Here is a 112,658-nt window from a genome sequence, read left to right on the forward strand (position 1 = left end):
ACGCGCGCCATCCAGCACGAACGGCGCGCCGGGCACGGCAACGGTTTCCACCAGTTCCGGGCCCTGGTCGAAGGCATACACCAGCGTCGCCACGCCGGTCTGCACGTCGAGTGCGCAGCGCACGAAACGGAAGGTGGAGATCTGGTGTTTGTCGAAAGTGCTCATGGACTACCTGCAAGAACCCGTTGCCGACGCAGATAGCGTCGGCACAGGGCATATTCAATCATGGAAAACGGCACCGCAGCCCACAGCAGCGGCAGGCAGCCGATGACGAACAACAGCAGCAGCACTTGCGAGCCAATGACCCGCGCATCGCCAGTGACCGCCAACGCCACCAGCAGATACAGCAGCAACGCCGGCAGATAGCTGAGCGCGCTCAACACCACCGTGCGCAATGCCATGCCACCGGCATGCTGCGCTGACGCGGTCGCTCGCCTGTCGCGGCGACGCTGCCAGAGCGCCGCGCTCCATGCGCCAACGCCCGCCGCGACCAGCGCCGGCAGCACCCACTTCAGGCTATCGGTCCACTGCACCCGCTGGCCGGCCATGTCGATGGCGGTGGAAAACACCATCGCCACGCCGCCGGCCACGGTGCTGAGCAAGACGAACTCAGCCAGCGGGCGCATCGATCACCTCTTCGCGCGGCAACTCGCGCTGGTTGTAGGTGCTGGCCATCGAATAGCCGTACGCACCGGCATCGGCCACCAGCACCACATCGCCCGGTGCAGTGGCAGCCGGCAATCGGCGGCGCTTGCCGAACACGTCCGACGACTCGCAAATCGGGCCGACGATATCGAAACCGCCATCGGCCACGGCATCGAGCCGGCTGAGGTTTTCGATGTCGTGCCAGGCGTCGTAGAGCGCCGGGCGGATCAAGGTGTTCATGCCCGCATCCAGCCCTACGCGCTGCACGCCATCCTTTTCGATCACCTGGGTGACGCTGGCCAGCAGCACGCCGGCTTCGGCCACCAGATAACGGCCCGGCTCAATCGCCAGGCGGTAGCCCGGATGCACCGCCTTGACCTCGGCCAGCCCCTTGGCCCACACGTCCAGATCGAACGGCTCGTCTTCGGCGCTGTACGGAATCGGCAGACCGCCGCCGATATCGATGGTTTCCACCGTGCCGATGCGGCGCGCGAAGCCGGCCAGTTCGTCGTACATCATCCGCCAGTGCTCGCCGGTCTCCACGCCACTGCCCAGGTGCGCATGCACACCGGTGATGGTGACTTCCAGCGTGCGCGCGACTTCAACGAACTCGTCCACGCGCTTGGACGAAAGGCCGAACTTGGACGCCTTGCCGCCGGTGTTGACCTTCTCGTGATGGCCATCGCCATGCCCCAGGTCGATCCGCAGCCAGACATTGCGGCCACGAAATACCTCCGGCCAGTTGCGCAACGCTTCGACGTTGTCCACGGTGACGGTCACGCCCAATGCAAATGCGGCCTCGTATTCGGCCTTGGGCGCAAAGCTCGGGGTGAACAGCACGCGGCGCGGCGACAGCTCCGGCAAGGTCTGGAACACACGGCGCAATTCGCCGTGCGACACGCATTCCAGCCCGAAACCGGCCTGCTCCAACGCGATCAAAATCGCCGGATGCGCATTGGCCTTGATTGCGTAATAGCGTTGATCCACCGCCGCGATCTGCGCCAGCGCATGCGCACGCGCACGCACCGTGGGCAGGTGATACGCATAGCGAGGCGTGCCGGCCTTGGACAGCGTTAGAAGATGCGCACGCTCGGCATGCCACCACGGTGTGGGACGCGGACGCACCGAGCCGATGATCTCGCGCCAGCGCGGGCCGAACACCTCGCCTTCGCTCACCGGCATCGCGCCGCTGTCGATCAACTCGGCATGCAAAATCGGCAACAGGCCGTCGGCGTCGGCTTCGTCGATGACGAAAGTCAGGTTCAAGTCGTTGGAAGACTGCGAAATCATGTGCACACGTTCCTGCCCGAACGTGGCCCACACATCCGACAGTTTGTGCAGCAACGAGCGCATGCCACGGCCAACCAGGGTGATCGCCGCGCAAGGAACAATAATCTTGACCTTGCAGATCTGCGACAGGTCCGCCGACAACGCCGCCAGCACATCGGTGTTGACCAGATTCTCGGATGGGTCCAGCGACACGGTGACGTTGGTTTCGGCCGAGCCGATCAAGTCCACCGATAACCCATGCTTCTTGAACAAGGTGAACACGTCGGCCAAGAAGCCCACCTGCTGCCACATGCCGATGCCTTCCATCGACACCAGCACGATGCCGTTGCGGCGGCTGATCGCCTTGACGCCCAACACCGGTTCGGCGTTGCCGTCGATGCTGGTGCCGGGCAACTCCGGGCGCTCGGTATCCAGGATCGCCATCGGCACGCCGGAATCGCGGCACGGCTTGATCGAGCGTGGATGCAGCACCTTGGCGCCGGTGGTGGCGATTTCCTGCGCTTCGTAATAGTCCAGACGGGTCAGCAAGCGCGCGTCCGGCACTTCCTTCGGGTTGGCGCTGAACATGCCGGGCACATCGGTCCAGATTTCCACGCGGCTGGCACCGAGCAGCGCACCGAAATACGCCGCCGACGTATCCGAACCGCCACGACCCAGAATGGCAGTACCGCCATCGGCGTGCCGCGAAATGAACCCTTGGGTGATCAGTAAGCGCGTGGGCTGCGCATCGAAGCGCGCACGCCAGTCCGCATCGGACTGCCACTGGCACGACACCGACAAGCGCTTGGACCATTCGCTCTGATTGGGCTGCGGCGGCAATGCCGACAACCACTGCCGTGCATCCAGCCAGCCCATATCCAGGCCGCTGGCATGCAGATACGCCGCACCGATGGTGGAAGACAGCAATTCGCCCTGCCCCAGCACCTCGGCCTGCCAATCGAGCGTGCGCGTTGCAGCGCGCGCATCGGCAACCAGGGCATGCAAGGCGGCCAGCCGCTCGGCGAGGACCGCATCCGCGTCGAGCTCAAGCTCGGTCAGAAACTCGCGGTGGCGATGTTCCAGCGCGGCCACGCGCTGCGCGCTATCGGCCGCGCCATCGGCGATGGCGGTGAGTTCGTTGGTCACGCCCGAGAGCGCGGACACCACCACCAGCACGCGGCCGCCGGTTTCGTTCGCCCGTTTGCTCGCCAGTTTTCCAATCGTGTCCCAGCGATGACGACGCGACACCGAGGTGCCGCCGAACTTGAGGACGATCCAACGATCGGTAGAGTGGGGAGCTGACATGGAGTAGGCGTTTATGATGGGGGAAAGAAGCCGGGATGCCGGGCGGAACCTCCGATTCTACTGCCAATGGCGCGCATCTGACCCCGCGTGCGGTCGCACTCCGCAGCGCCGCTCTTCATCGCGGCAACGGTTTGCGCTGCAACCATCTGCAATGTTCCTACCACCGAGATCGCACCGCGCATGAGCAAGCACCGCTACCTGCAACTGGATGTCTTCGCCAGCCGCACCGGCTCCGGCAACCCGCTGGGCGTGGTGTTCGACGCGGGCGCGCTGTCAACTGAGCAGATGCAGCAGATCGCCGCATGGCTGAACCTGTCGGAGACGATCTTTTTTGTGCCGGTCAGCGTGCCGGATGCCGACTATCACATCCGCATTTTCACCCCGCGCGCAGAGCTGCCGTTTGCCGGCCACCCAAGCGTCGGCGCGGCGTGGGCCGCCGCAACGCACGGGCTGACCGCGTACAAGGCCGACGGCCGGCTGCACCAGCAATGCGCGGCCGGCGTGCTGCCGGTGGATGTGTTCGACCGCCATGGCGCCTTGCAGGTGCGGCTACGCGCGCCGCGCGCGCACATCATCGCAACCGGCGACACCCACGCGGCGGCAGTGCAGGCAGCTAGCGCCGGATTGCAGGTAGCACAGCATCCCGCAGAACTCTGGAACAACGGCCCGAACTGGTGGCTGCTGGAGCTGGCCGACGCCGCGGCGGTGCGCCAGGCCGCGCCGGATCTTGCCGCAATTATCCGCCTGACCCGGGCCAGCGCGGCCACCGGGCTGGCAATTTATGCAGCTGTGCAGGACTGCGACGCAGATCTGGTGGTGCGCGCGTTTTGCCCCGGCGATGGCATCCCCGAAGATCCGGTCACCGGTAGCGCCAATGCCTGCATTGCCGCACGCCTGCATGGCGAGAACCGCCTGCCCGGCGAGGCGTCGCGTTATGTCGCCAGCCAGGGCCGCGAGGTGGGCCGCGATGGCCGCATCCAGGTGGAAGTGGATGATGCGGGCGAAGTCTGGATTGGCGGAACGACGCTGCAGGTGATCGACGGCCGCATCGATTGGTAAGCTGCCGCGCCCTGCTCGCGGATCCGCCACCATGACCACCCGCCGTTTCCTGCAACTGGATGTGTTCTCCGCCCGCCCTGGCAGCGGCAATCCGCTGGCGGTGGTGCTGGATGCGCAGGGTCTGGACGATGCGGCGATGCAGGCGATCGCCCGCTGGACCAAGTTGCCGGAAACCACCTTTGTGTTTCCCGCAGCCGATGCGCACAGCAGCTACCGGCTACGGATGTTTTCGCCGCAAAAAGAGGTTCCCTTCGCCGGCCACCCCAGCGTGGGCACGGCGCATGCGGTGCTCGACGCCGGGCTGGCCGCGCCAGACGAAGGACTGCTGGTACAGGACGGCATTGCCGGCCAGTTGCCGCTGCGCGTGGAGCAGATCGATGGTCACCGCAGCATCGCCATCCGCACGCCGCGCGCGCGCGTTGCCGAACAGGTGGACGCGGACGACCCGCGTCTGCGCGACGCACTGCACGGCTGGTCGCTCGGCGCCCTGCCGCCCGCGTTGATGGATGGCGGCCGCACTTGGTGGGTCGTGGAGCTGGCCAGCGAAGCGGCATTGCGCAGCCTGCAGCCGAGCTGGGACGCGATTGCCGCATTGGCTGAATCCACCGGCAGCATGGGCGTCTTCGCCTACGCGCGTGCCGCTCAGGCCGGCAGCTACGATCTGGCGGTGCGCGCCTTTGTGGGCAATGGCCGGCGTTTTGAAGACGCCGCGTCCGGTGCAGCCAATGCCGTACTCGCGGCCTGGCTGGACAGCCGCCACGCGCTGCCCGGCAAAGAGCGACGCTACGTGGTCAGTCAGGGCCGCGAGATCGGCTTCGATGCCTTGCTGGAACTGCGCATCGACAACAACGGCGACGTGTGGTCCGGCGGCCAGGTGCAGACGGTGATTCGCGGGACCTTGGACTGGGGCTGAGCGCGGCCGCCATGTTGGTGTTCGCCCAGCTTGATGCGTGCGGTTCACAGGCGAAGAACCCATAAAAATTTTCCGCGCTGCGAACTCGGCCCGATCACCATCCAACGCACGGCGCACCTGCGTTTGGCGGTCAAACCCAGAAACAGTTGCAGTCTGCCCGATGCGACGTGCCATCAAGTACTAGCAGCAAACGCCCACCTGCCGCAGCTCTCGCAAGATAAAAAAACGCTACGGTTTTCCGCAGCGTTTTTGACAACCAGCCCACACGCAGTCAATCAGTCAGGGCGCACATCAACGCGCACACGGATCCGGTCGCCCGGGTTGTAATCGCTGCGCGTGTGGTAGGTGCGGCCCGCATATTCGTACGTCACGTCGTAGCCATCCACACGCTCGCGCGAAGTGCGGTACGACACAGGTTCGCAGACGCTGACGTTGCCTTGATAGCTGCGGTGATTGGCCTCGTAGATCGAGCGGCCCGCCGCAACGCCGGCCATGGTGCCGACGGCAGTGCCGACCAGACGTCCGTTACCGCCACCGACCTGACTACCGAGCACCGCACCGGCGATACCGCCGATGACGCTGGCAACGCCTCGGTTGGAGGCATTGGGCGAGCCGTAGCTGCCGCCGTCGCGGGAGTAGCCATCATTGCTGGTGTAGTAGCCATCGGACGGACGGTTGTAGCAGCGCTCGCTGCTGCGTTCGTTGTAGGAATCGGACACGATGATCGGGTCCACGCGTACGACGCGTGCGTATTCGTAACGACCGTCCTCGTAGCTGCCACGACCATTGTCGCGGTAGCCGCTGTCGTAGCGCTGCGCCGTTGCATTGCCCGCCACGGCCAGACCCATTACCAGAGCACCAAGCACAAGAGTTTTCATTGCGGCAGCTTCACAGGGAGGACACGTTGCCGATGCTCGGCTTGTTGCGGTGAAACCGCCCTGAACCGAACAGGCCTTACAAAGGCCTATTCAGGTTGCCGCCAGCTGCGCGCGCCGGCATGGTCTGCCGACGCTCCGCAGCCTTGACACACATCAGTTGGAAAATTCGCTTTCCAGGCTGATCGGCACGGCGCTCAGTGCCTTGGATACCGGGCAATTCTTCTTGGCGGTATCGGCCAGCTCGCGGAACTTGGCTTCGTCGATCCCCGGCACCACCGCCTTGAGCTTCAGACGGATCTGCGACAGCTGCGGGCCGCCTTCCATCGACAGATCGACGTCTGCACGGGTGTCCAGCGAGGTCGGCGGAAAGCCGGCTTCGGTCAGCTGCGCCGACAGCGCCATGGTGAAGCAGCCCGCGTGCGCGGCAGCGATGAGTTCTTCCGGATTGGTGCCCTTCTCGTCGCCGAAGCGGCTGCTGAAGGCGTAGCGGGTGTTGTCCATCAAGCCGCTCTGCGGCGTGCTGAGTTGACCCTTGCCGGTCTTGAGGTCGCCTTCCCAGTGAGCGGTGGCGTGTCGTGAAATACCCATTGCGATCTCCTGCGATTGAAAGGGACCGCCACCTTAGGCGAGCGGGTGTTAGCGCTTGGTGCTTGTTGCGGGGAATGGGGAATGGGGAATGGGGAATGGGGAATCGCAAGAGCTTGCACTGCCACACGCATTTGTGTCGCGCGGCTAACGTCAGGTTGGCGGCGACTCAAGACAAGCGACGAGCAGCGGCAACGATATGCATCGCGAAGGAGGCGCTGCATGGTTACGGTGGAGCTCGATTCGGATGATCGGCCACGCGCGGCTGGTGGCTGCGTAGCGTTGCTGACAGGCGCCCATGTTCGAACACATGACGGTGCCGGGATGCATGCCTGCGCGCAGGAAAAAAACGGGCGCTGCTACGGCTGTCGCTGCGCCCGGTGTTCAGTGTTCAGTGCTCAGTGCTCAGTACTCAGTACTCAGTACTCAGTGGATCTTTCGCAGGCACTGCGCTCACGCGGTGCCTGCGAGCGCAGTGCGGGCAATCAGCCCAGCAGGGTTTCCAGCACCGCCATGCGCACGGCGACGCCGTTGGCGACCTGACGCAACACGCACGATTGCGCGCCGTCGGCGACCTCGTCGGTGATTTCCACGCCGCGGTTGATCGGGCCCGGATGCAGCACCGCGGCATCACGGCCGGCGCGCGCCAGACGCTCGCGGGTCAGCCCGTAGTCGCTGTGATATTGCTCCAGCGACGGCACCAGGCCTTCTTCCATGCGCTCGCGTTGCAGGCGCAGCATCATCAGGGCGTCGGCACCTTCCAGCATGGCGTCGAAATCCTGGCCGACCACGCAGCCGTCCAGCATGTCGTCATCGGGCAGCAGGCTGGCCGGGCCGCACACGCGGATCTCGCCAGCGCCCAGCGTGCGAAGTGCATGCAGGTCCGAGCGTGCCACACGCGAGTGCTTCACGTCGCCGACGATCACGACCTTGAGCTTGGAAAAATCGGTGCCCTTGGCCTGGCGCAGGGTCAGCATGTCGAGCAAGCCCTGGGTGGGATGCGAACTGCGGCCATCGCCAGCATTGATCAATGCGGTGCCCTCGCCTGCGGCAGCGGCCAGCGCTTCCACCGCACCGTCATCCGGGTGGCGCACGACAAACCCACGCACCCCCATCGCTTCGAGATTCTTCAAGGTGTCGCGCGCGGTCTCGCCCTTGCGGGTGGAGGAGGTGGACGCGTCGAAATTGAGCACGTCCGCGCCCAATCGCTGCGCGGCCAGATGAAACGAGCTGCGCGTGCGCGTGGACGGTTCAAAAAACAGCGTACACACCGCAGTGCCGGCCAGCACGCTGCGCTTGCCGACCCGGCCGACCGCGGCATCGCGGATCTGGCCGGCACGGTCGAGCAGTTGCAGCAACGTGGTGCGCGGCAGTCCTTCCAGGGTGAGCAGGTGACGCAGGCGTCCGTCCGAATCGAGTTGCATGGTGGTCATCGCAGGTCGGGAATCAAGGGAGAAGAGTGGCTTGGTCGGGCGCGGCAAGCCAGCGTTCGACGATCACGGCCGCCGCCATGGCGTCCAGTGCGTCGGCATCGCGGCGGCGCTTGCGCCCATCGGCGCGTTCGCGCGCAAACCGCTGCGCGGCTTCGACCGAACTGGAGCGTTCGTCGATCAGTACGACCGGCAGCACATAGCGTTCGCGCAATTGCCGTGCGAAGGCATGCGCGCGTTTGCGGGCAGGTTGGTCTTTGTCGTCCAGGGTGAGCGGGTCGCCGACCACCAGGCCATTTGGTCGCCATTCCTTGTGCACGCGATCCAGCGCTGCCCAGTCCGGGCCGTTGGCATGCACATTGATGACCGCGACCGCACGCGCACCGGCACCCAGCGCGGTACCGACCGCCACACCGATCCGGCGCGACCCTACGTCGAAGCCCAGCACCGTGCCATCGGGGCGGAGTGCGCCCGCCTCAGGCATGCCCGGAATAATCCGTGAGCCGAAACAGGTCCACACCGATGCGCCCGGCAGCGGTCTGCCAGCGATCTTCCAGCGCGGTGTCGAACAACACATTGGCGTCCGACGGTGCGGTCAGCCAGCTGTTCTCGCCCAGTTCGAATTCGAGTTGGCCCGCGCCCCAGCCCGCGCAGCCCAGTGCTACCAGCGCATTGCGCGGGCCTTTGCCGGCGGCCATGGCTTCGAGGATGTCGCGCGAGGTGGTCAGGAACACGCCCTGCCCCACTTCCAGGCTGGAATCCCATTCGCGCGCATCGTCGTGGATGACAAAACCGCGCTCCGGGTGCACCGGCCCGCCACTGAGCACGATCTGCTCGCGCAGCTGCGCATCGTCGGTGTCGATGCCCATCTGCGACAGCACTTCGCCCAATGTGTACTCGGATGGCCGGTTGACCAGCACGCCCATCGCGCCGTTTTCATCGTGCTGACAAATCAGCGCGACGCTGCGCGAAAAGGTGGGATCGGACAGCGCCGGGAGCGCGATCAGCAGTTGGTTGGCCAGAGGCGTGGGCAAAACAGACATGGCCGCATTCTAGCCGTTCGTTCCGCCGCGCGCAGAGCCACTGCCATACTTGCCGCCTATTGCATGCCAAGGACCGACGATGCTGCCTACACCTGGAACCGTACCCGCGCGCTCCGACGCGCCACTGCCCCGCCAGACCCGCGTCTTGATCGTACTGGTGGCGCTCTTGCAGGGCTGCCTGCTGTATCTGGCCGCAGCGGGACAACAACATGGCGTGTGGCCCTTCACCGAACTGGGCGCCCGAATCTGCTGGTACACCGTTGTGGCGATCGTGCCCAGCCTGGTACTGCTGAGCGTGCAGGATCTTCGCGACTGGCGCCTGTGGCAGCACGTGGCGGCAAGCACGCTGGTATTGGCTGCCCTGGGCAGCTGGGCGGCGTGGAGCAGCACTGGCGCGCCGGCCCTGCAGGTCGCGCGGGTCCTTGGTCCGTTCGGCTTCACCATCACGGTCGGCTGGTTCGTCGCGCTGCCCTGGATGCAACATCGGCAGCTGCACGGCCATTGGCGGGCCGGCTACCGCGACCTGTTCGAACACGCCTGGCAGAACGGCCTGACCCTGGCACTGGCGCTGCTGTTCGTGGGCGTGTGCTGGATGGTGCTGGGGCTATGGGCCAGCCTGTTCGCGCTGGTCAAGATCAGGTTTTTTGCCGAACTGTTCCACGAGCAGGCGTTCGCCTACCTGGCGACCGGCGCCATCACCGGGCTGGGCATCCTGATCGGGCGCACCCAGCACCGCGCGGTGCAGGTGATGCGGCAGATCCTGTTCGCCCTCTGCACCGGGCTGCTCCCGCTGCTGGCCGGCATTGCGCTGCTGTTTCTGCTGGTGCTGCCGTTTACCGGGCTGCAGGCGCTCTGGCAGACCCGTTCGGCGGCGTCGATCCTGCTGAGCCTGGTGTTCGGGCTGGTGCTGTTCACCAACGCCGTGTACCAGGATGGCAGCGGGCTGCCGCCGTATCCCCGCTGGTTGCGCCGGATGATCGAGGCCGGGTTGCTCAGCCTGCCGCTGCATGCGGCGCTGGCCGCCTATGCGGTGGGCCTGCGCATTGCGCAGCACGGCTGGACCAGCGAACGCGTCTGCGCGGCCTTGCTGGCCGCGCTTGCGCTGGCATATGCCATGGCCTACGCGTTCGCGGTGCTGCGGCCGCGCGCCGATCGCTGGCTACCGCAGCTGGCCGGCGGCAACATGGCGCTGTCGTGGGTGGTGATCGGGCTGGCAGTGCTGGTCAATACACCGCTGCTCGACCCGTATCGCATCACCGTACAGAGCCAGCTGCAGCGCCTTGCCAACGACACGCCCGAGACCCTGCAACAGAATCTGGAATTTCTGCGTTTCGACAATGGCCGCCGCGGCTATCTGGCCGTGCAGTCGCTGCGCGCGACGCCCCCCTTTGCCGGCAGCCCGGAGCGCAAGCAGAAGCTGGAGCAGTTACTGGCACGCACCAGCCGCTGGGCAGGCAGTGAGCCAGTAGAAGACCAGAAGGACAAACAGCTGACCGACCTGACCCAAATTCGCAAGCACGTCACCGTAGCTGCCGGCCAGGCAGAGCCGCCAGCGGACTGGTGGCACTACCTGGTGCGGTCCAAGATGCTCTGGGGCGCCTGCACGCAGGGCAACAGCAACTGCGTTGTCAGCAGCAGCGACCTCGATGGCGACGGCGAGCTCGATGTGCTGTTGTGCAATCTCGGCGCCGACTATGTGGTTGCCTGCGAGCTGCAGACCCGCAACGGCGGTGGATGGTATCAAGCCGGTACGGCAAAGCTCTATTCCCTGGACGGCGCGGCCATGAGCGAAGTGAGCCAGGCGCTGCGCAATGGTCAGCTACAGACGCGGCCCAATCGCTGGCCGGACCTGGCGCTGCCGGAAGGCCGACGCATCCACATCACCCCCAACGAAGTAGGCATCCGGCCGGAACCTCAGCCATGAGCGGCTACTGCAGCGTCGCGCCCGGCCACCCGGTGCACGGTCATTACCACGACCACGAATATGGGTTCCCGCAGCGCGAAGAACGCGAACTGTTCGAGCGCCTGGTGCTGGAAATCAATCAGGCCGGCCTGAGTTGGGAAACCATCCTGCGCAAACGCGCCAATTTTCAGCAGGCGTATGACCGATTCGACGTGGATACGGTCGCGGCGTATGGCGACGCCGAGATTGCGCGCTTGATGAGCGACGCCGGCATCATCCGCAACCGTCTGAAAATCCTGGCGGCCATCCACAACGCGCAGGTCATCCAGACCTTGCGCCGTTCGCATGGCAGTTTTGCGCAATGGCTGGATGCGCAGCATCCGCTCGACAAGCCGGCCTGGGTCAAACTGTTCAAGAAGACGTTCCGCTTCACCGGCGGCGAAATCACCGGCGAATTCCTGATGAGTCTGGGCTACCTGCCCGGCGCACATCACGCGCAATGCCCGGCGTTCAAACGCATCGCCAAACTCAAACCGGCCTGGATGCAGGCAGCATGAGCGCGTGGATGTTCAAACACGGAGGCAGGCACGCTTTAGGCATCGTGCAATCGCCTGTGCCAGCAAGGACACGCAACGGCTGCCTGCTTGTGCTCGTCGCCCATGCCGGGCTGGTTTTTCAGGCACATGCGGCCCCGCCAACCACCGCGACGGTCTCGCAGGTGCTGGAACGATTGCGTCGCGAAATCGTCGCCGAGCCGGTCGGCAACCCCACCCCGATCGATACCGTGCTGCAGCGCCATGCCGACACCACCGGGCTAAGCTTCGATCTCGGCAGGCCGGACGACAGCGACGATGCCGAAGCCCACCCAGCCGTGCAGCCAGTGGGTGTGACAGATGCGGAGTGGCTGGCAGTGCAGGCTTACCGCGCCACCAGTGCCAGTGCAGAGAACGACATCGCTGAAAATGGCAACCACCACTACACATTGGCCGACCTGGACGAAGACGGTCAGCGCGATCTGATAGACGATGCGTATGTCGGCGGCACCGGGCTCTTCAACGACATCTCCGTGCTGCGCTACGACCGCGCGCAGGGCTTCCGCCCGGCAGTCGCCACTGCAGTTGACGCAGACAGCACGCCGGGCAGCTTCAGCATCAACGGCCGCGGCAGCGATCAGGCCTTGTACTGGCTGCGCATCGATGGCAAAAGCTACGCGGCCTACCGCGATGGCGATTATTTTCAGGACACGGTGACCGTATCGCGCCCATTGTCCTTGCCCGGCGAACGCGTGGAGACGCAGGTACTGCAGGTGCGCTATCGCTACCGGCACACGCTGGCGACACCATCGCGCCAAGCAGCCAGTGCCACCGCCGAAGAACAACAAGCATCGCACTGGCTGGCGCAACACCCGCACCTGCAGGCAGCCGTCAACGCGCAGCTGAAGCAGCTTGCGTTCTCAACGGACGGCACGCAGCGTGCACCGGACCCTGCTGCACGCTGCCCGGCGCAGACCAGCGGCGATCCCGACGAAGCCGATCAATGGCCCTGGCACGATGCGGGCCACTACACCTTCGACTATGTCGCCGACTTTCGTGTGCGGCGCGGACAGGCGTGTTACAGCGCCAGCATTGTGGCCTTTCGCAGCAGCTATCTGACCTCCCCGGAAGGGTGTTGTGCGCTGTGGCTGTACGACGCTCCCGGCACTCAGGTCGCGACCCTGCCGCTGGACTCAAGACGCGAGCGAGCCAGCGTGGCGTTGATAACCGCGACTGCGCAGCCGGAGTAACCGCCGAGCGTGGCCATCGAGACTGCGAGCTTTGCTTGATGCTGTCCAGGCCAGCTGCCACGCGATGGCGATGCATCCAATGTCAGCGCTGACTTCGTCTCTCCAGGCCTGCATGGCGATGCGCAACGCTACGCCAGCAGGTATAGCGACGCCGCGCTGGGTCGCGAGGCAACATGCATCGAGGCCTGGCACATGGCGAGAAACCGGACGATCCGGCCCGCATGGGCGCATGCGCACCCAAACGCGCAGTGCGCAGTGCTACGTCGACAACAACACGACGTGCATGCGCTCTTCGGCGCACGCGGGCTGATGCAATGCTTGAACTTGCACACCGATTGCCGGTGGAACCCGGGCAACACGGGTTATCGGTAAAGCTGCATCGCGCCCAGGTGCGCTCCTACGTGGGGAGCGACGAGATCGCCTGACGGATCACACGCCCATATAGCGGTGCGGGCGATGATTGAACATCAGCACCAGGCTCAGCATCAGCGCACCTAGCGCCGAATACAGCACCTTGTCCGGTGTCAGCACGAAGAAGGCGACCAGCATCAGCATGGCATCGAAGCTCATCTGCACCTTGCCTGCGCTCCAGCCGCGTTCGCGCTGCAGATACACCGCCAGAATGCCGATTCCGCCCAGGCTGCCGCGGTGGCGGATGAAGAACAGGATCCCCAGCCCGGCCAGCGCGCCCCCGGCAATGGCGGCGAACGCCGTGCTGATGTGCGCGTACTCGGCCCAGCGCGGCAGCAGATCGGTCAAGGCGCCGCAGGCACCGACCGCAGCGAAGGTCTTCAGGGTGAATTCCCAGCCCATGCGGCGCACGCTCAGCCAGTAAAACGGCAGATTGACCAGCACGAACACCAGGCCAAAATTCCAATGCAACGCGTAGTGCAGCAGGAAGGCGACACCGGCCATGCCGCCGATCATCAGCCCGCCCTTGGCGAAGATCGCCAGGCCGAGCGAGGCCACCAGCGTGGCCAGCACCATGCCCTGCACGTCCTCGGCCACCGAATGGTGGTAAGCGTGGTCGTCGGCCGTGGTTCCCGCCGAATCCGGCGGTGGCGTCAACGGCCCGGAGGTGACCACGGTGCCGTCGTCGGGCAACGGTTCTTGCTCCGGACGGAGATCGGAATCGGGAAGGCTCACGGGTTTGGGCACTGCAGTGGGGTGCGATATTAGACACTATCGGCCACCCTGGTTACATCTGAAACAGCAGCGATACTGCCTCTCCAGTGCGGGACGCGTGCGTTACCACAGGGGAATCGCGTCTACAAAAAAGGCGCCCGATGCGGGGCGCCATTTTGATCCACCACTGCAAACCACCGCGCCAGGCACTGGCCGCAGCCAGCGCAAGCTCTGCGGCAACAGACGACGCATTACCGAACTTCGGCAATCTCCACGCCATCCATTCCCTGCGACAAGGTCTTGGCATCGCCGCCCTGCGAGAGCTTGATGCGCAGGCGCACTTCGTTCTGCGAGTCGGCGTGGCGCAGCGCGTCTTCGTAGCTGATTTCGCCGGCCTGATACAGCTCGAACAGGCTCTGGTCGAAGGTGCGCATGCCCAGGTTGGTGGACTCCTTCATGATTTCCTTGAGCTTGTGGATCTCGCCGTCGCGGATGTAGTCCTGCACCAGTGGCGTGCCGAGCATGATCTCCATCGCCACACGGCGGCTGCGCCCATCCGGAGTCGGAATCAGTTGCTGCGCCACTACACCCTTGAGGTTTAGCGACAGATCCATCAGCAGCTGATTGCGGCGGTCTTCCGGGAAGAAGTTGATGATGCGGTCCATCGCCTGGTTGGCATTGTTGGCGTGCAGCGTGCACAGCACCAGGTGGCCGGTTTCGGCGAAGGCGATCGCGTGGTCCATGCCCTCGCGGGTGCGCACCTCGCCGATCATGATCACGTCCGGCGCCTGGCGCAGGGTGTTTTTCAGCGCATTTTCCCAGCTATCGGTATCGATGCCGACTTCGCGCTGGGTGATGATGCAGCCTTCGTGCTTGTGCACGAATTCGATCGGGTCTTCGATGGTGATGATGTGCCCGGTGGAATTCTGGTTGCGGTAACCGATCATTGCCGCCAACGAAGTCGACTTACCGGTACCGGTGGCGCCCACGAAAATGATGATGCCGCGCTTGGTCATCGCCAGCGTCTTGATCACCGGCGGCAGGCTCAGCTCTTCGACGGTGGGAATACGCGTCTCGATTCGACGCAGCACCATGCCCACCTGATTGCGCTGATAGAAGCAGCTCACACGGAAGCGCCCGACCCCGGACACGCCGATGGCGAAGTTGCACTCGTGGGTCTTTTCGAACTCTTCGCGCTGCGACGGCGTCATCACGTTCAACACCAGATCGCGGCTCTGCTGCGCGGTCAACGGCGTCTGCGTGATCGGGCTGATCTTGCCGTGCACCTTGATCGCCGGCGGCATGCCGGAGGTGATGAACAGATCCGACGCCTTCTGATGCGCCATCAGCTTGAGGAAGGAGGTGAAGTCGATGGTGCTCATGGCGTGCTCCCTTGGAGCCGGGAATTGGGAATCGAGAATCGGAAATTGGAAAATCTGCAAGCCAGGAGCCGGAACCAGTCAGGGGCACGCTCGTGCGATTCCCCATTCCCGATTCCCGATTCCCGAATCACTCGAATATCCGCTTGTCCTTGGCGTATTCGCGGGCCTGGTTACGCGTGATCAGGCTGCGCTTGACCAGGTCCTGCAGATGCTGATCCAGCGTCTGCATGCCGTACTGCTGGCCGGTCTGGATCGACGAATACATCTGCGCCACCTTGTCCTCGCGGATCAGGTTACGGATCGCCGGGGTGCCGACCATGATTTCCCAGGCTGCGGTACGCCCGCCGCCCACCTTTTTGAGCAATGCCTGCGAAATCACCGCGCGCAACGATTCGGACAGCATCGAGCGCACCATGGGCTTTTCGCCGGCCGGGAACACGTCGATGATGCGGTCGATGGTCTTGGCCGCCGAGCTGGTGTGCAGGGTGCCGAACACCAAGTGGCCGGTTTCCGCAGCGGTGAGCGCCAGGCGAATGGTTTCCAGGTCGCGCAACTCGCCCACCAGGATGATGTCCGGGTCTTCGCGCAATGCCGAGCGCAGCGCTTCGTTGAAGCCGTGCGTATCGCGGTGCACTTCGCGCTGATTGATCAGGCACTTCTGCGAGGTGTGCACGAATTCGATCGGATCCTCGACGGTGAGGATGTGGCCGTATTCGTTCTTGTTGATGTAGTCGATCATGCCGGCCAGCGTGGTCGACTTGCCCGAACCGGTCGGGCCGGTGACCAGGATCAGGCCCTGCGGCTGGTCGATCAGCTGGCGGAAGATCGGTGGGCAGCCCAGGTCTTCCAGCGTCAACACTTCGGACGGAATGGTGCGGAACACCGCACCGGCGCCACGATTCTGGTTGAACGCGTTGACGCGGAAGCGCGCCAGCGAGGGAATCTCGAACGAGAAGTCGACCTCGAGGAATTCTTCGTAATCGCGCCGCTGCTTGTCCGACATGATGTCGTACACCAGCGCGTGCACCTGCTTATGGTCCAACGCCGGAATATTGATGCGACGGACATCGCCATCGACACGGATCATCGGCGGCAGCCCTGCAGACAGGTGCAGGTCCGATGCCTTGTTCTTGACAGAAAACGCCAGTAGTTCAGCGATATCCATGCGCTGCTTTTCCCCTAGGCTGCGATTGGAAGGTACTCCCCGGCTGGCAGTATAGCGTTCTGGCTGCTGGCGGGAAGCGGCCTGGCGCCGGTTCAGGTCGGCAGCGTTGTATGCGGCTGAAGGCGTTGTTTTTCGGGCATGCCCAGGCACGGCGCTTGCCTGTGTCCGGCCCAGCCAGGCGGGATTGGGCACCAGCGGCTGCGCCCGCAGCCCGCAGCGACGCCGATGCCGGTACGCGCTTGCCACCGTCAACCCAGCAAAGGCGCGCGGCGCGCTGGAAGGAAGCCAGCGGCGGCGGCACACTAGCGCTCCCGCTTGTTCTGGATTGCCACGTGCCGGCTTCGTCGCTGCAGCAGATTCTCGATGCCATCCATGCCGCAGCAGCCACGCATGCGCGTGCCGACGTTCGGTTGCTGGCGGTGTCAAAGACCAAACCGGCCGATGCCGTCGCCGCATTGGCCGCCCAGGGCCAGCGCGCATTCGGCGAAAACTACGTGCAGGAAGCGCAAGCCAAGATCGCCGCGCTGCGCGAGCTGGGGCTGGAATGGCATCTGATCGGCCACCTGCAGTCCAACAAGGCCGACGTCGCCAGCCAATGTTTCGACTGGGTGCAGACTGTGGACCGCGCCAAGTTGATTCCGCTGCTGGCGCGATACCGCCCGGACGACCGCATGCCGTTGAATGTGCTGATCCAGGTCAATATCGACGATGAGGACAGCAAATACGGATGCGCCCCGGACGCCATCAACGGCCTGGCCGACGCCATCGCACTGCAACCGCGACTGCAACTGCGCGGCTTGATGGCGATCCCGGCGCCGTTCCCGGACCAGGCACGTTGCGCTGCGGCGTTCGCGCGCATGCAGGACTTGTTCGCGCACCTGCAGCAGCGCCATCGGCAGGTGGACACCTTGTCGATGGGCATGAGCGCGGACTTCGCCGAAGCGATCGCGGCCGGTGCCACCATGGTGCGCGTGGGCACGGCGCTGTTCGGCGCGCGCGCGCCCTCGCCCGCCGCCGCCGTCTGATCTGCCTCGCGCATCGCGCCATCCATTCCTATTACTAGAGGTACCGCAATGACTCTGCCCACGCCGCCTGCGCCGTTATCCGTCACCGCCGCGCGCATCGCGTTTATCGGCGGCGGCAACATGGCGCGCAGCTTGATCGCCGGGCTGATCCGGCAAGGCGTGCCGGCTGCAAGCCTGCGCGTCGCCGAGCCGGTAGAAGAGTTGCGCACCGGGTTGTCGCGTGACTTTGGCGTACAGGCCGTCGCAGACGCGCGCGACGCGGCCGATGGTGCGGCCACCTGGGTGCTGGCGGTCAAACCGCAGGTCATGCCAAGCGTGTGCGCGCAGCTGGCCGCGCTTGCACAAGCGCAACAGCCGCTGCTGCTGTCGATTGCAGCCGGCATCACCGCAACGCAGTTGCAGCGTTGGTGCGGCGGCGATACGGCGGTGGTCCGCGCGATGCCCAACACCCCCGCACTGCTCGGCGCCGGCGTGACCGGGCTGTATGCCACTGCACGCGTCTCCGATGCGCAGCGCATGCAGGCAACCCAATTGCTGGAAAGCGCCGGGGTGACGGTGTGGATCGACGACGAAGCGCAAATGGATGCGGTGACTGCCGTTTCCGGTAGCGGGCCGGCGTATGTATTTTTACTGGCCGAAGCGATGGAAGCGGCAGCACAGGCGCAGGGACTGCCGGCCGATACCGCGCGCACGCTGGTCCTGCAAACCCTGCTGGGCGCATCGCGCATGCTTACCGAATCGGGCGAAGCACCGCAGGTCCTGCGCGGTCGCGTGACCTCGCCCAACGGCACCACGCAAGCGGCCATCGAAACATTCCAGGCTGGCGGATTCGAAGCGCTGACAGCGCGGGCAATCGCTGCTGCGACCGAACGCGGCCGCAGCTTGTCGGCTGCCAACGACTAACGCGCCGCGGCTTGCCCCAACGCGTTGCTGGCTGCATGGAGCAATCAGCGACGCGTCGCGGTGATCGCCTCCCCGCACGCAGCCCGCATCGCGACACGTCGCTACGCGATTGCCCAATACCCAGCGCCAGGCATCAAGCGACCTTCCACGCAACGTCGCGCGCTTTGCAATCGATGCCAATACGCGCCAATCAGGCGATCGCACGCGACTTGTTCGACATCTTGCGGCGATGCATCCGTCGTTGGCAGCAGAGCGGATGGCGCAGTGCAGAGTCTTTTGGCATGCGCAGTACGACCGCAGCCTTGCGCAACGACCTGCTGCTCTGCGTCAGATACGGCACATGCCTGCGCGCTGCACGCGTTCCGCACTGGTTTTTACGCGCGTTTTGCGCCGCTGGTGAACGAATCCCCGTCGAAAGACGCTTTTTTGTGTTGTTTCATCGTTTGCCTATTGGCGGCGCGCAGCAGTTGCCCTACATTTCGCGTTGCCGACTGGGTCGGCAGACCCAACACCACCAACGAATACGGAACGAATACCTCATGGCAAAAACCGCCGCTAAGAAGGCTGCCCCCAAGAAGGCAGTGAAAAAGGTCGCCGCTACCAAGACCGCAAAGCCGGCCAAGGCCGCGACCAAGACCGCCGCACCGAAGCCGATCAAGGAAGCCCTGAGCAAGACCGGCCTGGTCGCGCACATCGCCGAATCCACCCAGCTGGCTCCGAAGGACGTCCGCGCCGTGCTGGCGTCGCTGGAAGCCACCGCACACGCCTCGCTGAGCAAGAAGGGCGCCGGCACCTTCACCCTGCCGGGCATGCTGAAGATCACCTCGGTCAACGTGCCGGCCAAGCCGAAGCGTAAGGGCATCAATCCCTTCACCAAGGAAGAGCAGATGTTTGCCGCCAAGCCGGCAACCTGCAAGATCAAGGTGCGCGCGATGAAGCGGCTGAAAGACGCAGCGCTGTAATTTCGCCTGCATCCTGTGTTATCGAGACGGCCTTCGGGCCGTCTTTTTTTTGCGCTTTTCCCGCGTCTTGTTGGCGATGCGTGTCGACACACCACATCGCGGTCATGGCAGCCCGCCTACCCTATTGGTGAGTTCGCAACAGAGAGTGCCCATGACCGCGCCATCAACCCGCAGCCCCGCCCGACGTGTGCGTCGCCTGCTGGTTTCGATTGTCCTGCTGTGCGCGTTGGGCGTGGCCGCGCGCTGGGCCTGGCAGTCGCCGATGGGCGAACGCCTGCGCACCACCTGGGAGCTGTCACGGATGCCGCCGCCGCAGGCCCTGCAGATTCCAGTGGAAAACGTCCGTGCCCGCCAGATCGCCGACACCTTCGGTGCACCACGCGGACGCGACCGTAGCCATGCCGGCGTGGATATTTTCGCGCCACGCGGTACGCCTGTGGTTGCCGCCACCCGCGGCGTGGTCAGTGCCATTCGCGACGCCGGGCTGGGTGGAAAACAGGTCTGGGTGCTCGGGCCGGCGATGGAGCGGCACTACTATGCGCACCTGGACGACTGGGCACCGGGACTGGCCGTTGGCGATGTCGTCGAGCCCGGTACCGCGCTGGGCATGGTCGGTACCACCGGCAACGCGCGCGGCACGCCGCCACACCTGCACTATGGTGTCTATGGGCGCAACGGTGCGTACGATCCGCTGCCGCTGCTGCGTAAAACCACGCCACCGCCTGCCTACTGAGCATGCTGGAACACTGCGTCATGGCCTGCGCTATCGAGCGCGCGGCAGCCTGCCCCTATGGTGGAGGCAGCCCAGGAGTGACGCGACCACCATGCCCCGAAAACGCTATCGCATTACGGTCACGCCCATCGAGAACGACGGGCGACCGTGCGACGACCGCTGCACCATCGAGTTTGAACAGCGCTCCCGCGCCGACTGGATGCGCCTGCTCGAAGAGTTGCACCTGCGCCGCGATCTGAGCAGCGACGAATGCGCCGCACTGACCGTCGGCTCGCAATTGCTGGAAGACCTGGCCGCCCGTCCACGCGCGCAACCCAGCGATGCGCTGGATGCATTACGGCCCAAGCTGCAATTACTGCTCGATCGCCTGCAACGCGTCCAACCCGGCGTCTGAGCGCTGCTTCGCACCGCATACGCCCGCTACACTGCGCGCCTCGGGGATGGAGAGCCGCCATGCGTTGGATCGTCATTGCTTTATCAGTAGCCGCACTCGCAGGCTGCAGCTGTCATCGCAGCACAGATCAGCAAGCTGTTGCGACCACAAGCTCGCCTAAAGCCACTGCGGCGACAGACTCCGCTGCGGTGACTGCCCAAGGCGTACCCATGTCGCCTGCGTCCGAAGCTCCCGACGATGCGCAAACGCGCGCCGACCTGGCCGAAGCAAGCGCCACCGTGCAGCGTTATCTGGGTGCACTGCCCGGTGCCGCACGCGCCGATGCCGATGCGCTGTGGACCGGCGGACGTCCATCGCCGGTGCCGGACGACGCGGCGCTGCGCGGTATCGGTGATATCCGCTCGATGCGCATCAACAACGACCCGCCGGTGCCGCTGGATCAGGAACATCCGCCGCGACGCATCGAAGTGCCGGTGCGCATCGTCGTACGCACGGGTGCGGGCACGCAGCAGCTGGTCGGCGCCTATCGCTTGCAACCGCGCGCCGGAAGCGACAGCTGGGAAATCTACTCCGCCACGCTGCAACCGGTACTGCGCTAACCCGTGGTTCACCAGTGCTGACTAAGGTTGTGTCACCTATTGCCGGAGTCACCCGATGAAACTGCGTTCGCTTGCCGGATCCGTGCTTGCCCTCGCCTTGGCGCTCCCCGTTGGCAGCGCCTGGGCGGCGCCGCAGATCCAGGGACATCAGATCAGCGTGCAGGCCAGCGACCTGCAGCAGTATCTGGGCGGCCGCTTCCCGCAAACGCACGACACGCTCGGTGGCTTGATCGCAATGACGGTCAGCAATCCCGCGCTGTCGCTGCCGCCGGGCGACCGGCTCAAGATGGCGTTCGACCTGGCCGTGGCCACTGCCGGCGGTGCGCCGGCTCCGGTGGGCAATGTAACCCTGACCAGCGCGCTGCGTTACGACGTCGCCAAACAAGGCTTCTATCTCGACCAGCCCAGCATCGACGATTTCCGCCCGGCCAATTCCGGCGCAAAGCTCGACCACAGCACCCGTCAGCTGCTCAACACCTGGCTGGCCGATTACGCGCGCAAGGAACCCATCTATCGCATCGACCCGTCGATTGCCGCCGTGATGGGCGCGGTGCAGGTGGAGTCGGTGGGCATCCAGAACGGTCGCGTGGCGGTCAACTTCAATCAGAACATCGAGCAGATGGTGCCGGCGGCGGCGCTGTCGGGGAAGTAAGTCCGCACCGTTATCTTCACCCTGGGCGAAAACAGCCCGCATTAGGTGGGTACGACGCGCACAACGGCCATCATGCAACGGCCCGACGCAACAGCGCCGGGCCGTGTTTATTGAAACAAGTGACAGATGGCGGCTAAGGCGACTTACGCAGACAGGGCCTTAGCCACTGCAGCACTGAATGCCGGAATGTCGTCGGGCTTGCGGCTGGTGATCAACGGACCATCGACCACCACTTCGGCATCCTGCCAGCGCGCGCCGGCATTGGTCAGATCGGTTTTGACCGACGGCCACGAGGTGACGTTGCGGTCGCGCACCAGATCGCTTTCCAGCAACAACCACGGCCCATGGCAGATGGCCGCCACCGGCTTGTGCGCCGTTGCGAATCCACGAATGAAGGCAATCGCCTGCTGATCCGTGCGCAGTGTGTCGGGATTGAGCACGCCACCGGGCAGCACCAGCGCATCGTAGGTTTCAGGCGTTGCTTGCTCAAGAAGCCTGTCGACCGCAACCGAATCGCCCCAATCGGTGTGATTCCAGGCGCGGATCGTTGCACCATTGCCAGGCGCGATCACATCGACCGTGGCGCCCCATGATTCCAGCAGGCGCTTGGGTTCTGTCAGTTCGGATTGCTCGAAGCCATCGGTGGCCAGGACCGCAATGGTCTTGCCGGAGAGCGAATACGCCATGTGGGAGCTCCTCGATAAAAGAAGCCCGCACCGTAGGCAGCGCGCTGTTGCGCACCCGTGAACCGATGTGTGCGTCGCGTCAGCGCGCAGTGCGCTTCGCCAGGCTCAGCGCTTGGGCTGCAGCATCGTGCCCGTGCAGTTCTTGGAGCCGCATCGGCATTCCCAGATCTTCTTCAGACGCGGCGTGTGGCGCTCGCTCAGCGTGATGCCGTAGTTGTAGGTCAACTCGGCGCCAGCCTTGATGGCGCGCTTGGCCTCAATGAAGATCTTGTCCTTGCTGCGATCGTCGCCTTCGGCTTCTTCTATCACCGCTTCGCAATTGGGATTACAGCTGTGGTTGATCCAGCGCGCGACATTGCCTTCGTAGTTGGCATCCAGCACGTAATCGTCGCTGAGCGTAAACAGGAAGGTGTGGCCGCTTTCCACGTCGCCGGTGTCGTCGGCGTCCACTTCGGCGTGCGTGCGCAGGCGCCCCTTGTACTGAATGATGCGCTCGCCCTTGCGGAGCGGGGCGAGGGCGAACATGCCATTGCCGTGGATACGTGACTTGCGGGCGGCAACTTTGCGCGACATGTAAGGGTCCAGTGATGGGGCCGCTCATTGTGACCGCAGCGCGTCCGTGCGCCAAGCACAAGCGCACCACCGCCTGCAACGGCCTGCGCTTGCCGGTGGCTGAACCGGGCGGTTGGCCCCGCCCTGCCGGAAAGAGTACAATTTCGGTCCGCTTTAAGGTTTTCTGCTCGCCCATGTTGCGCGTCACCAAACTCACCGATTACGCCACCGTCGTGCTGACCGTGCTTGCCGCGCGCAGCGGTGAAGTGCTCAGCGCCAGCGAACTGGCCGAACAGGCGGGCCTGGAAGCACCGACCGTGAGCAAGATCCTCAAGCCGTTGTCGCAAGCCGGGCTGGTGGAAGGCCTGCGCGGTGTGCACGGCGGTTACCGGCTTGCGCGCGATGCAAGCCAGATCACCCTGGTGGAGATCGTCGAGGCAATGGAAGGCCCGTTGGCGATCACCGAATGCAGCCAGGACCACAGCCAGTGCGGCATCGCGCAGACATGCGGCGTGCGCTCCAACTGGCGCTTGATCAACGACGTGGTCGGCGACGCATTGCGTCGGGTCACGCTTGCGCAAATGTTGCAGCCCCTCTCTCTCCCTGGCGACAGCCGTCGGCGTTCCATCGCCGCACGCGTCGCGACCACCTGACCTGTAGGCAGCCCGATGGCCACCGAACTTGCTCCCCCGCAGAATGCGCAGATCCTCGAACGGCTGGGCCGACGCTACGACGCCGGCTTCATCACCGAGATCGAATCCGATTCGCTCCCGCCCGGTCTGGACGAAGACACCATCCGTGCGTTGTCGGCCAAGAAAGACGAGCCGCAATGGATGACCGACTGGCGTCTTGAGGCCTACCGCCATTGGCTGAAAATGCCGATGCCCGAATGGGCCAAGCTCAAGATCGCGCCGATCGATTTCCAGGCATTGAGCTACTACTCCGCGCCCAAGGGCCCGAAGTACGCCTCGCTGGACGATGTGCCCAGGGAACTGCTGGACACCTACGACAAGCTCGGCGTGCCGTTGCATGAGCGTGCCCGGCTGGCCGGCGTTGCGGTGGATGCGGTGTTCGATTCGGTCTCGGTCGGCACCACTTTCCGCAAGGAACTGGCCGAAAAGGGCGTGATCTTCTGCTCGATGTCCGAGGCGATCAAAGAGCATCCGGAGATCGTCAAGCAATACCTGGGCAGCGTGGTGCCGGTGGGCGACAACTACTTCGCCGCGCTCAACTCGGCGGTGTTCTCCGACGGCAGCTTCGTGTTCATTCCCAAGGGCGTGCGTTGCCCGATGGAATTGAGCACCTATTTCCGCATCAATGCCGGCCATACCGGCCAGTTCGAGCGCACCTTGATCGTGTGCGAAGACAAGGCTTATGTGTCGTACCTGGAAGGCTGCACCGCGCCGATGCGCGATGAAAACCAGCTGCATGCCGCGGTGGTGGAACTGGTGACGCTGGAAGACGCCGAGATCAAGTACTCGACGGTGCAGAACTGGTACCCGGGCGATGAAAACGGCGTTGGCGGCATCTACAACTTCGTCACCAAGCGTGCCGAATGCCGTGGCGACCGCAGCAAGGTGACCTGGACCCAGGTCGAAACCGGCTCGGCGATCACCTGGAAGTATCCGTCGTGCGTGCTGCTCGGCGACGATTCGGTGGGCGAGTTCCACTCGGTGGCGCTAACCCATCATCGTCAGCAGGCCGACACCGGCACCAAGATGATCCACATCGGCAAGCGCACCAAGAGCAAGATCGTCAGCAAGGGCATCAGTGCCGGGCGTGGGCAGAACACCTACCGCGGCCTGGTCAAGGTGGATCGCAACGCCGATGGCGCACGCAATTACACCCAGTGCGATTCGCTGTTGATCGGCAAGCAATGCGGCGCGCACACCTTCCCCTATATCGAGGTGAAGAATCCCGGCGCCACCGTCGAGCACGAGGCCACCACCTCAAAGATCAGCGACGACCAGCTGTTCTATTGCCGCGCGCGTGGCATCAGCCAGGAAGATGCGGTGTCGCTGATCGTCGACGGTTTCTGTAAGCAGGTGTTCCGCGAGCTGCCGATGGAGTTCGCCGTGGAAGCCAAGAAGCTGCTGGAAGTCTCGCTGGAAGGCAGCGTCGGCTGACACCCTTTTCCTTCTCCCTTCGGGAGAAGGTGGCGCGCAGCGCCGGATGAGGGGCGCCAGGAGGATCTCGAAAAGATTGGCTATGACGAACGCGTCGCCACGCGCCAGTCAAGGTAAATACTCGAAGAGCTCCCGGATGCTCACTTCAATGGCGCGCGGCGACGCGTTCATTAGTCGCTGACGCCTTCAAGTTGTTTGCGGCGCCCCTCACCCCAACCCATCTCCCGGCGGGAGAGGGGCTCAATCACTGGATACGACTATGCTCAACATTAAAAACCTCCACGCCAGCATCGCCGGCAAAGACATTCTCAAAGGCCTGTCGCTGGACATCCAGCCCGGCCAGGTGCACGCCCTGATGGGGCCCAATGGCGCGGGCAAGTCCACACTGGGCAACGTACTGGCCGGCCGCGACGGCTACGAAGTCAACGAAGGCAGCGTGCAGTTCGAAGGCAAGAACCTGCTCGACCTGCCGCCAGAAGAACGCGCCGCCGCCGGCCTGTTCCTGGCGTTCCAGTACCCGGTGGAAATCCCCGGCGTCAACAACACCTATTTCCTGCGCGCCGCGCTCAATGCACAGCGCAAAGCGCGTGGCGAAGAGGAGCTGGATTCGATGCAGTTCCTCAAGCTGGTGCGGCAGAAGCTGGCGGTGCTGCATTTGAAGGACGAGCTGCTGCATCGCGGCGTCAACGAGGGCTTTTCCGGCGGCGAGAAGAAGCGCAACGAGATCTTCCAGCTGGCCGTGCTCGAACCCAAACTCGCCATCCTGGATGAAACCGACTCCGGCTTGGATATCGATGCGCTCAAGAGCGTGGCCGACGGCGTCAACGCGCTGCGTTCGCCGGAGCGTTCGTTCCTGGTAATCACCCATTACCAGCGCCTGCTCGACTACATCAAGCCGGACGTGGTGCATGTGCTATCCGAAGGACGCATCGTGCAGAGCGGCGGTCCGGAACTGGCGCTGGAACTGGAAAAACACGGTTACCACTTCCTGAAGGATCGTGTAGTGCCCGAGGTTGCTGCCTGATGAGCGCCCTGCTCGACTCCCTGGCCCGCGGCTTCAGTGGCGACGATGCGCGCCGCGCCGAGCTCGACGCAGCGCTGCAGACCGGCCTGCCCGGTCCGCGCGCCGAAGCGTGGAAATACACCTCGCTGCGTCAGCTGGAACGGCGCAGTTTTCAGCCGGCACCGCTGGTGCCGACGCTGCTCGATGCCGCCGTACTGGACGAGATCCCCGCGCCGCGGCTGGTGTTCGTCAACGGGCGCCCTTCCGCAGCGCTGAGCGATGTTTCGACCTTGCCGGACGGCGTGCAGCTGGACACCTTGTCGGCCGCACTGGCCGCAGGCGATGACGCAAAGCACTTGCTCGGCCGCCGTTTCGAAGGCAGCGACGAGATCTTTGCCCGCCTCAATGCCGCGCTGGCCGACGAAGGCGTGCTGGTGCGCGTGCAAGACGGCGCGCAGATCGAACTGCCACTGCATATCGTCTTTGTCAGCGTGGCCAGCGAGCACGATCTGTCCTGGCATTACCGGCATCTGATCGAAGTACGTGCCGGCGCAGCGCTCAATGTGGTCGAGCATCATCTGCATGTCGGCGATGCGGCGCATCTGGACAACAGCGTGATGCATGTCCATCTGGCGCAGGACGCGGTGTTGTCGCATGCGCGCGTGCAGGCCGATAGCGCGCACGCCACCGCACTGCTGCGCACCGATGCCGTGCTGGCACGCAATGCGCGCTACCAGCGCGTGGATCTGGAACTGGGCGCCGGCCTGTCGCGGCACGAACTCAACGTGCGCCTGGAAGGCAGCAACGCCCAGCTCACCGCCAATGGCGTGCTGTTGGGCAATGGTCGCCGCCATGTCGATACGCGCCTGGGCATCGAACACATTGCCCGCGACACCGCCTGCGAGTTGGTCTGGCGCGGCGTCGGTGCCGACCGCAGCCGCGTGGTATTCCATGGCGGCATCCATATCCGTCAGGGCGCCGATGGCACCGACGCGCGGTTGTCCAACAAGAATCTGCTGCTCTCTTCCAATGCCGAAATCGATACCCAGCCGGTGCTGGTGATCGACGCCGACGAAGTGCAGGCAGCGCATGGCGCCACTGTCGGTCAGCTCGATGACAACGCCTTGTTCTATCTGCGCTCGCGCGGCCTGCCGCAAGCGGAGGCGCAGCGTTTGCTGAGTGCGGCGTTCTGCCACGAGCCGTTGCGGGTCCTGCCGGCTGCGTTGAGTGCCGTGCTGGCCCTGCAGCTGGACCGCGCCCTGAATTCGGCGGGCGTGGCATGAATGCACCTGCCGTCACTCAGGGCAGCGCCCCGGATTGGGAACGCGTCCGTTCGGATTTCCCTCTGCTGATGCGGCAGGTGCATGGCAAGCCGCTGATCTATTTCGACAACGCCAACACCGGACAAAAGCCGCTGCAGGTGATTGCCGCGACCGACGAGTTCTATCGGCGCCAGAACGCCAATGTCAGCCGCGCAGTGCATGCGCTGGGCAGCGAAGCCACGGATGCCTTCGAAGGCGCACGCAGCAAACTCGCGCGCTTTCTCAATGTGCGCGCCGACGAGCTGGTGCTGTGCAGCGGCACCACCTTTGCGATCAATCTGGTGGCGTATTCGTGGGCATTGCCGCGTCTGGGACCAGGCGATGTCATCCTGATCACGCGCATGGAGCACCACGCCAACATCGTGCCGTGGCAGCTGGTGGCCCAGCGCACCGGTGCCAGCATCCGCGTAGCCGAGATCACCCCCGAGGGCGCGCTGGATCTGGATGCCTTGCGCAAGGCGATGACGCCGGACGTCAAACTGCTGGCGATCACCCATGTGTCCAACGTGTTGGGTACGGTCAACCCGGTGCGCGAGATCTGCCGCGACGCGCGCAAGCGCGGCATCGTCACCATGGTGGACGGCTCGCAGGCCGCACCGCATCGGCGCATCGACGTGGCCGCGATCGGCTGCGATTTCTACGCCGTCACCGGCCACAAGATGTGCGGCCCCACCGGCACCGGCGCGCTGTGGGCGCGTCGCGAACATCTGCAGTCCATGCCGCCGTTTCTGGGCGGTGGCGAAATGATCAAGGAAGTCAGCTTCGAAGGCACCGTGTACAACGATGCCCCGCACAAGTTCGAAGCCGGCACGCCCAACATCGCCGGCTTCATCGGCCTGGGCGCAGCGGTGGATTATCTGGAGTCGATCGGCCTGGAGCATGTGGAAGCGCGCGAAGCCGAGCTGCTGGCGCACTTCACCGAAGAGCTGCAGCAGATCGATGGCCTGCGCATCTTCGGCACCACGCCCGACAAAGCCGCGGTGGTGTCGTTCCTGATCGACGGCGCGCATTCGCACGATCTTGCCACCCTGCTCGATCTGGAAGGCGTGGCGGTGCGCTCCGGCCAGCACTGCGCGCACCCGCTGCTGCAGTTCTACGGCGTTGCCGCAACCTGTCGCGCATCGCTGGCGTTCTACAACACGCATGACGAGATCGAGCGTTTTGTCGCCGCGCTGGTGAAGGTGCGTCGCCTACTGGGCTGATTGGAATCGGGAATCGGGAATCGGGAATCGGGAATCGGGAATCGCAAAAGCATGTCACCGAGGGGTGCCGGACTTCCATCGCCCTACTATTCACGCGGGAATTCAAAAGCGCCAAACTTCGCTACGCTGTTACGAATCCCCAATCCCCACTCCCAAATCCCCGCCCTCATGCAGACCACCACATTCCGCACTGCCACCGTCGATGACATCGACGCCCTTGTCCAGTTGGTGACCTCGGCCTATCGCGGTGACAGCAGCCGCGTGGGGTGGACGACCGAGGCCGACATTCTTGACGGCGCCCGCATCGACCCGGCCGTGCTGCGTCAGGACATCCTGCGCGAGCGCAGCCTGGTGTTGCTGGTCGAGCAGGATGGGCGCCTGCTGGCGTGCGCACATATCGCCGACGACGGCGGCGCGGGATACTTCGGCATGTTCGCGGTGGACCCGTCGCTGCAAGGCAGCGGCATCGGCAAGACGCTGCTGGCCGAAGCCGAACGCATCGTGGACGCCGAATGGAAGCTGCCGGTGATGCGCATGACCGTGATCGATGTGCGCAACGAACTCATCGCCTTCTACGAACGACGCGGCTATCGCCGCACTGGCCTCCTCAAGCCGTTCCCGTATGGCGACGAACGCTTCGGCGTGCCACTGCGGCAGGATCTACGCTTCGAAGTGCTGGAAAAATCGCTGGACGGCGCCGCGCCATGAGCGAGACCTGGACCTTCGTCTGCGCAAGCGACGCGCTGCTGCCCGGCGAACTGCAGACAGCGTGGGATGCCGTCACCGACGCGCCGATCGTGGTGTTCAATCTCGACGGCGAGTTGTACGCGTTGGAAGACCGCTGCAGCCACGAAGATTACGAGCTGTCGCCCGGCAGCTTCGACCCGGTCGCCGGCACTATCGAATGCCTGTTGCACAGCGCCCGCTTCGATATCCGCGATGGCCGCCCGTTATGCGCGCCCGCCTACACCGCCGTGCCCAAGTTCCCGGTCAAGCGCGAGCTCGACGGCATCTGGACCCGCGACGACCGCTAGCGCGGTGGCGTCGAACGGCGATTTTCCACGCGACAGGCCGCCCTATCGTTTCCGGCGGACGCCTCCGGTCGGCAAAGATTGCAAAGAAGAATGATTTGCATTTAAGATCGCAGCCCTTCAGGTCTTCTTAACATCTGACCTGCCCTGCGATCCCATGCGCCCTGCACTGTCCGACACCTCCGATCTGCGTTTTGCTCGCCTGCGCTTTCCAGCGCGGCGCGACGGCGCGTGCGGTGGACGCCAGCCGGGCGCCACGGGCTAGCGATGCACGCACACCCTTCCGCATCCGCCGAGCCATCGCCAGGCCGGAGCACCGCTTTCCTTTTCGAGACGTCTCATGACTCCCAGGATTTCCCCGCTCACTTCGGCCGTACTGTTGACCCTATCCGCTCCCGCGTTCGCCCAGCCTGGCGATGCGCCGGCGCCTCCGGGTGCGGTGGATCTGGATGCCATCCGGGTGCAGCAGGAACGTGCGCAAAAACCGTCCTCGCCCAAGTACACCGAAGCGCTGCGCGACACCCCGCAGACCATCACGGTTGTCACCAAGCAGACCATGGACCAGCAGAATCTGCTGTCGCTGCGCGATGTGCTGAGCACCCTGCCCGGCATCACCTTTGGCGCAGGCGAAGGCGGCGGCGGGTATGGCGACAGCATCAACCTGCGCGGCTTCACCGCCAGCAGCGACATCACCACCGATGGCGTGCGCGACAGCGCGCAGTACAGCCGCAGCGATACCTTCAACCTCGAGTCCGTGGAGCTGATCAACGGCGCCAACTCGGCGATGTCCGGTGCCGGTTCGGTCGGCGGCAACATCAACCTGGTGACCAAGGCCGCCGGGCAAGGCGACTTCACCAACGTGCTGATCGGCGGCGGCAGCGACCGTTATGGCCGCCTCACCGTCGACAGCAACTACGACTTCGAAAACGGCACCGCCGTGCGCTTGAACGCCATGGGCCACACCCAGGACGTACCGGGCCGCGATGAAGAATTCCGCCATCGCTGGGGCTTTGCGCCGTCGATCGCCTTCGGCCTGGGCTCGGATACGCGCTTCACGCTGAGCTACCTGCACCAGCACGACAACAACCTGCCGCAGTACGGCGTGCCGTTCGCGCTCAGCCCGTTCAACGATGGCCCGCTGCCGGGCGTGGACCGCGAAACCTATTACGGCTATCGCAATGTGTCGCGTCAGGAGATCGACGTGGACATGCTGACCGGTGTGCTGGAAATGGACTTTGACGACAACGTCAAGCTGCGCAGCCTTGCGCGTCTGCAGCGCGTAGATCAGACCACCTCGGCCACCGCGCCGGAAGGCACCTGGTGCCTGCCAAACAACACCAACGCCTACACCGGTCGCGCCTGCGTCGGCCAGCCGCCGTCCACCTGGAACCCCAACAGCGGCCCGCGCGGGCTGGTGCGTGACACCGAAAACTTCATCGCGCATAGCCAGACCGACCTGACCGCCACCCTGCACACCGGCGCCATCGAGCACCGCGTGGTCGCCGGCGTGGCCTTCAGCAAGGAAGACTTCGAACTCGATAGCGGCAGCATCTTCCGCAATGCCGACGGCTCCACCACCGGCATCACCTACCCGCTGCAGACCTTCGACAACCCGTACAACATCTGGACCGGCCCGCAGAACTATTTCCGCACCGGCCGCAGCAAGGGCAGCCTGACCAATCAGGCGGTGTACCTGTTCGACACGCTGCAGTTCAACGAGCAATGGATGCTCAACCTGGGCGGCCGTTACGAACACAACGAAGGCGACACCACCACCTACACCGTCAATGCCACCGGCGGCGTGACCGGCGTGACCCCGGGCTTCCCGGCGGGCAGCAAGGAGGATTTGTTCTCCTACCGCGCCGGTCTGGTGTTCAAGCCGGTCGACAACGCCAGCCTGTATCTGTCCTACGCCAACAGCAAGACCCCGTCCAAGGCGTCGGTCAACGGCTCGTGCACGCCGATCGCCACCGCCACCGCCGGCGCCAACTGCAATGTTGAGCCGGAAAGTGCAGTCAACATCGAGCTGGGCGGCAAGTGGGACGTGTTGAACGAGCGCCTGGCGCTGACCGCTGCGGTGTTCCGCAACGAGCGCGAAAACTACAAGGTCAATAGCGGCGACCCGCTGATTCCCGAGCAGGTGCTCGACGGCAAGGCGCGCGTGGACGGTATCGCGTTGGGCGCAGCCGGCTACCTGACCGAGCACTGGTCGGTCTTCGCCAACTACACCTTCCTGGACAGCGAAGTGCTGCAGAGCGTGTCCAACCGTACCGCCAGCCTCACTGGCGACCCGATTGCCGGGCGCGAACTGGTGCAGACCCCGCGCAATGCCGGCAATCTGTGGACCACCTACGCGCTTAACCAGTGGACCTTCGGCTACGGCGTCAATTACCAGGGCAGCTTCTACCCGAACAACACCTCGACCGCGGTCTACCGCAAGACCGACGCGTACTGGGTGCACCGTGCGATGGTCGGCCTGCGCGTCAACGACTGGCTCAGCCTGCAGTTGAACGTCAACAACCTGTTCGACAAGGAGTACTACACCAGCATCCGCAACAACCTCACCGTCAACGCCGCGGGTACCGTCACCGCCGGCAGTGGTTGGGCGTTGCCGGGCGATGGCCGCTCGGCGGTGTTGAACGCTACCTTTAGTTTCTAACCTTCCGGCACGCCGCCCGCACCCTGCGGACGGCGTGGAGAGCGCCGCATGCTGCTGCCCATTCCCGATGTCTTGACGCCCATGCAGCTCAGCGAGTTGCGCGCGCGGCTGGACGCGGCCGACTGGGCAGACGGCCGCATTACCGCTGGCCATCAATCGGCGCAGGCCAAGGACAACGCGCAGTTGTCCGAGGACAGCGCCGCAGCGCGCGAGGCCAGCGCACTGGTGCTGGAGGCGCTCTCCCGCAGCAGCACGTTTTTTTCGGCGGTGCTGCCGCGTCGGATCTATCCGCCGTTGTTCAATCGCTACAGCGGCGGGCAGTCGTTCGGGTATCACGTCGACAACGCGGTGCGTTACGACCGCAGCCGCGGCGGTGCCGAGCCGGTCCGCACCGATGTGTCGGGCACGCTGTTTCTCAGCGACCCGGACAGTTACGACGGTGGCGAGCTGGTGATCGAAGATACCTTCGGCACGCAGTCGGTGAAGCTGCCGGCCGGGCACCTGGTGATCTACCCCGGCACCAGCCTGCATAAAGTGATGCCGGTAACGCGCGGCACGCGTGTCGCCTCGTTCTTCTGGATCCAAAGCATGCTGCGCGACGATGCGCAGCGCCGCCTGTTGTTCGAACTGGATGTGTCGATCCGTCGTTTGACCCAGGACACGCCCGGGCATCCGTCGCTGATCCAGCTCACCGGCGTGTATCACAACCTGCTGCGGCAGTGGGCCGATGTCTGAGCCTGCGATTGACCCAGCCCTGCTGATGGCACTGCTGCAGACCCAGCCTAGCCAAGCGGTCGCGTTGCTGCGCAAGGCCGCCGCCGGTCAGGATGTGACTGCACAACTGCTGCTCGCACAGCTGTATGCCGAAGGCCGCGGCATTACCGCCGATCCGGCCATGGCGATGCTGTGGTACGAAGTGGCCGCCAATGCCGGGCATCCGGAAGCGATGAACCAACTGGGCCGCTGCCACGAACTGGGCTTTGGCACCGCCATCAACGAGGTGCTGGCTGCGTTGTGGTATCGCCGCGCCGCCGAGCACGGCCTGGAATGGGGCATGTACAACCTGGCGCATCTGTACGCCTCCGGGCGCGGCGTGGCGCAGGACCAGGCACACGCATTGACGCTGTATCGCACCGCGGCCGAACGTGGTCACGCCAAGTCGATGAATTTTGTGGCGCGCTATCTCGACCAGGGCCTGGCCTGCGCGGCGGATCCGCTTGCCGCGCGCCAGTGGTATCGCCGCGCCGCAGAGGCGGGCGATTTTCGCGGCCAGGCCAGCTATGCAACGCTGCTTGCCGATGAAGGCGCGCTCGATCAGGCCGAATACTGGATGCGACGCGCGATCGGCGGCGGGCACGCCGGGTTCCTGCGTCAGCTCACGCCCGTGCTGGCCAACGCACCGCAGCCACGCCTGCGCGCCTTGCTCAGCGATGTGGCCGCGCGACAGTCGCAAATGCAGCCGCCCGTTCCCGCAGACGTGGCATAAATCGGCATGCCCGCTTCCAACGACACCATCGCCACTGCGCAGCAACGCCGCGGCTTCTGGCTGCGCATGCTGCATCAATGGCATTGGATCAGTTCGGCGCTGTGTCTGATCGGCATGCTGCTGTTTACGGTTACCGGGCTCACCCTCAATCATGCCGCGCGCATCGAAGCCAGCCCGTCCACCGAGCAACGCACGCTCACCCTGCCGCCAGCGCTGTTGAAGACCTTGGGCACGCGCCAGGACGGCGATGCACCGCTGCCGCCGCGCGTGGCGCAGTGGCTGGGTCGCGAACTGGAGATCAGCATCGGCAACCGCAATGCAGAGTGGTCGCCCGACGAGCTGTATGTCGCCCTGCCCCGCCCCGGTGGCGATGCCTGGCTGAGCCTGGACCGCAGCACCGGCGCGATCGAATACGAACACACCACGCGCGGCTGGATCGCCTATCTCAACGATCTGCACAAAGGACGCAACGCCGGGCCGGCCTGGGGCTGGTTCATCGACGTGTTCGCCATCGCCTGCCTGGTGTTCTGCATCACCGGCCTGTTCCTGCTGCACCTGCATGCGCGTCAGCGCAGCATGACCTGGCCGCTGGTCGGCCTGGGCCTGCTGATTCCGCTGCTGCTTGCCTTGCTGTTGATCCACTGACCCTACTCACCGGAGACGATCATGCGCGCCACCCTGACCATCGCTCTGAGCGGCCTGCTCGCCATGCCGGCGTATGCGGCCACGCTCGACATCAACGTCGAAATCCCCAAGCTCAATGTCGCCGAATACCACCGCCCGTACGTGGCGATCTGGCTGGAAGGCGCAGACCAGAAGGTCGCCGCCAATCTGGCGGTCTGGTACCAATCCAAGGACACCGCCGAAGGCCACGGCACCAAGTGGCTGCCGGATCTGCGCCAGTGGTGGCGTAAGAGCGGCCGCACGCTGGAGGTGCCGGTCGATGGCGTGACCGGCCCCACCCGGCCTGCCGGCGCGCATGCGCTGTCGTTCACCAACACCAAGGGCGCGCTGAAGTCGCTACCGGCCGGCCAGTACACCCTGGTGGTGGAAGCTGCGCGCGAAGTCGGTGGCCGCGAGTTGGTCAAGGTGCCTTTCACCTGGCCGGCCACCTCGGCGCAATCTGCCAAGGCCAGCGGCAGCAGCGAACTCGGCGCGGTGAGCCTGATCGCAAAGCCCTGATGCAGATGGGCGCGGATGCGGTGCCGCCGTGCATGCATCCGTGCCCATGACGCGCGCGCTACGTGGCGCAGACGCGTATCGACTTTCGTTACCCACGCATCCACGCAGCGCCGCAGTGCGCTGATCAGACACGTGACCCACCCGCCTTATCGCTCTTCAAGGAGTTGTCATGAAACGTTCGCATGTCCTGATCGCCCTGCTGGCCTCACTTCCCGTCAGCGCGTTCGCCCACAAGGCCTGGCTACTGCCATCGCAAACCGTCCTGGCCGGCGAAGCACCGTGGATCACCGTCGATGCGGCGGTGTCCAACGACCTGTTCTACTTCAATCACGTGCCGCTGCGCCTGGATAACCTGAGCATCACCGCTCCCGATGGCAGCGCGCTCAAGCCGGAAAACCCGGCAACCGGCAAGTACCGCAGCGTGTTCGACCTGCAGCTCACCCAGCCCGGCACCTACAAGCTCAGCATCGTCAACGCTGGCCTGTTCGCCAGCTGGAAGGAAGACGGCAAGCCCAAGCGCTGGCGCGGCAACGAGGCAAGCTTTGCCACCGAAGTGCCGAAAGACGCGAAGGAGCTGCAGGTGTCGCAATCGCTCAACCGCGTGGAAACCTTCGTGACCCGCGGCGCACCGACCACCACCGCGTTCAAACCCAGCGGCAAGGGCATCGAGCTGGTGCCGGTGACCCACCCCAACGACCTGGTCGCCGGTGAAGCGGCGCAGTTCACCCTGCAGCTGGATGGCAAGCCGGCAGCAGGGCTGGAGATCGAGATCGTGCGTGGCGGCACGCGCTATCGCGATGCGCAGAACGAAATCAAGCTCAAGACCGACGCCAAGGGTGGCTTCAGCGTGACCTGGCCGGAAGCGGGCATGTACTGGCTGGAAACCACCAGCGAAGACAGCAAGACCTCGCTGCCGCAGGCCAAACAACGGCGCCTGGGCTACGTGGTAACGCTGGAAGTGTTGCCGCAGTAATCGCCGCATGCCCGCCACTGCGTTGACCTTGCGGCTAACGCAGTGGCGATGCAGCGCCGATGTGGAAGCGGCACCTGCCGTTCGGCGTGTACCACTTGCCGCCTGTGCGGTATGCGCGGCGTCCAATCGGTGCATCTCTCGCTGTTTCAAAGACCACACCGCGTGATGCAAACCACACGCTCGCGCGTCACCATGGCTGCCTCAGGCAGCACCTGCTCGACCGGTCCACGCATGCACCCAGTTTCTTCCGCAGATGACGCCGTTGCCTCCCTGGGCGGCCGCAGTATGGGCACCACCTGGAGCGTCAAGCTGGTGGCGCCGCGTGCGCGCGACCTGCATCCCCTGCATGCGCGTATCCAGGCAGCGCTCGATCGCGTGGTCGCGCAAATGAGCACCTGGGAAGCGGACTCGGATATCAGCCGCTACAACCGTGCCGCGGCCGGTCAGTGGCAGACATTGCCCGATGACTTTTTCACCGTGCTGCGCACCGCGCTGCAGATCGCGCAGGCCAGCGACGGCGCGTTCGACCCCACGGTCGGGCCGATGGTCGAACTGTGGGGCTTTGGCGCCTCCGGCGGCCGACGCCGTGTGCCCTCGCCCGAACAGATCGCGCTGGCCGGCCTGCGCTGTGGCTGGCAACGCCTGGCTCTGGATGGCCAGCGTGTGCTGCAACCCGGCGCCGTCGCACTGGATCTATCCGGCATCGCAAAAGGCTTCGGGGTGGACTGCGTGCAGCACGCATTGCGACAGGCCGACATCGCCAGCGCCTTGATCGACGTTGGCGGCGAATTATTCGGCTATGGATGCAAACCCGATGGCAGCGCGTGGCGTGTGCTGGTCGAATCCGCACCCGACGAAGACGCCGGTGCCACATTGCCGGCACGTGTGCTCACGCTGGATGGCTTGGCAGTCGCCACATCGGGCGATCGCTGGCACCGCTTCGATGCCGACGGCATGCGCTACGCGCACACCTTCGATCCATGCACTGGAGCACCGATTCCGCATGCGCCTGCCGCCGTCACCGTGCTCGCGCGCGATGCCATGCAGGCCGATGCCTGGGCCACCGCAATGACCGTGCTCGGGACCGATGCAGGGCTTGCCTATGCCACCAAGACCGATCTGGCAGTGCGCTTTCTGACGCGACACGATGGCAGCTTGCATGAAGCGATAAGCCCGGCGTTCGAGCAACATCTGGCGGCGTCATGAGCGCCATAAGCCCACGCGTGTGGATGGGTAACGGAGCACTGTTGCTCGCCCTGGCGACGCTTATCGGATGGCTTGCCAGCCTGCATGACGGTGCCTGGTGGAGCGCACCGACACCACATCGCTTGCAATGGGCAGGCGTCGGAATGGCCGCGTACGCCATGCTGTGCGCGGCGGTCTTGCTGCGCCGCCGGGCACGTGCCAACACGTTGCACGGCGACAGCAGCGGCATGCTGATCGTGTGGGCAAGCCAGACCGGATTCGCACGCGAACTGGCCGAGCGCAGCGCTGCAGCCTTGCAAGCGGCAGGGATCGGTGCCTACGCACTCCCGCTGGAGGCGGTGGTTGCCGAGCAGCTCGCGCCCGTGCCGCGTTTGCTATGCATCGTCAGCACCACCGGCGAAGGCGATGCACCGGATCACGCACAGGCTGCGGCGCGTCACTGGCTCGCCGACAGCGGACAGGATCTGGCCGCCGTGCAGTACGCGGTGCTGGCACTCGGCGATCGTCGGTATACGCAATTCTGCGCGTTCGGCCGCCATCTCGATGACCGCCTGCACGCGCGCGGCGGCACCCGCCTGTTCGAGCGCATCGAGGTCGACAATGCCGACCCGCGCGCATTGCAGCAATGGCAGCAGCGTCTGTCGGCATTGGCACCTGCACTTGCCGAGCAACCCGACTGGAGCGTGCCGACCTACACGGCCTGGCAGCTGCGCGAACGCGTCCACGTCAATCCAGGCAGTGCCGGCGCACCGATCCATCGGCTCCGCCTCACGCCCATCGATGGCCCGCTGCCGCCATGGCGTGCTGGCGACATCGCCGAGATCGCGCCGCAGAACGCACCGGAGCGTGTCGACGCCTGGTTGCAGCGTCATCGACGCGATGGCTCGGACATCATCGACGGTCGTACGCTGCGCGACTGGCTTGGCTGCTCGCAACTGCCGACCGATGCAGAGATAGACGTCTTGGCGTCATCGGATGCGACCGCCTTGGCGCATAGCCTGATCGCGCTGCCGCATCGCGAGTACTCGCTCGCATCGATCAGCGAAGAGGGCCACGCCGAACTGCTGATCCGCGAACACCGGCATGCCGACGGGCATCTTGGGATCGGCAGCGGCTGGCTGTGCGTGCATGCTCACGTCGGCACGCAGATTGCCTTGCGCCTGCGCAGCAATCCTGGGTTCCACCCACCCGCACCCGCGCAGCCCATGCTGCTGATCGGCAATGGCACCGGCATCGCCGGCTTGCGCGCCCATCTCCGCGCGCGCATCGCAGCCGGTGCGCGCGACAACTGGCTGATCTTTGGCGAACGCAATGCCGCGCACGACGCGCTGTATGCCGACGAACTGCAGCAGTGGCAACACGATGGCTGGATCGCGCATCTGGACCTGGTGTACTCGCGAGACAACAACCTGTCGGTACGTTACGTACAACATGCATTGGCCGCTGCCAGCGATCGCCTGCGGCAGTGGATCGACCGCGACGCCTGCATCTATCTCTGCGGCAGCCTGCGCGGTATGGCACCCGAAGTGGACCGTACCCTCGACACGCTGCTGAGCACCGAGGTCAGGCAAGAACTACTCCGCAGCGGCCGCTACCGCCGCGACGTGTATTGAACAACAAGCCTGCAGGCTGACGATTGCAGCTTGGCAGAGTGGAGTGCTGCCATCACGTGGCGATCGTGGGCAGGCAGACATGGCATCCGAATCCTGCATGCAGCAACGCTCGTTTGTCGGCAACCGTGCTCTGTATCGGCACGCTTCGGCACGTTGCTGCAGTTCTGCGAGTTCGCTAAAAGCAGCTTACAAAACGACTGTGCAGCTGCCAGACGGCCGCGGCCGTTGCTCGGCATCGGTGTGTGCACTCACACTCTAGTCCCTGCGCGCCGTTCACACCCACCAGACGAGTGCTCGCTACTTGTTGTCAGCCTCTTTCTTGTTGCCAGCCTCTTTAGTCCTCGACGCAGACAGTGCACGTGACACGTAGCAATCCGAATTGCTAACTACCCGGTTCACTGGCTGCGCTTTTACTTGCACTTGCATCTACACCTCGGCCGTTCAATGCAAGCAAGAACACTCTCAACTGCCCGGACCTGCTAATCAGAGGCGACAGCAAGCGGACTCACCCGGATCGCCAGTAGCTCGCCGCCGCCATCGAGCACGTAACGGGTTCGCGTCGATGCGCTCAGCCATGCGGTATCGCCCGCAGCCAGGGGCGGTAGCCCACTGTCGCGCCCAAAGCTGGCCTGGCCCGCCAACAGGTGGATGACCCAGGCGCTGCCCGGATCCGCGAAGAACAGCATGGTGCCGACCAAGGGGCGATGCAGCAGTTCGGTGTGCAGCAGATCGCGGCGCCACATCAGATTGAAGTCCTGCGTCGGCCCATCGAGCAAAGTCGCACCGACCGTCTCTTCGCCAGCGAATCGGACACGCTGGTAGGGCGGCAGCAATTCGACGACACGACCGGCGCCAGCGACGCGTGCGCCAGCATCACCGTCATCAGTAGGTGTATCTGTGATCAGGCCATCAGCACGCGCAACACCATCGCCGGAATCAAGCTCACCGTCGCCAAACTGCAGGCGCATGCCGTTTCCATGCAGCAGCACCAATTCGCGGTCGATCCCCGGAAATGCGGAAAACGCAGCGTCCTGTTCGATCTCGGCAATCGACAGCCGCAATGCCCAGGCCTCGGATTTCCCGAGCCGCAGGATCTCGCGTGTCCAACCCAATTGATTGCGCCACCGCTCGCGGCGGTACTCGGTGGCCGGAATCACCCGGCTGCTCAGGTCTGTCAGCTGCATCTGCGCATTGTGCCCGAAGCCCGCCGCCCAAGCCCTGCTGCAACCGTGCGGTATCCGCAGACGGCACGCAAACCAGGCATCTCGAGCCGCCCTCGCGTTTCGAGCCCCCGGCACCTCGATCACTCAGACAATAGCGGTCTGCATCGACCTCGCTGCATCACGCGACGCTCAACGGGATGTCGGGATGTCGGGATGTCGGGATGTCGGGATGTCGGGATGTCGGGATGTCGGGATCTCAGGATCTCAGGATCTCAGGATCTCAGGATCTCAGGATCTCAGGATCTCAGGATCTCAGGACATTGCGATGTCCGCGCGTCAATGCGTCAACTTGCCGAAGCATATGGGTGCGGGCCGTTGTCAGCGCAAAGCCTGGCGTTGCCCATCAGGAACAGCGCTGCGATGAGATCGAATCAACGCGTCCTGAAACGAAAAACGCCCGGCTGCACATCCAAGTGCAACACCGGGCGATTCCACGTCCTTGTCGGCTTCCAGCCATCCCCCGGACATCCTGTCCAGTTAGGTTGCGGCCACGCATCCTCGCGTCGAACCGTATCTCGGATCCCTTCCCCTTAACGCCGTCCCACCGGTTTCACCGCCGCCCCCTTGGCAGCCTTCTTGGCGGGAGCCATCGTGGCTCCTACTTCGATCAGGTCACGATTCCGTTCGACCGTCTTGAGTCCGATGCCCTTGACCAGTGCCAGTTCCTCGGCACTTTTGAAGGGACCGTTTGCCTGACGGTGCTCAACGATTGCCTCGGCTTTTGATCGCCCGACATTCGTCAGCACCTTGTCCAATTCCTCAGCAGACGCGGTGTTGATATCGACCTTCTCAAGCGCGTACGCATTCGAGGACAACAACAACGCCAGTAGCAGGGACTTCAGGACTACGGTAAATGACTTCATTGCAACGCTCCTTGTGGCTTGGGTGATGGTCCTAGCCAGCATTCCTGCCGGCGGAGCCAGTGTCCCGCGCCACATGCAGCAATCCTATCGCCAACGAACTTTTCACACAGCAGGTGAACTGCGCGCCGCCTTGTAGGGAAATACCTACCCCTGGCCCCGGGCGTAGAATGTGTCATTACGTCACGCATTCGGAGCCTTCATGGACAGCGCCAAGATCGACCAATTCATCAGCGATACCTGGGACCGCGAGATCGTCCCGCAGCTGGTCGATTACATCCGTATTCCCAACAAGTCGCCGATGTTCGACGCCGATTGGGTGGCCCACGGCTATATGGAGCAGGCTGTCACGTTGATGGAAACCTGGGCGCGCGCCCAAGCCATCGATGGCATGCAGGTCGAGGTGGTGCGCCTGGACGGCCGCACGCCGCTGATCTTCATCGAGATCCCGGCCACCGGCCCGGAGTCCGGCGACGACACCGTGTTGTTGTACGGCCATCTGGACAAGCAGCCGGAGATGACCGGTTGGGATGCCGACCTGGGCCCCTGGGAGCCGGTGCTGCGCGACGACAAGTTGTATGGCCGGGGCGGCGCCGACGACGGTTACGCGATCTTCGGCTCGCTGGCGGCGATTCTGGCGCTGCGCACCCAGGGCCTGTCGCATGCGCGGTGCGTGGTGCTGATCGAAGCCTGTGAGGAGTCCGGCAGCTACGATCTGCCCGCTTACGTGGACCATCTGGCCGAGCGTATCGGCAAGCCGTCGCTGGTGGTATGCCTGGATTCGGGCTGCGGCAACTACGAGCAGTTGTGGTGCACCACTTCGCTGCGCGGCCTGACCGGTGGCAACCTCAGCGTGAAGGTGCTGGAAGAAGGTGTGCATTCCGGCGATGCGTCCGGCGTGGTGCCGTCCAGCTTCCGGCTGCTGCGGCAGTTGCTGTCGCGCATCGAAGACGAGGCCACGGGCCGCATCCTGCTGGAGGGTTTGCATGTGGAGGTGCCGGCCGAGCGCCTGACCCAGGCCAAGGCTGCAGCGGCGACGCTGGATACCGCCATCTTCGACAAATTCCCGATGGTCGATGGCCTGGTGCCGATGCATGACGACCTCACCGAGCTGGTCTTGAACCGGACCTGGCGCCCAGCGCTGTCGATCACCGGCGTGGACGGCATGCCGCCGCTGGCCTCGGCCGGCAATGTGTTGCGTCCGCAGACCGCGGTGAAGCTGTCGCTGCGTCTGCCGCCAACCGCAGACGGCAAGGCCTGCGGCGAGCTGCTCAAGCAGGCGTTGCTGCGCGACCCGCCGAATGGCGCGCAGGTAACGCTGGAGCTGGAAAAGGCATCGTCCGGTTGGAACGCCCCGGCCATGGCGCCGTGGCTGGAGAAGGCCATCGACGATGCCAGCCAGGCCTTCTTCGACAAGCCGGCGATGTACATGGGCGAAGGCGGCTCGATCCCGTTCATGGGCATGCTGGGCGAGAAGTTCCCCGGCGCGCAGTTCATGATCACCGGCGTGCTGGGACCGCATTCCAACGCGCATGGCCCGAACGAGTTCCTGCACATCCCGATGGGCAAGCGTGTCACCGCCTGCGTGTCGAAGGTGATCGCCGAGCATCACGCGGCCTGCCTGCGCGGCGAAACCAGCGGCTCGCCGGTGGCGGCCGATAGCGGTACCCGTCATGGTGGACACGGTTGCTGTTGAGTCGACGAAAGACGACTACGGGTTGAGGGCGTGTCCTGACGTGAAGCATTGCGTTGCGTTTGGCGCGAAGGACGCGGCATCGGCAACCTGGTCAGCGTCTTCTCACTCAGCTCCTCTCCCGCAGGGACGGGGGCTGGGTGTTCGATCATGCGATTGAAGGCGGCGGCTGTCTGGGCAGTCACTCCATGGCAGGGTTTCTGTGGCGATGCCCAACGCAACGATTTGCTGAAGGCACCCCATCAGCACCACTCGCGCTGTACGTGCAGCGCGAGTCGCCGACATCCGAAATGCTAGTCTGCCGATCCCGTTCGCCTTCGGTGCTGCAATGAACACTTTGTTTGGTAGCGACAGCTGGCTCTACATTTTGCTGGTGGGATTTGTGGTCGGGCTGCTGGCGCGTTTCATCACGCCCGGCACGCAGCGCCTGGGTTGCCTGCTGACCATCGTGCTGGGCATCGCCGGGGCGGTGGTAGCCAGCTGGTTTGGCCGCTACATGGGCTGGTACCACGCAGGCGAGCCTGCCGGTTTCCTCGGCGCGTTGCTCGGTGCCATCGCCATCCTTGCACTGCTGCGCTTGTTCAGCGGCAGCAAACGCTGACCGCTGCATTGCCCGCTTCGTCCTCACTTCACTACGCAACCACGACACATGACGGTATCGCCTTCTGACCCTGCGCGCGACGCGCTGCGCCTGCAATGGGCGCGACACGCACTGGATGACCCATCTGCGGTATTGCAACGTGCGTCGGTCGACGCCGGCTTTCGCAGTTACTGGCGCACGCAGGGACGCGGCACCGATCGCATCCTGATGGATGCGCCACCGCAGCTTGAAAACGTGGCGCCGTGGTTGCGCATGCATGCCGTGTTGGGCGCGCATGGAGTCCGCGTGCCGCAGGTGCTGGCACAGGACCTGGAGATCGGCTTCCTGCTGCTGGAAGATCTGGGCGTACCGACGCTGGCGCAGGTCCTGACCGACGCCAATGCCGACGCCCGGCTGGATGGCGCCATCGCGCAATTGCTGTTGCTGCAACAGATCCCGCCACCTGCCGACAGCGGGGTGTTCGGTGAGGCGCTGCTGCAACGCGATGCCGGCTTGTTCGAGGAATGGTTTCTGGGTCGCCATCTTGGCGTGCAGCTGGACTGCGGCCAGGCCGAGCAGTTGCAGCTGGTGCAACGGCGCTTGATGGACAACGCGCTGGCGCAGCCACGCGTGTTCACCCATCGCGACTTTATGCCGCGCAATCTGATGCCGGTGCCCGATGGCCCGGCAGTATTGGACTTTCAGGATTGCGTGATCGGGCCGATCGCCTACGACCCGATCAGTCTGTTCAAGGACACCTCGGTGAGTTGGCCGATCGCACGCGTTGACGGCTGGCTGGCGCGTTATCACGCACGTGCGCAGGCCGCCGGATTGCCGGTGCCGCCACTGCAGCAGTTTCTGCGCGACGCGGACTGGATGGGCGTGCAGCGGCATCTGAAAAACCTGGGCATTTTTTCGCGTCTGAGCCATCGCGATGGCAAGCATTGGTATCTGGACAACGTGCCGCGCTTCATCGTCTATCTGGACGAAGTACTGCCGCGCTACGCCGAGCTGGCGCCGCTGATCGCGCTGCTGGACGAGGTGATCAAACCCGCATTGGCAACACGCGCACTGCAGGCGGACGCATGAAGGCGCTGATCTTTGCAGCAGGCTTTGGCGAGCGCATGCGGCCGTTGACCGAGCACACGCCCAAACCCTTGCTGTCTGTCGGCGGCACGCCGTTGATCGTCTGGCATTTACGCAAACTGGCGGCGTTGGGCGTGGACGAGGTAGTGATCAATACCTCGTGGCTGGCCGAGCACTTTCCGCAAACGCTGGGAGACGGCGGTGCGTTCGGGCTGCGTCTGACGTATTCCTATGAAGGCGCAACGCCGCTGGAAACCGGCGGCGGCATGCTGCACGCACTGCCGCTATTGGGCGATGCACCGTTTCTGTTGGTCAATGGCGATATCTGGACCGATTTCGACTTTGCCCGGCTGTCGCATGCACCGGAAGGACTGGCGCAGCTGGTGCTGGTGGATCGCCCCGCTTATGCAGAGCGCGCTGATTTTGCGCTGGATGCGGAGGGCAAGGTGCACGCAGATCTGCCCGCAACGCTTACGTATTCCGGCATCGGCATGTATCGACCGTCGCTGCTGCACGATTGGCAATCGGTGATTGGTCAGTTGCCAGAGCAGACCGGCGCGGCGCCGCGGTTTGCGTTGGCGCCGATCCTGCGCGCGCAGATGGAGGCAGGCCTGATCGACGGCATCCACCATACCGGGCGCTGGACCGATGTCGGCACGCCGCAGCGTCTGGCAGAGCTGGATGCACAGTTACTGCGCAACGGCGGCTGATCGCAACTCGTTGCTGCAACGCTCGTCATCAAGCGCATCGACAGAAACCTTCTAGCGCTGGCTCGCTGGTTGCAACGTGTCTGCCGCATGCGTCTTCGCCGACGGGTGAGGCGATGTCCGTACTGGCAATGGCATCGCTTGGACGAAAGGAGCTGATCAGACCGCACGTTAGCGGCCGCCCGCACCGCGACCACGCACACACCGACCATCTCGACGGGTCCTTGCACGCCAACCGTTGACGGACCTTACGTGGTATGGATGCCGCACAAGAGCCTGCATGGAGGTACTTGTAGCGTGTCGCGCGATGGTGGGCGGGCAAGGGCCCTGCCGCAAACTCGCAGTGTCGAGTGCGCGGTGCCCTCGCCGCTCGCGGGACACGCCGTGAACCCGTCCCTGGGGGCTCGATGGCGGCATCCATGCCGCCAACGGTCCCGCAAGCGGCGAGGACACCGCACCAGACAGTTGGCTGCTTTTTTGAAGAACGAGGACACCGCGCTAGAGCGTTGCTGGTTGCTTGCTGAAAACTCGACGCACTGACTGCCTCGGCTAGTCCTTGCCCGCCCACCCTCGCGAGAACTTATGAGGCATGGATGCCGCGTAAGATCTTAGATGGACGTACTTGCAGCGTGTCCCGCGATGGTTGGCAGGCAAGCGACCTGCAAGACAGCCGCAGACCCGCTGCCTTACGCCCCGCGATCCTCAAGCACGCGACGCAGGAATGGCACCGTGATGCGGCGTTTGGCCGCCAACGACTCGCGATCCAGCCGATCCAGCAAGGCTACCAAGGTGGCAAGTTCGCGTTCGCTGTGCGTCAGCAGCCAGTCGATCGCCGCGTCGTCCAGCCCCAGCCCACGCCGCTGCGCACGATCGCGCAGCACTGCGGCGCGCGCCGCGTCGTCGGGCACCGGCAATCCGATCCGGATGCATTGCGACAGCCGCGAACGCAGATCCGGCAGCACCAACGCCAGGCCATCGGGCATCTGCCGTGCGGTGTAAAGCAGGCTGATGCCGGCAGCGCGCGCACGATTGTGGAAATCGAATAGCGCCACTTCGTCGTCGCGCTGCCCGGCAATGCTGTCAACGCCGTCCAGTGCAACCAGGCTGCGTCCCTCCAATGCTTCGAGCGCATCGCGCAGGCGGCCGGCTGCTGCGTGTAGCGGCAGATACGCGGTTGCGCGCCCGGCCTGCTCGGCCGCTGCGCACACCGCCAGCGCCAGATGCGTCTTGCCGGTGCCGGCGGGACCGGCAAGATAGAGCCAATCGCTCACCTGCCCGGCCGCCAGGGCCTGCAATTGCGCAAGCAGGCCCTCGGGCGCAGCAATGTAACTATCGAAACGCTGATCGGATGGCGCGCGCAACGCCAATGGCAACTGCGGCACGCTCACGACCGATCTGCGTCCTTGCTCGGGTCGATGATGACGCTGCGCTCGGCCGTGGTGGACTGCAGCACGATGCCGGCACGCTCGCCGGCATACAGGTCGCTGCGGGTGTACTGCTCATGCGCATACCGCAGCAGCACGTTGGCCACCGCTGCCACCGGCAGCGCCAGCAGCATGCCGAGGAAGCCGAACAACTGGCCGCCCGCCATCACCGCAAAGATCACCGCCACCGGATGCAGGCCGATCTTGTCGCCGACGATGCGCGGAGTGAGCAAATAACTTTCCAGCAACTGACCGACCGTGAACACCACGCCCACGCCGATCAGCAGCTTCAGATCCAGCCCCTGCGCCTGCACGATGGCCGCCAGCAGCGCCAGCACGATGCCGGTGGTTGCCCCCAGATACGGAATGAAACTGATGAAGCCGGCAATGATGCCGATCAACAATCCCAGGTTGAGCCCGATGATGGACAGCCCGGTGGCATAGATCGCGCCCAGCGCCAGCATCACCAGGAACTGGCCGCGGATGAAGCCACCCAGCACGTCGTTGGATTCCAGCGCCAGCCGGCTCGCGGTGCCGATGTAGGCACGCGGGATGACCGCCGCCACACGCTCGACCAAGCGGTCCCAGTCGCGCAGGAAGTAGAACGCCAGGATCGGCAGCAACGCCAGGTTGATCACCCAGGTCACCATCGCAAAACCCGAGCGCGACACGTAGCCGAAGAAGGTCTTGGCCGCACCGCCGGCCTGCTCCCAGTGGCTGCGGATCCAGTCGATCAAACGCTCCGGGTCCAGCCAGCCCATCAGCTCCACGCCGGTCTTGGCTTCCAGCCACGGAATGGCCGTACTGATTGCCCAGGTGCGCATCTGCGGCAAGGCATCGATCAGGGTCATGATCTGGCGTTCGATCATCGGCACCAGAATCATCAGCGCCAGCACGAACAGCAGCAGCGCCAAGACGAATACCAACGCCACCGCCATGTTGCGCGAACGGCCGGCACGTTCAATGCGGTCCACCAATGGGTCGCCCAGCCAGGCCAGCAGCAATGCCAGCACGAACGGCGTCAGGATCGGGGACAGCAGCGAGACCACCCACAGCACGCCGACAATGACCGCCACCCATTTGAGGCGACGCAGGAATAAAGCGATTTCGGCTTCGGGAGTTAACGTCATTTGAGGCGGTACTCGGCGTGCTCGTTGTCGAGAATGATCGGGCCTTCAGTCGGTACCGAGACCGACACAAGGGGGCTGTTGTCGCCGAGCATACGGTTAAGCCCAGAAATGCCCGTGAGCAGTTCCAGATCTACTTCCATGCGATCGCCGTTGGCGCTGACCGGGCGAATGCTGCGTACCACCGACACGCTCTGCAGTGCGGCGGCGACCCGCAGGTAATCGTCGGCGCTGTGGATGCCGGTGATCACTGCGCGGTACACGCCCGGCACCCCCGAATCGACGCGCTTGGCGTAGCGCTTGACCAAGGCATCGGCGGCGCCATCGGCACCGGCTGCCATCGCGCGGCGCGCATCGCCGTCGCTGCTGCTCCAACTCGACAGCACATTGCCGTTGTCCACGAACACCCAGTCGGCGGTCCAGCCGGCCGCATTGCGGTAGAGCTTGCCGATCAGCTGCATCGGCGGGCTGTATTTAGCCGAAGCGCGCGACACCGCAGCGGTGTCCTTGCGCCAGATCGCACCGGCCAGCGCCTGCTCGGCGGCCGCTCCGCCCGGCAGGCCGAGCCGGTAGCCGCGCTCGATCGCACGGTCGAGCACGCTGCGTGCGGCATTGGCCTGGGAAACGCCAACCAGACGCGGGCCGCTGCCGTCATCGATGGCCAGCCACAGCACCGGCTTGGGACGTGGCAGCGGCCAGACCGGCAGGCCCAGCGCGGCGATCAAGCTATCCACATCGGACTGGCGAAAACGCGCGACCAGGGTGGTGCGGAAGGTCGGCGCACCCGTGCGCGAGGTACCCTGATCCTGGCGGTAGTCGTAGTGTTCGACGTAGTTGGGCGCATTGCGCAGCGCCTGCGGGACGCCGGGGCGGCTCATCACCGAGCGATCGCCGGAGACCTTGCCGAGCACGGCGCCCAGCGCGCGCGCCAGGGCACCGGGGCGATCGGATTCGCCCTGGCTGTTGACCGGCACTTCGGCGTCGTAGGCACTTTGCGCCTTGGCGACGTCGCCTTCGGTGCGCAGATCGGCCTGCGCAAAGGCCGGAACCACAGGCATGGCGACCACGAGGGCAAGAAAGAAAGCGAGACTGCGGCGCATCGACGGTTCCATGGTGTAAGCGTATCCGGGTGAATTGTTGCCCGAATGGGGCGCTAGCGCCAACGTGGCTGTTAAAATCGCCGCCTTTACTGCCGAGCCACCCACGCCCGTGACCAGCCCAACGCCTTCCACTCCCTCGCCCATGACCTACCGCGACGCGGGTGTCGACATCGATGCCGGCAATGCCCTGGTCGAACGCATCAAGCCACTGGTCAAGCGCAGCTTCCGGCCGGAGGTGATGGGTGGCCTGGGCGGCTTTGGCGCGCTGTTCGACCTGTCGGGCAAATACAAGGAGCCGGTGCTGGTCTCCGGCACCGACGGCGTGGGCACCAAGCTCAAACTGGCACAGCAACTGGGCCGCCACGACACCATCGGCATCGACCTGGTCGGCATGTGCGTCAACGACGTGCTGGTGCAGGGCGCCGAGCCGCTGTTCTTCCTGGACTACTTCGCCACCGGCAAGCTCGACGTGGACACCGCCGCAGCGGTGGTCGGCGGCATCGCGCGCGGTTGCGAGCTATCCGGTTGCGCGTTGATCGGTGGCGAAACCGCCGAAATGCCCGACATGTACCCGCCCGGCGAATACGACCTGGCCGGCTTCACCGTGGGTGCGGTGGAAAAGTCGCAGCTGCTGGACGGCGCGCAGGTGCGCGAGGGCGATGTACTGATCGGCATCGCGTCCTCCGGCCCGCATTCCAACGGGTATTCGTTGATCCGCAAGATCTACGAACGTGCCGGCGCGCCGGCAGAGCATGTACTGGACGACGGCACCAAACTGATCGACGCACTGATGGCGCCGACCGCGCTGTACGTCAAGCCGGTGCTGGCGTTGCTCAAGTCGCACGGCGAAACGATCCACGCCATGGCGCACATCACCGGCGGCGGGCTCACCGAAAACATCATCCGCGTGGTTCCCGACGGCCTGGGCCTGGACATCGATGCCACCGCCTGGACCTTGCCGCCGGTATTCGCCTGGCTGCAGCGCGAAGGCGCGGTGGCCGATGCCGAAATGTGGCGCACCTTCAACTGCGGCATCGGCTTTGTGCTGATCGCCTCGCCCGAGCAGGCCGCCACGCTGGAACAGGGGCTGGACGCGCAATCGCTGGCGCATTGGCGCATTGGCCACGTGGTCGCCGCGCATGGCGACGAACGCGTGCGGATTGGCTGAGCCAAGGAGACCTGCATGGACGCTTTCACACCTGCCCTGCCGACGCCGGCCAGCGCCGATGACCTGCAGCACCTCAAGCTGCTGTCGATCTTTCATTACGTGCTGGCCGGCATCACCGGGTTGTTTTCGCTGTTTCCGCTGATCCATCTGTTCATGGGGCTGGCCATCGTCACCGGGCACTTGCCGATGAACGGCAACAACGGCGAAACGGCACCGGACGAGATGCGGATGTTCGGCTGGATCTTCGTGGTGTTTGCGGCCGCGATCATCATCTGCGGCCTGACTCTGGCCGGCTTCATGGCCTATGCCGGCCGTTGTATCGCCCAGCGCCGGCGGCATCTGCTGTGCCTGGTCGTGGCGGGCATTTCGTGCTCCTTCATGCCGTTTGGCACCGTGCTTGGCGTCTTTACGCTGGTCACCTTGTTGCGCCCTCAGGTCAAGGCACTGTTCGGCCCTGCCGCAACCGCCGCCTGAGAGCTACGTGATCACCCGGACCCTGCGCCGCGCCAAACCGGCTGCGTTGACCGTCACCATCGCGGTGTTCCTGGCGAGCTGGATCGCACCGCTGTGGCCGGTCGAGCAGGCCTTGCATAGTTCGCTGACCGTGATCGGGTTGATCGCACTGGTGTGGGCCGACCGTCGCTGGCCGCTGGAGAACGCCGCCTTCGTGGCGATCTGCGTGTTTATCGGATTGCACTGCATCGGCGCGCGCTGGCTGTATTCCAACGTGCCCTACGAGCAATGGAGCATGCAGTTAGTGTACTGGTCGCCCAGCGCCACGTTCGGCTGGACGCGCAATCATTTTGACCGCTTGATCCACCTGCTGTTCGGGCTGTGCTTCACGCCGGCCATTGCGCAACTGGCGTTGCGGCTGTGGCCACGGCTGACACTGCGGCAGGCCTTTGCGCTGACGGTGATGAGCATCATGTGCGTCAGCCTGGTCTACGAGTGGTTCGAGTGGGGCATTGCGCTGTTGCTGTCGCCACAGGCCGCCGAGGCCTACAACGGCCAGCAAGGCGACCCCTGGGACGCACATACAGACATGCTGCTGGCAACCCTCGGCAGCCTGGCGGCCTACCCTGCGGTGAGGACACTGTTCAATGCTCGCAACTGATCCCCGCCTGCGCCTGGCCGTGCTGGCCTCCGGCCGCGGCAGCAATCTGCAGGCCATCCTTGACGCGATCGCCAGCGGGCGCTTGCACGCAGAAGTGGTCGGGGTATTTTCCGACCGTCCGCAGGCGCCAGCGCTTCAAAAAATGGACGCAGCGCGCCGTTGGAGCGCCAGCCCGCGCGACTTCGCCGACCGCGACGCCTTTGACGCCGCGCTGGGCGATGCCATCGCCGCCGTACAGCCGGACTGGATCATTTGCGCCGGCTACATGCGCATTCTGGGCGAGCCATTGGTGCGGCGCTTTGCCGGGCGCATGCTCAATATCCACCCGTCCCTGCTGCCCAAGTACCGTGGCTTGCACACCCATGCGCGCGCGCTGGAGGCCGGCGATGCCGAGCACGGCGCCAGCGTGCATCTGGTGGTACCCGAACTGGATGCCGGCAGCGTGATCGCACAGGCCCGCGTACCGGTGCTCCCCGGCGACAGCGCCGAGCAATTGGCCGCACGCGTTCTGGCCCGCGAGCACCCGCTGCTGCTCGCCACACTCGACCTACTGGCCAGCGGACGCCTGCAGGTGGACGGCGATGCGGTGCATGTCGACGGTCAGTGCCTGTTTACGCCACTACGACTAGAGTCCGCTGACGCCGCGCTCGCCTGAATGCGGATACGCCCCCCTCATCCCGTCTCGGACATCCTTGTGGCCCCGTGCCTCAGCTCCCGCGCATGAAAGCCATCCCGATCGCCGCCGCGCTGTTGACCACGGCCCTGCTTTGCCAGGCCGGCGCAGGCCGTGCGCAACAGGCAGCGGCCCCGTCGGCAGCTGCCGCGCAAACACCTGCCACGCCTGTTCCGCCGGTTGCCCCCGCGGCTGCAGCCGCGCTGCCGGCAAGCACCTGGACGCCGCCGCCGCTGGAGCCTTTCGTGGCGACCTACCAGGCGTTCTACCGCGGCAAGGAGGCGGGCGATGCCACCATGCAGGTCAGCCACGGCGAAGGCAGCCAGTGGCGCATCGACATGTCGGTCCGCGGCCGAAAGGGCTTCGCCAGCATCCTGGGCTTGAACCTGGAACAGAGCACGGTGTTTCGCGTCGATGGCGACACCTATGTGCCGTTGAGCCAGAGCACCGTGCGCAAGGCGATGTTCTTCGGCAAAAAAGTCACCGGCGTCTACAACTGGCAAGCCGGCACCGCGCAGTGGGACGGCGACCTGAAGAAAGAGCGTCAGCAACCCATTCCACTGCAGCACGGCGATCAAAGCGCACTGTCGTTGAATTTGTCGCTGATGCGCGATGCGCAGCCCGGCCGCAGCCTGAGCTACCGCTATGTCGATGTGGGCCGGGTGCGCAAATACGATTACCGCGCCGCCGACACCACCGAAGTGGTGCAGGTTGGCGACCTGAGCTACGACGCGTTGCGCGTATACCGCGTCAACAGCGGCGACAACGAAACCATCCTCTGGATCGCCAACGGGGTTCCGACTCCGGTGCGCATCCTGCAACGTGACAAAGGTGAGGATCAGGTCGATCTCCGCCTGGTCGAATACCAAGGAGTCTGACCATGAAAACCTTCTCTCGCACCAGCGCCTTGATCGCCGCGGCCGCACTGGCCGTAGCCAGCCTGCCGGCATTCGCGATGCAGCCATTCCAGGCCGATTACTCCGCCAATTACATGGGCATGCAGGCCAACGGCACGATGACGCTGGCCGCGGCCGGCGCCAACCAGTGGCGCTACACGCTGACCATCCAGAACCAGCTGGCCAATCTGACCCAGAGCACGGTGTTCGAAGAAACCAGTGGCCAGCTGCGCCCGGTCAGCAGCAACGACACCTCGTCGATGATGGTCAAGCGCCGCAACGTCACCGCCAATTACGACTGGAAAACCAGCCAGGCGACGTGGGCCGGCGATATCAAGCCGGACCGTCGCGGCCCGGTCAAACTGCAGCCTGGCGATATGGACGCGCTACTGATCAACCTGGCGATCACCCGCGATGTGGCCGCCGGCAAGCCGCTCAACTACCGCATGGTGGACGAGGGCCGCATCAAGCCGATGAGCTACAAGGTAATCGGCAAGGAAACCATCACCGTCAACGGCAAGCAGGAACAGGCCACCAAGGTGTCGCGCGTGGATGGCGACAAGGAATTGATCGCCTGGGTGGTCAAGGACCTGCCGGTGCCGGCGCGTCTGTTGCAGAAGGAAAAAGGCCAGGACGCGCTGGACCTGACCATCAAGTCGCTGCGCTGAGCGCGTCAAACCGTCGACCAAAGGACTGATTGCCACCATAGTCCCGGTCGTAAAGTCATTTAGTGCAGTCAAACGCTTACTGAGTCGAGGGCGCGATGCCCTCACCGCTCGCGGGACACGCCGTGAATCCGTCCCTGGAGGCTCGGTGGCGGCATCCATGCCGCCACACGGTCCCGCAAGCGGTGAGGACACCGCGCCAGAGAGTTAGTCGGTTGTTTTGTTGAAAACATGCACACCGATCATCTCGACAGGTCCTTGTCCGCTCACCGCCGAGGGACCTTACGCGGCATCAATGCAATGCCGCATAAGAGCTTGCAAGGACGTACTTGCAGCGTGTCCTGCGATGGTGAGCGGGTAAGGGCTCTGCAGCAAACTCGCGGCGTCGAGGGCGCGATGCCCTCACCGCTCGCGGGACACGCCGTGAATCCTTCCTTGGAGGCTCGGTGGCGGCATCCATGCCGCCACACGGTCCCGCAAGCGGCGAGGACACCGCACCGGGAAGTTGATCGGTAGCCAAGTAAAAGGTTGCCATCTCGCGGGTTGCATTGGCTTGCGAGCACGGCTGCAACTACATGAGATCCAGCGCATCAAAAGCACGTCATGCACTGCTTGCAATCATGCGTACCGACCATCCCGACCGGTCCTTGCCCGCCCAGCGTCGCGGGCCCTTACGCGGCATGGATGCCGCGTAAGAGCTTACAAGGACGTACTTGCAGCGTGTCCCGCGACGGTGGGCGGGCAAGGACCCTGCAACGAAGCCGCAGATCAGCCGCTCCACAAGTGATCTGTCCGCGCTGACCTATCACTTGCTCCAATGGTGATCCATCCGCACGCACCTATCCCTTCTCAGGGCTTGGCAGCAGCCTTGTCATCGCCGGTACTGAACACCGTGCGGCAATCCACGCGAATCTGCGCGTCGTTCTTGCGCCAATAGAACAGATCGCAATGGCGCTTGCCTTCGACGGTCTTTTTTACCGCCACCGCGTAGAACGATTGCGCGATCTCGTTGCGGCTGGCGTTGCCGTCGCCGTTCCAGTCCATGTCCTTGAACTCGACGCCCTGGGTGATGGCCATGCCCACGCTCCAGGCGTAGGCCAGCCACGCAAGGATCAGCACGATCACGCCGAGCAGGATCTTGCGTCGGGTGGTGAAGCGCCCGCGCAGGATCATGCGATGCGCTGGATGGTCGCACCCAGCGCCCCCAGCTTCTCCTCGATGTTTTCGTACCCACGGTCCAGGTGGTAGATGCGATCGATGGTGGTGTCGCCATCGGCCACCAGCCCGGCCAGGATCAACGAGGCCGACGCGCGCAGATCGGTCGCCATCACCGGCGCGCCGCTGAGGCGTTCGGCGCCGCGCACGATGGCGGTATGGCCTTCGACCTGGATATCCGCGCCCAGGCGCAGCAGTTCGTTGACGTGCATGAAGCGGTTTTCGAAGATCGTTTCGTTGATCACGCCCACGCCATCGGCCACGCAGTTGAGCGCCATGAATTGCGCCTGCATGTCGGTGGGAAACGCCGGGTACGGCGCGGTGGTCAGGTTGACCGCGCGCGGGCGCTTGCCGTGCATGTCCAGGGTGACGCTGTCGGCGGTGGTAGTGATGGCGGCGCCGGCTTCGGTGAGCTTGTCCAGCACCGCATCCAGGGTGTCCGGACGCGCGCGACGCACGGTGACGCTGCCACCGGTCATCGCCGCAGCGACCAGGAAGGTGCCGGTTTCGATGCGATCCGGCAGCACTGCGTGGTGCCCGCCCCCCAGACGCTCGACGCCGTGCACCACGATGCGCGGCGTACCGGCACCTTCGATCTGCGCACCGAGCGCGATCAGGCAGTCGGCCAAGTCGGTGACCTCCGGCTCCATCGCCGCGTTTTCCAGCACCGTGGTGCCTTCGGCCAGCACGGCGGCCATCAGCACGTTTTCGGTGCCGGTGACGCTGACCATGTCGAACACGTAACGGCCGCCCTTCAGACGCCCATTGCTGGTGGCCTTGATGTAGCCGTTCTCCACGCTGATCTCCGCACCCAGCGCCTGCAGGCCCTTGATGTGCTGGTCCACCGGGCGCGAACCGATCGCGCAACCGCCGGGCAGCGACACTTCGGCGGTGCCGTAGCGCGCCAGCAGCGGGCCCAGCACCAGGATCGAGGCGCGCATGGTCTTGACCAGCTCGTACGGGGCAACCTGATGGGTCACCGAGCGCGGGTCGACCAGGATCGAGCGGCCCTTGGCCAGCGTGCCTTCGTCGATGGTGACCTCGGCGCCCAGCTCGCTGAGCAGCTTCACCGTGGTGATCACATCGTGCAGGTGCGGCACGTTACTGATTTCCACCGGCGCATCGGCCAGCAGGGTGGCGCACAGGATCGGCAGCACTGCGTTCTTGGCGCCGGAAATATTGACTTCGCCATGCAGCGCTTGGCCGCCGGTCACTACGATTTTTGCCATGGGAGCTTGGGAGATCCGAAAGAGATGTCGGGGGAATGAGATATCGCGGAATTTAAGAGCTGAGACAACGGCGTGCCGGACGGCGCGGCCCCGGGCGGCACTGTGCGGCCGGGGCCGGTCTGCCCGACGGCGCCGCTCAGCCTTCGTCGGGGGTCAGCGTCTTGAGCTGCAGCGCGTGGATCGCGCCACCCATCAAATCGCCAAGGGTCGCGTAGACCATGCGGTGGCGCGCCAACGGGGCCTTGCCGGCGAATGCCGGGCTGACCACGGTCGCCTCGAAGTGCACACCGTCGTCGCCGTGCACGTCGACGCGGGCTTCGGGCAAGCCGGATTCGATGAGTTTACGGATGGTTTCGGCGTCCACAGGGCGTTTCCTCATAAAATGAGCGCACATTCTACTCTTCACCCGAGTCCCGCATGGCCGTCTCGCACCTGCCCACCGCCACCGTCAGCGACGCCAGCCTGGTCGCCAGCGGCCAGCGCGTGCTGGAGATCGAGCGTGAAGCCCTCGCCAGCGTGGGCGCGCGCATCGGCAACGCGTTTGCCGCGGCCTGCCGGCTGGTGCTGGCGTCGCGCGGGCGGGTGGTGGCCACCGGCATGGGCAAATCCGGCCATATCGCGCGCAAGATCGCCGCCACCCTGGCCTCCACCGGCACCCCGGCGTTCTTCGTGCATCCCGGCGAAGCCGGGCATGGCGACCTGGGCATGATCACCGAGGCCGATATCGTGCTGGCGCTGTCGTATTCGGGCGAATCGGACGAAGTGCGCATGCTGCTGCCGGTGCTCAAGCGCCAGGGCAACCCGATCATCGCCATGACCGGCCGCCCCGGCTCCAGTCTGGCCCTGGCCGCCGACGTGCACCTGGATGTCAGCGTCTCCGCCGAGGCCTGCCCGCTGCACCTGGCGCCGACCTCCAGCACCACTGCCTCGCTGGCAATGGGCGATGCGCTGGCGGTGGCGCTGCTGGATGCGCGCGGTTTTACCGCCGACGACTTTGCGCGCTCGCACCCGGCCGGCAGCCTGGGCCGGCGCCTGCTGCTGCACATCACCGACGTCATGCACGGCGGCGATGACCTGCCCAGCGTGCGCGAAGATGCCAGCCTGAGCCAGGCGCTGATGGAAATGAGCCGCAAGCGCCTGGGCATGACGGCGGTGGTCGACAACGACGGTCGCCTGATCGGGCTATTTACCGACGGCGACCTGCGCCGCGCGCTGGACAGCGACATCGACGTGCGCAGCGCCGGCATTGCCGAGGTGATGACGCGCAACCCGCGCACCATCGGCGCCGACCAGCTGGCCGCCGAGGCCGCGCGGCTGATGGAGGACTACAAGATCAATGGCCTGATCGTGGTGGACGCGCAGCAGCGCGCCGTCGGCGCATTGAACATTCACGACCTGTTGCGCGCCAAGGTGGTTTAACAGGTTCAGTTTTCAACCGCGGAACCCCGTTCTCACCCATTCGTGCCGATGCCCTACTCTCCTTTGCAGCACCTCCCCGCCGAGCTGATCGAACGCGCCGCGCGTATCCGCCTGGCCTGTTTCGACGTCGACGGCACCCTGACCGACGGGCGCCTGTACTACGACCACGCCGGCAACGAGAGCAAGTCCTTCAATGTGCTCGACGGCCAGGGCCTCAAACAGCTGGACCATGCCGGCATCCACGTGGCGCTGATCACCGCGCGCGCCAGCCTGTCGGCAGAAAAGCGCGGCCAGGATCTGGGCCTGCACGTGCAGATCGGGGTCAAGAACAAGCGCCTGGCGGTGCTGGCGCTGTGCCAGGAACACGGCCTGTCGCTGGACCAGGTGTTGTTCATGGGCGACGACCTGCCCGACCTGCCGGCGTTACTGGCGGTCGGCCTGCCGGTGGCACCGGCCAATGCACACCCCTGGATCGCCGAGCGCGTGCAGTGGCACACCCAGGCCCGTGGCGGCGAAGGCGCCGCACGTGAGGTCTGCGATGTGGTGCTCGCCGCGCAAGGCCAGGTCGAGGGCATCATCGAAAGGTTTTCCGCATGAACTTGAACTGGCGCACCACGCTAGGCGTCGTGTTGTTTGCTGCGGCCGCCATCTCCGGCTGGTCGGCATGGCAGCAACGCGCGCGCCCGGTTGCCGCAGCGGTGGACGAGTCGAAGGTCGACTACGTGCTGCGCGACTTCGAACTGATCGCGCTGGACAAGCAGAGCGGCAAGGAATCGATGACGCTGCGCGCGCCGGAAATGCACCGCAATCGCGCCGATCAGACCTCCGACATCACCACGCCGGTGTTTCTGCTGCCCGACAACGCCAATCAGCCATGGACGCTGCGCGCCAAAACCGGCTGGGTCAGCCCCAAGGGCGACGAGTTGCGCTTGCGCGGCGATGTCGAAGGCGACAGCCCGACCGCTGGCGCGACGCCGCCCACCACCTTCCGCACCGAGAGTCTGGACGTGTTTCCGCAGCAAAACCTCGCCAAGACCGCTGCTCCGGTGACCATGCGCCGGCCGGGTATCATGCAAAGCGGGGTCGGCTTCGAGGCCGATCTCAAATCACGCCAGTACAAGCTCCTTTCTCAGGTCAAGACCCGCTATGAACCTAATGCTGCCCGCTAAACTGGCGTTTGCCGCGCTGCTGTTGCCCGCCATGGCGATGGCCAAGACCAGCGACCGCAATCAGCCGATGGCGATCGACTCCAATGCCAACGACTGCAACATGCTCGACGACAGCGGCAAGTGCCGTTTCAGCGGCAATGTGGTGATCACCCAGGGCACGCTGGAAATCCACGCCGATACCGCCGACATCTTCCAGAAGAACGGCCAGACCGACCGTGTCGTGCTTAACGGCAAGCAGGCCACGCTCAAGCAGCAGATGGACGACGGCGCGATGATGAACGGCCAGGCCGACAACATCGAATACAAGGTCGCCGACGAGATCATCATTCTGACCGGCAACTACAAGGTCGACTCACCCAAGGGCACCAACGCCGGCCAGCGCATGGTCTACAACACCAAGACCGGCAATATGCAGAGCGGCGGCGATGGCAGCCGCGTGCGCACCATCATCCAGCCCAAGAATGCAGCCCCCGCCGCGGCAACGCCGGCACCGGCCGCCAAGCCTGCCGCCAAGCCGCAGGGGAAGAAGTAATGCTGGTCGCCACCGGTCTGCGCAAGAAGTACAAGCAACGCGAAGTGGTCAAGGAATTCGGCCTCACGCTCGAGGCCGGCGAAGTGGTTGGCCTGCTCGGCCCCAACGGTGCCGGCAAGACCACCTGCTTCTACATGATCGTCGGCCTGGTCGAAGCCGACGCCGGGCGCATCGAACTGGATGGACGCGACCTTACCGCCGAGCCGATGTACGCTCGCGCCAAGCTCGGTGTGGGGTACCTGCCGCAGGAACCGTCGATCTTCCGCAAGCTCACCGTGGCCGACAACATCCGGCTGGTGCTGGAGCTGCGCGAGGAACTGGACACCGCCGGCCGCGAGAAGGAACTGGTTTCGCTGTTGGAAGAATTGCAGATCACCCACGTGGCCGATCAGCTCGGCGCCAGCCTCTCCGGCGGCGAGCGCCGCCGCTGCGAGATTGCCCGCGCGCTGGCCGCAAAGCCGCGCATGATGTTGCTGGACGAACCGTTTGCCGGCGTGGACCCGATTTCGGTCGGCGAGATCCAGCGCATCATCATTCACCTCAAGGAACGCGGCATCGGCGTACTGATCACCGATCACAACGTGCGTGAGACCTTGGGAATCTGCGACCGCGCGTATATCCTCGCCGAGGGGGGCGTGCTGGCGCAGGGGGCACCGGACGCGCTGCTAGCCAATCCCGACGTCCGTCGCGTGTATCTGGGGGAAACTTTCCGCCTTTGAGCGCGTCGCCGCGCCATCGATTCTTCCAGTCAGTGCCTGCATGAAAGCCCGGCTTCAGACATCGCTAGGACAGCAGCTGGTCATGACGCCGCAATTGCGTCAGGCGATCAAGCTATTGCAGATGTCCACCACCGAGCTGGAACTGGAAATCGCCGAAGCGGTGGAAACCAACCCGCTGCTGGAATGGGCCGACGAAGCCGCGCATGCGGCCGGCGACACACCGGTGGAGTCCTCGTCGTCCTCGTCCAGCGAGGAACCCCAGCGCGAAGAACCGGCACCTGCCGAACGCGACGACGATTGGTCGCAGGACGAATTGCAGTGGACCGGCTCGGGCAGCGGCGGCAGTTTCGACGATGACGAGTCCGGCGATGCCGCCGAGCGCGTGGCCGAATCAGAAACCCTGGCCGACCATCTGCTGTGGCAGCTGCATCTGTCGCCGTTGTCGCCACGCGACCGCCAGATTGGCGCAATGCTGATCGATGCGCTGGACGAAGACGGTTATCTGCGCGAACCGCTGTCGGCCATTCTCGAAACACTGGCGCTGGGCGCTGCGGTGGACGAGGCGGAAGTACTGACCGTGCTGCATCAGATCCAGCGTTTCGACCCGGTCGGGGTGGGTGCGCGCACGCTGGGCGAGTGCCTGGCGCTGCAGCTGGCGGTGCTCGACCCGGCCATCCCGGGGCGCGACCTGGCGCTGCAGATCGTCGCCGGCCCGCTGGAACGGCTGCCGCGCGCCGGTGTGCCCGGCCTGGCGCACGAACTCAAGCGCTCGGCCGCCGATGTCGAACAGGCCGTGCAGCTAGTGCGATCGCTGGACCCGCGCCCGGGCAAGCAGATCGGCGACCTGTCGCAGGACACCTACGTGGTGCCCGACTGCGTGATCTGGCGCCAGCGCGGCGTCTGGCGCGCGTCGCTGGCCGGCCGCTCGCAGCCCAAGGTCACCATCCATCGTGGCTACGAGAACCTGATCCGCAGCTGCGGCGAATCCGACGCCGGCTATCTGCGCGGGCAATTGCAGGAGGCCCGCTGGCTGCTCAAGAGCCTGGAAGCCCGTGGCGAAACCCTGCTGCGGGTGGTGCGTTGCCTGTTGCAGCACCAGGCCGGGTTTCTGGAATTCGGCGCGCAGGCGCTGCGCCCGCTGACCCTGCGCGAGATCGCCGGCGAGCTCGGCCTGCACGAATCCACCATTTCCCGCGCCATTGCCCGCAAATACGTGCGCACCCCGCGCGGCACCATCGCGCTGCGCTCGTTCTTTGCCTCCGGCATCGACACCGACAGCGGCGGCGAAGCCTCCAGCACCGCCATCCAGGCCATGATCCGGCGCCTGATCGACGCAGAAAACCCGCGCAAACCCTTGTCGGACGCCAAGTTGGCAGATCTGTTGAAAACTTCCGGCGTACCAGTGGCGCGGCGCACCGTTGCGAAGTATCGTGAGGCCATGAACATTTCCGCTTCCCACGAACGCGTACGCATCGCCTGACGTTGCAACCACCGCAACGCCGGCCTGCGCCGGGTTAGTCGGATCACCGGAACGGTTCATTGGCCCACCGACCAATGGAGGTATCCGATGCGCATCGAGACGTATGGCCACCAGCTTGAAGTGACCCCCGCCCTGCGGGACTACGTGGCAAGCAAGCTGCAGCGACTGCAGCGCCATTTCGACCAGCACTGCGAAGTCAGAACGCAGCTGGCGGTTCGCAAGCCGGACCACCACGTGGTCGCCACCGTCAACCTTCCCGGTCGCACCCTGCACGCAGATGCCAGCGGTTCCACCATGTATGCGGCCATCGACCTGCTGGTCGACAAGCTCGACCGCCTGGTGCTCAAGCACAAAGAAAAGAAATGTAACCACCACGCACGCGAGGTGCGCGACAATCCCGCATGACGCTTCCCGCTTGATGCCCTCATGCCTTTAACCGATCTGATGGCGGCCGTGCGCACCGTGGTGTCGCCGGCCGCCGATCGCGACACCGTCCTGCACACCGCCGCCGAGTTACTGTCCTGCCGACAGGCCGGCGCCGACGAGCTCTACGCCAACCTGTGCGAGCGCGAGGCCCTGGGCAGTACAGCCATCGGCCATGGCATCGCCATTCCGCATGGACGCTGCCCCAATCTGACCGAACCCCGCGGCGCGCTGCTGCGGCTGGACGCCCCGGTCGCGTTCGGCGGCGACGAACCGGTGGATCTGGTGTTCGCCATGGCGGTGCCTGCGCACTACACCCACCAACACCTGATGCTGTTGTCGGAACTGGCCGAGCGCTTTTCCGACCCGCAGTTCCGTCAGCAGCTGCGCGCCGCGCCCGATGCCGACGCGCTGATGGCCCTGCTCACCGATGCGCCTCCACCACAGGCCAGCGCGGCATGAATACCAGCATCACCGCACGCGAATTGTTCGACCAGCAGCGCGACAAGCTGGCGCTGCGCTGGGTCGCCGGGCAGAAAGGCGAGCACCGCGAGATCGAGGCCGGCAGCAACAATGCCCGCCGCCCGTCGCTGGCCGGCTATCTCAATGTGATCTATCCCAACAAGGTGCAGATCCTGGGCACCGAAGAGCTGGCCTGGCTGGATTCGCTGGATGCGCGGCAGCGCTGGGAAACCATCGAGAAGATCATCCAGGTGCAGCCGCTGGCACTGGCGATCAGCAAGAACCAGTCGTGCCCGGAAGATCTGCGCGCGGCGGCCGATGAGTCCAACACCCCGCTGTGGATCTCGCCCAAGCGCGGCCATGAGCTGCTCAATCACCTCTCCTACCACCTGGCGCGCACGCTGGCGCCGCGGGTCACGCTGCATGGCGTGTTCATGGAAATTTATTCGATCGGTGTGCTGATCACCGGCGAAGCCGGCTCGGGCAAGAGCGAGCTGGCGCTGGAACTGCTCAGCCGCGGCCACCGCCTGGTGGCCGACGATGCGCCGGAATTCACCCAGATCGCTCCTGACGTGCTCGATGGCACCTGCCCCGAACTGCTGCAGGACCTGCTGGAAGTGCGCGGTCTGGGCGTGTTGAACGTGCGCGACATGTTCGGCGACACCGCGGTGAAGAAGAACAAATACCTGCGCCTGATCGTGCACCTGACCCGGCCGATGACCGAACCCATGCCGTCCGGCTACGAGCGCCTGACCGGCGATTCCGGCAGCCGCCACGTGCTGGATCTGGATGTGCCGCTGATCACCCTGCCGGTGATGCCGGGCCGCAACCTGGCCGTACTCACCGAGGCCGCCACCCGGCTGCACATCCTGCGCACCAAGGGCATCGACCCGGCGGCGATGTTCATCGCCCGCCACAGCAACCTGCTGGAGCGACGCACGCCATGAGCATCACGCCCTCCACGCTGATGATCGTGAGCGGGCTGTCCGGCTCGGGCAAATCGGTCGCGCTGAAAACCTTCGAAGACCTGGATTACTACTGCTCGGACAATCTGCCGGTGGAGCTGCTGCCGGACTTCGTCAAGAGCCGCCTGCGCGGCAACCCGATCGGCGACCAGCGCCTGGCGGTCGGTATCGACGTGCGCAGTCGCAGCGACCTCACCCAGCTGGCGCAATGGCGCCAGGCCGCGCAGGAATACGGCATCGAGGCACGCCTGCTGTTTTTCGAAGCCAGCGATGAAGCGCTGATCAAACGCTATGCCGACACCCGTCGCCGTCATCCGCTGAGCCATCTCGGCCTGGCGTTGCCGGAGGCGATCACGCGCGAGCGGCAGTTGACCGAGCCGCTACGCGCGCAGGCCGACGCCATCATCGATACCAGCACGCTCAACGTGCATCAATTGCGTCGCCGCGTGGTCACCGAGTTTGCGCTCGGCTCCAACGACCGTCTGTCGCTGCTGTTCGAATCGTTCGCCTACAAGCGCGGCGTGCCGGCCGAAGCCGACTTCGTGTTCGATGCGCGCGTGCTGCCCAATCCGCACTGGGACCCGGAACTGCGACCGCTCACCGGCCGCGATGCCGGGGTGCGCAACTATCTGGATAACGAGGCGGATGTGCAGCGCTACAGCGCGCAGATCGTGGACCTACTCGATACCTGGCTGCCGCGGCTGCGCAACGATACCCGCAGCTACGTGACCATCGCCTTCGGCTGCACCGGCGGCAAACATCGCTCGGTGTACATGGCCGAACGCATGGCGCGGCATGCGCGCGAACAGGGCTGGCCGGAAGTGGCCACGTTTCATCGCGAGCAGGACTGATTGGGGCCGGAATTTGGAATTCGGGATTGGGGATTGGTCAAAGCGATAAGGCGATGTCCTGCGTGCTGTGACGAATTTGACTAAGCTGGCTTGGAAGGTTTCTTTGGGGGTTGACGCGTTGCCTACGCGTCGTTGGCGTGGATCGCGGGACTGGATATAGCTGGCGCGCTTTGTTGCGGCTTCCCTAGTCTTCATGCGGCATCGCGGATTGCAGGTGCTTGGACATGCGCGCGCGCTGCAAAACCTGCAGGCCTCATCCTTTATCTGGACGTGCACTGCTCCGCAAAGTGCGAACTGCAGTGCTCGCTTGCTGTGCGTTCGGCAGCGACCTGATGCGCGTCATGGATCATTCGTCACAGCCGCTGCAACGCGCTCGTTGCGCGCCGCGCACGCGCTCTGTTGCTGCGGTCCTAAACGGCTATTCAGTTCGCAACGCATCGGTGCAGGTAAACGCTATCGCGCGGTCACGCTGACCTGTTAACGTTTCGGCATGGCCTGTGGCATTCTCCTCATTACTCATCCCGGCATCGGCGCAGCGTTGTTGAACGTGGCGACGGGGCTGTTGCGGCATTTGCCGCTGAAGACCGAAGCATTCGATGTGCCGTTCGATGCAGACCTGGACGCATTGTTGCCCCAGGCCTCGACGGCGATGCGTCGGGTCGACAGCGGCGACGGCGTGCTGGTCATGACCGACCTGTACGGCGCAAGCCCCAGCAATCTCGCCAGCCGGTTGGCCAAGCTGGGCACGCCGGTTCGCCGGGTGTCCGCGCTGAGCCTGCCGATGCTGCTGCGGGTGATGAATTACCCCGAACAAGGTTTGCAGGAGCTGCCCGCCACCGCGGCGGCCGGTACCCGCAACGGAGCGATCATCGACGATGCTTGAACGCGAACTCATTGTGTCCAACCGACTTGGACTGCACGCGCGGGCAACCGCCAAGCTGGTGCAGACGCTGTCGTCCTATCGCAGCAACGCCACGCTGGCGGCCAAGGGCCGCGAGGTGAACGCCAAGAGCATCATGGGCGTGATGTTGCTGGCCGCCGGCCAAGGCACCAGCGTGGTGGTGCGCCTGGATGGCGAAGACGAAGCCGAGGCCTTGCAGGCCCTGGTGGACTTGTTCGAGCGTCGTTTCGACGAGGACAGCTGAGCATGCGCGGCGTCGGCGCCGTTGCGACCGACACGGCGCCGCTGCGCCAGGCACACGCATGAGTCTGCGCCTGCGCGGACATGGCGCCTCGCGCGGCAATGCGCTCGGGCGCGCGCGCGTACGCCAGAGCCACACGCTGGAAGTGGCCGAACAACGCGTGCCCGCCAACCAGGTGGAAACGCAGTTGCAGCGCCTGCACACCGCCATCGAGGCAGCACGCGTCGAAATGCAGGAGCTGCGCGATCGCCTGCATGGCGCGCTGGCGCGCGAAGTCGGCGAATTTCTCGAACTGCATGCGCTGCTGCTGGACGACCCGGAATTGCTGCAGGGGCTGGATGAGCTGATCCGCACCCACCGCTACAGTGCCGACTACGCGCTGCGCGTGCAGCGCGACCGGCTGGCGGCAGTGTTCGATGGCATGGAAGACGCCTATCTCAAGAGCCGCATGGACGACCTGGATCACGTGATCGGCCGCATCCATGCGTTCTTGCATAAGCGTGCGCCCGACCTCAAGGGCGTGGCCGGCGAGATCCTGGTCTGCGACAACGTGGCGCCGTCCGAACTGGCGCAGCTGCAGGCGCAAGGTGTGGTCGGCATCGTCACCACCGCCGGCAGCGCGCTGTCGCATAGCGCGATCCTGGCGCGCAGCCTGCATCTGCCGCTGGTGGTCGGCGTGGCCGATGCGGTGCAGCGGATCGACGATGGCGATGTCCTGATCGTCGATGCCGGCTCCGGCCAGGTGATCGTCGACCCCACGCCCGACCATCTGCGCGACTACCGCGAGCGTTTACGCACGCTGGCCAAGGAGCAGCGCGAACTGGGCCGGCTGCGCTCCAAGCCCACGCGCACCCGCGACAACGTCGATATCACCCTGCTGGCCAATGCCGAGTCGCTGGAAGACGTCGCGCGCGCACATGCGCTGGGCGCCAGCGGTCTGGGCCTGTACCGCACCGAATTCCTGTTCCTGCAGCGCAACGAGCTGCCCGACGAAGACGAGCAGTTCCAGACCTATCGCGACACCGTACTGGGCATGAGCGGCCGCCCGGTGACCATTCGCACGCTGGATCTGGGCGCCGACAAGGCCGACCGCACCGGCCTGACCTTGAGCGACGAAGACAACCCGGCCCTGGGCCTGCGTGGCGTGCGCCTGTCGCTGGCACGCCCTGCGGTGGCGCAGGCGCAGTTGCGCGCGATCCTGCGCGCATCCGGCTACGGCCCGGTGCGCATTCTGGTGCCGATGGTCAGCGGCCGCGAAGAAATCCAGTTGGTGCGCAAGCAGCTGAAAAAGCTCACCGCTCAGCTGCGCGATGAAGGCCACGAGATTGCCGAGTACATTCCGCTCGGCGCGATGATCGAGGTGCCTGCCGCGGCGCTGGCGCTGGATTGCTTTATCGACGACATCGATTTCCTGTCGATCGGCACCAACGATCTGGTGCAGTACCTGCTGGCGGTGGATCGCAACAACGAGGCGCTGGGCGAGTTGTATTCGCCATTGCATCCGGCGGTGTTGCGACTGATTGCGCAGGTGATCGCCACCGGGCGGGCGTACGGCAAGCCGGTGGCGGTGTGCGGCGAGATTGCCGGCGACCCGCGGTTCGTGCCGATGTTGTTGGCGTTGGGGCTCACCGAATTCAGCCTGCACCCGGCCACCTTGCTGGAAGTGCGCCGCGCGGTACGCGACATCCACCTGGGCGAGCTGCGCGTGCATGGCGACAAACTATTGCGCGCACGCGACCGCAAGGGCATCGAGAAGTGGCTGGCCTGCAATGCGCAGGGCGTGTTGCGGTAGCGCCACGGGCGACTGAGAGCAGCCAACAAAACGACTGTGTTCACCGCCATGCGTGCGCAGCTGGTACTCGGTGCGGCATGTACCACACGGACATCCGGTTCATCCGCGCAGCCCGCACCCAGCGGACGACTGCTCGCTACGTGTTGTTAGGCGATCTGATCGCCTCTGCCCTGCGCGCACCGCGACACGCAGAGTCGGCCATTTCATAGCCACTTGCGCACGCCGCACGTCGTTGGCCCGATGCGGCAAGCGCCGGCGCAATGCGCTCACCCTTTCAGGGCGCTTGCCGCATTGCTTCGGCAATCTGCATGCGGATCGCCACGCCGCTGTATGTTTCGTCACCATGCGCAAGCGATAATGCCGTGCTGATCCAGCACCGCGTCTCCTACTGACGGCGCGTCCACTCTTCCGGGGAGCCGCGCATGGCCGAAGCCGTCCGCCACGACAAGACTGCGCGCCAGCTACGATTGCTGTCCGACGCGCTGGATAGCGGACGCTTGGGGCCGGTGCGCCGGCTGGTCAACACGCTGGCGCCGGCGGAGATCGGCAATCTGCTCGAATCTCTGCCGCCCGGCAAGCGCGAAGTGGTGTGGGGTCTGGTCGACCCGGAAGACGATGGCGAAGTGCTGCTGCATGTCGGCGACGAAGTGCGCGAAAGCCTGCTGGCCGACATGGACACCGATGAAATCGTCGCCGCGGTCGAAGACCTGGACATCGACGATCTGGCCAATCTGGTCGAAGACCTGCCCGACACCGTCATCGACGAAGTGCTCAAGTCGATGGACCGCGAGAACCGCGAGCGGCTGGAGCAGGTGCTGTCGTATCCGGAAGACACCGCCGGCCGCCTGATGAACCCGGACGTGGTGACGGTGCGCGCCGACGTCAATGTCGATGTGGTGCTGCGCTATCTGCGCCTGCGCGGCGAGCTGCCCGATCACACCGATCACCTGTATGTGGTGAGCCGACGTCATCAGTATCTGGGGCGTGTGTCGCTGGCCGCGCTGGTCACGCATGAGGACAGCACGCCGGTCAACCGCTTGATCGACGACGAACAACCGGCGATCGATGTGGGCGATGGCTCCGACGAGGTGGCGCGGCGCTTCTCCGATCACGACTGGATCTCCGCCCCGGTGGTGGACGACAACAACATCCTGCTCGGTCGCATCACCATCGATGACGTGGTGGACATCATCCGCGAGCAGGCCGAGCACCAGGCCATGAGCGCGGCGGGCCTGGACGAAGACGAGGACATGTTCAGCCCGGCGCGGCGTGCATTCCGTCGCCGGCTGATCTGGCTGGGCATCAATCTATGCACCGCTTTTCTGGCCTCCAGCGTGGTCAGCCGCTTCGAAGGCACCATCGAAAAACTGGTGGCGCTTGCGGCACTGATGCCGATCGTGGCCGGCATGGGCGGCAACGCCGGCACCCAGGTGCTGGCGCTGATGGTGCGCGGCCTGGCGCTGGGGCAGATCGGCTCGTCCAACGTGATGACCCTGCTCAAGAAGGAACTCACGGTCGCGCTGATCAACGGCCTGTTCCTGGGCGTGGGGCTTGGCCTGATCGTGCTGGCCTGGTTCCGTCAGCCGATGCTGTCGCTGGTGATCGGCACCGCGCTGACCTTGAACATGCTTACCGCTGCCTTCGGTGGCGTGCTTGTGCCGGTGACGCTCAAACGGTTGGGCTTCGATCCGGCACTGGCCGGCGGCGTGATCCTGACCACACTGACCGACGTGATGGGCTTTTTGAGCTTCCTGGGCCTGGCCACGTTGATCCTGATGCCGTGAGCGCGGGCGCCTGATCGTGTGTGCGCGCAGCCAAGAGTGAAGAACCGCATGACGCGTCCATGCCGATCGCCGCAGCGCGACGTGCCAGCGCAGCTGCATGCGGCGATACTGCAGCTCTGTGATCGATGGGGAGTGCTGCGTGATCGTTCGTTGCGTCTTACTTGCAATTCTTGCGCTGGTACTCGCCGGTTGCTCCAGCATGGCTGAGCGCCAGCACGACGGGCGGCGCGGCCACTTCGTCGCCCGCACCCTGCAGCTGGAGGGCCGGCTATACCGCTATCAGGTGTTCGTGCCGGCCGCCAAGGCGCCGCAGCCACGGCCGATCGTGTTGTTTCTGCATGGCTCGGGCGAGCGCGGCGACAACGGTCGCGATCAGGCCGAAGTCGGCGTCGGGCCTTACCTGAGCGAACACACCGCCGAATTTCCTGCACTGGTGGTATTGCCGCAGGTGCCCGACGACGAGGAATGGCTGGGCATCAATGCGCGTATGGCGATCGCCGCGCTGGATGCGGCCAGCGCCGAGTTCGCTGCCGACCCGCAACGCACCTACCTTACCGGCATCTCGATGGGCGGTTATGGGGCGTGGGAAATCGGGCTGATGCAGCCGCAGCGATTCGCCGCGATCGTGCCGGTCTGCGGCGCACTCAAGGCGCCACGCGACGAGCGCCACACGCTATACGTCAGCCTGGTGGCCAAGGAAGCCGACCCGTACACGGCGGCGGTCACCCAGCTCAAGCACGTCCCGATCTGGACGTTCCATGGCGCCAAGGACACCTCCGTGCCACCGCACGACGACCGCGCGTTGTACCGCGCGGCAAAAGGCGTGGGCGCCAACCTGCGCTACAGCGAATATCCCGAAGGCAACCACAACGTTTGGGACGCGACCTACGCGGACCCGGCGATGTGGGAATGGATGTTCAAACAGCGCCTGCGTTGAGCGTGTTGCAGTTGGATGCAGAGGACGCGCGCTCAGGCGCGCGGCGACTGCTGCAGTGAAGGCGAAGGCTGGCGGTGATTCTGCCGGCGCGTTCTCGGGTCTACAGCTCGCTGCACTTGCCGGTGGATTCAATCTGGCACAGCACCCGAAAACCTGACCGCCGCCATCAGTGGTGGTAGCCGGTTTCCGCGGTGATCTTGCCGCGGAACACCCGGTACGACCACACCGTGTAGCCCAGGATCAGCGGCAGCAACATCACCAGACCCACTATCGCGAACAGTTGCGAAGACGGCGGCGCGGCGGCCTGCCAGATGGTGTAGACCGGCGGCACCAGATACGGCCACATGCCCAGCACCAAGCCCAGAAACCCAAGCACGAACAAGCCCATCGCCAGCAGGAACGGCGGTGTGTCCGGCCGCCCCGGTTCGGTCGCGCGCCACAGCGCATAGCCCACCACGGCAACCAGCACCGGCACCGGCATCAGCCACAGGTAATGCGCATCGTTGAACCAGCGATCCATCACATGCGATTGCAACGACGGCAGCCACGCGCTGACCAGGCCGATGAAGACCAGCACGCTGAGGGTCAGTGGCCGGCTCAGCTGACGCGCCAGCGCTTGCACGTGGCCTTCGGTCTTGAGGATCAACCAGGTGCTGCCGAGCAGCGCATAACCGAATACCAATGCCGCGCCGGTCAACATCGCGAACGGGCTGAACCAGCCCCAGATCCCGCCGACATAGCGATCGTTCTCGATCGGCAAGCCTTGCACCAGGGCGCCCAGGATCACGCCCTGCGCGAAGGTGGCCAGAATCGAGCCGGCGGCAAACGCATTGCTCCATAGCCGCCGCGAACGCTGTGCCTTGAACCGGAACTCGAACGCCACACCACGGAACACCAACGCCATCACCATCAGCAACACCGGCAGATACAACGACGACAGAATCACTGCGTAGGCCTTCGGAAATGCCGCCAGCAGCCCTGCCCCGCCCAGCACCAGCCAGGTTTCGTTGCCGTCCCAGATGGGCGCGGCGGTGTTCATCATCAGGTCCAGCTGTGCTTCGTCCTTGCGAAACGGCGCCAGGATGCCGATGCCGAGCACGAAGCCGTCCAGCACCACGTACATCAGCACCCCGAAGCCGATCACCGCGAACCATGCCACCGGCAACACTGTTGTCATGTCCATCATGCGGCTCCGTCGATCGATGCATCGGCCGCCGACAGAGGCCGTGCGGGGGTGTGTTCGCCATGGTCCAGATGCGGTGCATCGTGCGGGGTCGGCCCGGTCTTGCCGATCTTGACCAGGTACCAGATGCCCCAGCCGAACACGAAGGCATAGCCGGCCACATACACCGCCAACGAGATGGCAGTCATCAGCGCCGATTGCGGTCCCACCGCATCGGCGGTGCGCAGCAGCCCATAGACCACATACGGCTGCCGACCCATTTCAGTCACGAACCAGCCGGAGATCAGCGCAATGAAGCCGCTCGGCAGCATCCAGCGCCAGGTCGCCAGCAACCAGCGCCACTGCACCAGCTTGCCGCGCCACAACGCGAATGCCGACACCCAGGCCACCAGCAACATCAACGAGCCGATCCCCACCATGATGCGAAAGGCGAAGAACACCGGCGTCACCGGCGGGCGGTCGTGCGCCGGCACCGAGGTCAGCGGCGCGATGTTGCCGTCCAGGCTGTGGGTCAGAATCAGGCTGCCCAGGCGCGGAATCGCCAGCTCGTAGTCGTTACGCTCGGCCTGCGCATTCGGCAGGGCGAACACCACCAGCGGGAATCCCTTGCCTGGTTCTTCGGCATGCCAGTGCGCTTCCATCGCCGCGATCTTCATCGGCTGATGCTTGAGCGTATTCAAGCCATGCATGTCGCCGACAAAGATCTGCAGCGGCACGGTGATGGACGCGAACACCACCGCCAGCTTGAGCATGCGCAGGGCGGCCTCGCGGTGCACGCCGCGATGCAGATACCACGCACCCACCGCGCCCACCACAAAACAGGTGGTGATGAACGAGCCCAGCGCCATGTGCGCAAGCCGATACGGAAACGAGGGATTGAAGATGATCTTCAACCAGTCCACCGGATGCACGATGCCGTCGATCACCTCGTAGCCGGCCGGCGTCTGCAACCAGCTGTTGGACGAGAGAATCCAGAATGTGGACAACAGCGTGCCCAGCGCCACCATGCAGGTGGCAAAGAAGTGCAGGCGCTCGGAAATGCGTCCCCACCCGAACATCATCACACCCAGAAAACTGGCTTCGAGGAAGAACGCGGTGAGCACTTCGTAGCTCAGCAACGGCCCGATCACCCCGCCCGCAATGCGGCTCAGTTCCGGCCAGTTGGCACCGAACTGGAAGGCCATCACGATGCCGCTGACCACACCCATGCCGAACGACACGGCAAAGATTTTTTGCCAGAAGAAATACAGCTCGCGCCAGACCGGCAGACGGGTGCGCAACCAGCGCCATTCCAGAAACGCCAGCAGGCTGGAAAGCCCGATGGTGAAGGCAGGAAACAAGACGTGGAAGGCGATGACGAATCCGAACTGGATACGCGATAGCAGCAGAGCGTCCACGGAAAGTGCTCCAGGAAAAGGTGGGAAGCGTCGGCGCACACGCTGCAAATCGATCGCCGAGACACACTACGGTGGTCGATCGCGACGCCTACGCGACACCAACATGGTATGGACGGATGCGCCCGTTCCCGATGCGACATGGCGTCGCATCTGCGGCAGTGTGTCGCAGCTGCCAGGCAAAAACGGCGCACCGGTGCGCATGCGGCAAGGCCCTGATCAGTGCGACCCGCTCAGACGATGCGCGCACGTCGCACCGCTCGCCGTGCACTTACAGCGGCGAACAAAACGTAGCGAGCAGTCGTCAGGTGGGTGTGGACGGCGCGGAGGAACCGCAGCGTACGAGGGATACATGCCGCACCGAGCACCGGCCGCGCCCGCCTGGCGATGAGCACAGGAAGTTTTGTTAGCCGCTCTTAGTCGTCCGCCTCCCTGCCGGCACCGGCACCGGCACCGCCGAGCCGCTTGACAGCGCATTGGCCTCCCATGCCGCCGCCGCATCACCCAGGCCGCTATGGCCGCACCTGCTCCCAGATGCGCACGAAATTGCCGCTATAGACATCGACGATGCGCTGGATGGGCCAGCCTGCATCGAGCATCGCCTGGGTGAGCCGGGGCAGATCCGCGCCGCTGCGCATGCCGATCGGCAGGCTGGAGATGCCGCCATCGAAATCGCTACCGAAACTCAAATGCTTCCACGGATCTTCGACGATTCCCATGCCGGCGATCAGCCGGGCAAAGGCTTCGTAGTAGCCAATGACGAAGGCCAGATCGGCATCCATATTCGGCGTGTCGTCGGCCAGATACGCATGTTGCAGAAAGTACGGCGCCAGAATGACGCTGATGCAGCCACCGGTTTGCACGATGGCGCGGATCGCCGCATCGTCGAAGCCGCGCTCGAGATGATGCGATGGCCGCGTTTCGGTGCCCCTGGTAATGCTGCGCGATGCGGCGTGCGAGGCCATGGCCGGCAAGTTGCGCTGCACGCAGATCTCGCACGCGTCGATCACCCCCTGGCTCGAGGTATGCGAAAGATCCACCAGCAGTCCGACCGCGATGCAGCGCTCCACGACCTGCCGACCGAATTCCGACAGACCTGCCCCCTCGATCATGCGCCACGGATTGAGCGCGGCATAGCCGGCCTGCGAGATGTCGGTATGGCTGAAATGGTTGAGTGTCAGGTAGGCGGCCCCTTCCTTGGCAGCGGTGCCCAGACGCTCCAGCCGCAACGCCTGGCTGCGACTGCCGCGTGGACCGAGCATATGCGCCCCCTCCAACGACAGGATCGCGCAACACAGACCTTCGGCCCGAATCGCACGCAGCTCGGCGGCGCTGCGTGCCAACCGTAAGCGTCCCCGGCTCGCTTCCACCATCGCCTCGACATAGCGCCGATGATCCACCCAGTTTTTCCAGGGGTCGAAGAACGGCACGGCAACGAGGTTTTCCCAGAGCGCGTGGGCGCTGAAACAGGCACCGCCGTAACCGCCTGCAAGAAAATCGGGGCCACTCACATGGTGCATCAGCGGTTGATTGCGACCTCTCGGCGAGGTCTTGTTCATCAGCCAGAGGATCAACGAGCGTCGATGCGCCTTCCAGTCGCCTTTCCAGAAATCGTAACCGCCCACCCGCGACAGATACAGCGAATCCAGATGCGTGTCGACCGGATAGGCCAGCGCATGCACGGCCTCCAACGTCTGCGCAACAGTCAGGCCTGCAGACTCCTGGGATGACACGGCACTCATGGACGCTCCGGCAATACCCCTGAAAAACGCACGACTCACAGCGCCCTATGAGCGTTGGATTATAAAAGATGGCATCCGGAAAACTCGCTGAAAGCGCTGGATTCGACTGCCTAAAACCTAATGGAACCGTTCCGGCAAGTCCACGGGCGCAGCGCTTTTTTGAGAGCGCATCCACAAGGCGACGTGCGTGCTCATTGGCGGTGATGGGTAGCCGACCCTCTGCCTGGCGTCATTTGACCGCAGGATGCGCGCGTGTCAGGGCATTGCCGTCGGCAGCCGCAAGTGCGTGCAGCGACGGGATCGAGCCGGCGGCATGACATTGCCGCCGATACCCGTCTGCAGGTCGCTGAACTGCAGGCGCCGACAGTTTGCCGATGCAAACCGATGCGTCGGCTCTACGCACCCGGCACGATTACGCCGCGGCGCGTACCCGGCGTGCCAGCTCGCTGATCAACGCAATGCCTGCAGTGAGCCCCACCATCGACAGGAATTGCGCGCGGGTGTCCGCCGAGGACGCCAGCAGCACGAAGATCACCGCCAGGATCGCCAACGCCAGCAGCGTCAACACCGGATACCCGCGCATGCGGAACGGCAAGGCGATACCAGCACGATCCGCACGCGCACGCAGGATCAACTGCGACAGCAGCGAGATGGTCCACACCAGCAGGCAGGTGGCGCCCACGATATTGAGCAGCATCGGCAGCACCTTGCCCGGATACAACAATTCCAGCACGGCGGCAGCAAAACCGAACAGCACGCTGGCGATCACCGCCACCAGCGGCACTTGCTGGCGGCTGGTGTTGCCCAGCCAACGCGGCGCCTCACCGCGCTGGGCCAGCGAGAAGATCATGCGCGAGGCGCCGTAGAGATTGGCGTTGAGCGCCGACAACAGCGCCACCACCGCCACCAGCGTGATGCCGGTGGCCGCGCCGGGAATCCGCGCCACTTCCAGCACGGCGGCGAACGGCGAACTCAGCGCGGCACTGGTCCACGGCACCACCGCCACGATGACGCTGATCGAACCAATGTAGAACACCAGGATGCGCCAGGCCACGGTGCGGATGGTGCGCGCCAGGCTGCGCCCGGGGTCGGCGGTTTCGGCTGCCGCCACGGCCACGATCTCGGTGCCGCCGAAGGCAAACACCACCACCAGCAACGCGGTGCCCACACCGGCCAGGCCCTTGGGCGCGAACCCGCCGTGCTGGGTGAAATTGGACAGCCCCGGCGACGCCACACCTGGCAACAAGCCGGCCAGCAATGCGCAGCCGAGTAACAGGAAGATCACGATGGCGACCACCTTGAGGATGGCGAACCAGAATTCGAACTCGCCGAAATTGCGCACGCCCAGCAAGTTGATCACGGTGAAGGTGGCCATGAAGATCGATGCCAGCAGCGGCACCGGCAATGCCGGCCACACGGTGGCCAACAGGCTCGCCGCGCCCACCGCCTCGGCGGCGATCACCACCACGATCTGCAGCCACCATAGCCAGCCCACCGTTGCGCCGGCAGTCGCCCCCATCGCATCGGCCGCGTACACCGAGAAGGCGCCGCTGGCCGGCTTGGCCGCGGCCATCTCGCCGAGCGCGTTCATCACGATGATCACCAGCGCGCCGGCAATCAGATAGGACACCAGCACGGCCGGGCCGGCCGCATGGATGCCCACGCCCGAGCCCAGGAACAACCCGGCGCCGATCGCCGTGCCCAGGCCCATCATCATCAATTGCCGCGGTTTCAAGGCATGGCGCAACGCAGGCGCGGCGGTCTCAGCAACAGGATCGGTCGGAAGCGACATGGACGGAATCGCGAAGGTGGTAACGCGACACGATACCGCGTCGTGGCGCCGGCCGCGCCTCTTGACGAAGACGTCCAGGCCAGGCTGAAGCTGCGGCCGCGCCGTCGACAGCGCGCGCTCGCTCCGAAGCGATTGCCCAAGGCCATGCCGGTGCGCGACGCGCTCGCGCGTCATGCTGCAGTGCACACTGGCCGCAGGAGCAAGGCCGACGGCGGCATTGGCATTGCCAAGGCGAGGCGACGCGCGGATCGGTCTGAAGACAGGCTGCAACGTGGCGACGTTGCCGAGCGTGCGCGCTGATCGAAGGCGGCCTGTCCACACCGTGATCTCGTATCGCGATAACGCGTCTGCGGCACCGTCCACACCAGCCGTGTGGCGATGCGCCGTCGTCATCGCCCTTCCCTCCTACCAACGGCATGTCGCTGCGGCGCGCGGCCACCTCAGACACATGCAACTGGCGTGGCCGGCAACATCGCGACACATAAAAAAATCCCCGGCATTGCCGGGGATCTGTGGGTGCAACGCTGCGCCGACGCTTACTCGGCCAGATTCTTGCCTGCACCTGCGGTGGCGATCACCTTGGCCTTAACCTGCGCGGCCGGCGTGACGGTGTAGATGTAGCCCAGCGATTCCGGGAACACCTTGGAGCTGACCCAGTTGGTGGCATTGGCGTAAGGCTTGCTGCCATCCGGCGTGCCCCAGGTGATGCCGCTGCCGACGTAGTTATTGATCAGGTCCCAATAGCCGATCTCGCTGCTGTCGCGCGAGGTCACCGGGTTCTTGATGTTCTCGAAGTAGTTGGACTCGATCTTGGCGACGCCGCCCATGCGCACGTTGATGCCCGAGGTGGTGACGTTGTTGAAGTAGTTGTTGTAGATATGGCTCAACCCGCGACGCTGCAACGGCACGCGCGACTCAACGTTCTCGAAGCGATTGTGGTGATAGGTGGTGCGGGCGGCCGAATTCTTGGTGTCGCTGTCGCTGTAGCCGTTGAGCGCGACCTTCTGATAGTTGTAGACGTAGTTGTAGGACACGGTGACGTGGTGCACGCCCTTCTTCATGTCGATGCCGCCATCGAACGAGGCATCGCCGGCGCCGGAGCACTTGGTCAACGAGGCGAACACGGTGTTGTGGTCGACCCAGATCTTGGACGGTTCGCCAGTGGAATTGCCTTCCAGCGAAATCGAATCGGCATCTTCGCCGCCTTGCAGCAGGCCGATGGTCATGTTCTGGATGATCACGTTATGCGCGTTGCCGACCACGCGCACACCGAAGTTTGCCGCCGAACCGTTGGCGCCCTTGATGGTGACATCGCTCTTGTTCTTGATCTGCACGGTCTTGGCCGGCAGCTTCCACTGCGCGCACACATCCTTGATGGTGCCGAAGTCGAACTTGCCGGTGTAGTTGAGCACCAGACCACCACTGCCGGAATAACTGTCGATGGCAGCCTGCATCGCTTCGAAGGTGGCCACGTTGACCGGTGTCTTGTTGCCGCCGCCAGTGGTGGCAGCGCCGTAGCCAACCGGGCCGGCGATGGCGCTTGCGGCACACGTGGACAGTGCAAGCGCGAGTGCGCCCTGGAGCATCTTGCTAATCATGCAGCCTCTCCCAAAGAAGTCGATAGGCGATGCGCGACGTCTGCGCGATGGCAACGACGTCGGCAAAGCAGTGCGTGGGGGCCGCATTCTTCGCGCGATTTAGAACATAAAACAATTATCCATCTTTGAAACTTTGACGCACCACGGTGTTCTCTTTGCAGGACATGCAAAAGAGACAGCAAGAGACACGCAGGACAGGACACTGCTATGCATGCAACTTCACGCGCGATTGGCGACTAGATGCAGGTATTTGCGATGCGTACGATGCGCGCGGACGCAGCTACATCGGCGCTGATTACTGCATGGTTGCGCTGAGACAGCGCGTCGCTTCGATCGGTTGTTGCAATGCAGCGCCACGCAACGCAGCACAACCTGCACATCGACGATGTGCGCACGTCATAGACCATCAAGCGAATGCAACGCTGCCGCGTGGCCTCTACGTTGCAGCGATGACATGGCGCACCAGTCCCGCAGGCACGTCACGCTGCGGCGAGTGCTGGTGAGATGCCGGCGCAAGCCGCGCAGTGTCAGATCAGCCGATGCACCTGGCGTTGACAGGCTGATGCAGCCACAGTGTTAAATGCGGTACGTGCGACCGACAGCGCGTGGATTGCGAGCGCTATGACGCCGCAGTGGGCGCGGAAACCCACTTCCCGCGCCCACTGCGCGGCAGGCAACGCAGTGAACGATCAAGGTGACCGCATATCACCGACGCACGCAGTCGATGTCTCGTCGAGCGCTGGCACGATGTTTTCACGCACAGTCCGCATGCCTAATGCAGGGCACCACTGCGACACGCTCGCGCAACAATGCTCGGCTTTGCACGATAGTCGACGCGCGACAGCGCCAGTGCTACGCCGCGACGCAACAGGCAGACAAGCTGCCCACCAGGAGCACCGCGCCTTTACACAGCGCGAGCGATCGATCCCGACACATGCGCAAGCTCGCCGCCCGGCCACGGTGTGTGGTCATCAAGAAAGTCGCCGACCAGACGCATGCAGGCAGCGCGTTCTTCCACGTGCGGCATGTGGCTGGAGTTGGCGAACACATGCCAGCGTGCATCCGGAATCAGACGCGCGTAAGGCTCGACGGTTTCCGGCGTGGCCTCGTCGTACTTGCCGGACAGCACCAGCGTGGGCACCATGATGCGGTGCAGGCGCTCGATGATGCTCCAGTTGCGCAGGCTGCCCACCACGTGGAATTCGGTTGGGCCATTCATGGCGTGATACACGGTCGGGTCGGCATCGATGGCGGCGAAAGTGCGCGCCACCTCGTCCGGCCACGGCACCATGCGGCACACATGCTGCGCGTAGAACACCTGGCTGGCCGCCCGATATTCCGGGTGATCCAGCGTGCCGGCAGCTTCGTGTTCGTCCAGCGCGGCCTGCACCTGCTCGGGCAGGCCGGCGCGCAGACGCAGCGCTGCCGCGCGCCACAAGCCCATCGACGCCGGCGAATTGGCGATCACCAATGCACGCAACCCGCTGGGCCGGCGCACCGCGTGTTCGGCGGCCAGCATCCCACCCCACGACTGCCCCAGCAGGGCGTATTGCGAGAGGCCCAAGTGGTCGATCAGCGTCTGCAACTCGTCCAGAAACAGCCCGACCGTCCAGAACGCGGAATCCGCGTTGGGCAGATGGGTGGAGCGGCCATTACCGAGCTGGTCGTAATGAATCACCGCACGGCCATTGCCGGCCAGGTCCTTGAAGCTGTCGACATAGTCGTGCGTGCAACCGGGCCCACCGTGCACCACCACCAACGGGCAGGCATCGCTGCGCAGGTCGCCGCTGATGCGGTACCAGGTGCGATAGCCGCGGAATTGGACATACCCCTCGGTGGACTGCATGACCTGCGCCTGCTCGGCTAATGATGAGCGCCGAGCCTAGCGGGCAGCTGCGCCCGCGTTAACTGGCAAATCTCACAGGTTTGCAGCGGTTTCGAGGCCATCGCGTTGGTGGACTGCGCGTTAGACAGGCTGCGGACAAACACCTATGAAGTACCGACGATTGTGCAGACCAATCGCAAATTCGATGTTCAAGGCCGACGACTATCGACCACCCCGCTGCAACTGCTGCGATGCGCAGCGTAACCAGGTCTTCAGCATCACGCACGGCAACGCAGGCGCGTGCCTTGCTATCACGTCAGTCGTCGTACCCAGCCTGCGTAACGCGGCGCTGACGATTGGAAGCATCGATCGCTACGCATCGATGCATGGCGTGCAATCAATGCCACAAGCAGCCACCGCAACGTACTTAAGGCTCCAGCAATCGGTAGTGCATGCCGCGCACCACCGCCTCGACGCGATTGCGCGCCCCCAGTTTGCGTGCGGCCGAATTCAGATGCAGGTTGACCGTGGCGGTGGACCGATTGAGCGCGGCCGCAATGCTTTTGGCGGTCAGCCCCTTGGCCGAATACTGCAGGCATTCGCGCTCGCGCCGGGTCAGCGCGATGTGGTGGCAACGACGCTCCTGCGGGTCCAGCAGCTCCTGTGCACGCGCCTGAAACGCATGCGCAAGCAGCAAGAACGGAGCAAGCTGCGCTTCGGCCAGGCGCGGCGCTTCGGCGGCACTCGCATCGACCGCGCCACTGAACGTGGCAAACGCCCCGCCTGGCAGATGCAGCGGCACCGTGACACCGGTAGCCATGCCGCTGTCGCACAGATAGCGCGTCACCTGGCGGTGCTGGGCGCCGACGTATTCCACTCCGGGCCGGTCGCCATCGGTGCGGTAAGACCATACGAAGGGCGTGGTACGTCGCGTGGCACGCTGCTGAACGGGGTCATGTTGGTAGTAACCGTGCTCGCACCAGACATGCTGCATATCGCCTGGCGCATTGCGCTGCATGAACACGGTCGGGGTGATCAGCGCGCCTTCCATGCTCAGCGGCACCGGCGCGTAGTCGTACACCAGCGACTGAAAGCCCAACGCGCACACGTCGCCAAATACCCGATCCAGACAGGCATTGAGCGTACGCAGTGCCTGCAGATCGCGGCCCAGGCTGGCCAGAGTGTCGAACATGGGGGTCCTTCGGAGCCGTTGACGCCATTGCTGGATGACATCCAGCACGGAAAACCTAGCACTTTTACCAATGGATGGGCTTGCCGGCCACATTATCGTCACAATGCCGGTCACACAGCTGCAGTGCAGCATCGACGTCCCGGACCGCGCGCCTGCGCTGAACCTGCCTTCCTTACAGCGGATATCTGCATGACCGATACACCACGCCGCGACGATGCGGCAGAGCTGGAACGTTTTGGCTACGCGCAGGAGCTCAAGCGCCAGCTCACGCTGAAGGATCTGCTGATCTACGGCCTGGTGTTCATGGTGCCGACCGCGCCGTTCTCGATCTTCGGCGGGGTGTTCGACATCAGTGCGGGGATGGTGCCGCTGGTGTATCTGGTCGGCTTCGTGGCGATGCTGTTCACCGCCTTGAGCTATCAGCAGATGTCGCAGGCATTTCCAGTGGCCGGCTCGGTGTACGCGTATGTTGGCCGTGGACTAAGCAGCGGCATGGGCTTCCTCGCCGGTTGGGCGATCCTGCTCGATTACCTGCTGGTGCCCACCCTGCTCTACGTGGTTGGCGCCAATGCCATGCATAACGTGTTGCCGGGGGTACCGCAGCCGGCATGGATCGCGTTCTTCGTGGTGCTCAATACCGTGGTCAATCTGCGCGGGATCGAAACGACGGCGCGCGCGAATCGATTTTTTCTGTTCGCGCAGTTGGTGGTGCTGGCGGTGTTCGTGGTGCTGGCGACGCTGGCGATCCAGCGCGGCGTCAACGGCGCGCAGTGGACGCTGCGCCCGTTCTACAACCCGCAGGCGTTTTCGCCGCAACTGATCTTCAGCGCGCTGTCGGTGGCGGTGGTGTCGTTTCTGGGTTTCGATGCGATCTCCACGTTGTCGGAAGAAACGCGTGGCGGCAACCGCGTGGTGGGCCGCGCCACCTTGCTGGCCTTGGTGCTGGTGGCGGGCCTGTTTGTGCTGCAGACCTGGCTGGCCGCGTTGCTGCAACCGACGCTGCAGCGTTACCCAAGCGCGCAGGCCTCCAACGATGCGTTCTTCGACATCGGCCGGCTGATTGCCGGGCCGTGGTTGCAGATCGTCATTGCGTTGACGGTGGCAATCAGTGCGGCAATCGCCAATTCGCTGGTGGCGCAAGCAGCAACTTCGCGTCTGTTGTTCGCCATGGCACGCGACCGCCAGTTGCCGGCGTTTCTGCGCTACATCCATCCACGCACGGGCGTGCCGCAGCGCGCCATCCTGCTGGTGGCGGCGTTGAGCATGGTGCTGGGCGAAGTGTTCGTCGGCCAGATCGCGCTGCTGTCGTCGCTGTGCAACGTCGGTGCGCTGACCGCATTCGTACTGCTGCATCTCGCCGTGCTCTGGCACTTTCGCAACCAGGGCCGGATCGTGTTGCATGGCGTGGTGCCGCTGATCGGCATCGTGATCCTGGCCTATGTGTTGATCAACGCCGACCGGCATGCGCAGCTCGGCGGCAGCGCATGGATGGTGGTGGGGTTGTGCGTGTTGGCGTTCTTGAAAGTCAGTGGTCGCTCGACCGAGTTTCGCGCCAGCGACGCAGTGGAATAGCGCTTCGCGCACCGCGTTGAGCGTATGCAGTGTCTGTCTGCCACTGTGCACTGCGTGCACGCTGCAGTGCGCGCGTCTGCTGTGGAAATCAACGCCCGCTCGAATGCGGCATGTCGCGACGCATTAGACGCACGCGTATCTTTCGTCGACCTGCAGAGTCGCACAGCCAGTCTCCCTAACGTGCTGTTCCAACAGTGCCGTGCACGCACGCGTGCACGTGCACTAAGTACACGCACGCGCGACGCTCCCATCTCCATCGCACATACGACTTAACGCATCGATGTGTGCAAAAGCGATTGTATTTTTCTTGATCGCCCGTCTCTGAACGAGATTTTCAGCACATATTCAGCTGTAAACATTCGCTAGTCTCGTTCGGCGCCAACGATGGCGCCGAAGGGTGTGGCCCCCGCCGCAGCCTGCCGATCCCTGACGAGAAGGACTACCCATGAATCGCAAGAATGCGTTGTACCTCGCGCTGCTCTCTGCTGTGTCCGGCGTTGCGCTGGCTGCGCCGCCCACCGAGATGGATGCCGCACCGGTGAGTAGCGCGCCGCAGGCGACCAAGCTCGGCGCGGCGACGTTGCAGTCGGCCAGCCTGCGCGGCGGCATCATGCCCACGCGCGTGGCGCAACTGGCTGCACCGAGCAGCAAGGAACTCGGCGCCGTGCGTGAGCGCCGTATTGCGCAGGTCAAGCATGGGCAGCCGCTGCAGATCGGCTTTACGCGCGCGGTGGCGCAGCCGTTGGTCAACCTGGCCAAGCTCGATTGGCAGATGGCCGGCGACGGTTCGCGCGTTGCGACCTTGAAGCTGGGCTCCGCGCAGGCAGCATCGTTGCGTGCGGCGTTGCTGCTGCGTGGTGCCGGCGCAAAACCGGGCGACCCGTCCAAGGTGACACTGCGCTTTGCCGGCGACGACGGCCGCGTGTTCGAACAATCCGGCGCCAGCTTCGTCGGCACCGGCGATGCCATCGGCTGGTCGCCGACGGTGAGCGGCGAAAACCTGCTGGTCGAGCTGTCGCTGCCGGCAGGCCTGTACCCGGAGAACTTCAGCCTCAGCATTCCTCAGCTGTCGCATCTGGATATCAGCCCCACCGCCAGCCCGCGCGACATGATGACCATTGCCATCGGCGAGAGCGATTCCTGCCAGAACGACATCGTGTGCCGCGCCAATCCCACCGCCGGCTTTACCAGCGCCGCGAAGGCGGTGGCGCGCATGTTGTACACCACCAGCCAGGGCTCGTTCCTGTGCACTGGCACGCTGCTCAACAACACCAACACGCCCAAGCGCAATCTGTTCTGGACTGCGGCGCACTGCATCAGCACGCAGACGGTAGCCAATAGCCTGCAGACGTACTGGTTCTACGATGCGGCCAGCTGCAATGGCAACACCGCCAGTTCGCAGGCGACCACGCTCACCGGCGGCGCGTTCCTGCGCCATGCCAATACCACGCGCGACACCGCGCTGCTGGAACTGAAGACCGCACCGCCGAGCGGCGCGTTCTATGCCGCCTGGAACAGCGCGGCGATCGGTGCCACCAGCACGTCGATCGTTGGCATCCATCACCCCGCGGGTGACGTCAAAAAGTACTCCCTGGGCACGGTCAATGGGCTCAACACCTCCATCGACGGCAAGACGCCGCTGTACCGCGTGGTCTGGAACGACGGCGTGACCGAAGGCGGCTCGTCCGGCTCGGGGCTTTTCACCATTGCCAGTGGCGGTGCGTATCAGCTGCGCGGCGGCCTGTATGGCGGCTATTCGTACTGCACCGCGCAGACCGATCCGGATTACTACTCGCGCTTCTCCGACGTGTATTCGTCGATCTCCACGTTCTTCGGGCAGTAAGCGTCAAAGCGTTGTCGAGCAATGCGTGGCAGGCGGTAGATCGCCTGCCACGCGTTTGTATGCCACGTATTGGGGTGTGTCGATCTAGAGCCACTTACAAAACTACTGCGCAACCGTCAGGCGGGCGTGGCCGGTGCCCAACATTCTCATGGACCACTACTCCTAGACTCCGTTCCCTGTGCGTCGTCCACACCCGCCGGACGACTGCTCGCAACGTGTTGTGGGCCACTCTTAGAAGCACAGCGGTGCTCCGCACAGCCATCTGCATGATCGATGTGTCCAGCGTCTTGCCTGGCGCAGTTACGGCAACGCGGTGATGCGCTCCCGCGATGGGTCGTTCCACAACTGTCTCTTGCTGGCATCGTTCAACAGCGTGGTCGCGGTGCTGTTGCCGGTGCGATGCGTGTACAGAATCCAGTTCGGCAGACCCGGGAACGCGCGGTTCGCTTCGATCGCGCGAGCGCCCTGAAAACGCATCAACCGGTACACCCAGAACGTATGCCAGCGATGGTCGCGGGTCGCAGCCGGGTTGGCGGTGATCACCGACAGCTGCAGCAACGCGCAACCGCGACGGCGTGGCACGCGCCGGTAATCGTCGGCGGTGGGTTCATGCGTGGGCACACGCAGCGCGCGGTAGCGATCGCCCTGCGACAACACCACGGTGCGCCACGCATTGCCGCCGGCCAGACCAACGCCGCCACTGCCCAGGGTCACCACATAATCCGGACGACGGTCGCCATTGAGATCCACGCGCTCCACGTCATGAAAACCAAGCAGCCCACCGCCCAATTCGACCGGTGGCAGCAGCACGCGTCCGGCAGCGTCGCGTACCTGCAACATCGGCGCTGCGCCGCGGTTGTCCATGGCGAGCACAGTGTTTGCATCGCGAAAATGGGTGACGCCCTCCCACTGCACGCTGCCTTCTACCGCGGATAGCGAGTCCACTTTGCACTCGGAGCCAACGGGCGGCCGCGACCAGGGCGGATACTGCGGATGCCAGGCCTGCGCCTGCGCCGACAACAGCAAGGTCAGCACTGCGAGCTGGCATGCGTAGCGACGGCGCTCGCGCCGTCTAGTGGTGTTGCGCACATCCATGGCTGCGACGCTCTTGTTCCGATGGTGCCGCACTATGCGGACTCGCCTGCATGGCGGCAAGCGTGTGCGGCGCTGCCAAGGCAGTGCGGGTGCCAGGCAGGATTGTGCTGCGTCGCAGGACGTTGGCTCTATCTGCTTCGGAGACCGACTGGCCTCATGGAGACGCCATCAAGCGCAATCCCCGGCAATCCATGTGGTTACATGCTGTAGTGCCTGCGAAGCCATCGCTGCGGCGATGCGACGCACGCTCCTGCCACGCCAAGCGCATCGCATGTTCAAGCGAGCAAAGCGCATGGCAATCCTGCAGACTGCCAGCACTTCCATCGCCAGGATTGGCATGCCGTTTTCCCATCGCTGTCGCCATGCCGTTACCGCCGCGCTGCTTGCCGTAGTGTCCGCCGTCTCCACTGCCGCGATGGCCGCGACACCGGCCGCCGCGGAAGACGTCAAAGCCTATGCGCTGCAGCTGTGCCTGCAGCAGACCTACGAACGTAGCGGCAGGCTGGAGCCCGACCAACTGCGCGACCGCTCGTATCTGCTCACCACCTACGCGCTGGACAATGCCAGGCCTGGCGCCACCGGGCGGTTGCAGACCTTTGTCGCGCAACAGACGGCGGACTATCACCGTGGCGAGGTGCCGATGAAGGACGAAGCACGCCGTGGGCCGTTCACCACCATCTTTGCGCAATGCATGGCGTTCTATCGCTCACCCGCGCTGCGCGACTTTGTGGCGAAACAACGCTGAGTCGTGCCGGCGCGGCGTGTTTCGATCGCTGCCGAAATCCTGTCCCCCGATGATCCCGGAACCGCGATGACCAGTTTCACCACTCTCCGCAGCCGCCGCGGTGTGCTCAAGACCGCACTCAGTGCCGGCGCGTTGCTGGCGGCAAGCCAACTCGCCGCCGCTCCCCGCAAGAAGGCTGCAACAAACGACAGCGCGCCTGCGCCGCTCCCGGCCAAGGGCAGCGTACTGGTGCTGCTCGGCACCAAGGGCGGGCCAACGCCCTCGCCGCTGCGCGCGGCGGCAGCCAATGCGCTGGTGATCGACGGGCAGCCGTACCTGATCGATTGCGGCAACGGTGTGGCCCAACAGCTGGCCAAGGCCGGCATCCGGCTCCCCGCACTGCGCGATATCTTCCTGACCCATCATCATTCCGATCACAACGCCGACCTGCTCACTGTGGTGTGGCTGGCCTGGGCCAGCGGCTTGCAGACGCCAGTGCATCTGTATGGGCCACCAGGCATCGGCAAGATGGTGGATGCGTTCGTCGAGATGCATGCCATCGACATCGAAGCGCGCATCCGCGAGGAAGGCCGCCCGCCGTTCAAACCGCTCATCCATGTGCACGAGTTCGACCAGGCCGGCACCGTGTTGCAGAACGATCAGGTCACGGTGACCGCCACGCTGGTGGACCACTACACGCTCAAACCGGCGTTCGCCTATCGCTTCCAGGCCCGCGACCGCTCGGTGGTGTTCTCCGGCGATACGCGCTACCTGCCGGCGCTGGCTGCATTTGCCAAGGACACCGACATCCTGGTGCATGAGGTGATGTATCTGCCCGCGCTGGAAAAGATGCTCAAGACCAACGACAACGCCCCCACCTTGCTGGACCACCTGCTCAAGAGCCATTCCACCAGCGACGAAGTGGGACGGATCGCCGCCGCGGCCAATGCCAAGATGCTGGTGCTCAATCACTTCGTGCCTGGCGGCGACCCCAGCATCACTGAGGCCATGTGGAGCGAGGGCGCGCGCAAGCACTACGCCGGGCCGATCGTGGTCGGCGCCGATTTGATGCGGCTGTAGCCGACGGAACTACACTATGGATCAAAATAATGTTGCGCAGGCTTTGGAATAAATCCAAAACTTGAAAGATCGAACAAGTCAAATTTCATCATTTTAGCTTCCCGTTGCGGAGCATTTCGCAGGCCGAAAATAATGCCGCAAGATATAGAACCAGCCGTTGATCCAATGCAGGAAAATCGCCGTCTGCGCGCGTCGATGGAGCGCATGCGCTCTAACCAGCGGCTTGCTCGCAGCGGTGTACTGATCGCGATGTTCGCCGGCATGGCGTTTTTCCAAGTCCGAGATCTATTCAAGGACAACGCGTTACTGATGGTTGGCGTACTACTGTCGGCGGTGAGCGGCATCATTATCGTATTGACGGCGCTACCATTTCTGCGTAGCCCCTGCCCAAAATGCAAGCGTTCCTATCACGGTCCGGCAGCATTGCTACGCTCGGCGGAGCAACCAAAACCTTGCAAGCATTGTGGCTTCCAGATCAATCAACACGTTTCCCGTTACTCCTGAAACGCAGTGCACCTAATCGCCTTCATGTCGTGATCTTTAGTTGGAGCACGCAGGCATCTTAAGGTGTGGGAAACAAGTAACTAAACATACTTATATAGCCACCCGCCTGCGCCCACCCCATAGCTGCTCGTCAGCCTTGCAATACGCGCTGATGAAGTCCTGCTGCGACGGCATTTGCTCCACCACGCGCTGGATCGGCTGCGCAATGCCATCCAGCAGGCGGCGCAGATCGGTGTCGGACAACGCCGCCGCCAGCGGATGATGCTGCTGCGGCACGATGCCCTGCCCCAGCAGTACGTGCGTCCAGGAATCCACGCGGAACAGTTCGTCGGTGCCTTGCCAGGCGTGCGCGCGCTCGCGCCAGGCACGCAGACGCAGGCGCAGCGAGTCGGGCAGTTCCATGTCGCGACACTGCTGCCACAGCGGCTCGTCGCGCTGCGTGGCGTGGTAGTGCAAGGTGACGAAATCGCGCACATGTTCCATCTCGGTGCGGCTGATGTCGTTGAACACATCGACCTGCGACGGCGCGATGCCATCGGCCGGGAACAGCGTGATCAACCGTACCACCGCGGCAATGGTGAGATGGATGCTGGTGGATTCCAACGGCTCGATAAAACCGCTGGCCAGTCCGAGCGAGACCACATTCTTGTTCCAGGCCTTGAGCCGTCGCCCGGTGCGGAACGGCACCAGCCACGGCTCCTTGACCGGGGTTGCGGCCGTGTCGCGCAGCAGCTTGGCCTGCGCCTCGTCATCGGACATGTGCTGGCTGGAAAACACCAGCCCGTTGCCAACGCGATGCTGCAACGGAATATGCCACCGCCAGCCCGCCTCATGCGCAATGGCGCGCGTATACGGCACCGGTGGGCCCACAGCTTCGGTCTGCACCGCCACCGCGCGGTCGCACGGCAGCCAGTGGCTCCAGTCTTCGTAGCCGGTGTGCAGTGTCTGCTCGATCAACAGACCACGGAAGCCCGTGCAATCGATGAATAGGTCGCCTTCGATCACCTGCCCGTCCTCCAGCACTAGCGCGGCCACATCGCCGCTATCCGGCTGCAACGTCACCTGCTGGATCTTGCCCTCGACACGCGTGACCCCGTGCGCTTCGCTGCGCGTGCGCAGAAACCGCGCGTACAACGCCGCATCCAGGTGGTAGGCATAGTTGACGACCGGCTCGCGTGGCAACGCGAAGCGGTCCACCCGCGAGGCCACGGTTTCCAGGCAGTAATCGCCGAACGCGCCGGGCATGCCGCGGCGCTGACTTTCCAGCCACAGATGATGGAACGCGCACACCAGCGTGCTCTGGCCGGTAATGCCGAAGGGGTGGATATAGCGCTCGCCCTGCCGGCGCCAATGCTCGAACGAGATCGACAGCTTGAACGTGCCGGCGACCGCGCGCAGAAACTCCTGTTCGTCGATCTGCAAAAACCGATGAAAGGTGCGGATGGGCGGCACCGTGGACTCGCCCACCCCCACGGTGGCGATCTGATCGGACTCGACCAGGGTGATGTCCAACAAGTCGCGAAACTGATGCGACAACGCGCAGGCGGCGATCCAGCCGGCGGTGCCGCCCCCGGCGATGACAACCTTGCGAATCCTGGCCTGGTTCACGGCGTTTTCCTGTCAGTGGGAGCACAACACGATAGAGGTGATCAGCGATTGAGCTTGCCGATCAGCATGGCGCGCAGCTGGCGCGCGAGTGTGGGGTCGATCGGTCCCAGCACCTGGCGCGCGTGCTCGGGCAGATGTTCGCCGGCACGCTCGGCAGGGCCGAACACGTAGTAGTCGAACAACGCACGCCAGGCGGCCTTTTCCGACGCCGGTCGGTCGCGGATGGCCCACAGCGCGTGATACAGCGCCTGCATCGGTGCAGGCAGCTGCGCCGGAGCGGTGCTCCACCAATAATTGACCAGCACATTGAACGGCTGCAGCGATTGCACGTGGTGCCACCACATGCTGGGGATGAAAATCGCATCGCCCGGTTCCAGCACCGCCGTGCGCGCCTGCGACACCGCATCGGCCATGCGCGGATAGCGCGCAAGATCCGGATTGATCACATCCACCATGCTCACCACCTGCCCGCCCGGCGTGGGTTCCAGCGGGCCCGGATACAGATTGGCCACCTGCTCGGGCGCAAACAGCGTGAAGCGCCGCTGGCCTACCGCGCACACCGCCAAGTTATTGGGCGCATCGAAATGGCAGGAGGCGATGACCCGGTTGCCGATCCAGATGCTGGGCGGCACGGCGTTACCATCTGCGCTGACATCCAATGTATTACCTGCCGCAAAACCCGGCAGATGCGCATCGATCGGCAACGAGGCCAGGTAATACGTGGGCGGCTGCGGATCGTCCAGATGCGCGTCGATCGCGTCCAGTAGCGCGCTCAAGCTACCGCGCTGCACCTCGAAGTTGAGATCGCTGCAATCGTCGCGATAAAACGGCCGGCCGCCGATGTCCGGAGCGCCATACGAATACTGCAGTGCGCGGCCGGTATCCATGCCGCGCAACTGCGCCATGGCCTGCGATGTACCACGCTGCGCGGCCTGCACCAGCGCCCAGTCGCGCGCCACCCCGCGCAGCACCAGCGGCTGCGCAGCAGCGCACAACTGCGCCAGCAATGCCGCATCCGGCCGGCAGTCGCTGCGCTCGGGCAACGGGGTGATCGATGACAGTGCGCTCATGCGATCAAGCGTGTGCGGCGGCTGCAGCAGCGGCCTGCACGTGCTGTAGCCGGCGCTGTTTCTCGCCCATCAGCCGGCGCAGGTTGTGGTGCGAGGCCAGCATCAAAAAGGCGCCTTCCAGATACCCGGCGTGATGCAGCTGCTGCAAGCCTGCGCCATCCAGCGCGGCCAATCGCTCACGGTCGATGCTGTGCAGCCCTTCCAGGTGCACGCCGTGGCTATCGTCGAGCACTACATCCAGCTTGACCGGTTGAATCAGGCCCAGCGCATCGAAGGCGGCGCACATGGCCTGCCCCGCATCCATGCCGTCACGGATGCCGCGCAACACGCTGATGATGTGTTCCAAATACGCGCTATGCCCGCCCTGCGGCAGAAACACCGGCTCGCCGTCGGCGCGACTGATGCGCGGGTGCTCCAGGTCAACATGAATCACCGGCTCCTGCACCAGCGCGCCATCGATCCGCTGCTCCTGAAACCCGATCAGAAACGGCCCCTTGGCGACGATGCCCGGCAGGTAACCCGCATTCCAGCGGCCGTCTTGCAGAAACAGGTTTTCGTCGGGCGCAAAGCCCAGCAACGCCACCGACTGATAAGCGCCGGTGGCCGCATCCTTGCGAAAGAACAACGGGTATTCGCGTTGCAGCTCGGCGTACTCGGTGACGAATGCCGGCACAAAGCCCACCGCATCGCCGAATTCGGCACCAAAGCGCAGAATCACGCGCAGATCGTGGTGCGCCACATTGTTGAGCACTGCATATCGCGTCATCTAAAGCTCCAGCAGTGGCCTGCGATGGGCACTGCACCGGTCGGGGGATCGATCACGCGACGACATGCCGCGCCTGCTGCCCGCGAGCATTGCCAAAAAGTGCGAAGCCGGCAAGCGGCAGAGCAGCATGTGCCGGCGGACTGCAGATGATGGGCTGTCGATTGGCGGACACGTCATCCGTGGGCCGGTTTCACTTCGATGACGCAGCGCACCTGTGCCGCCTGTTGCGCTCGTCTCCGATGTTGCTGCCGGATGACGCAAGCAGCCTGTGTGGCCGGCGCGGCAGCGTCTCGCCACAGATCTCGACTGACACAGTCGCGAGCGCCGATCACGCAGAGACAGCCTGCGCGGCAGCCGGCGTGCACCAAGGCACACACCGGCTGCGCAGACAGGCCGCACTGGCGTCAAAGCATCACACCCCCTGCGATGCACTCAGAACGCGTAGCGCACACCCAACGTATAGCGCGGCTGCTGGTCGATCAGGCGGACGATCTGCTTCTCCGACCGTCCGTGCCAACGCACGTCTTCGCCGGTGAGGTTGATCGCCTCAAAACCCACGGACAGCTGCTTGTTGACCGCGTAGCTGAGGCTGAGATCGATCTGCTGGTAAGCCTCCACGTAGTACGGGTTGCGATTGGAGGCGTCCTGATTGGCGGCGATCAGGTACTCGTCGCGCCAGTTCCAGGCCAGACGCGCGCTCCAGCCGTACTTCTCGAACATCAGCATCACGTTGGCGGTATCGCTCAAGCCCAGCAACGCGAATTGATCGCGATCGATGACGTTGTTGTCGAACGCTACATCGCCTTCGACGATGGTGTAGTTGGCGTAGATACCGAAGCCGGTGCTGCCGAAGAAGTACTGACCGCCCAGCTCCCATCCGTGAATATTGGCCTTGTTCTGGTTGACCGGTCGCGACACATCGAACTGATACAGCGGGTCGGATGCATTGCCCACGATGTCGTACGCATTTTCCAACGCCAGGCTTTGCGCCGAGCCGCCGTTATACGCACCCAGGCCGCCGGTGGCAGCGGCGTTACGCAGCAAGGCCATTGCCGCAAACAGCGAGGTATCGTTGGCCGAGCAGGCCGCCGCCACGTCGTTGCCGGCTGCGCCCACCTGCGCGGTGCAGGCGCCGCTTTGCAGGAACGCCAATGCCGCCTGCGCGTCCGGCCCCGAGGTCGGATCGGTCAGGCCGTACAAGGTTTCGCGCGAGACTGTAGTGCCGATGAAATTGCTGACGCGCTTGTTCCAGAACGTGGCAGACACATAGCTGGCATCGGCGAAATACCATTCCAGCGCCAGGTCGAGGTTGTCCGATTCCAGCGGGTCCAGGGTCGGCGTCTGCGAATCGCCACTGGCGCGGTTGGACGGGTTGATCAGGACCGAGCCGGACGGCGTGTTCGGCGTGGGTCCGGCGATGAGGTTGTTGTACGGCGCGCGCGCGATGGTCTGGCCGAACGAGGCACGGCCTTTCAGCGAATCGGTGATATCGATGCTGAAATCCAGATTCGGCAGGATGTAGTTGTAGCTGGTCTTTTCGCTGAAGGGTTGCTGCTCGGCGGAGCGCAGCAACTGGAAGTCGTTGTTGGCCTGCCATTGCAGCGCGACGGGCGTGGCCACCTGCGAGGTGGATTCCACATCGGTGCGCTCGTAACGCAGGCCCAGGCGCGTGTTGGTGGTCATGCCGGCGATGTCGCCGGTCAATTCCAGTTGCACATACGCCGCTCGGGTCTTTTCTTCGACCTGATTGTCCGCGCTGTACAGCGGGTTGTAGCGCGTCGCAGCGCCGTACTGGCTTCCACCCCATAGCGCCAGCTGGCTGGCATCGCCGCGCCATGCATTACGCGCGGCGCCATTGGCGTTGAAGTCATCGAACATGCCGACGATGCTCACCGGCTGCAGCAGGTCGGTCATGCCCGGCTCCCTGCCGGCGTTGGCCACGCCCCAGTCGCCCAGCGTGGAATAATTGTCGCTGGTCAGGCGGTGCATTGTGGTGTTGGACGAGCTGACGCCGAACTGGAAACGCCCGTCGTCGAAATCGAACTTGCCATCCAGGCGGCCTTCCTTGGTCTCGGTCACCTGCTTTTGATAGTAGATGCGCTGCACCTGCGAACCCAGATTGTTCTTGGTGAAGTCCGGGTTGACCACGCCATTGGTACCGGCAAGCGAATCGGCGACGGTGGGATACCACGTGCGTGCGCCGATCGGCAGCGAGTTGTTGAACCACAACTCCTGCCCCCACTGGCCGCCGCAGGACGGACCACCGGTGCAGTTGTTGGTGCCGGCAAAGCTGAAATAAGTCGCACTGCCGCCGGTGACCGGATCGTTGGGCAGGCTCTGGGTCTTGGAGTTGTGCGCATCGAAAGTCAGCTGGAAGCGGTCGCTCACCTGCCAGTCCGCGTTGAAGCCGAGCGAACCGAGCGTGTACTTCTGCTCGTTGCGCTGCTGCTCCATACCGAAGTCCTTGGCGCCGTTGGGCACATCGCGCAGATACACCGGCGTGGCCACGGTCTGACCGGTATCGAATGTCAAATCGGTGAAGCTGTTGGCGCGTTGCAGCCAGATGCCCTGCTCGCCGCGCTCTTCGCGGATTTCATTGGACGAATAGGTGTAATCCAGGGTCAGCGTGAGGCTGTCGGTCGGTGCGAACTGCATCACCGCCTGGCCGTTCATGCGCTCGCGCTGGAAATCGGCGAACGCGTAACGGATATCGTTGGGCAGGCCATACAGCTGGCCGATGGCCGGCGCGTTGGTCACCACGGTGTCCGGACGCAGTGCCGGGTCGGTGCCGGTCCAGCGCTGGATGTTCCAGCGGTTTTCGGTGGCCTGCACCGAGCCGCCATGACGCTTCTGATAACTGGCGCTCAGGCCGATACCGAAGGTCTTGTCCGGGTTGGTGTAGCTGAAGATGCCCGACACTTCCGGGGTGAGCGAATCGCCGAACGGCTGCGAGCGGTCGGACACCATCTTGGCACCGGCATTGGCCACCACGCCCTCGTGATTGAACGGCTTGTCGGTCTGGATGTTGATCGTGGCGCCGATACCGCCGCTGGGTGCAGTGGCGCGGCTGGTCTTGAATACTTCGATGCCGGTAATGGCTTCGGAGGCGAGCTGCGCGAAATTGAACGCGCGCGTGCCCACATCCACGCCACCGATCGGCGTCTGCCCGGGCGCACCGAAGGCATCGGCACCGGGAATCAGGCGGCCATTGAGGGTGACCGTATTGAATTGCGGGCCGAAGCCGCGAGCGGTGACCTGCGCGCCTTCGCCATCGCGGCGTTCGATCGAGATGCCGGTGATGCGTTGCAGCGATTCAGCCAGGTTGGTATCCGGAAACTTGCCGATATCTTCAGCGCTGATCGCATCCACCACACCGGCGGCATCGCGCTTGATGCCCATCGACTGGTCCAGGCTGCTGCGGATACCGGTGACGTTGACGGTATCGAGCGTGGTGGCAGAGTCGCTGCTGGACTGCGGCGCGGGTGTCGGCGGCGCGACGTCCTGCGCAAACGCGGGATTGATGACCAACAGGCCGCCAACGAAGGTGAACATGGCCTTCGACTTGAAGCTGTTCAACGTACGACGCATCGATGTGTCCTCGGGAGTGGAGTCCAACCGCCTACGGCCGATGTCGCGGCATGCGACACGGCGAAGTCATGACCACCGCCCGGTAGGCGATGGAACAGCACTGCTGTGAATACGAGCAGCTGACAAACCTGCTGTGCAGCCGCCAGGCGGACGGGGCGGGTGCTCGGAATCGGCATGTACCGCTCGTACATTCCGGTTCTAAGCGCGCCGTCCGCACTCGCCTGACCACTGCTCGCTACGTTTTGTTGGTTGCTCTAACGGTCCCCTAGCGCGCATGCCGCCGATCGCCCCTTCGATCGTCGACTGCGTTGTGCATTGCATGCCTGCAGCAGACATCGCCAACAGAGGTGATGTCGGCGACAGCTGCGCAACGCGTGCCCTGCACGGTGTGTCTGCCAGTGATAGCGCTAACACGCTGCGCAGCCTAGTCAGGCGATAAAGCGCTTGTCACCGTGCGTTGCAGCATAGTGATGGGCACGCACTGTTACAGCCGATACGGCACTCGCTTGAGTCCGCATGCGGTACTCAATGGCAGCGCGGCTGTAAGCGTTATCATGCGATTGCGCGAAAACCGGCGGTAGCCACGGTGAAATTCGCACAATGAAACCGGCGCAGCGGGGTCGCACAAGGCGATTGCGCAAACGTCGCATCGACAACAACGTGGTTGACTCAGACGCGCGACGCACACGCTGGCCATGCACCGATGCCGGCTGACGTCGTGGCGTTGGAAACCAGTGCTGCGCCGACGGATGCACAAAGAAAAACGGCGCAATCTTCGCAATCGATTGCGCCATGGAGCGCGGTTGCAGCGCGCGGCGATTGCGCGCATTGGCGAGCGGGGTCGTCAGCCCACTCGCGCTGGCGACGGTCAGCCGATCACGTCCACGCGATCGTCGCTGCGGTCGGCATCCGGCAGCGCATGGTCCGGGTCCAGGGTCACATGCAGCACTTTCTGCGTGGTGGGCAGGGTCAACGTCGGGGCGGTGTTCTGCAGCCAGGTCTCCACCGGCACGCGACGGTCCAGATGGCTGCCGTCGGCCAGATCCACCCGCACGGTGACCGGCATCACCAGTTTCTGCCGGCTACGTAAGGTGAGCTGCAACCCCTTGGCCGGGTCGTGATCGACGTACTGCGCGCGGGCGATGCCCATGTCCAGCTGCCAGTTATTGAGATACCAGCCGCGCCACCACCAGCTCAGGTCTTCACCGCTTTCGCTTTCCATCAACCGGAAAAAATCCGAAGGCGTGGGATGTTTGTAAGCCCAGGTGGCGATGTATTTGCGAAACGCCGGATCGAAGCGCTCCGGTCCCAGAATCTGCTCGCGCAGCAACACCAACCCCAACGCGCCTTTGAAATAGGTCAGCGGATGACGGTAGGTTTCGCTGGTGGCATCGGCGATATCCATCAAGGTGGGCGCCGTGCGATCTGCCAGCAACGGCAGGATTTCATCGACCGGGTTTCCGCCCTTGGGCGCATATTCCGAGTCGCGCTTGGGCGCGTATTCGCCCTTGTTGAAGGCATCCGATGCGTACACATCGATAAAGGTGTTGAAACCTTCGTCCATGAAGGCATGGCGGCGTTCGTTGGAGCCGACGATCATCGGGAACCAGGTGTGGCCGATCTCGTGTGCGGTGATCCAGAACAGGTCTTTGCCGCCGTCCTCGAAGCCATCGAAGACGATGCCCGGGTACTCCATGCCCGCGCCGTAGCCGCCCAGGTTGATCGCAGCGGGCCACGGGTACGCATACCACTGCGAAAAATGTTCGATCGCACCTTTGACGTATTCGGTGGAGCGGTTCCATTTATCCGCGCCCACCCCCTCCACCGGGTACACCGACATCGCCAGCGACTGCTTGCCGCCCGGCAGATTGATGCGTGCGGCATCCCATACAAACCCAGGCGATGCGGCAAACGCGACATCGCGCGTGTGCTCCATATGGAAGCGCCAGGTGCGCGTGCCGCTGGCTGCCGGCGCCGCTGCGCGTGCGGCGACCTCTGCAGGCGTGCGGATCAGCACCGTGCGGTCGCTGTCGCGCGCCTGTTGCAGACGTTGCTGCTCGGCGCGGCTGAGCACCTCGGTCGGGTTGGTCAACGCACCGGAACCGGCCACCAGAAATCCATCCGGCACGGTCACCGCGTAATCGAAGTCGCCGTACTCCAGATAGAACTCCGAGCCCAGATACGGTTGCGTGTCCCAGCCACGCAGATCGTCGTAGACGGCCATGCGCGGGTACCACTGCGCAATTTCGTAGATTTCGCCCTGCTTGCTGGCGCTGTAGGCGGTGCGCCCGCCCCAGGTGCCGGGAATGCGGTAGCGGTAACGAATCTGCAGCGTCAGCGCCTTGCCCTGCCCGGCTAGCGGTTCTGGCAGATCCACGCGCATGCGGGTGTCGTCCACCACGAAATGCGCGGGCTGGCGGCGGCCATCGCGCTCGATCTCCACGCTGGCGATCTGCATGCCCTCGGTGAACTCGGTGCGCCGCGATGGACGGCTGGCCGCCGCGCGCGCGTCGGCGCGGTACATGTTCTGGTCCAGCTGCAGCCAAAGCACGTCCAACGCGTCCGGGCTGTGGTTGGTGTAATGGATGGCGGCGGTGCCGGTGAGCGTGTGACTGGCCGGATCGATGCGCGCGTCGAGCTGGTAATCGGCACGGTTCTGCCAGAACAACGGCCCGGGCACGCCACTGCCGCTGCGATACGCATTGGGCGCATCGGGCAAATGCAACGGTGCGAACAAGGCCAGTGGATCGAAAGGACTGGCCAGTGCGGGTGCTGCGGTTGCGGAACTGGCTGGTGCGGGAGCGGCAAGTGCGGGCACGGCAACGCATGCCAGTGACAATGCAACGGTAAGCGATCGGCGCACGGTGGGGGTCATGCGAAATCCTGCGGCGTGGGGGACTTCCATCCTACGGCGCGCCTCGCCGCGCGCGGGAATGCCATTGGTCCCGGATGGCGCTGCACGATTCCGCGGCAGCAGCGCTCCGCTCGACGATCTGCGCGACGGCCATGCCGGTGATGCTGAGAGCGACTACCAAAACTAATCCACGCCTGCCTACCGCAGAGCGGCTGATCTGCGGCTTAAAGTGGACAACAAAACGTAGCGAGCAGTCGTCAGGTGGGTGCGGACGGCGCGGAGGAACCGGAGTGTTACGAGTGGGACATGAGGATTCCGAGCACCGGCCGCGCCCCCTGGCGGCTGCACAGTAGTTTTATTAGCTGCTCTTGGTTGCAGGGCCCTTGCCCACCTACCATCGCGGGACACGCTGCAAGTACGTCCTTGTCAGCGCTTACTCGGCATCCATGCCGCGTAAGGTCCCGCGACGGTAGGCAGGCAAGGACCAGTTGGGATGGTCGGGATGCATGCTTTGAGTAAAGCAGCCAGCAAACTCTCTGGTGCGGTGTGCTCGCCGATTGCGGGACCGTGTGGCGGCATGGATGCCGCCACCGAGTCCGCATGGACGGGTTCACGGCGTGTCCCGCGAGCGGCAAGGGCACCGCGCACGCGATCCACTCAGCGTTTGACCTGGACTTCTGACCGCATCCACCAAGACACGGCCGACAAAACCAGACTCACCGCCAGGCGCCCGCTCGCTACGTTTTTGTTAGCCACTCTTATTCCGGAATCAAGCTGCCCAGTCGTAACGCACCATCGCCGTCCGCGCCGAGTGCGTCATCCGGATTGCTCAAGCGGCAGCGGCGCAACGACAGGCAGCCGCAGCCGATGCAATCGGTGAGCTGGTCGCGCAGGGCCTGCAGTTCGCTGATGCGCGCATCCAGCTGCCCGCGCCAGCGCGCGGACATGCGCGCCCATTCCGCGCGCGTGGGCGTGCGCTGATCCGGTAATACCGAGAACGCGTCCAGCACCTGCTGCAATGGCACCCCGAGCCGTTGCGCGACACGAATCACCGCGATGCGCCGCAACACATCGCGCGCATAACGCCGCTGATTTCCTGCAGTGCGCAGGCTGCGGATCAAGCCTTTGCGCTCATAGAAATGCAATGCCGATACCGCCACGCCACTGCGCTTGGCCAGCTTCGCCCACCGACAACTCACGCTGCATTGCCTTGACCTCAACCTTGGTTGAGGCAGGATGCTGCGCGGCCATGACCGACGCAAGCGCCACGGTCACGCCCCTGCTCACTCGCTCTGGATGTTCGATGCCCACCGATACCGCCCTGCCCGCCACACCGCCCCACGCCACGCACCCCACCTCGATCCTGGCAGCGCCATATCGCGCCGCCACGCTCGGCATGGTCGCGCTGGTATCGCTCAATGCCTTCGAATCGCTGGCGGTGGCCGCCGCCATGCCCACCGTGGCGCGCGAGTTGAACGGCTTGCCGCTGTATGCGCTGGCCTTTGGCGGCACCCTGGCCACCAGCGTGGTGGGCATGACCGCCGCCGGGCGCTGGAGCGACCGTCGCGGCCCCGGCGGCGCGCTGGGCATCGGGCTGCTGTGTTTTGTGATCGGGCTATTGATCGCCGGGCTGGCGCCCAGCATGCCGTCGCTGATCGCCGGGCGCCTGTTGCAGGGGCTGGGCGCCGGCGCGTATTCGGTGGCGTTGTACGTGATTGTCGGGCGGCTGTATCCGGAAGCGTTGCGGCCACGCGTGTTTGCCGCGTTCTCCGCCGGCTGGGTGGTGCCGTCGTTGATCGGGCCGAGCATCAGCGGGTTGATCGTGCAGCACGTGGGCTGGCGTTGGGTGTTTCTGTCGGTGCCGCTGCTGGCGATCCCGGCCGGGTTGATGCTGTGGCCGGCACTGCGCGGGCGGAGCTGGACCAATGCGGATCCCGCCGCGCCGACTGCGTCGCTGGGCTGGGCCATCGGCGCGGCATTGGGCGTACTGGGCGTGTACCTGGGCGGTCAGTTGCACGGCATGACTGCGCTGGGCGCGATGCTGCCGCCGCTGTTGCTCACGCTGTATTGCGCGTGGCAACTATTGCCGGCCGGCACACTGCAGCTGGCACGCGGGTTGCCCAGCGTGATCGCGCTGCGTGGCATCGCCGCGGCGGCATTCTTTGGGTTCGAGGCGTTCTTGCCGTTGCTGCTGTCGCGCGAACGCGGGCTCACGCCACTGCTGGCGGGCGTGGCACTGAGCGTGGGCGCGCTCGGCTGGTTCAGTGGCTCGTGGTACCAGGGCCACAGCCGCGCCGGCTGGTCGCGGCCACGCCTGCTCAAGACCGGCGCGCTGCTGATGACGCTGGGCATCGTGATCGGCGCAGGCGCGGTGTGGCCGGTGATTCCGGTGCCGCTGGCAGTCGCCGGCTGGGCGCTGACCGGCCTGGGCATGGGCCTGGTGTATCCCAGCCTGTCGGTGCTGACGCTGGCCTTGTCGCCACCGGCGCAGCAAGGCGCCAACAGCTCTGCGATGCAGCTGAGCGAAGCGATTGCCGTTGCCGGCATGCTGGCGCTGGCCGGCGCGCTCTTCGCCGCGCTGTTGGCGTCGGCACCATGGGCGGCCTACCTGAGCGTCTTCGCGCTGGCCTGGTTGCTGGCGATGGCGGGCTTTTTTGTGGCGCGCCGGGTGTGACGAGGGCTGCGTGGTTGGCGCGGTGAGTCGTGGTGCCGAGATAGGCCGATGCCGCATGCGCATCGGATCGACGCGGATACGTCGTGCAGGCCTTCTGCAAACGAGCATGCCTGGTGGGCCGACTGCATCCGCAGTGACATCGCGATGCAGAGCGCTTCCAGAAGTTTGCCGATTCTGTCCAGATCGCTACAAAAGCTGCGCCGGCTTGCTCACCGCGAGCGATTGGTCATTTTTTCGCCACCCATCTTGACAGCGTTGCGGGCCGGGGCCTGCACGCAGTTGTCCACAGCCTTGTGCAAGTTCCATCCACAGGGGGTGTGGAAAACCTGCGCTGCGTCGCACAGCCCGCAGGGCTTGCGCGCAACTGCGGCGTATGCAAAGCAAACGCCGCAGTTGCCTGGACACGCGTGCCGCGCATCGTCGGTACGACCACATCGCCTATCTGCAACGCGCCGACGCGTTGAGATCAGTCCACGATCACATGCGGCACGAAGCGCGAGGTGTCGCGGGTAATCGGACCATCATCATCGCGCATGCCCAACCCGGCGGGGCGATCGGCCACCACCCAACTGCCCACCAGCGCATGGCGGCCATCGAAGACCGGCAGCGGGTGGTGCGCCTGCAGGATCGCCGGGCCGTCCACATACGGGCCATCGGTGTGTGCGGCCTCGCCTTGCGCGGTGACCAGCGCGATGTTGGCGCCTTCGCGCGAGAGCAGCGGTTTGCGTACCCAACCGGCAGCGGGTGCCTCGCCGGCCTGCGCAAAGCGCGCTGCCAGCAGATTGGGATGCCCTTCATGGCGTTCCCACAGCAGCGGCAGGATGCCCTTGTTGCTCAATACCGATTTCCATGCTGGTTCGATCAGGCGCACGCGGTTGGCGATCAACGCCGGGCCGAAGCGCTCTTCCATCATGAATTCCAGCGGATACAGCTTGAACAAGGTCTGGATCACGCGGTCCTGGTCATCGGTGAACCAGCCTTCGGCGCTCAGACCAATGTCTTCGATGGCGACTTCTTCGGTCGCAATGCCGACCTGATGCGCGCAATCGCGCAGATAACGCACGGTGGCGCGGTCTTCCAGCGAATCGCGCACCGCTGAAAAATGCATCTGCGCACCCAACGCGCCATCCACCGCCAGCGCGCCCAGCGTTTCGCACAACAGATCCTGGATCAGGTTGTACTGATCGGTGCCCGCTGGCAGCACGCCGGCAGCGATCTGCTGCTCCAGCCACAACCACTGGAAATACGCAGCCTCATACAGCGAGGTAGGCGTGTCGTAATTGAGCTCGTACAACTTGGCCGGGCCGTTGCCGGAGTACGCCAGGTCCATGCGGCCATACAGATGCGGGTCGCGGTTCTTCCAGGAGTTGGCGATCCAGTCCCAGTAAAACGGCGGGATGGCCAGCTTGGTCAGCAGCGCCTCGGAGCCGGCCACTTCGTCCACCAGCTGCATCGCCATGTCGTGCAGGTCTTGGGTGGGCGCCTCGATGTCGTCTTCGATCTGCCGCAGCGAAAAGGCGTAGTACGCGCGTTCGTCCCAATACGGCTCGCCGTCGATGGTGTGGAAATGGAAACCAAGCGACTCGGCCTGCGTGCGCCAATCCGGGCGTTCGGCAATTGCGATGCGTTGCATGTCAGCCGCCGAACCCGGAACTGCGCCCGCCGCTGCCGAACGAGCTGCGTGCCGCCGCACTGGAGCCAAAGCCTGAGCGCGACACGGTGATCGCGCGCGTCGGCATATCGGTCGCGCCGCTACGTCCGCGCACGCTGCCGATACGATTGCTGGCCAGATCGCCATTGGGCTTGTAATAGCCCCCGCTGCGGTAATCGCGATACAACGGAATCGAGCCGCCGTAACGATAGCCGCCACCGCCGGTCATGTTGCCCAGCGCGTAGCCCAGCAAAAATCCGCCCATCGGCGGAATCCAGCTCTGCTGGCCCTGATTCTGCACCGCAGTGCAGCTACCGAACTGTTCGTCGCACTCGTAGCGCGTGTTGAAACGCGGCGCGGCCTGCTGGTGCTTGGCCACCGCCTCGTCGTAGGCCTTGAGGCATTGCTGGATGTCGTTCTGTTCCTGCTTGACCTGGTAGCAGTCGGAGGCCGACTGCAGCACCACGCCGGTTTCCGGCTCCGAGCCGCAGCCGGTGACTAGCGCGGCCGGCAATGCCGCCATCAGGGTGAGCTTGAGATTGCGTGATCGCTTCATGGCGCAGGCTCCGTTACGGCGTGATCGCCGCGGCGTTGATCAGGCCAACCGCGATCGATACGCCGGCAGAAAAAATACCGGCGGCGGCGACGTTGTCGGTGATCTGCCGCGAGATGCGTCCGGCCACCAGGTTGGCCAGCAGATACGCCACCACCTGGATGCCGCAGGCGACCACGCCCCAGATCAAGGCATCGATCAGACTCACAGAATGGGTAATGGCCGAATGCAGCGGCAGCGCCACCCCGATCAGGTTGCCGGCCAGCGCGGTGGCGGCGGCCACATTGCCTTGCCGCAGCAAGGTGAAATCCTTGTGCGGGGTGACCAGGGTCACCAGCACCACCGCGACGATCAACACGCCCAGGCCAGTACCGAAGTAGGAAAGAAACGCGAGAAAACTTTGCAGATTGATCGGATTCATGACAGGACCGGTTGAGTGAAGGGCGAGCGCGCGCTCAGGTGATGTCTAGATCGGCGACGGTGACGTCGATACCGACTGCGTAGGTCACGCAAAATTCGTTGGGGCCGGAATCCTCGCCGGTCACCAGCAAAAATTCTTCGCGCTGCAGCTCTGGCACATCGCGGCTGTAGAGCATGGCGTAATGGGTCAGGTCGCCATCGCGGCGCGGCGGCTGATAGCGGTACAGCACCTCGTCGTAGGCGATCGGCGGAATGCGTGCACTGTCGTCGGTGGATTGTGTGGCGCGCCCCCAGCGTTTGCCGGCGTACTCGATCTGCGCCGCGCCCAGGTGCGGGTGCTGCATCACGAACTCCTGAAACGCCTGCTTGCTCGGCGGGTTCACCGTCTCGCAATACACGAACGCCTTCATCGCCTCCAGATCGCCGCCCACGGTGGTGACCTGCAAAAACGCATCGTCGTCCAGATAGAACCGGTGCAGCGAATAACCATCGCCCAGATTGACGTGGCCATAGCACGGAATGCCCTGATTGCCGCCCGGCAACTCGGCGGTCATGGCATCCGGCGCCATGCGATACAGCGTGGTATCGATGGCCACCTGCCCCCCACGCGCAGGCCCAGCGGCAGTGCATGCCCGATGGCGCCGGTGCCGGAGCTGGGCAACGGTGGCGGTTGCGGTTGGCCGAACAACTTGCTGAAAAAACTCATCGTCAGACACCTTGTGGCGATGCAGGAATGGGGTCGGCGGCGCGCAGTGCCTGCCACGCAATCGCCTGCGCTGGCACACGCTGTTCGGCCAGGTAATACAGCATGGCACCGCCGGCGACAGCGGTACGTGCTGGCGGGTTCAAGCGCAATGCGCCATCGGGCGCGCGCAGCCCCAGCAGCAAAGCGCCGCGCTGGCTGAAATCGGCGGCGAGCCGGCTGTAATCCAGCGCATCCAAATTCGCAGGCACGGCAAGACTGAACTGGGTGGGGCCATCGTCCACCGACAACAACTCGGCGGTGATGGCGGCACTGCCCGGGTCCTGCGCGGCACGGGCCAGGATTTCTGCAGTCATCGGGCGCGTGCACTCGATGGCCGGGTAATGGTGGTTGACCAGGCGCGCGGCGCTGGCCGAGTCGAAATGCGCCACCACATGCGCGCCCGGCGCATGCGCCATCAACGCGAACACCGCGGCCAGGGTCTGGTCGTCGGACGGCGGGTTGACGATCACCCGCGCCGCGCCCGCGATGCCGGCGCGCAGGTACACCTCGGTATGCGTGTACGACTCGGCGGCGACAAAGCGCATATGGTCGGGCATCGGGTTTTCAGCGACCCCTTCGGCGATCAGCACCACGCCTTCGTCGTCGGTGGCGGTGTCCGACAGCAGCAGCTCCAGCAAGCGTGCCGAGGCCGCGCCCTGCCAGCCGATCAGAATGGTGTGCCCGCTCAAATCGGCGTAGGCCATCTTGCCCATGGAATGGCGCCTCCAAAACGTGATGAGGACGCCGCTGGTCTTGGCCAGCACCGTGGCGAACAACGCCACCGCGCCCGGCATCAACACGAACGCGGCGATATAGCGCCCGGCCACCGAGCCCGGCGACAGGTCGCCATAGCCGATGGTGGTGGCGGTGGTCATGTAGTAATACGGAAACGCATCCAGGCCGACCAGCTTGTGCTCGCCAGCCAGCCACAGCAACGCCCAGCTCAGGCCCATGTGGGCCAGCAACGCCAGCGCCACCATGCCCCAACTGACGCGGCGCACATGGCGCCGCAAGACCCGGAACAGCTTTCCAACGATGATCATGGCGCGTCCTGTGCCGTGCCGCTGTAAGAGCGGCTAACAAAACGTAGTGAGCAGTCGTCAGGTGGGTGTGGACGGCGCGGAGGAACCGGAGTGTACGAGTGGTACATGAGGATTCCGAGCACCGGCCGCGCCCGCCTGGCGGTGAGCACAGTCGTTTTATCAGCTGTTCTAAGTCAGCTGTCGCTGCGGGGAACCTGCTGCACGTCGCGCACCTGGCCGATCAACGGCGCGGTCCCGCTGGCGGTGTCGTGGCCGAGTTGGGCGGCCGGCTTCTTGAAGCGTGCCAGCACCGCGGCCGCATTGGATTCGCCTTCCATCAGGCCGGCTGCGGCCAGACGCCGATTCAGATCGCCATCGCCAGTGGACGATTCGAGCTCTTCGGCCGATTCGATGCGTGCGGAGGTTTCGGCCTGGCGCGCCTTGATGCGTTCAAGCGATTCCAGTGCCGAGCCCATCTTGCTGCTGGCACCGGAATGCCGCGCAGCGATGGCGGCCTGCGCCTTCTGCACCGCGTCGGTGGCCTTGACGGTGTCGATCTGCTGGCGCATGCCGCGCAGCTGGTTTTCGGTCTTCTGGATGGTGGCCTTGAGCGTCACCACCGATTGGTCCAGCGACGTCTTGGACGCCTTGTCGCCGGCGTCTTCGCTTTCCAGCGCGGCCAGTTTGACCGCCACGTCATGCGCCAGCGCTTCGTCGTTCTTGGCCAGCGCGCCTTCGATGTAACGCGTGTACTCGGCCATCTTGCCGCCACGCGCGTCGATCTTCTGCTGCGCCAGCTTGCTCTGTGCCATCAGCTTGGTCAGCTCTTCGCGCGAGCGCGTGAGCTGGGCGCCGGCATCGCGCATTTCCTGGTCCAGGATGCGCAACGCATTGGCGTCGACCGCTTTCTGGCCGGTTTCATGTGCGGTGCCACGCAGCAGCGTGATCAGTTTGGAAAAAATACTCATGACAACACGCCTTTAGGAAAAGAACGGCTTGAGAGATTCGGCGGCATCCAGCGTATTGGCCGCCAGGGTCTGGATTTCCTCGTCGATCTGGTCGAGCGTGGACGACGCCGACAGCTCGCCGAAGACCACATAGGCATCCTTGCCATCGACCTGGACCAGGCCCAGGTTGGACAAGGGATTGAGCGGATTGAGCCGCAGGCAGGCGTCGTTGAAGGCTGCGCGGTCGCTGACCTGGTCGGCGTTGGCCAGCAGTGTGGAAACGAACACCTGCGAGCCGGAGGCGGCAACCTGGATCTGCATGTCGCCGTGGTCGGCCAGGATGAGGTTGATGGCCGGTTCCAGCCCGTCGATCAACTCGACCTCGATCGGCTGGTCGCGGTAGCGCTCGGCCAGCAGGCCGTGCAATTCGACAGTGGTGTACTGCGTCATACGATGTCCTGTCCTTTGGAAACGATGGTCAAGCGATGGGCGGACATACTACAGACTGTTCGCGACCGGCAGAACGTGCCGTTTGGCACCGGTTATGCCGCATCCAGTGCCGCGGCTTTGGCGGATGCGCAGCACGGCCGGGTCCCGGTCTGCCCAGGGCAGCGAGGCGTCCGGACAGGGCGGCAGAGGCCGGGCGCCAGGCGTCGCGCGCCTGCATGCCAAGGCCGCTGTGCGTGGCACCGACCGGATACACCCACTCTTTGGCAGGCGTCGCAGCGCCAATGCCGCACCGTGCGCCAGCGGCTCGCCCGCGAGCGCGCCGCAGATGGCCGGACTTACGGGTACAGCATCCGCTTGGTCCACCGGCTGGCCGCATCGGCCTCATAGCGCCAGCGCTCATGCAGGCGGAACTTGGCGCCGTACCAGAACTCGAACGCCTGCGGCACCACCCGGAAGCCGCCCCAGCCGTCCGGACGTGGCACCTCACGGCCTTCGAAGGTGGCTTCGACCTTGGCGATCGCCGCATCGAACTCCTCGCGCGAGCCCAGCGTCTGCGATTGCAACGAGGCCCACGCGCCGATCTGGCTCATGCGCGGGCGCGAAGCGAAATACGCGTCCGATTCGTCCGCACTCACCAGCTGCACGCCGCCTTCGATACGCACCTGGATGCCGGCCTCGCGCAAGCTGCGCCACAAGAACAGCAGCGCCGCCTGCGGATGGGTCTGCAGATCGCGGCCTTTTGCGCTGTCCAGATGCGTGTAGAACACGAATCCGCGCGTGTCGAAGGCCTTGAGCAGCACGGTGCGCGCGCTCGGCCGCCCATCCACGCTGGCGGTGGCCACGGTCATTGCGCTGGCTTCCAGCTCGGCGCTGTTCTGCGCCTCGGCATACAGCGCGGTAAAGGTGGCAAGCGCTTCTGCGTACAGATCGGGCATGACGGTAGGTGGCAGCAGGAGAAGCGCCCATTGTGTGCGCATCGCACGCGCTTGTCGCATGGGCTGGCTGTCGCCGCCTGCGCAGTTGGCATTGCCAAGGGTGCGCGGTTGCTGCGGCAGGCACCGGCCGTGCGCAAGACGCACTGGTATTAGCGCACATCGGGCGGCCCGGTCCGCGCGTGCAGAATGCTACGATCCGTGCGCATGAACCCCGCACCCAATCTCGTGATGATCGGCCCGATGGGCGCCGGAAAAAGCTGCATCGGCCGCCGCCTGGCCGAGCGCTTCGGGCTGGAGTTTGTGGATGTGGATCAGGCCATTGTCGAACACGTGGGCAGCAGCATCCCCGCCATCTTCGAACAGCACGGCGAAGCGCGCTTTCGGCAGCATGAAACCGAGACCTTGCAGGCGCTGTTGCAACAGGACAACAAACTCATTTCCACCGGTGGTGGCGCGGTGCTGGATCCGCTCAACCGCGCGCGGATTCGTGAGCGCGGGTTTGTGGTCTATCTGCACGTGAGCGTGCCGGCGCAACTCACCCGGCTGGCGCGCGACCGCAATCGCCCGCTGCTTCAGCGCGCCGACCGCGAGCAGGTGCTGCACGCGATGGCCGCGCATCGCACCCCGCTGTATCAGGAGGTCGCCGACCTCACCCTGGAAACCGATCACTTCTCCCCCGCCGAGGCCACCGCGCAGCTGGTGCTGCGCCTGGCTGCGCAATGGCGCATGTCGAGTACCCCCGCATGACACTTCCCCGTTCCTCGCGCAGCGTCGATGTCGACGGTGCACAGCCGTACACCATCACCATTGCTCCCGGCCTGCTGGCCGACGGCGCGCGCCTGGCCAGCCACGTGCGCGGCCGCCACGTGCTGTTGCTCAGTGACACGCAGGTGGCGCCGCACTACGCGGCCGGCGTGCGCAGCGCGCTGCTGCAGGCGCGCCCGGACCTGCAACTGGGCGAGCTGGTGATCGCCGCCGGCGAAGCCTCCAAGACGCTGGACAACTTCGGCGCCGCCATCACTGCGCTGGCCGAACTGGGCGCCACTCGCGATGCCTGCGTGTTCGCGCTCGGCGGCGGCGTGGTCGGCGACCTGGCCGGCTTCGCCGCCGCCTGCTGGATGCGTGGCGTGGACTGCGTGCAGCTACCCACCAGCCTGCTGGCGATGGTGGATTCGTCGGTCGGCGGCAAGACCGCGGTGGATATCCCGCAGGGCAAGAACCTGGTCGGCGCCTTCCATCCGCCGCGCGCGGTGATCGCCGATACCGACACCCTGCACACCCTGCCCGCCCGCGAACTGCGCGCCGGCCTGGCCGAAGTAATCAAGTACGGCGCCATCCGCGACCCGCTGTTCTTCCAGTGGCTGCACGCCGAACGCCGCGCCTTGCTCGACAGCGATGCGGCAGCGCTGGCACAGGCCATCGCCCGCAGCTGCGAACACAAGGCCGAGATCGTGGCGCGCGACCCGCTGGAAAAGGGCGAGCGCGCCCTGCTCAACCTCGGCCACACCTTTGGCCACGCCATCGAGACCGAGCAAGGCTACGGCGCGCCCGGCAACGACAACCTCAACCATGGCGAAGCGGTGGCGGTAGGCATGGTGCTGGCCGCGCGCCTGTCGGCCGCGCTGGGCATGAGCGACGCACAGGACACCGACGCGCTGCGCACCCTGCTGCAAGAGTTCGACCTGCCCACCGAGATCCCCCCGGCCTGTCGCCCCAGGCCCTGCTGGGGCGCATGCGCCTGGACAAGAAGAATGTCGCCGGCCGCCTGCGCCTGGTGCTGTGGCGCGGCATCGGCAAGGCCGAAGTGGTGCCCGATGTGGACGAGGCGGCGGTGCTGCGGATTCTGGCGGGGTGAGGTTGCGTCGGCTGGTTGAGGCTGCGTTCGCTGGTTGAGGTTGCGTTGGCTGGTTGGGGTGGCCTTGGCCGGTTGAGGGTGCGTTGACTGGTTGAGGGTGCGTTGGCTGGTTGGGGTGGTGTCGGCTAATTGAAGCTGGGGTTGGCTGGGTTGAGGTCGACGTTTGCCAGCAAAGACAAGCACGGACTGCTAGACGGCCACGCAACACCGCCGTCGGACGCCGGCCCGACGCCCACTGATCTGACAGCGCGAAGACATTGCATTGGTAGGAGCGCCCCTGGGCGCGATGGGCCTCACCGGTAAATCCCCATCGCGCCCAGGTGCGCTCCTACGACCACAGCCCAACCCACCTACAGCACGACACCGCTGCCTTTGGATACCGCTGCCTTCGTAGGAGCGTGCCTGCGCGCGATGGGCCTTCTCGATAAAACCCTATCGCGCCCAGGGCGTTCCTGCGAAACGTCTGTGCATCGATCAACCGCGCACCGTCCGGCCTGACGCCTTTTTCAACCACGTAACTGATCGCCGGCCACGAGGCCGACGCATGTGACAGCGCGCCACTGCTGCGCTTGGATACCGTTGCCTTGTAGGAGCGCCCTTGGGCGCGATGGGCCTCACCGATAAATCTCCGTCGCGCCCAGGTGCGCTCCTACGACTAGAGCCCCACGCACATAAAGCGCGACACCGCTACCTTTGGATACCGCTGCCTTCGTAGGAGCGCCCCTGGGCGCGAGGGCCTTCTCGATAAAACCCCAGCGCGCCCGGGGGCGCTTCTAGGTACAGACAACCGCAGCACAGCGCATCAGCCACCAAGGTGATTGCGGCGGCCACTGCGCGCGGTCAGGCATCCACGGCACCGATTTCCGCCCCACTGCCCGCGTTGGACGTTCGCAAGCGGAGCAGCACGGCGCGCCCACTGCCCCCCAGCCTTCAGCACTGCCCGGCTACAATCGGCCGCATGCGCATCCTCCTGCAACACGATTCCGGCGGCAACGAGCCGCTCCGCTACGTCCAGCTGACCCTGCAACCGGACCTGTTCGGTGGCTGGGAACTGCTGCGCGAGAGCGGCCAGATCGGTGGGCGCACGCAACTGCGACGCGACCAGTACCTGCTGCAGGACGAGGCCGACCGGGCGTTCGAAAAGGCCCGCGATACCCAACTCAAACGCGGCTTCCAACTCATCACCGGCGGCGCCGACGCGCCGCGCTGAGGACACATCTCCCATGCTCAAGAACGATCGCCTGCTGCGCGCCCTCAACCGTCAGCCCGTGGACCGCACCCCCGTGTGGTTGATGCGCCAGGCCGGCCGCTACTTACCGGAATACCGCGCCACCCGCGCGCGCGCCGGCAGCTTCCTGGGCATGGCCAAGAACCCGGACATCGCCTGCGAAGTGACCTTGCAGCCGCTGCAGCGGTTTCCGCTGGACGCGGCGATCCTGTTCTCCGACATCCTGACCATCCCCGATGCGATGGGCCTGGAGCTGTACTTTGTCGAAGGCGAAGGCCCCAAGTTCCGTCACCCGGTGCGCGATGCCGCCGCCATCCATCGCCTGGGTGTGCCGGACATGGAAACCGAGCTGCGCTACGTGATGGACGCGGTGCGCCTGATCCGCCGCGAACTGGATGGCGCGGTACCGCTGATCGGCTTTTCCGGCAGTCCGTGGACGCTGGCCTGCTACATGATCGAAGGCGGCGGCAGCAAGGAATACGCGCGCATCAAGGCAATGGCCTTCAATGCCCCGGACGTGCTGCACCACCTGCTCAGCACGGTGACCGATGCGGTGATTGCGTACCTGTCTGCACAACGTGCGGCCGGTGCGCAGGCGCTGCAAGTGTTCGACACCTGGGGTGGCGTGCTGTCGCCGGCGATGTACCGCGAATTTTCGCTGCCCTACCTCACCCGCATCGCGCGCGAACTCGAACGCGGCGACGGCGCCGAGCGCACTCCGCTGGTGCTGTTCGGCAAGGGCAACGGCGCCTACGTGGCTGACCTGGCCGCCAGCGGTGCCGAAGCGGTGGGTGTGGACTGGACCATCTCGCTGGCCGACGCCGCTCAGCGCGCCGGCGGCCGCGTCGCCCTGCAAGGCAACCTGGACCCGGCCACGCTGTACGGCTCGCCCGAGGCGATCCGCAGCGAAGTCGGCAAGACCCTGGACAGCTACGCCCAAGGCAACGGCGGCTCGCGCGAGGGCCACGTGTTCAACCTCGGTCACGGCATGTCGCCGGATATGAATCCGGATCACGTCGGCGTGCTGGTGGAAGCGGTGCAGAGCCTGAGCAAGCGCTGATGCATTGCGTGATCGACAGCGCCGATGTTCGCTGTCGATCATGGCTCGGTTATGCGCATGCATCTGGTCAGCGCAGCGACTGATGGCGCTTACCAGCACACGCACCTTGCTGGACAGAAAAGCCGAAAATCCTGTCGGTTAGCAAGCCACAAACCACGGCAAAGCGTGATGACAGCTCTTTGAGCCAATGGCGAGACACGCATGCTGCTCGCAGCAGTCGTCACTTACTGCAGCGCGCTCCCGTCCATCTCCTACAGCCAACTGGTGGCAGCGCTCTGTGCTCGCGCACGCCATCTGCGTTGATGTCATCCACGCGACGCAGCGCACCGCGTAAGACCGCGCCACCCAGGCCAGAGTCCGCGTACAACGCGTGCACCGCACCGACGGACCGCTATCTGCAATCGTCCCGCACATCGGACCGATTACAGGCTCATGCGCTTGCGGCTGGCAACGCCTACCGACGCACACCCTGGGCATCAGTGGCGTCGCACCGCCCACATTCGATGCGTCGATGTCCCACTCTCGAATCATGGCGTGGTGATCAGGCAGCGCACTCGTCAGCAGCCTCAACCGTAGCAATCGATCGACACGCACTTGATCGTCCGGCACACATCGCAAACGCGATCGCGCGCACAACCTGTGGCGCTTGGCACACGCAAAGCCATCAAGCGGAAAACATTCAAAGATCACCGCGATTGCCAACTGCGGCGCTCCCGTCGGTTCTACGGGGATTTAGTGCAAACCGCATCGCGGTTTACCGCTGAACGCGCTGCAAGATTCGATAAAACCGGCATTAAGTCGGATACAACGCTAAAGCAGAACAGCATTCACGTCGTTAACCCCGGTATTGCCATCGTTAACCCCAATTTCTTCGATCGATGGCGCTCTATTGTGGCGACACGGTGATGCGGTGGAACTGCACATTCTCTCGACAGGCCAACGACCTGGCAAACCTCGACACCGTCGCGCTTTTCAAGCATTCCAACCGTCGTCACATTCCAAGGAGAGACACATGGCATTTCCAACCGCCGTCAATGACCAGATCACCGACTCCGTCACACAAGCCAACACCAAGGTGCTGGGCGATGCCCCGGCCATCGCCATGGGCAATCTGTATCAGGCCACCGCACAAGCGTTGGCAAACGCCGCGCACAACGCGACCAACGCGCAGCAGCAAAGCTACGTCACGGCGCAGTCGGCCACCACGATGGGGGTCGCCACGCTCTACTCCATCGATACCGCCACCACCGGGATGGCGACCAAGCAGATCCTGAGCACCGGCGTGAAGGGCCTGGGCTGAGTTAATCGCATCGACCCCTGAACCATAAGGAGCAAGAAATGGCATTCCCGACCGCAGTCAATAACCAGATCACCGATTCCGTTACCCAGGTCAATACCAAGGTCCTGGGTGACGCGCCCGCAATCGCCATGGGCAATCTCTATCAGGCAACGGCGCAAGCGCTGGCCAATGCCGCCCATAACGCGACCAATGCGCAGCAGCAGAGCTATGTCACCGCGCAGTCGGCCACCACAATGGGTGTGGCGATGCTGTACTCCATCGACACCGCCACCACCGGTGTGACCACCAAGCAGATCCTGAGCGTTTAATCGCCAGGCTGACGCCAAGGACATCCGCGCATGGCATTTCCCACCGCCGTCAACGACCAGATTACCGACTCGGTCACCCAGGCCAACCTGCAGGTACTGGGAAGTTCCCCTGCCGCAGCCATGGGCAATCTGTACCAGGCCACCGCGCAGGCGCTGGCAAACGCAGCCCACAACGCAACGCTCGCGCAACAGCAGATGTACATCACCGCACAAGCAGCCACCACGATGGGCGTTTCGCTGTTGTATTCGCTCGATACCGGCGCCACGGGTGCCGCCACCAAGAAGATGCTCGGCTAACCGCTAACGCCGCAACGTCTTCATTCTTTCACTACCTCAAGGAGCTATCACCATGGCCTTTCCGACTGCCGTCAACAGCCAGATCACCGATTCGGTTTCCCAGGTCAACACCAAGGTCCTCGGCGATGCGCCGGCGATCGCAATGGGTAATCTGTTCGTCGCCACCAGCCAGGCGCTGTCCAACGCCGCCCACAACGCCACCAACAACCAGCAGCAGTCCTACGTGACGATGCAGGCATCGACGACCCAGGGTGTGTCCACCCTGTATGCGATCGACACCGCGTCCGATGGCGTCGCCACCCGGGAAATCCTGAGCGCCGGGCTTCGGTAATCGGCAACCGGGCGCCGCTGCAGCCACAAGAGCGGCGCCCGGTCTGCACTGCCATTGCCGCTCTGACCTACCCCCTGGACGTATCGAGAAAGGACGCATCATGTTGCAACTACATCATGTCCCCACGTCCAACACCCTGGACGTGGTTGTGAGACTGATCAGAGGCCGCACCATCGTGGCGACGTTCGCGCCGCACCAAAAAGCGGTGATGAACGTCGAGTTC

Annotated in this window: 108 protein-coding genes, 7 other RNA genes and 3 pseudogenes (2 of these 118 cut by a window edge); 72 read left to right on the plus strand and 46 right to left on the minus strand. The window is 64.6% G+C overall.

What is annotated here, in order from left to right; translation table 11 throughout:
* The 3 genes in view from murL to ACZZ0O_RS20710 are tightly spaced (each overlapping or abutting the next) and all read right to left on the minus strand, a layout consistent with a single transcriptional unit that may run on beyond the window.
* Positions 1–165, minus strand: the beginning of a protein-coding gene (gene murL / locus ACZZ0O_RS20700; protein ID WP_463591728.1) for a UDP-N-acetyl-alpha-D-muramoyl-L-alanyl-L-glutamate epimerase. Its footprint begins 1,191 nt before the window's first position; the window shows 165 of its 1,356 coding nt (coding positions 1–165); it begins with the start codon at positions 163–165; its stop codon lies beyond the left edge, outside the window.
* Positions 162–626 (minus strand): hypothetical protein, encoded by a 465-nt coding sequence (locus ACZZ0O_RS20705; RefSeq protein ID WP_055849711.1) that lies wholly within the window; start codon positions 624–626, stop codon positions 162–164. The genes murL and ACZZ0O_RS20705 overlap by 4 nt, the downstream gene beginning before the upstream one ends.
* Positions 610–3,219 (minus strand): bifunctional aspartate kinase/diaminopimelate decarboxylase, encoded by a 2,610-nt coding sequence (locus ACZZ0O_RS20710; RefSeq protein WP_463591729.1) that lies wholly within the window; start codon positions 3,217–3,219, stop codon positions 610–612. The genes ACZZ0O_RS20705 and ACZZ0O_RS20710 overlap by 17 nt, the downstream gene beginning before the upstream one ends.
* A 180-nt stretch (positions 3,220–3,399) precedes the next feature.
* Between ACZZ0O_RS20710 and ACZZ0O_RS20715 the strand changes: the two genes are divergently transcribed.
* Together ACZZ0O_RS20715 and ACZZ0O_RS20720 are read left to right on the plus strand one after the other, a co-directional pair.
* Positions 3,400–4,278, plus strand: a complete 879-nt coding sequence (locus ACZZ0O_RS20715) for a PhzF family phenazine biosynthesis protein (RefSeq protein ID WP_463591730.1) — start codon at positions 3,400–3,402, stop codon at positions 4,276–4,278.
* Between the two features lie 31 nt (positions 4,279–4,309).
* Positions 4,310–5,191, plus strand: coding sequence for a PhzF family phenazine biosynthesis protein (locus ACZZ0O_RS20720; RefSeq protein ID WP_115528540.1), 882 nt, complete (start codon positions 4,310–4,312; stop codon positions 5,189–5,191).
* Between the two features lie 275 nt (positions 5,192–5,466).
* Here ACZZ0O_RS20720 and ACZZ0O_RS20725 read toward each other — a convergent pair whose 3' ends face one another.
* From ACZZ0O_RS20725 to ACZZ0O_RS20745, 5 genes are all read right to left on the minus strand, one after another.
* A complete protein-coding gene (locus tag ACZZ0O_RS20725) occupies positions 5,467–6,069 on the minus strand; it encodes a glycine zipper 2TM domain-containing protein (RefSeq protein ID WP_055849699.1) in 603 nt (200 codons plus the stop codon).
* 153 nt (positions 6,070–6,222) lie between these two features.
* Positions 6,223–6,657: an OsmC family protein gene (locus ACZZ0O_RS20730; RefSeq protein WP_005992502.1), complete on the minus strand. Its 435-nt coding sequence runs from the start codon at positions 6,655–6,657 to the stop codon at positions 6,223–6,225.
* Between the two features lie 482 nt (positions 6,658–7,139).
* Entirely contained in the window at positions 7,140–8,087 is a 948-nt protein-coding gene (locus ACZZ0O_RS20735) for an aspartate carbamoyltransferase catalytic subunit (protein ID WP_055849696.1), read from the minus strand.
* A 13-nt stretch (positions 8,088–8,100) separates the two neighbouring features.
* The gene (ruvX, locus tag ACZZ0O_RS20740; RefSeq protein WP_463591731.1) at positions 8,101–8,568 is read right to left on the minus strand and encodes a Holliday junction resolvase RuvX; all 468 of its coding nucleotides are present in this window, start codon (positions 8,566–8,568) and stop codon (positions 8,101–8,103) included.
* On the minus strand, positions 8,561–9,127 hold the full coding sequence (locus ACZZ0O_RS20745) for a YqgE/AlgH family protein (protein WP_055849691.1): 567 nt from the start codon (positions 9,125–9,127) through the stop codon (positions 8,561–8,563). The genes ruvX and ACZZ0O_RS20745 overlap by 8 nt, the downstream gene beginning before the upstream one ends.
* 79 nt (positions 9,128–9,206) lie before the next feature.
* Between ACZZ0O_RS20745 and ACZZ0O_RS20750 the strand changes: the two genes are divergently transcribed.
* The 3 genes from ACZZ0O_RS20750 (at position 9,207) to ACZZ0O_RS20760 (ending at position 12,813) form a co-directional block, all read left to right on the plus strand.
* The gene (locus ACZZ0O_RS20750) at positions 9,207–11,051 is read left to right on the plus strand and encodes a DUF4153 domain-containing protein (RefSeq protein ID WP_463591732.1); all 1,845 of its coding nucleotides are present in this window, start codon (positions 9,207–9,209) and stop codon (positions 11,049–11,051) included.
* Positions 11,048–11,587 carry a DNA-3-methyladenine glycosylase I gene (locus ACZZ0O_RS20755; RefSeq protein ID WP_463591733.1) on the plus strand — a complete coding sequence of 180 codons (540 nt, stop codon included), beginning with the start codon at positions 11,048–11,050 and terminating at the stop codon, positions 11,585–11,587. Before ACZZ0O_RS20750 ends, ACZZ0O_RS20755 begins: the two co-directional genes overlap by 4 nt.
* An 89-nt stretch (positions 11,588–11,676) precedes the next feature.
* Entirely contained in the window at positions 11,677–12,813 is a 1,137-nt protein-coding gene (locus tag ACZZ0O_RS20760) for a hypothetical protein (protein ID WP_463591734.1), read from the plus strand.
* 429 nt (positions 12,814–13,242) lie between these two features.
* Here the strand turns inward: ACZZ0O_RS20760 and ACZZ0O_RS20765 are convergent, their stop codons facing one another.
* The 3 genes from ACZZ0O_RS20765 to ACZZ0O_RS20775 all read right to left on the minus strand — a co-directional run bounded on the left by ACZZ0O_RS20765 (position 13,243) and on the right by ACZZ0O_RS20775 (position 16,485).
* A complete protein-coding gene (locus ACZZ0O_RS20765; RefSeq protein WP_463592502.1) occupies positions 13,243–13,917 on the minus strand; it encodes a YitT family protein in 675 nt (224 codons plus the stop codon).
* A 272-nt stretch (positions 13,918–14,189) separates the two neighbouring features.
* A complete protein-coding gene (locus ACZZ0O_RS20770; protein ID WP_055849678.1) occupies positions 14,190–15,320 on the minus strand; it encodes a PilT/PilU family type 4a pilus ATPase in 1,131 nt (376 codons plus the stop codon).
* Between the two features lie 127 nt (positions 15,321–15,447).
* Positions 15,448–16,485 (minus strand): type IV pilus twitching motility protein PilT, encoded by a 1,038-nt coding sequence (locus tag ACZZ0O_RS20775; protein WP_003489919.1) that lies wholly within the window; start codon positions 16,483–16,485, stop codon positions 15,448–15,450.
* A 332-nt stretch (positions 16,486–16,817) separates the two neighbouring features.
* On the opposite strand from ACZZ0O_RS20775, the gene ACZZ0O_RS20780 reads away from it, so the two are divergent.
* The 7 genes from ACZZ0O_RS20780 to ACZZ0O_RS20810 all read left to right on the plus strand — a co-directional run bounded on the left by ACZZ0O_RS20780 (position 16,818) and on the right by ACZZ0O_RS20810 (position 21,753).
* Entirely contained in the window at positions 16,818–17,510 is a 693-nt protein-coding gene (locus ACZZ0O_RS20780) for a YggS family pyridoxal phosphate-dependent enzyme (protein ID WP_463591735.1), read from the plus strand.
* A 48-nt stretch (positions 17,511–17,558) separates the two neighbouring features.
* A complete protein-coding gene (gene proC / locus ACZZ0O_RS20785) occupies positions 17,559–18,413 on the plus strand; it encodes a pyrroline-5-carboxylate reductase (RefSeq protein WP_323515243.1) in 855 nt (284 codons plus the stop codon).
* A 539-nt stretch (positions 18,414–18,952) separates the two neighbouring features.
* Positions 18,953–19,375, plus strand: a complete 423-nt coding sequence (locus ACZZ0O_RS20790; RefSeq protein ID WP_104614547.1) for an HU family DNA-binding protein — start codon at positions 18,953–18,955, stop codon at positions 19,373–19,375.
* Between the two features lie 151 nt (positions 19,376–19,526).
* Positions 19,527–20,108, plus strand: coding sequence for a M23 family metallopeptidase (locus tag ACZZ0O_RS20795; RefSeq protein ID WP_463591736.1), 582 nt, complete (start codon positions 19,527–19,529; stop codon positions 20,106–20,108).
* Positions 20,109–20,199: 91 nt separating this feature from the next.
* Complete coding sequence (locus ACZZ0O_RS20800) at positions 20,200–20,502, plus strand: DUF3861 family protein (protein ID WP_463591737.1); 303 nt, start codon at positions 20,200–20,202, stop codon at positions 20,500–20,502.
* Between the two features lie 209 nt (positions 20,503–20,711).
* Entirely contained in the window at positions 20,712–21,101 is a 390-nt protein-coding gene (locus ACZZ0O_RS20805; protein ID WP_323515246.1) for a hypothetical protein, read from the plus strand.
* A 55-nt stretch (positions 21,102–21,156) separates the two neighbouring features.
* Entirely contained in the window at positions 21,157–21,753 is a 597-nt protein-coding gene (locus ACZZ0O_RS20810; RefSeq protein ID WP_055849660.1) for a YceB family lipoprotein, read from the plus strand.
* A 143-nt stretch (positions 21,754–21,896) separates the two neighbouring features.
* On the opposite strand, the gene ACZZ0O_RS20815 is transcribed toward ACZZ0O_RS20810, so the two are convergent.
* The gene (locus ACZZ0O_RS20815; protein ID WP_463591738.1) at positions 21,897–22,439 is read right to left on the minus strand and encodes a type 1 glutamine amidotransferase domain-containing protein; all 543 of its coding nucleotides are present in this window, start codon (positions 22,437–22,439) and stop codon (positions 21,897–21,899) included.
* A 105-nt stretch (positions 22,440–22,544) separates the two neighbouring features.
* Positions 22,545–23,012, minus strand: a complete 468-nt coding sequence (locus ACZZ0O_RS20820) for an SET domain-containing protein (protein ID WP_055849656.1) — start codon at positions 23,010–23,012, stop codon at positions 22,545–22,547.
* A gap of 173 nt (positions 23,013–23,185) precedes the next feature.
* Here ACZZ0O_RS20820 and ACZZ0O_RS20825 point away from each other — a divergent pair, with 173 nt between their 5' ends.
* The 16 genes from ACZZ0O_RS20825 to ACZZ0O_RS20900 all read left to right on the plus strand — a co-directional run bounded on the left by ACZZ0O_RS20825 (position 23,186) and on the right by ACZZ0O_RS20900 (position 39,107).
* Positions 23,186–23,644 carry an SUF system Fe-S cluster assembly regulator gene (locus ACZZ0O_RS20825; RefSeq protein WP_115513484.1) on the plus strand — a complete coding sequence of 153 codons (459 nt, stop codon included), beginning with the start codon at positions 23,186–23,188 and terminating at the stop codon, positions 23,642–23,644.
* Between the two features lie 15 nt (positions 23,645–23,659).
* Complete coding sequence (sufB, locus tag ACZZ0O_RS20830; RefSeq protein WP_463591739.1) at positions 23,660–25,117, plus strand: Fe-S cluster assembly protein SufB; 1,458 nt, start codon at positions 23,660–23,662, stop codon at positions 25,115–25,117.
* A 259-nt stretch (positions 25,118–25,376) separates the two neighbouring features.
* Entirely contained in the window at positions 25,377–26,141 is a 765-nt protein-coding gene (sufC, locus tag ACZZ0O_RS20835; protein WP_104614542.1) for a Fe-S cluster assembly ATPase SufC, read from the plus strand.
* A complete protein-coding gene (gene sufD, locus ACZZ0O_RS20840; protein WP_115513485.1) occupies positions 26,141–27,403 on the plus strand; it encodes a Fe-S cluster assembly protein SufD in 1,263 nt (420 codons plus the stop codon). Before sufC ends, sufD begins: the two co-directional genes overlap by 1 nt.
* The gene (locus ACZZ0O_RS20845; RefSeq protein ID WP_463591740.1) at positions 27,400–28,644 is read left to right on the plus strand and encodes a cysteine desulfurase; all 1,245 of its coding nucleotides are present in this window, start codon (positions 27,400–27,402) and stop codon (positions 28,642–28,644) included. The genes sufD and ACZZ0O_RS20845 overlap by 4 nt, the downstream gene beginning before the upstream one ends.
* 168 nt (positions 28,645–28,812) lie before the next feature.
* Complete coding sequence (locus ACZZ0O_RS20850) at positions 28,813–29,352, plus strand: GNAT family N-acetyltransferase (protein WP_115562544.1); 540 nt, start codon at positions 28,813–28,815, stop codon at positions 29,350–29,352.
* Positions 29,349–29,678, plus strand: coding sequence for a non-heme iron oxygenase ferredoxin subunit (locus ACZZ0O_RS20855; RefSeq protein ID WP_311239277.1), 330 nt, complete (start codon positions 29,349–29,351; stop codon positions 29,676–29,678). The genes ACZZ0O_RS20850 and ACZZ0O_RS20855 overlap by 4 nt, the downstream gene beginning before the upstream one ends.
* Before the next feature lie 337 nt (positions 29,679–30,015).
* Positions 30,016–32,334 carry a TonB-dependent receptor gene (locus tag ACZZ0O_RS20860; RefSeq protein ID WP_463591741.1) on the plus strand — a complete coding sequence of 773 codons (2,319 nt, stop codon included), beginning with the start codon at positions 30,016–30,018 and terminating at the stop codon, positions 32,332–32,334.
* Positions 32,335–32,382: 48 nt separating this feature from the next.
* Complete coding sequence (locus ACZZ0O_RS20865) at positions 32,383–33,069, plus strand: Fe2+-dependent dioxygenase (protein ID WP_463591742.1); 687 nt, start codon at positions 32,383–32,385, stop codon at positions 33,067–33,069.
* The gene (locus ACZZ0O_RS20870; RefSeq protein ID WP_463591743.1) at positions 33,062–33,820 is read left to right on the plus strand and encodes a tetratricopeptide repeat protein; all 759 of its coding nucleotides are present in this window, start codon (positions 33,062–33,064) and stop codon (positions 33,818–33,820) included. Before ACZZ0O_RS20865 ends, ACZZ0O_RS20870 begins: the two co-directional genes overlap by 8 nt.
* A 6-nt stretch (positions 33,821–33,826) precedes the next feature.
* Complete coding sequence (locus ACZZ0O_RS20875) at positions 33,827–34,465, plus strand: PepSY-associated TM helix domain-containing protein (RefSeq protein ID WP_463591744.1); 639 nt, start codon at positions 33,827–33,829, stop codon at positions 34,463–34,465.
* 21 nt (positions 34,466–34,486) lie between these two features.
* A complete protein-coding gene (locus ACZZ0O_RS20880) occupies positions 34,487–35,002 on the plus strand; it encodes a DUF2271 domain-containing protein (RefSeq protein WP_463591745.1) in 516 nt (171 codons plus the stop codon).
* A 169-nt stretch (positions 35,003–35,171) separates the two neighbouring features.
* A complete protein-coding gene (locus ACZZ0O_RS20885; protein WP_463591746.1) occupies positions 35,172–35,975 on the plus strand; it encodes a DUF4198 domain-containing protein in 804 nt (267 codons plus the stop codon).
* Between the two features lie 231 nt (positions 35,976–36,206).
* Positions 36,207–37,181, plus strand: a complete 975-nt coding sequence (locus tag ACZZ0O_RS20890; protein ID WP_463591747.1) for an FAD:protein FMN transferase — start codon at positions 36,207–36,209, stop codon at positions 37,179–37,181.
* Entirely contained in the window at positions 37,178–38,794 is a 1,617-nt protein-coding gene (locus ACZZ0O_RS20895; protein WP_463591748.1) for a sulfite reductase subunit alpha, read from the plus strand. Before ACZZ0O_RS20890 ends, ACZZ0O_RS20895 begins: the two co-directional genes overlap by 4 nt.
* A gap of 238 nt (positions 38,795–39,032) precedes the next feature.
* Positions 39,033–39,107: non-coding RNA, sX9 sRNA (locus ACZZ0O_RS20900), on the plus strand.
* Between the two features lie 166 nt (positions 39,108–39,273).
* Here ACZZ0O_RS20900 and ACZZ0O_RS20905 read toward each other — a convergent pair.
* Complete coding sequence (locus tag ACZZ0O_RS20905; RefSeq protein ID WP_463592503.1) at positions 39,274–39,978, minus strand: HutD/Ves family protein; 705 nt, start codon at positions 39,976–39,978, stop codon at positions 39,274–39,276.
* Positions 39,979–40,547: 569 nt separating this feature from the next.
* The gene (locus tag ACZZ0O_RS20910; protein ID WP_005993268.1) at positions 40,548–40,922 is read right to left on the minus strand and encodes a ComEA family DNA-binding protein; all 375 of its coding nucleotides are present in this window, start codon (positions 40,920–40,922) and stop codon (positions 40,548–40,550) included.
* A 157-nt stretch (positions 40,923–41,079) separates the two neighbouring features.
* On the opposite strand from ACZZ0O_RS20910, the gene ACZZ0O_RS20915 reads away from it, so the two are divergent.
* The 4 genes from ACZZ0O_RS20915 (at position 41,080) to murU (ending at position 44,946) form a co-directional block, all read left to right on the plus strand.
* On the plus strand, positions 41,080–42,573 hold the full coding sequence (locus ACZZ0O_RS20915) for a M20 family metallopeptidase (RefSeq protein ID WP_463591749.1): 1,494 nt from the start codon (positions 41,080–41,082) through the stop codon (positions 42,571–42,573).
* A 325-nt stretch (positions 42,574–42,898) separates the two neighbouring features.
* The gene (locus ACZZ0O_RS20920) at positions 42,899–43,171 is read left to right on the plus strand and encodes a GlsB/YeaQ/YmgE family stress response membrane protein (protein ID WP_005993264.1); all 273 of its coding nucleotides are present in this window, start codon (positions 42,899–42,901) and stop codon (positions 43,169–43,171) included.
* A 48-nt stretch (positions 43,172–43,219) separates the two neighbouring features.
* Positions 43,220–44,239: an aminoglycoside phosphotransferase family protein gene (locus ACZZ0O_RS20925; RefSeq protein WP_463591750.1), complete on the plus strand. Its 1,020-nt coding sequence runs from the start codon at positions 43,220–43,222 to the stop codon at positions 44,237–44,239.
* Positions 44,236–44,946, plus strand: a complete 711-nt coding sequence (gene murU / locus ACZZ0O_RS20930; protein WP_463591751.1) for an N-acetylmuramate alpha-1-phosphate uridylyltransferase MurU — start codon at positions 44,236–44,238, stop codon at positions 44,944–44,946. The genes ACZZ0O_RS20925 and murU overlap by 4 nt, the downstream gene beginning before the upstream one ends.
* 683 nt (positions 44,947–45,629) lie before the next feature.
* On the opposite strand, the gene hda is transcribed toward murU, so the two are convergent.
* Genes hda through ACZZ0O_RS20945 form a run of 3 tightly spaced genes read right to left on the minus strand, consistent with a single transcriptional unit; the run spans position 45,630 to position 48,606 of the window.
* Positions 45,630–46,331, minus strand: coding sequence for a DnaA regulatory inactivator Hda (hda, locus tag ACZZ0O_RS20935; protein ID WP_115513501.1), 702 nt, complete (start codon positions 46,329–46,331; stop codon positions 45,630–45,632).
* Positions 46,328–47,497 carry an AI-2E family transporter gene (locus ACZZ0O_RS20940; RefSeq protein WP_463591752.1) on the minus strand — a complete coding sequence of 390 codons (1,170 nt, stop codon included), beginning with the start codon at positions 47,495–47,497 and terminating at the stop codon, positions 46,328–46,330. The genes hda and ACZZ0O_RS20940 overlap by 4 nt, the downstream gene beginning before the upstream one ends.
* On the minus strand, positions 47,494–48,606 hold the full coding sequence (locus ACZZ0O_RS20945; protein ID WP_323519692.1) for a DUF2066 domain-containing protein: 1,113 nt from the start codon (positions 48,604–48,606) through the stop codon (positions 47,494–47,496). Before ACZZ0O_RS20945 ends, ACZZ0O_RS20940 begins: the two co-directional genes overlap by 4 nt.
* Before the next feature lie 22 nt (positions 48,607–48,628).
* Between ACZZ0O_RS20945 and purM the strand changes: the two genes are divergently transcribed.
* From purM to ACZZ0O_RS20975, 6 genes are all read left to right on the plus strand, one after another.
* Complete coding sequence (gene purM, locus ACZZ0O_RS20950; protein ID WP_463591753.1) at positions 48,629–49,762, plus strand: phosphoribosylformylglycinamidine cyclo-ligase; 1,134 nt, start codon at positions 48,629–48,631, stop codon at positions 49,760–49,762.
* A gap of 15 nt (positions 49,763–49,777) precedes the next feature.
* Entirely contained in the window at positions 49,778–50,236 is a 459-nt protein-coding gene (locus ACZZ0O_RS20955) for a hypothetical protein (RefSeq protein WP_115528563.1), read from the plus strand.
* 22 nt (positions 50,237–50,258) lie between these two features.
* The gene (locus tag ACZZ0O_RS20960) at positions 50,259–50,876 is read left to right on the plus strand and encodes a DUF2238 domain-containing protein (protein WP_463592504.1); all 618 of its coding nucleotides are present in this window, start codon (positions 50,259–50,261) and stop codon (positions 50,874–50,876) included.
* A complete protein-coding gene (gene purN, locus ACZZ0O_RS20965; RefSeq protein ID WP_463591754.1) occupies positions 50,863–51,531 on the plus strand; it encodes a phosphoribosylglycinamide formyltransferase in 669 nt (222 codons plus the stop codon). The genes ACZZ0O_RS20960 and purN overlap by 14 nt, the downstream gene beginning before the upstream one ends.
* Positions 51,532–51,596: 65 nt before the next feature.
* The gene (locus tag ACZZ0O_RS20970) at positions 51,597–52,427 is read left to right on the plus strand and encodes a DUF3108 domain-containing protein (RefSeq protein WP_115528564.1); all 831 of its coding nucleotides are present in this window, start codon (positions 51,597–51,599) and stop codon (positions 52,425–52,427) included.
* 2 nt (positions 52,428–52,429) lie between these two features.
* Entirely contained in the window at positions 52,430–53,113 is a 684-nt protein-coding gene (locus tag ACZZ0O_RS20975) for a DUF3108 domain-containing protein (RefSeq protein WP_115554275.1), read from the plus strand.
* Between the two features lie 846 nt (positions 53,114–53,959).
* On the opposite strand, the gene ACZZ0O_RS20980 is transcribed toward ACZZ0O_RS20975, so the two are convergent.
* The 3 genes from ACZZ0O_RS20980 to ACZZ0O_RS20990 all read right to left on the minus strand — a co-directional run bounded on the left by ACZZ0O_RS20980 (position 53,960) and on the right by ACZZ0O_RS20990 (position 55,918).
* Positions 53,960–54,283 carry a hypothetical protein gene (locus ACZZ0O_RS20980; protein ID WP_055849585.1) on the minus strand — a complete coding sequence of 108 codons (324 nt, stop codon included), beginning with the start codon at positions 54,281–54,283 and terminating at the stop codon, positions 53,960–53,962.
* Entirely contained in the window at positions 54,280–55,554 is a 1,275-nt protein-coding gene (gene murA, locus ACZZ0O_RS20985) for a UDP-N-acetylglucosamine 1-carboxyvinyltransferase (protein ID WP_463591755.1), read from the minus strand. Before murA ends, ACZZ0O_RS20980 begins: the two co-directional genes overlap by 4 nt.
* Positions 55,555–55,690: 136 nt before the next feature.
* On the minus strand, positions 55,691–55,918 hold the full coding sequence (locus ACZZ0O_RS20990; RefSeq protein WP_017157709.1) for a BolA family protein: 228 nt from the start codon (positions 55,916–55,918) through the stop codon (positions 55,691–55,693).
* Positions 55,919–55,971: 53 nt separating this feature from the next.
* On the opposite strand from ACZZ0O_RS20990, the gene ACZZ0O_RS20995 reads away from it, so the two are divergent.
* From ACZZ0O_RS20995 to ACZZ0O_RS21070, 16 genes are all read left to right on the plus strand, one after another.
* Positions 55,972–56,973, plus strand: a complete 1,002-nt coding sequence (locus tag ACZZ0O_RS20995) for a KpsF/GutQ family sugar-phosphate isomerase (protein ID WP_115528567.1) — start codon at positions 55,972–55,974, stop codon at positions 56,971–56,973.
* A 48-nt stretch (positions 56,974–57,021) separates the two neighbouring features.
* Positions 57,022–57,570, plus strand: coding sequence for a KdsC family phosphatase (locus tag ACZZ0O_RS21000; protein WP_055849574.1), 549 nt, complete (start codon positions 57,022–57,024; stop codon positions 57,568–57,570).
* Positions 57,567–58,142 carry an LPS export ABC transporter periplasmic protein LptC gene (gene lptC, locus ACZZ0O_RS21005; protein WP_115554277.1) on the plus strand — a complete coding sequence of 192 codons (576 nt, stop codon included), beginning with the start codon at positions 57,567–57,569 and terminating at the stop codon, positions 58,140–58,142. The genes ACZZ0O_RS21000 and lptC overlap by 4 nt, the downstream gene beginning before the upstream one ends.
* Entirely contained in the window at positions 58,120–58,674 is a 555-nt protein-coding gene (gene lptA, locus ACZZ0O_RS21010) for a lipopolysaccharide transport periplasmic protein LptA (protein ID WP_463591756.1), read from the plus strand. The genes lptC and lptA overlap by 23 nt, the downstream gene beginning before the upstream one ends.
* Positions 58,674–59,393, plus strand: coding sequence for an LPS export ABC transporter ATP-binding protein (gene lptB / locus ACZZ0O_RS21015; protein ID WP_055849562.1), 720 nt, complete (start codon positions 58,674–58,676; stop codon positions 59,391–59,393). Before lptA ends, lptB begins: the two co-directional genes overlap by 1 nt.
* A 40-nt stretch (positions 59,394–59,433) precedes the next feature.
* Positions 59,434–60,873 (plus strand): RNA polymerase factor sigma-54, encoded by a 1,440-nt coding sequence (locus ACZZ0O_RS21020; protein ID WP_323537455.1) that lies wholly within the window; start codon positions 59,434–59,436, stop codon positions 60,871–60,873.
* Positions 60,874–60,960: 87 nt separating this feature from the next.
* A complete protein-coding gene (hpf, locus tag ACZZ0O_RS21025) occupies positions 60,961–61,278 on the plus strand; it encodes a ribosome hibernation-promoting factor, HPF/YfiA family (RefSeq protein WP_011037930.1) in 318 nt (105 codons plus the stop codon).
* Positions 61,279–61,299: 21 nt separating this feature from the next.
* Positions 61,300–61,758: a PTS sugar transporter subunit IIA gene (locus ACZZ0O_RS21030; protein WP_115513513.1), complete on the plus strand. Its 459-nt coding sequence runs from the start codon at positions 61,300–61,302 to the stop codon at positions 61,756–61,758.
* A complete protein-coding gene (gene hprK / locus ACZZ0O_RS21035) occupies positions 61,755–62,705 on the plus strand; it encodes an HPr(Ser) kinase/phosphatase (RefSeq protein WP_055849551.1) in 951 nt (316 codons plus the stop codon). The genes ACZZ0O_RS21030 and hprK overlap by 4 nt, the downstream gene beginning before the upstream one ends.
* On the plus strand, positions 62,702–63,574 hold the full coding sequence (gene rapZ / locus ACZZ0O_RS21040; protein WP_055849548.1) for an RNase adapter RapZ: 873 nt from the start codon (positions 62,702–62,704) through the stop codon (positions 63,572–63,574). Before hprK ends, rapZ begins: the two co-directional genes overlap by 4 nt.
* Before the next feature lie 490 nt (positions 63,575–64,064).
* Positions 64,065–64,457: a PTS sugar transporter subunit IIA gene (locus ACZZ0O_RS21045; RefSeq protein WP_055849544.1), complete on the plus strand. Its 393-nt coding sequence runs from the start codon at positions 64,065–64,067 to the stop codon at positions 64,455–64,457.
* Positions 64,450–64,719: an HPr family phosphocarrier protein gene (locus ACZZ0O_RS21050; protein WP_005913389.1), complete on the plus strand. Its 270-nt coding sequence runs from the start codon at positions 64,450–64,452 to the stop codon at positions 64,717–64,719. Before ACZZ0O_RS21045 ends, ACZZ0O_RS21050 begins: the two co-directional genes overlap by 8 nt.
* A gap of 58 nt (positions 64,720–64,777) precedes the next feature.
* On the plus strand, positions 64,778–66,508 hold the full coding sequence (gene ptsP, locus ACZZ0O_RS21055) for a phosphoenolpyruvate--protein phosphotransferase (protein WP_115554280.1): 1,731 nt from the start codon (positions 64,778–64,780) through the stop codon (positions 66,506–66,508).
* Positions 66,509–66,585: 77 nt separating this feature from the next.
* Positions 66,586–66,660: non-coding RNA, sX9 sRNA (locus ACZZ0O_RS21060), on the plus strand.
* Between the two features lie 270 nt (positions 66,661–66,930).
* Positions 66,931–68,292 (plus strand): magnesium transporter, encoded by a 1,362-nt coding sequence (gene mgtE, locus ACZZ0O_RS21065; protein ID WP_055849537.1) that lies wholly within the window; start codon positions 66,931–66,933, stop codon positions 68,290–68,292.
* Between the two features lie 97 nt (positions 68,293–68,389).
* Entirely contained in the window at positions 68,390–69,229 is an 840-nt protein-coding gene (locus ACZZ0O_RS21070; RefSeq protein WP_164497843.1) for a carboxylesterase family protein, read from the plus strand.
* A 166-nt stretch (positions 69,230–69,395) separates the two neighbouring features.
* Here the strand turns inward: ACZZ0O_RS21070 and cydB are convergent, their stop codons facing one another.
* From cydB to ACZZ0O_RS21095, 5 genes are all read right to left on the minus strand, one after another.
* Positions 69,396–70,412, minus strand: a complete 1,017-nt coding sequence (gene cydB / locus ACZZ0O_RS21075; protein ID WP_115513515.1) for a cytochrome d ubiquinol oxidase subunit II — start codon at positions 70,410–70,412, stop codon at positions 69,396–69,398.
* On the minus strand, positions 70,412–71,809 hold the full coding sequence (locus ACZZ0O_RS21080) for a cytochrome ubiquinol oxidase subunit I (protein ID WP_463591757.1): 1,398 nt from the start codon (positions 71,807–71,809) through the stop codon (positions 70,412–70,414). The genes cydB and ACZZ0O_RS21080 overlap by 1 nt, the downstream gene beginning before the upstream one ends.
* Before the next feature lie 275 nt (positions 71,810–72,084).
* Positions 72,085–72,160: non-coding RNA, sX9 sRNA (locus ACZZ0O_RS21085), on the minus strand.
* A 158-nt stretch (positions 72,161–72,318) separates the two neighbouring features.
* Positions 72,319–73,548 carry a membrane dipeptidase gene (locus ACZZ0O_RS21090; protein ID WP_463591758.1) on the minus strand — a complete coding sequence of 410 codons (1,230 nt, stop codon included), beginning with the start codon at positions 73,546–73,548 and terminating at the stop codon, positions 72,319–72,321.
* Positions 73,549–73,960: 412 nt separating this feature from the next.
* Positions 73,961–75,340, minus strand: coding sequence for an amino acid permease (locus ACZZ0O_RS21095; protein ID WP_323521330.1), 1,380 nt, complete (start codon positions 75,338–75,340; stop codon positions 73,961–73,963).
* Between the two features lie 42 nt (positions 75,341–75,382).
* On the opposite strand from ACZZ0O_RS21095, the gene ACZZ0O_RS21100 reads away from it, so the two are divergent.
* Positions 75,383–75,640, plus strand: coding sequence for a hypothetical protein (locus ACZZ0O_RS21100; protein ID WP_463591759.1), 258 nt, complete (start codon positions 75,383–75,385; stop codon positions 75,638–75,640).
* 236 nt (positions 75,641–75,876) lie between these two features.
* On the opposite strand, the gene ACZZ0O_RS21105 is transcribed toward ACZZ0O_RS21100, so the two are convergent.
* The 3 genes from ACZZ0O_RS21105 to ACZZ0O_RS21115 all read right to left on the minus strand — a co-directional run bounded on the left by ACZZ0O_RS21105 (position 75,877) and on the right by ACZZ0O_RS21115 (position 79,955).
* Entirely contained in the window at positions 75,877–76,938 is a 1,062-nt protein-coding gene (locus ACZZ0O_RS21105; protein ID WP_115528579.1) for a pectate lyase family protein, read from the minus strand.
* A gap of 904 nt (positions 76,939–77,842) precedes the next feature.
* Positions 77,843–78,784 carry a proline iminopeptidase-family hydrolase gene (locus tag ACZZ0O_RS21110; RefSeq protein WP_463591760.1) on the minus strand — a complete coding sequence of 314 codons (942 nt, stop codon included), beginning with the start codon at positions 78,782–78,784 and terminating at the stop codon, positions 77,843–77,845.
* 406 nt (positions 78,785–79,190) lie between these two features.
* On the minus strand, positions 79,191–79,955 hold the full coding sequence (locus ACZZ0O_RS21115; RefSeq protein ID WP_115528581.1) for a helix-turn-helix transcriptional regulator: 765 nt from the start codon (positions 79,953–79,955) through the stop codon (positions 79,191–79,193).
* A 189-nt stretch (positions 79,956–80,144) separates the two neighbouring features.
* Between ACZZ0O_RS21115 and ACZZ0O_RS21120 the strand changes: the two genes are divergently transcribed.
* The 3 genes from ACZZ0O_RS21120 to ACZZ0O_RS21130 all read left to right on the plus strand — a co-directional run bounded on the left by ACZZ0O_RS21120 (position 80,145) and on the right by ACZZ0O_RS21130 (position 83,597).
* A complete protein-coding gene (locus tag ACZZ0O_RS21120; RefSeq protein ID WP_115513522.1) occupies positions 80,145–81,527 on the plus strand; it encodes an APC family permease in 1,383 nt (460 codons plus the stop codon).
* Positions 81,528–81,972: 445 nt separating this feature from the next.
* A complete protein-coding gene (locus ACZZ0O_RS21125) occupies positions 81,973–83,370 on the plus strand; it encodes a trypsin-like serine peptidase (RefSeq protein ID WP_115513523.1) in 1,398 nt (465 codons plus the stop codon).
* Between the two features lie 148 nt (positions 83,371–83,518).
* Positions 83,519–83,597, plus strand: a non-coding RNA gene (locus ACZZ0O_RS21130) — sX9 sRNA.
* Positions 83,598–83,670: 73 nt separating this feature from the next.
* On the opposite strand, the gene ACZZ0O_RS21135 is transcribed toward ACZZ0O_RS21130, so the two are convergent.
* Positions 83,671–84,465, minus strand: coding sequence for a hypothetical protein (locus tag ACZZ0O_RS21135; RefSeq protein WP_463591761.1), 795 nt, complete (start codon positions 84,463–84,465; stop codon positions 83,671–83,673).
* Between the two features lie 337 nt (positions 84,466–84,802).
* On the opposite strand from ACZZ0O_RS21135, the gene ACZZ0O_RS21140 reads away from it, so the two are divergent.
* The 3 genes from ACZZ0O_RS21140 to ACZZ0O_RS21150 all read left to right on the plus strand — a co-directional run bounded on the left by ACZZ0O_RS21140 (position 84,803) and on the right by ACZZ0O_RS21150 (position 86,773).
* The gene (locus ACZZ0O_RS21140) at positions 84,803–85,210 is read left to right on the plus strand and encodes a hypothetical protein (protein WP_463591762.1); all 408 of its coding nucleotides are present in this window, start codon (positions 84,803–84,805) and stop codon (positions 85,208–85,210) included.
* Positions 85,211–85,276: 66 nt separating this feature from the next.
* On the plus strand, positions 85,277–86,269 hold the full coding sequence (locus tag ACZZ0O_RS21145) for an MBL fold metallo-hydrolase (protein ID WP_463591763.1): 993 nt from the start codon (positions 85,277–85,279) through the stop codon (positions 86,267–86,269).
* A gap of 132 nt (positions 86,270–86,401) precedes the next feature.
* Entirely contained in the window at positions 86,402–86,773 is a 372-nt protein-coding gene (locus ACZZ0O_RS21150; RefSeq protein ID WP_463591764.1) for a hypothetical protein, read from the plus strand.
* Between the two features lie 90 nt (positions 86,774–86,863).
* Here ACZZ0O_RS21150 and ACZZ0O_RS21155 read toward each other — a convergent pair whose 3' ends face one another.
* The 4 genes from ACZZ0O_RS21155 to ACZZ0O_RS21170 all read right to left on the minus strand — a co-directional run bounded on the left by ACZZ0O_RS21155 (position 86,864) and on the right by ACZZ0O_RS21170 (position 93,805).
* The gene (locus ACZZ0O_RS21155; RefSeq protein WP_463591765.1) at positions 86,864–88,381 is read right to left on the minus strand and encodes a tryptophan halogenase family protein; all 1,518 of its coding nucleotides are present in this window, start codon (positions 88,379–88,381) and stop codon (positions 86,864–86,866) included.
* 41 nt (positions 88,382–88,422) lie between these two features.
* Positions 88,423–89,451, minus strand: coding sequence for a cupin-like domain-containing protein (locus ACZZ0O_RS21160; protein WP_463591766.1), 1,029 nt, complete (start codon positions 89,449–89,451; stop codon positions 88,423–88,425).
* Between the two features lie 4 nt (positions 89,452–89,455).
* Entirely contained in the window at positions 89,456–90,217 is a 762-nt protein-coding gene (locus ACZZ0O_RS21165) for a SapC family protein (RefSeq protein WP_323537466.1), read from the minus strand.
* Positions 90,218–90,649: 432 nt separating this feature from the next.
* Positions 90,650–93,805 carry a TonB-dependent receptor gene (locus ACZZ0O_RS21170; RefSeq protein WP_463602855.1) on the minus strand — a complete coding sequence of 1,052 codons (3,156 nt, stop codon included), beginning with the start codon at positions 93,803–93,805 and terminating at the stop codon, positions 90,650–90,652.
* Positions 93,806–93,979: 174 nt separating this feature from the next.
* Here ACZZ0O_RS21170 and ACZZ0O_RS21175 point away from each other — a divergent pair.
* Positions 93,980–94,056, plus strand: a non-coding RNA gene (locus ACZZ0O_RS21175) — sX9 sRNA.
* Positions 94,057–94,673: 617 nt separating this feature from the next.
* Here the strand turns inward: ACZZ0O_RS21175 and ACZZ0O_RS21180 are convergent.
* From ACZZ0O_RS21180 to soxR, 3 genes and pseudogenes are all read right to left on the minus strand, one after another.
* Positions 94,674–96,680 (minus strand): M1 family metallopeptidase, encoded by a 2,007-nt coding sequence (locus ACZZ0O_RS21180; protein WP_463591767.1) that lies wholly within the window; start codon positions 96,678–96,680, stop codon positions 94,674–94,676.
* Between the two features lie 210 nt (positions 96,681–96,890).
* Positions 96,891–96,967, minus strand: a non-coding RNA gene (locus tag ACZZ0O_RS21185) — sX9 sRNA.
* Positions 96,968–97,417: 450 nt separating this feature from the next.
* Positions 97,418–97,865, minus strand: a pseudogene (gene soxR, locus ACZZ0O_RS21190) (redox-sensitive transcriptional activator SoxR).
* A gap of 97 nt (positions 97,866–97,962) precedes the next feature.
* Here soxR and ACZZ0O_RS21195 point away from each other — a divergent pair.
* Positions 97,963–99,333: an MFS transporter gene (locus ACZZ0O_RS21195; RefSeq protein WP_463591768.1), complete on the plus strand. Its 1,371-nt coding sequence runs from the start codon at positions 97,963–97,965 to the stop codon at positions 99,331–99,333.
* Positions 99,334–99,799: 466 nt separating this feature from the next.
* Here the strand turns inward: ACZZ0O_RS21195 and ACZZ0O_RS21200 are convergent, their stop codons facing one another.
* The 9 genes and pseudogenes from ACZZ0O_RS21200 to pdxH form a co-directional block, all read right to left on the minus strand.
* Complete coding sequence (locus ACZZ0O_RS21200) at positions 99,800–100,966, minus strand: glutathionylspermidine synthase family protein (protein WP_463591769.1); 1,167 nt, start codon at positions 100,964–100,966, stop codon at positions 99,800–99,802.
* Between the two features lies 1 nt (position 100,967).
* On the minus strand, positions 100,968–101,540 hold the full coding sequence (locus ACZZ0O_RS21205) for a DUF1190 domain-containing protein (RefSeq protein WP_463591770.1): 573 nt from the start codon (positions 101,538–101,540) through the stop codon (positions 100,968–100,970).
* Positions 101,541–101,553: 13 nt separating this feature from the next.
* Positions 101,554–101,958, minus strand: coding sequence for a DUF350 domain-containing protein (locus ACZZ0O_RS21210; RefSeq protein WP_115513533.1), 405 nt, complete (start codon positions 101,956–101,958; stop codon positions 101,554–101,556).
* A 34-nt stretch (positions 101,959–101,992) separates the two neighbouring features.
* Positions 101,993–102,669 (minus strand): annotated as a pseudogene (locus ACZZ0O_RS21215) (YjfK family protein).
* On the minus strand, positions 102,666–103,745 hold the full coding sequence (locus ACZZ0O_RS21220; protein WP_463591771.1) for a potassium channel family protein: 1,080 nt from the start codon (positions 103,743–103,745) through the stop codon (positions 102,666–102,668). The pseudogene ACZZ0O_RS21215 and the gene ACZZ0O_RS21220 overlap by 4 nt, the downstream one beginning before the upstream one ends.
* Before the next feature lie 31 nt (positions 103,746–103,776).
* A non-coding RNA gene (locus ACZZ0O_RS21225) (sX9 sRNA) lies at positions 103,777–103,852 on the minus strand.
* 66 nt (positions 103,853–103,918) lie between these two features.
* Entirely contained in the window at positions 103,919–104,692 is a 774-nt protein-coding gene (locus ACZZ0O_RS21230) for a PspA/IM30 family protein (protein ID WP_115513536.1), read from the minus strand.
* 12 nt (positions 104,693–104,704) lie between these two features.
* Positions 104,705–105,121, minus strand: coding sequence for a YjfI family protein (locus ACZZ0O_RS21235; RefSeq protein ID WP_055849451.1), 417 nt, complete (start codon positions 105,119–105,121; stop codon positions 104,705–104,707).
* A gap of 335 nt (positions 105,122–105,456) precedes the next feature.
* Entirely contained in the window at positions 105,457–106,056 is a 600-nt protein-coding gene (pdxH, locus tag ACZZ0O_RS21240) for a pyridoxamine 5'-phosphate oxidase (protein WP_463591772.1), read from the minus strand.
* 204 nt (positions 106,057–106,260) lie between these two features.
* On the opposite strand from pdxH, the gene ACZZ0O_RS21245 reads away from it, so the two are divergent.
* From ACZZ0O_RS21245 to ACZZ0O_RS21285, 9 genes and pseudogenes are all read left to right on the plus strand, one after another.
* Positions 106,261–106,803, plus strand: a complete 543-nt coding sequence (locus ACZZ0O_RS21245; protein WP_055850381.1) for a shikimate kinase — start codon at positions 106,261–106,263, stop codon at positions 106,801–106,803.
* A pseudogene (aroB, locus tag ACZZ0O_RS21250) lies at positions 106,800–107,911 on the plus strand (3-dehydroquinate synthase). The gene ACZZ0O_RS21245 and the pseudogene aroB overlap by 4 nt, the downstream one beginning before the upstream one ends.
* 958 nt (positions 107,912–108,869) lie before the next feature.
* On the plus strand, positions 108,870–109,121 hold the full coding sequence (locus ACZZ0O_RS21255; RefSeq protein WP_039414382.1) for a WGR domain-containing protein: 252 nt from the start codon (positions 108,870–108,872) through the stop codon (positions 109,119–109,121).
* 13 nt (positions 109,122–109,134) lie between these two features.
* Positions 109,135–110,199: a uroporphyrinogen decarboxylase gene (gene hemE, locus ACZZ0O_RS21260; protein ID WP_055849442.1), complete on the plus strand. Its 1,065-nt coding sequence runs from the start codon at positions 109,135–109,137 to the stop codon at positions 110,197–110,199.
* Positions 110,200–111,211: 1,012 nt separating this feature from the next.
* Entirely contained in the window at positions 111,212–111,499 is a 288-nt protein-coding gene (locus tag ACZZ0O_RS21265; protein WP_055849437.1) for a RebB family R body protein, read from the plus strand.
* A 38-nt stretch (positions 111,500–111,537) separates the two neighbouring features.
* Entirely contained in the window at positions 111,538–111,807 is a 270-nt protein-coding gene (locus ACZZ0O_RS21270) for a RebB family R body protein (protein ID WP_055849433.1), read from the plus strand.
* A 30-nt stretch (positions 111,808–111,837) separates the two neighbouring features.
* Entirely contained in the window at positions 111,838–112,104 is a 267-nt protein-coding gene (locus ACZZ0O_RS21275) for a RebB family R body protein (RefSeq protein WP_055849430.1), read from the plus strand.
* Between the two features lie 52 nt (positions 112,105–112,156).
* Entirely contained in the window at positions 112,157–112,435 is a 279-nt protein-coding gene (locus tag ACZZ0O_RS21280) for a RebB family R body protein (RefSeq protein ID WP_104614476.1), read from the plus strand.
* 148 nt (positions 112,436–112,583) lie between these two features.
* A protein-coding gene (locus ACZZ0O_RS21285; protein ID WP_463591774.1) for a hypothetical protein crosses the window boundary here: on the plus strand, positions 112,584–112,658 show its 5' end (the start). 213 nt of this gene lie beyond the right edge of the window; only the first 75 of its 288 coding nucleotides appear in the window; its start codon is at positions 112,584–112,586; its stop codon lies off the right edge, out of view.

It is taken from the genome of Xanthomonas sp. AC360 (assembly GCF_979258225.1).

Bases quoted from the DNA above. Each gene is read 5' to 3' on its own strand.
- rapZ (WP_055849548.1), top strand. From the start codon at position 62,702: ATGAGCATCACGCCCTCCACGCTGATGATCGTGAGCGGGCTGTCCGGC.
- ACZZ0O_RS20770 (WP_055849678.1), bottom strand. From the start codon at position 15,320: ATGAGCACCATCGACTTCACCTCCTTCCTCAAGCTGATGGCGCATCAG.
- hprK (WP_055849551.1), top strand. From the start codon at position 61,755: ATGAATACCAGCATCACCGCACGCGAATTGTTCGACCAGCAGCGCGAC.
- hemE (WP_055849442.1), top strand. From the start codon at position 109,135: ATGCTCAAGAACGATCGCCTGCTGCGCGCCCTCAACCGTCAGCCCGTG.
- lptA (WP_463591756.1), top strand. From the start codon at position 58,120: ATGAACCTAATGCTGCCCGCTAAACTGGCGTTTGCCGCGCTGCTGTTG.
- ACZZ0O_RS21090 (WP_463591758.1), bottom strand. From the start codon at position 73,548: ATGAGTGCCGTGTCATCCCAGGAGTCTGCAGGCCTGACTGTTGCGCAG.
- lptB (WP_055849562.1), top strand. From the start codon at position 58,674: ATGCTGGTCGCCACCGGTCTGCGCAAGAAGTACAAGCAACGCGAAGTG.
- ACZZ0O_RS21280 (WP_104614476.1), top strand. From the start codon at position 112,157: ATGGCCTTTCCGACTGCCGTCAACAGCCAGATCACCGATTCGGTTTCC.
- ACZZ0O_RS20755 (WP_463591733.1), top strand. From the start codon at position 11,048: ATGAGCGGCTACTGCAGCGTCGCGCCCGGCCACCCGGTGCACGGTCAT.
- ACZZ0O_RS20775 (WP_003489919.1), bottom strand. From the start codon at position 16,485: ATGGATATCGCTGAACTACTGGCGTTTTCTGTCAAGAACAAGGCATCG.
- ACZZ0O_RS20915 (WP_463591749.1), top strand. From the start codon at position 41,080: ATGGACAGCGCCAAGATCGACCAATTCATCAGCGATACCTGGGACCGC.
- ACZZ0O_RS20800 (WP_463591737.1), top strand. From the start codon at position 20,200: ATGCCCCGAAAACGCTATCGCATTACGGTCACGCCCATCGAGAACGAC.
- ACZZ0O_RS20870 (WP_463591743.1), top strand. From the start codon at position 33,062: ATGTCTGAGCCTGCGATTGACCCAGCCCTGCTGATGGCACTGCTGCAG.
- ACZZ0O_RS20875 (WP_463591744.1), top strand. From the start codon at position 33,827: ATGCCCGCTTCCAACGACACCATCGCCACTGCGCAGCAACGCCGCGGC.
- ACZZ0O_RS21160 (WP_463591766.1), bottom strand. From the start codon at position 89,451: ATGAGCGCACTGTCATCGATCACCCCGTTGCCCGAGCGCAGCGACTGC.
- ACZZ0O_RS20805 (WP_323515246.1), top strand. From the start codon at position 20,712: ATGTCGCCTGCGTCCGAAGCTCCCGACGATGCGCAAACGCGCGCCGAC.
- ACZZ0O_RS20715 (WP_463591730.1), top strand. From the start codon at position 3,400: ATGAGCAAGCACCGCTACCTGCAACTGGATGTCTTCGCCAGCCGCACC.
- ACZZ0O_RS21000 (WP_055849574.1), top strand. From the start codon at position 57,022: ATGCCCTACTCTCCTTTGCAGCACCTCCCCGCCGAGCTGATCGAACGC.
- ACZZ0O_RS20995 (WP_115528567.1), top strand. From the start codon at position 55,972: ATGGCCGTCTCGCACCTGCCCACCGCCACCGTCAGCGACGCCAGCCTG.
- ACZZ0O_RS20720 (WP_115528540.1), top strand. From the start codon at position 4,310: ATGACCACCCGCCGTTTCCTGCAACTGGATGTGTTCTCCGCCCGCCCT.
- ACZZ0O_RS20750 (WP_463591732.1), top strand. From the start codon at position 9,207: ATGCTGCCTACACCTGGAACCGTACCCGCGCGCTCCGACGCGCCACTG.
- ACZZ0O_RS21150 (WP_463591764.1), top strand. From the start codon at position 86,402: ATGCCGCAAGATATAGAACCAGCCGTTGATCCAATGCAGGAAAATCGC.
- ACZZ0O_RS21030 (WP_115513513.1), top strand. From the start codon at position 61,300: ATGCCTTTAACCGATCTGATGGCGGCCGTGCGCACCGTGGTGTCGCCG.
- ACZZ0O_RS21210 (WP_115513533.1), bottom strand. From the start codon at position 101,958: ATGAATCCGATCAATCTGCAAAGTTTTCTCGCGTTTCTTTCCTACTTC.
- ACZZ0O_RS20885 (WP_463591746.1), top strand. From the start codon at position 35,172: ATGAAACGTTCGCATGTCCTGATCGCCCTGCTGGCCTCACTTCCCGTC.
- sufC (WP_104614542.1), top strand. From the start codon at position 25,377: ATGCTCAACATTAAAAACCTCCACGCCAGCATCGCCGGCAAAGACATT.
- ACZZ0O_RS21170 (WP_463602855.1), bottom strand. From the start codon at position 93,805: ATGCGTCGTACGTTGAACAGCTTCAAGTCGAAGGCCATGTTCACCTTC.
- sufD (WP_115513485.1), top strand. From the start codon at position 26,141: ATGAGCGCCCTGCTCGACTCCCTGGCCCGCGGCTTCAGTGGCGACGAT.
- ACZZ0O_RS20860 (WP_463591741.1), top strand. From the start codon at position 30,016: ATGACTCCCAGGATTTCCCCGCTCACTTCGGCCGTACTGTTGACCCTA.
- ACZZ0O_RS20790 (WP_104614547.1), top strand. From the start codon at position 18,953: ATGGCAAAAACCGCCGCTAAGAAGGCTGCCCCCAAGAAGGCAGTGAAA.
- ACZZ0O_RS21135 (WP_463591761.1), bottom strand. From the start codon at position 84,465: ATGGATGTGCGCAACACCACTAGACGGCGCGAGCGCCGTCGCTACGCA.
- ACZZ0O_RS21115 (WP_115528581.1), bottom strand. From the start codon at position 79,955: ATGTTCGACACTCTGGCCAGCCTGGGCCGCGATCTGCAGGCACTGCGT.
- ACZZ0O_RS21070 (WP_164497843.1), top strand. From the start codon at position 68,390: ATGCGGCGATACTGCAGCTCTGTGATCGATGGGGAGTGCTGCGTGATC.
- ACZZ0O_RS21095 (WP_323521330.1), bottom strand. From the start codon at position 75,340: ATGTCGCTTCCGACCGATCCTGTTGCTGAGACCGCCGCGCCTGCGTTG.
- ACZZ0O_RS21120 (WP_115513522.1), top strand. From the start codon at position 80,145: ATGACCGATACACCACGCCGCGACGATGCGGCAGAGCTGGAACGTTTT.
- murU (WP_463591751.1), top strand. From the start codon at position 44,236: ATGAAGGCGCTGATCTTTGCAGCAGGCTTTGGCGAGCGCATGCGGCCG.
- ACZZ0O_RS21220 (WP_463591771.1), bottom strand. From the start codon at position 103,745: ATGATCATCGTTGGAAAGCTGTTCCGGGTCTTGCGGCGCCATGTGCGC.
- ACZZ0O_RS20855 (WP_311239277.1), top strand. From the start codon at position 29,349: ATGAGCGAGACCTGGACCTTCGTCTGCGCAAGCGACGCGCTGCTGCCC.
- ruvX (WP_463591731.1), bottom strand. From the start codon at position 8,568: ATGCCTGAGGCGGGCGCACTCCGCCCCGATGGCACGGTGCTGGGCTTC.
- ACZZ0O_RS21020 (WP_323537455.1), top strand. From the start codon at position 59,434: ATGAAAGCCCGGCTTCAGACATCGCTAGGACAGCAGCTGGTCATGACG.
- ACZZ0O_RS21200 (WP_463591769.1), bottom strand. From the start codon at position 100,966: ATGCAACGCATCGCAATTGCCGAACGCCCGGATTGGCGCACGCAGGCC.
- ACZZ0O_RS20895 (WP_463591748.1), top strand. From the start codon at position 37,178: ATGAGCGCCATAAGCCCACGCGTGTGGATGGGTAACGGAGCACTGTTG.
- ACZZ0O_RS21195 (WP_463591768.1), top strand. From the start codon at position 97,963: ATGCCCACCGATACCGCCCTGCCCGCCACACCGCCCCACGCCACGCAC.
- purN (WP_463591754.1), top strand. From the start codon at position 50,863: ATGCTCGCAACTGATCCCCGCCTGCGCCTGGCCGTGCTGGCCTCCGGC.
- ACZZ0O_RS20880 (WP_463591745.1), top strand. From the start codon at position 34,487: ATGCGCGCCACCCTGACCATCGCTCTGAGCGGCCTGCTCGCCATGCCG.
- ACZZ0O_RS20825 (WP_115513484.1), top strand. From the start codon at position 23,186: ATGTTGCGCGTCACCAAACTCACCGATTACGCCACCGTCGTGCTGACC.
- lptC (WP_115554277.1), top strand. From the start codon at position 57,567: ATGAACTTGAACTGGCGCACCACGCTAGGCGTCGTGTTGTTTGCTGCG.
- ACZZ0O_RS21235 (WP_055849451.1), bottom strand. From the start codon at position 105,121: ATGACGCAGTACACCACTGTCGAATTGCACGGCCTGCTGGCCGAGCGC.
- ACZZ0O_RS20890 (WP_463591747.1), top strand. From the start codon at position 36,207: ATGCACCCAGTTTCTTCCGCAGATGACGCCGTTGCCTCCCTGGGCGGC.
- ACZZ0O_RS21045 (WP_055849544.1), top strand. From the start codon at position 64,065: ATGGCCTGTGGCATTCTCCTCATTACTCATCCCGGCATCGGCGCAGCG.
- ACZZ0O_RS21140 (WP_463591762.1), top strand. From the start codon at position 84,803: ATGCCGTTTTCCCATCGCTGTCGCCATGCCGTTACCGCCGCGCTGCTT.
- ACZZ0O_RS20845 (WP_463591740.1), top strand. From the start codon at position 27,400: ATGAATGCACCTGCCGTCACTCAGGGCAGCGCCCCGGATTGGGAACGC.
- ACZZ0O_RS20725 (WP_055849699.1), bottom strand. From the start codon at position 6,069: ATGAAAACTCTTGTGCTTGGTGCTCTGGTAATGGGTCTGGCCGTGGCG.
- ACZZ0O_RS20705 (WP_055849711.1), bottom strand. From the start codon at position 626: ATGCGCCCGCTGGCTGAGTTCGTCTTGCTCAGCACCGTGGCCGGCGGC.
- ACZZ0O_RS21265 (WP_055849437.1), top strand. From the start codon at position 111,212: ATGGCATTTCCAACCGCCGTCAATGACCAGATCACCGACTCCGTCACA.
- ACZZ0O_RS21275 (WP_055849430.1), top strand. From the start codon at position 111,838: ATGGCATTTCCCACCGCCGTCAACGACCAGATTACCGACTCGGTCACC.
- ACZZ0O_RS20820 (WP_055849656.1), bottom strand. From the start codon at position 23,012: ATGTCGCGCAAAGTTGCCGCCCGCAAGTCACGTATCCACGGCAATGGC.
- mgtE (WP_055849537.1), top strand. From the start codon at position 66,931: ATGGCCGAAGCCGTCCGCCACGACAAGACTGCGCGCCAGCTACGATTG.
- ACZZ0O_RS21230 (WP_115513536.1), bottom strand. From the start codon at position 104,692: ATGAGTATTTTTTCCAAACTGATCACGCTGCTGCGTGGCACCGCACAT.
- sufB (WP_463591739.1), top strand. From the start codon at position 23,660: ATGGCCACCGAACTTGCTCCCCCGCAGAATGCGCAGATCCTCGAACGG.
- ACZZ0O_RS20925 (WP_463591750.1), top strand. From the start codon at position 43,220: ATGACGGTATCGCCTTCTGACCCTGCGCGCGACGCGCTGCGCCTGCAA.
- ACZZ0O_RS20945 (WP_323519692.1), bottom strand. From the start codon at position 48,606: ATGGAACCGTCGATGCGCCGCAGTCTCGCTTTCTTTCTTGCCCTCGTG.
- ACZZ0O_RS20980 (WP_055849585.1), bottom strand. From the start codon at position 54,283: ATGATCCTGCGCGGGCGCTTCACCACCCGACGCAAGATCCTGCTCGGC.
- ACZZ0O_RS20955 (WP_115528563.1), top strand. From the start codon at position 49,778: ATGGACGCTTTCACACCTGCCCTGCCGACGCCGGCCAGCGCCGATGAC.
- ACZZ0O_RS21270 (WP_055849433.1), top strand. From the start codon at position 111,538: ATGGCATTCCCGACCGCAGTCAATAACCAGATCACCGATTCCGTTACC.
- ACZZ0O_RS21180 (WP_463591767.1), bottom strand. From the start codon at position 96,680: ATGACCCCCACCGTGCGCCGATCGCTTACCGTTGCATTGTCACTGGCA.
- ptsP (WP_115554280.1), top strand. From the start codon at position 64,778: ATGAGTCTGCGCCTGCGCGGACATGGCGCCTCGCGCGGCAATGCGCTC.
- ACZZ0O_RS21145 (WP_463591763.1), top strand. From the start codon at position 85,277: ATGACCAGTTTCACCACTCTCCGCAGCCGCCGCGGTGTGCTCAAGACC.
- ACZZ0O_RS21105 (WP_115528579.1), bottom strand. From the start codon at position 76,938: ATGATTAGCAAGATGCTCCAGGGCGCACTCGCGCTTGCACTGTCCACG.
- ACZZ0O_RS20745 (WP_055849691.1), bottom strand. From the start codon at position 9,127: ATGTCTGTTTTGCCCACGCCTCTGGCCAACCAACTGCTGATCGCGCTC.
- ACZZ0O_RS20710 (WP_463591729.1), bottom strand. From the start codon at position 3,219: ATGTCAGCTCCCCACTCTACCGATCGTTGGATCGTCCTCAAGTTCGGC.
- ACZZ0O_RS20975 (WP_115554275.1), top strand. From the start codon at position 52,430: ATGAAAACCTTCTCTCGCACCAGCGCCTTGATCGCCGCGGCCGCACTG.
- ACZZ0O_RS20815 (WP_463591738.1), bottom strand. From the start codon at position 22,439: ATGGCGTATTCGCTCTCCGGCAAGACCATTGCGGTCCTGGCCACCGAT.
- cydB (WP_115513515.1), bottom strand. From the start codon at position 70,412: ATGGACATGACAACAGTGTTGCCGGTGGCATGGTTCGCGGTGATCGGC.
- ACZZ0O_RS20735 (WP_055849696.1), bottom strand. From the start codon at position 8,087: ATGACCACCATGCAACTCGATTCGGACGGACGCCTGCGTCACCTGCTC.
- ACZZ0O_RS21050 (WP_005913389.1), top strand. From the start codon at position 64,450: ATGCTTGAACGCGAACTCATTGTGTCCAACCGACTTGGACTGCACGCG.
- ACZZ0O_RS21245 (WP_055850381.1), top strand. From the start codon at position 106,261: ATGAACCCCGCACCCAATCTCGTGATGATCGGCCCGATGGGCGCCGGA.
- ACZZ0O_RS21110 (WP_463591760.1), bottom strand. From the start codon at position 78,784: ATGCAGTCCACCGAGGGGTATGTCCAATTCCGCGGCTATCGCACCTGG.
- ACZZ0O_RS21125 (WP_115513523.1), top strand. From the start codon at position 81,973: ATGAATCGCAAGAATGCGTTGTACCTCGCGCTGCTCTCTGCTGTGTCC.
- ACZZ0O_RS20910 (WP_005993268.1), bottom strand. From the start codon at position 40,922: ATGCTGGCTAGGACCATCACCCAAGCCACAAGGAGCGTTGCAATGAAG.
- ACZZ0O_RS20730 (WP_005992502.1), bottom strand. From the start codon at position 6,657: ATGGGTATTTCACGACACGCCACCGCTCACTGGGAAGGCGACCTCAAG.
- ACZZ0O_RS20795 (WP_463591736.1), top strand. From the start codon at position 19,527: ATGACCGCGCCATCAACCCGCAGCCCCGCCCGACGTGTGCGTCGCCTG.
- ACZZ0O_RS20970 (WP_115528564.1), top strand. From the start codon at position 51,597: ATGAAAGCCATCCCGATCGCCGCCGCGCTGTTGACCACGGCCCTGCTT.
- ACZZ0O_RS20905 (WP_463592503.1), bottom strand. From the start codon at position 39,978: ATGCAGCTGACAGACCTGAGCAGCCGGGTGATTCCGGCCACCGAGTAC.
- pdxH (WP_463591772.1), bottom strand. From the start codon at position 106,056: ATGCCCGATCTGTACGCAGAAGCGCTTGCCACCTTTACCGCGCTGTAT.
- ACZZ0O_RS20850 (WP_115562544.1), top strand. From the start codon at position 28,813: ATGCAGACCACCACATTCCGCACTGCCACCGTCGATGACATCGACGCC.
- murA (WP_463591755.1), bottom strand. From the start codon at position 55,554: ATGGCAAAAATCGTAGTGACCGGCGGCCAAGCGCTGCATGGCGAAGTC.
- proC (WP_323515243.1), top strand. From the start codon at position 17,559: ATGACTCTGCCCACGCCGCCTGCGCCGTTATCCGTCACCGCCGCGCGC.
- ACZZ0O_RS21255 (WP_039414382.1), top strand. From the start codon at position 108,870: ATGCGCATCCTCCTGCAACACGATTCCGGCGGCAACGAGCCGCTCCGC.
- ACZZ0O_RS20810 (WP_055849660.1), top strand. From the start codon at position 21,157: ATGAAACTGCGTTCGCTTGCCGGATCCGTGCTTGCCCTCGCCTTGGCG.
- ACZZ0O_RS20940 (WP_463591752.1), bottom strand. From the start codon at position 47,497: ATGACGTTAACTCCCGAAGCCGAAATCGCTTTATTCCTGCGTCGCCTC.
- ACZZ0O_RS20920 (WP_005993264.1), top strand. From the start codon at position 42,899: ATGAACACTTTGTTTGGTAGCGACAGCTGGCTCTACATTTTGCTGGTG.
- ACZZ0O_RS20865 (WP_463591742.1), top strand. From the start codon at position 32,383: ATGCTGCTGCCCATTCCCGATGTCTTGACGCCCATGCAGCTCAGCGAG.
- ACZZ0O_RS21165 (WP_323537466.1), bottom strand. From the start codon at position 90,217: ATGACGCGATATGCAGTGCTCAACAATGTGGCGCACCACGATCTGCGC.
- ACZZ0O_RS21205 (WP_463591770.1), bottom strand. From the start codon at position 101,540: ATGAAGCGATCACGCAATCTCAAGCTCACCCTGATGGCGGCATTGCCG.
- hpf (WP_011037930.1), top strand. From the start codon at position 60,961: ATGCGCATCGAGACGTATGGCCACCAGCTTGAAGTGACCCCCGCCCTG.